Annotated in this window: 85 protein-coding genes, 1 other RNA gene, 2 pseudogenes and 1 riboswitch; of the genes and pseudogenes, 58 read left to right on the plus strand and 30 right to left on the minus strand. The window is 71.1% G+C overall.

Features of this window, described 5'->3' with window-relative positions:
- Positions 1–566: 566 nt before the first annotated feature.
- A complete protein-coding gene (locus ABH920_RS47110; RefSeq protein ID WP_370355892.1) occupies positions 567–1,292 on the minus strand; it encodes an SDR family oxidoreductase in 726 nt (241 codons plus the stop codon).
- A gap of 104 nt (positions 1,293–1,396) precedes the next feature.
- Here ABH920_RS47110 and ABH920_RS47115 point away from each other — a divergent pair, with 104 nt between their 5' ends.
- The 3 genes from ABH920_RS47115 to ABH920_RS47125 all read left to right on the plus strand — a co-directional run bounded on the left by ABH920_RS47115 (position 1,397) and on the right by ABH920_RS47125 (position 5,311).
- Complete coding sequence (locus ABH920_RS47115) at positions 1,397–2,236, plus strand: LysR family transcriptional regulator (RefSeq protein WP_370355894.1); 840 nt, start codon at positions 1,397–1,399, stop codon at positions 2,234–2,236.
- 378 nt (positions 2,237–2,614) lie between these two features.
- A complete protein-coding gene (locus ABH920_RS47120) occupies positions 2,615–4,309 on the plus strand; it encodes an AMP-binding protein (RefSeq protein WP_370355895.1) in 1,695 nt (564 codons plus the stop codon).
- Between the two features lie 63 nt (positions 4,310–4,372).
- Positions 4,373–5,311, plus strand: a complete 939-nt coding sequence (locus ABH920_RS47125) for a cation diffusion facilitator family transporter (RefSeq protein ID WP_370355896.1) — start codon at positions 4,373–4,375, stop codon at positions 5,309–5,311.
- A gap of 404 nt (positions 5,312–5,715) precedes the next feature.
- Here the strand turns inward: ABH920_RS47125 and ABH920_RS47130 are convergent, their stop codons facing one another.
- The 3 genes from ABH920_RS47130 to ABH920_RS47140 all read right to left on the minus strand — a co-directional run bounded on the left by ABH920_RS47130 (position 5,716) and on the right by ABH920_RS47140 (position 8,400).
- The gene (locus tag ABH920_RS47130) at positions 5,716–6,363 is read right to left on the minus strand and encodes a hypothetical protein (RefSeq protein ID WP_370355897.1); all 648 of its coding nucleotides are present in this window, start codon (positions 6,361–6,363) and stop codon (positions 5,716–5,718) included.
- Between the two features lie 43 nt (positions 6,364–6,406).
- A complete protein-coding gene (locus tag ABH920_RS47135) occupies positions 6,407–7,396 on the minus strand; it encodes a WD40 repeat domain-containing protein (RefSeq protein WP_370355898.1) in 990 nt (329 codons plus the stop codon).
- A 104-nt stretch (positions 7,397–7,500) separates the two neighbouring features.
- Positions 7,501–8,400 carry a hypothetical protein gene (locus ABH920_RS47140; RefSeq protein WP_370355899.1) on the minus strand — a complete coding sequence of 300 codons (900 nt, stop codon included), beginning with the start codon at positions 8,398–8,400 and terminating at the stop codon, positions 7,501–7,503.
- A gap of 116 nt (positions 8,401–8,516) precedes the next feature.
- Between ABH920_RS47140 and ABH920_RS47145 the strand changes: the two genes are divergently transcribed.
- From ABH920_RS47145 to ABH920_RS47160, 4 genes are all read left to right on the plus strand, one after another.
- A complete protein-coding gene (locus ABH920_RS47145) occupies positions 8,517–9,374 on the plus strand; it encodes a MaoC/PaaZ C-terminal domain-containing protein (RefSeq protein ID WP_370355900.1) in 858 nt (285 codons plus the stop codon).
- A 116-nt stretch (positions 9,375–9,490) separates the two neighbouring features.
- Positions 9,491–10,570, plus strand: a complete 1,080-nt coding sequence (locus ABH920_RS47150) for a Zn-dependent alcohol dehydrogenase (RefSeq protein ID WP_370355901.1) — start codon at positions 9,491–9,493, stop codon at positions 10,568–10,570.
- Between the two features lies 1 nt (position 10,571).
- Positions 10,572–11,477 (plus strand): 3-oxoacyl-ACP reductase, encoded by a 906-nt coding sequence (locus ABH920_RS47155; RefSeq protein WP_370355902.1) that lies wholly within the window; start codon positions 10,572–10,574, stop codon positions 11,475–11,477.
- A gap of 45 nt (positions 11,478–11,522) precedes the next feature.
- Positions 11,523–12,191: a zinc ribbon domain-containing protein gene (locus ABH920_RS47160; RefSeq protein ID WP_370355903.1), complete on the plus strand. Its 669-nt coding sequence runs from the start codon at positions 11,523–11,525 to the stop codon at positions 12,189–12,191.
- A gap of 225 nt (positions 12,192–12,416) precedes the next feature.
- Here the strand turns inward: ABH920_RS47160 and ABH920_RS47165 are convergent, their stop codons facing one another.
- On the minus strand, positions 12,417–13,340 hold the full coding sequence (locus ABH920_RS47165; RefSeq protein WP_370355904.1) for an NADP-dependent oxidoreductase: 924 nt from the start codon (positions 13,338–13,340) through the stop codon (positions 12,417–12,419).
- 157 nt (positions 13,341–13,497) lie between these two features.
- Between ABH920_RS47165 and ABH920_RS47170 the strand changes: the two genes are divergently transcribed.
- The 4 genes from ABH920_RS47170 to ABH920_RS47185 all read left to right on the plus strand — a co-directional run bounded on the left by ABH920_RS47170 (position 13,498) and on the right by ABH920_RS47185 (position 17,168).
- Positions 13,498–14,358, plus strand: a complete 861-nt coding sequence (locus ABH920_RS47170; protein ID WP_370355905.1) for a Nif3-like dinuclear metal center hexameric protein — start codon at positions 13,498–13,500, stop codon at positions 14,356–14,358.
- Between the two features lie 59 nt (positions 14,359–14,417).
- The gene (locus ABH920_RS47175) at positions 14,418–15,155 is read left to right on the plus strand and encodes a zinc ribbon domain-containing protein (RefSeq protein WP_370355994.1); all 738 of its coding nucleotides are present in this window, start codon (positions 14,418–14,420) and stop codon (positions 15,153–15,155) included.
- Between the two features lie 89 nt (positions 15,156–15,244).
- Positions 15,245–16,495 carry a bifunctional RNase H/acid phosphatase gene (locus ABH920_RS47180; protein WP_370355906.1) on the plus strand — a complete coding sequence of 417 codons (1,251 nt, stop codon included), beginning with the start codon at positions 15,245–15,247 and terminating at the stop codon, positions 16,493–16,495.
- Positions 16,496–16,562: 67 nt separating this feature from the next.
- A complete protein-coding gene (locus ABH920_RS47185) occupies positions 16,563–17,168 on the plus strand; it encodes a hypothetical protein (protein ID WP_370355907.1) in 606 nt (201 codons plus the stop codon).
- A gap of 34 nt (positions 17,169–17,202) precedes the next feature.
- Here ABH920_RS47185 and yaaA read toward each other — a convergent pair whose 3' ends face one another.
- Positions 17,203–18,012 carry a peroxide stress protein YaaA gene (yaaA, locus tag ABH920_RS47190; RefSeq protein WP_370355908.1) on the minus strand — a complete coding sequence of 270 codons (810 nt, stop codon included), beginning with the start codon at positions 18,010–18,012 and terminating at the stop codon, positions 17,203–17,205.
- 229 nt (positions 18,013–18,241) lie between these two features.
- Here yaaA and ABH920_RS47195 point away from each other — a divergent pair, with 229 nt between their 5' ends.
- From ABH920_RS47195 to ABH920_RS47225, 7 genes are all read left to right on the plus strand, one after another.
- Positions 18,242–18,376: a hypothetical protein gene (locus tag ABH920_RS47195; protein ID WP_370355909.1), complete on the plus strand. Its 135-nt coding sequence runs from the start codon at positions 18,242–18,244 to the stop codon at positions 18,374–18,376.
- A gap of 19 nt (positions 18,377–18,395) precedes the next feature.
- A complete protein-coding gene (locus tag ABH920_RS47200) occupies positions 18,396–19,427 on the plus strand; it encodes a PadR family transcriptional regulator (RefSeq protein WP_370355910.1) in 1,032 nt (343 codons plus the stop codon).
- A 104-nt stretch (positions 19,428–19,531) separates the two neighbouring features.
- Positions 19,532–21,181, plus strand: a complete 1,650-nt coding sequence (locus ABH920_RS47205; RefSeq protein ID WP_370355911.1) for an RNB domain-containing ribonuclease — start codon at positions 19,532–19,534, stop codon at positions 21,179–21,181.
- Between the two features lie 14 nt (positions 21,182–21,195).
- A complete protein-coding gene (locus ABH920_RS47210) occupies positions 21,196–21,903 on the plus strand; it encodes a VOC family protein (protein ID WP_370355912.1) in 708 nt (235 codons plus the stop codon).
- Positions 21,904–22,104: 201 nt separating this feature from the next.
- Complete coding sequence (locus ABH920_RS47215) at positions 22,105–22,476, plus strand: VOC family protein (protein WP_370355913.1); 372 nt, start codon at positions 22,105–22,107, stop codon at positions 22,474–22,476.
- Positions 22,477–22,635: 159 nt separating this feature from the next.
- On the plus strand, positions 22,636–23,025 hold the full coding sequence (locus tag ABH920_RS47220) for a hypothetical protein (protein ID WP_370355914.1): 390 nt from the start codon (positions 22,636–22,638) through the stop codon (positions 23,023–23,025).
- A gap of 135 nt (positions 23,026–23,160) precedes the next feature.
- Positions 23,161–23,808, plus strand: a complete 648-nt coding sequence (locus ABH920_RS47225; protein ID WP_370355915.1) for a hypothetical protein — start codon at positions 23,161–23,163, stop codon at positions 23,806–23,808.
- Here ABH920_RS47225 and ABH920_RS47230 read toward each other — a convergent pair.
- The 3 genes and pseudogenes from ABH920_RS47230 to ABH920_RS47240 form a co-directional block, all read right to left on the minus strand.
- Positions 23,753–24,193, minus strand: a complete 441-nt coding sequence (locus tag ABH920_RS47230) for a hypothetical protein (protein WP_370355916.1) — start codon at positions 24,191–24,193, stop codon at positions 23,753–23,755. The two genes, ABH920_RS47225 and ABH920_RS47230, sit on opposite strands and share 56 nt — an antisense overlap.
- 161 nt (positions 24,194–24,354) lie before the next feature.
- Positions 24,355–25,008: pseudogene (locus ABH920_RS47235) on the minus strand (transposase family protein); the annotation flags it as partial.
- 10 nt (positions 25,009–25,018) lie between these two features.
- A complete protein-coding gene (locus tag ABH920_RS47240) occupies positions 25,019–25,435 on the minus strand; it encodes a TnsA-like heteromeric transposase endonuclease subunit (protein WP_370355997.1) in 417 nt (138 codons plus the stop codon).
- A 134-nt stretch (positions 25,436–25,569) separates the two neighbouring features.
- Here ABH920_RS47240 and rnpB point away from each other — a divergent pair.
- Positions 25,570–25,968: RNase P RNA component class A (gene rnpB / locus ABH920_RS47245), an RNA gene on the plus strand.
- Positions 25,969–26,243: 275 nt separating this feature from the next.
- On the opposite strand, the gene ABH920_RS47250 is transcribed toward rnpB, so the two are convergent.
- Together ABH920_RS47250 and ABH920_RS47255 are read right to left on the minus strand one after the other, a co-directional pair.
- The gene (locus ABH920_RS47250; protein WP_370355917.1) at positions 26,244–26,696 is read right to left on the minus strand and encodes a peptidoglycan-binding protein; all 453 of its coding nucleotides are present in this window, start codon (positions 26,694–26,696) and stop codon (positions 26,244–26,246) included.
- Between the two features lie 69 nt (positions 26,697–26,765).
- Entirely contained in the window at positions 26,766–27,140 is a 375-nt protein-coding gene (locus ABH920_RS47255) for a DUF6368 family protein (protein WP_370355918.1), read from the minus strand.
- Between the two features lie 26 nt (positions 27,141–27,166).
- Here ABH920_RS47255 and ABH920_RS47260 point away from each other — a divergent pair.
- Positions 27,167–27,717: pseudogene (locus ABH920_RS47260) on the plus strand (YciI family protein).
- On the opposite strand, the gene ABH920_RS47265 reads toward ABH920_RS47260, so the two are convergent.
- Together ABH920_RS47265 and ABH920_RS47270 are read right to left on the minus strand one after the other, a co-directional pair.
- The gene (locus tag ABH920_RS47265; protein ID WP_370355919.1) at positions 27,690–28,571 is read right to left on the minus strand and encodes a response regulator; all 882 of its coding nucleotides are present in this window, start codon (positions 28,569–28,571) and stop codon (positions 27,690–27,692) included. The pseudogene ABH920_RS47260 and the gene ABH920_RS47265 overlap by 28 nt on opposite strands.
- A complete protein-coding gene (locus ABH920_RS47270; RefSeq protein WP_370355920.1) occupies positions 28,568–29,908 on the minus strand; it encodes a sensor histidine kinase in 1,341 nt (446 codons plus the stop codon). The genes ABH920_RS47265 and ABH920_RS47270 overlap by 4 nt, the downstream gene beginning before the upstream one ends.
- A 144-nt stretch (positions 29,909–30,052) precedes the next feature.
- On the opposite strand from ABH920_RS47270, the gene ABH920_RS47275 reads away from it, so the two are divergent.
- Genes ABH920_RS47275 through ABH920_RS47285 form a run of 3 tightly spaced genes read left to right on the plus strand, consistent with a single transcriptional unit; the run spans position 30,053 to position 33,470 of the window.
- Positions 30,053–31,003, plus strand: a complete 951-nt coding sequence (locus ABH920_RS47275) for an ABC transporter ATP-binding protein (RefSeq protein ID WP_370355999.1) — start codon at positions 30,053–30,055, stop codon at positions 31,001–31,003.
- The gene (locus ABH920_RS47280) at positions 31,003–32,622 is read left to right on the plus strand and encodes an ABC transporter permease subunit (protein ID WP_370355921.1); all 1,620 of its coding nucleotides are present in this window, start codon (positions 31,003–31,005) and stop codon (positions 32,620–32,622) included. The genes ABH920_RS47275 and ABH920_RS47280 overlap by 1 nt, the downstream gene beginning before the upstream one ends.
- A complete protein-coding gene (locus ABH920_RS47285) occupies positions 32,619–33,470 on the plus strand; it encodes an ABC transporter permease (protein ID WP_370355922.1) in 852 nt (283 codons plus the stop codon). The genes ABH920_RS47280 and ABH920_RS47285 overlap by 4 nt, the downstream gene beginning before the upstream one ends.
- A 13-nt stretch (positions 33,471–33,483) precedes the next feature.
- Here ABH920_RS47285 and ABH920_RS47290 read toward each other — a convergent pair whose 3' ends face one another.
- Positions 33,484–34,002, minus strand: coding sequence for an NADAR family protein (locus tag ABH920_RS47290; protein ID WP_370355923.1), 519 nt, complete (start codon positions 34,000–34,002; stop codon positions 33,484–33,486).
- 60 nt (positions 34,003–34,062) lie between these two features.
- Between ABH920_RS47290 and ABH920_RS47295 the strand changes: the two genes are divergently transcribed.
- The 3 genes from ABH920_RS47295 to ABH920_RS47305 all read left to right on the plus strand — a co-directional run bounded on the left by ABH920_RS47295 (position 34,063) and on the right by ABH920_RS47305 (position 36,766).
- Entirely contained in the window at positions 34,063–34,497 is a 435-nt protein-coding gene (locus ABH920_RS47295) for a nitroreductase family deazaflavin-dependent oxidoreductase (RefSeq protein ID WP_370355924.1), read from the plus strand.
- Between the two features lie 37 nt (positions 34,498–34,534).
- Complete coding sequence (gene trmB, locus ABH920_RS47300) at positions 34,535–35,437, plus strand: tRNA (guanosine(46)-N7)-methyltransferase TrmB (RefSeq protein ID WP_370355926.1); 903 nt, start codon at positions 34,535–34,537, stop codon at positions 35,435–35,437.
- A gap of 120 nt (positions 35,438–35,557) precedes the next feature.
- Entirely contained in the window at positions 35,558–36,766 is a 1,209-nt protein-coding gene (locus tag ABH920_RS47305) for a helix-turn-helix domain-containing protein (RefSeq protein WP_370355927.1), read from the plus strand.
- A 142-nt stretch (positions 36,767–36,908) separates the two neighbouring features.
- Here the strand turns inward: ABH920_RS47305 and ABH920_RS47310 are convergent, their stop codons facing one another.
- Positions 36,909–37,754 carry an alpha/beta fold hydrolase gene (locus tag ABH920_RS47310; protein ID WP_370355928.1) on the minus strand — a complete coding sequence of 282 codons (846 nt, stop codon included), beginning with the start codon at positions 37,752–37,754 and terminating at the stop codon, positions 36,909–36,911.
- A gap of 203 nt (positions 37,755–37,957) precedes the next feature.
- On the opposite strand from ABH920_RS47310, the gene ligD reads away from it, so the two are divergent.
- From ligD to ABH920_RS47335, 5 genes are all read left to right on the plus strand, one after another.
- On the plus strand, positions 37,958–38,983 hold the full coding sequence (gene ligD, locus ABH920_RS47315; RefSeq protein WP_370355929.1) for a non-homologous end-joining DNA ligase: 1,026 nt from the start codon (positions 37,958–37,960) through the stop codon (positions 38,981–38,983).
- A gap of 1 nt (position 38,984) precedes the next feature.
- Positions 38,985–40,103, plus strand: coding sequence for an ATP-dependent DNA ligase (locus ABH920_RS47320; protein ID WP_370355930.1), 1,119 nt, complete (start codon positions 38,985–38,987; stop codon positions 40,101–40,103).
- 56 nt (positions 40,104–40,159) lie between these two features.
- Positions 40,160–41,002 carry a metallophosphoesterase gene (locus ABH920_RS47325; RefSeq protein ID WP_370355931.1) on the plus strand — a complete coding sequence of 281 codons (843 nt, stop codon included), beginning with the start codon at positions 40,160–40,162 and terminating at the stop codon, positions 41,000–41,002.
- 68 nt (positions 41,003–41,070) lie between these two features.
- Positions 41,071–41,418 carry a hypothetical protein gene (locus tag ABH920_RS47330; RefSeq protein WP_370355932.1) on the plus strand — a complete coding sequence of 116 codons (348 nt, stop codon included), beginning with the start codon at positions 41,071–41,073 and terminating at the stop codon, positions 41,416–41,418.
- Between the two features lie 219 nt (positions 41,419–41,637).
- Positions 41,638–42,309 (plus strand): hypothetical protein, encoded by a 672-nt coding sequence (locus tag ABH920_RS47335; RefSeq protein WP_370355933.1) that lies wholly within the window; start codon positions 41,638–41,640, stop codon positions 42,307–42,309.
- Between the two features lie 187 nt (positions 42,310–42,496).
- Here ABH920_RS47335 and ABH920_RS47340 read toward each other — a convergent pair whose 3' ends face one another.
- A complete protein-coding gene (locus ABH920_RS47340) occupies positions 42,497–43,297 on the minus strand; it encodes an alpha/beta fold hydrolase (protein WP_370355934.1) in 801 nt (266 codons plus the stop codon).
- A 156-nt stretch (positions 43,298–43,453) separates the two neighbouring features.
- On the opposite strand from ABH920_RS47340, the gene ABH920_RS47345 reads away from it, so the two are divergent.
- The 6 genes from ABH920_RS47345 to ABH920_RS47370 all read left to right on the plus strand — a co-directional run bounded on the left by ABH920_RS47345 (position 43,454) and on the right by ABH920_RS47370 (position 48,778).
- Entirely contained in the window at positions 43,454–44,359 is a 906-nt protein-coding gene (locus ABH920_RS47345; protein ID WP_370355935.1) for a LysR family transcriptional regulator, read from the plus strand.
- A gap of 108 nt (positions 44,360–44,467) precedes the next feature.
- Complete coding sequence (locus ABH920_RS47350; protein ID WP_370355936.1) at positions 44,468–44,662, plus strand: 4-oxalocrotonate tautomerase family protein; 195 nt, start codon at positions 44,468–44,470, stop codon at positions 44,660–44,662.
- A gap of 22 nt (positions 44,663–44,684) precedes the next feature.
- Positions 44,685–45,518 carry a M55 family metallopeptidase gene (locus ABH920_RS47355; protein ID WP_370355937.1) on the plus strand — a complete coding sequence of 278 codons (834 nt, stop codon included), beginning with the start codon at positions 44,685–44,687 and terminating at the stop codon, positions 45,516–45,518.
- Between the two features lie 43 nt (positions 45,519–45,561).
- On the plus strand, positions 45,562–46,374 hold the full coding sequence (locus ABH920_RS47360) for a class I SAM-dependent methyltransferase (protein ID WP_370355938.1): 813 nt from the start codon (positions 45,562–45,564) through the stop codon (positions 46,372–46,374).
- A 129-nt stretch (positions 46,375–46,503) separates the two neighbouring features.
- Positions 46,504–47,400 (plus strand): helix-turn-helix transcriptional regulator, encoded by an 897-nt coding sequence (locus ABH920_RS47365; protein ID WP_370355939.1) that lies wholly within the window; start codon positions 46,504–46,506, stop codon positions 47,398–47,400.
- A gap of 202 nt (positions 47,401–47,602) precedes the next feature.
- A complete protein-coding gene (locus ABH920_RS47370; RefSeq protein WP_370355940.1) occupies positions 47,603–48,778 on the plus strand; it encodes a hypothetical protein in 1,176 nt (391 codons plus the stop codon).
- Positions 48,779–48,784: 6 nt separating this feature from the next.
- Here ABH920_RS47370 and ABH920_RS47375 read toward each other — a convergent pair whose 3' ends face one another.
- Positions 48,785–49,018 carry a hypothetical protein gene (locus ABH920_RS47375; RefSeq protein ID WP_370355941.1) on the minus strand — a complete coding sequence of 78 codons (234 nt, stop codon included), beginning with the start codon at positions 49,016–49,018 and terminating at the stop codon, positions 48,785–48,787.
- A gap of 34 nt (positions 49,019–49,052) precedes the next feature.
- Here ABH920_RS47375 and ABH920_RS47380 point away from each other — a divergent pair, with 34 nt between their 5' ends.
- Entirely contained in the window at positions 49,053–49,235 is a 183-nt protein-coding gene (locus tag ABH920_RS47380; RefSeq protein WP_370355942.1) for a hypothetical protein, read from the plus strand.
- A 113-nt stretch (positions 49,236–49,348) separates the two neighbouring features.
- On the opposite strand, the gene ABH920_RS47385 is transcribed toward ABH920_RS47380, so the two are convergent.
- Together ABH920_RS47385 and ABH920_RS47390 are read right to left on the minus strand one after the other, a co-directional pair.
- Entirely contained in the window at positions 49,349–51,007 is a 1,659-nt protein-coding gene (locus ABH920_RS47385; RefSeq protein WP_370355943.1) for a glycoside hydrolase family 13 protein, read from the minus strand.
- 34 nt (positions 51,008–51,041) lie between these two features.
- On the minus strand, positions 51,042–52,751 hold the full coding sequence (locus ABH920_RS47390) for a glycoside hydrolase family 13 protein (protein WP_370355944.1): 1,710 nt from the start codon (positions 52,749–52,751) through the stop codon (positions 51,042–51,044).
- A 205-nt stretch (positions 52,752–52,956) separates the two neighbouring features.
- Between ABH920_RS47390 and ABH920_RS47395 the strand changes: the two genes are divergently transcribed.
- Positions 52,957–53,973: a LacI family DNA-binding transcriptional regulator gene (locus ABH920_RS47395; RefSeq protein ID WP_370355945.1), complete on the plus strand. Its 1,017-nt coding sequence runs from the start codon at positions 52,957–52,959 to the stop codon at positions 53,971–53,973.
- A gap of 179 nt (positions 53,974–54,152) precedes the next feature.
- Here the strand turns inward: ABH920_RS47395 and ABH920_RS47400 are convergent, their stop codons facing one another.
- Entirely contained in the window at positions 54,153–54,395 is a 243-nt protein-coding gene (locus ABH920_RS47400) for a hypothetical protein (RefSeq protein WP_370355946.1), read from the minus strand.
- 7 nt (positions 54,396–54,402) lie between these two features.
- Between ABH920_RS47400 and ABH920_RS47405 the strand changes: the two genes are divergently transcribed.
- From ABH920_RS47405 to ABH920_RS47425, 5 genes are all read left to right on the plus strand, one after another.
- Complete coding sequence (locus ABH920_RS47405) at positions 54,403–55,533, plus strand: extracellular solute-binding protein (RefSeq protein ID WP_370355948.1); 1,131 nt, start codon at positions 54,403–54,405, stop codon at positions 55,531–55,533.
- 131 nt (positions 55,534–55,664) lie between these two features.
- The gene (locus tag ABH920_RS47410) at positions 55,665–57,221 is read left to right on the plus strand and encodes an ABC transporter permease subunit (protein WP_370355949.1); all 1,557 of its coding nucleotides are present in this window, start codon (positions 55,665–55,667) and stop codon (positions 57,219–57,221) included.
- Complete coding sequence (locus ABH920_RS47415) at positions 57,218–58,063, plus strand: sugar ABC transporter permease (RefSeq protein WP_370355950.1); 846 nt, start codon at positions 57,218–57,220, stop codon at positions 58,061–58,063. Before ABH920_RS47410 ends, ABH920_RS47415 begins: the two co-directional genes overlap by 4 nt.
- 28 nt (positions 58,064–58,091) lie before the next feature.
- On the plus strand, positions 58,092–60,323 hold the full coding sequence (locus ABH920_RS47420; RefSeq protein ID WP_370355951.1) for an alpha-amylase family glycosyl hydrolase: 2,232 nt from the start codon (positions 58,092–58,094) through the stop codon (positions 60,321–60,323).
- Positions 60,324–60,441: 118 nt separating this feature from the next.
- Positions 60,442–60,903, plus strand: coding sequence for a hypothetical protein (locus tag ABH920_RS47425; protein ID WP_370355952.1), 462 nt, complete (start codon positions 60,442–60,444; stop codon positions 60,901–60,903).
- A gap of 72 nt (positions 60,904–60,975) precedes the next feature.
- Here ABH920_RS47425 and ABH920_RS47430 read toward each other — a convergent pair whose 3' ends face one another.
- The 5 genes from ABH920_RS47430 to ABH920_RS47450 form a co-directional block, all read right to left on the minus strand.
- Complete coding sequence (locus tag ABH920_RS47430; protein ID WP_370355953.1) at positions 60,976–62,817, minus strand: alpha/beta hydrolase-fold protein; 1,842 nt, start codon at positions 62,815–62,817, stop codon at positions 60,976–60,978.
- A gap of 87 nt (positions 62,818–62,904) precedes the next feature.
- Positions 62,905–64,542 carry a condensation domain-containing protein gene (locus ABH920_RS47435; RefSeq protein ID WP_370355954.1) on the minus strand — a complete coding sequence of 546 codons (1,638 nt, stop codon included), beginning with the start codon at positions 64,540–64,542 and terminating at the stop codon, positions 62,905–62,907.
- A gap of 250 nt (positions 64,543–64,792) precedes the next feature.
- On the minus strand, positions 64,793–66,985 hold the full coding sequence (locus ABH920_RS47440) for a penicillin acylase family protein (protein ID WP_370355955.1): 2,193 nt from the start codon (positions 66,983–66,985) through the stop codon (positions 64,793–64,795).
- A gap of 54 nt (positions 66,986–67,039) precedes the next feature.
- Positions 67,040–67,333: a DUF2218 domain-containing protein gene (locus ABH920_RS47445; RefSeq protein WP_370355956.1), complete on the minus strand. Its 294-nt coding sequence runs from the start codon at positions 67,331–67,333 to the stop codon at positions 67,040–67,042.
- 2 nt (positions 67,334–67,335) lie between these two features.
- On the minus strand, positions 67,336–67,986 hold the full coding sequence (locus ABH920_RS47450; protein ID WP_370355957.1) for a cyclopropane-fatty-acyl-phospholipid synthase family protein: 651 nt from the start codon (positions 67,984–67,986) through the stop codon (positions 67,336–67,338).
- Between the two features lie 79 nt (positions 67,987–68,065).
- Between ABH920_RS47450 and ABH920_RS47455 the strand changes: the two genes are divergently transcribed.
- On the plus strand, positions 68,066–68,701 hold the full coding sequence (locus ABH920_RS47455; RefSeq protein WP_370355958.1) for a TetR/AcrR family transcriptional regulator: 636 nt from the start codon (positions 68,066–68,068) through the stop codon (positions 68,699–68,701).
- A 26-nt stretch (positions 68,702–68,727) separates the two neighbouring features.
- On the opposite strand, the gene ABH920_RS47460 is transcribed toward ABH920_RS47455, so the two are convergent.
- Together ABH920_RS47460 and ABH920_RS47465 are read right to left on the minus strand one after the other, a co-directional pair.
- Positions 68,728–69,297: a GNAT family N-acetyltransferase gene (locus ABH920_RS47460; protein WP_370355959.1), complete on the minus strand. Its 570-nt coding sequence runs from the start codon at positions 69,295–69,297 to the stop codon at positions 68,728–68,730.
- Entirely contained in the window at positions 69,298–69,993 is a 696-nt protein-coding gene (locus ABH920_RS47465; RefSeq protein ID WP_370355960.1) for a MerR family transcriptional regulator, read from the minus strand.
- Positions 69,994–70,091: 98 nt separating this feature from the next.
- Between ABH920_RS47465 and ABH920_RS47470 the strand changes: the two genes are divergently transcribed.
- The 9 genes from ABH920_RS47470 to ABH920_RS47510 all read left to right on the plus strand — a co-directional run bounded on the left by ABH920_RS47470 (position 70,092) and on the right by ABH920_RS47510 (position 78,499).
- Positions 70,092–72,485: an ATP-binding cassette domain-containing protein gene (locus ABH920_RS47470; RefSeq protein ID WP_370355961.1), complete on the plus strand. Its 2,394-nt coding sequence runs from the start codon at positions 70,092–70,094 to the stop codon at positions 72,483–72,485.
- A complete protein-coding gene (locus ABH920_RS47475; RefSeq protein ID WP_370355963.1) occupies positions 72,482–72,862 on the plus strand; it encodes a hypothetical protein in 381 nt (126 codons plus the stop codon). Before ABH920_RS47470 ends, ABH920_RS47475 begins: the two co-directional genes overlap by 4 nt.
- A gap of 58 nt (positions 72,863–72,920) precedes the next feature.
- Positions 72,921–72,995 carry a 50S ribosomal protein bL37 gene (locus ABH920_RS47480; protein ID WP_370343036.1) on the plus strand — a complete coding sequence of 25 codons (75 nt, stop codon included), beginning with the start codon at positions 72,921–72,923 and terminating at the stop codon, positions 72,993–72,995.
- Positions 72,996–73,152: 157 nt separating this feature from the next.
- Positions 73,153–73,791 (plus strand): hemerythrin domain-containing protein, encoded by a 639-nt coding sequence (locus ABH920_RS47485; RefSeq protein WP_370355965.1) that lies wholly within the window; start codon positions 73,153–73,155, stop codon positions 73,789–73,791.
- Positions 73,792–73,876: 85 nt separating this feature from the next.
- A riboswitch (cobalamin riboswitch) is annotated at positions 73,877–73,959 on the plus strand.
- Positions 73,960–74,027: 68 nt separating this feature from the next.
- A complete protein-coding gene (locus ABH920_RS47490) occupies positions 74,028–74,243 on the plus strand; it encodes a CbtB domain-containing protein (RefSeq protein ID WP_370356002.1) in 216 nt (71 codons plus the stop codon).
- A gap of 35 nt (positions 74,244–74,278) precedes the next feature.
- Positions 74,279–75,148, plus strand: coding sequence for a CbtA family protein (locus ABH920_RS47495; protein ID WP_370355967.1), 870 nt, complete (start codon positions 74,279–74,281; stop codon positions 75,146–75,148).
- Positions 75,149–75,164: 16 nt separating this feature from the next.
- Positions 75,165–75,911, plus strand: coding sequence for a (2Fe-2S)-binding protein (locus tag ABH920_RS47500; RefSeq protein WP_370355969.1), 747 nt, complete (start codon positions 75,165–75,167; stop codon positions 75,909–75,911).
- A 35-nt stretch (positions 75,912–75,946) separates the two neighbouring features.
- The gene (locus ABH920_RS47505) at positions 75,947–76,381 is read left to right on the plus strand and encodes an RpiB/LacA/LacB family sugar-phosphate isomerase (protein WP_370355971.1); all 435 of its coding nucleotides are present in this window, start codon (positions 75,947–75,949) and stop codon (positions 76,379–76,381) included.
- 159 nt (positions 76,382–76,540) lie between these two features.
- Complete coding sequence (locus ABH920_RS47510) at positions 76,541–78,499, plus strand: CHRD domain-containing protein (protein ID WP_370355977.1); 1,959 nt, start codon at positions 76,541–76,543, stop codon at positions 78,497–78,499.
- 77 nt (positions 78,500–78,576) lie between these two features.
- Here the strand turns inward: ABH920_RS47510 and ABH920_RS47515 are convergent, their stop codons facing one another.
- Complete coding sequence (locus ABH920_RS47515) at positions 78,577–79,248, minus strand: response regulator (RefSeq protein WP_370355980.1); 672 nt, start codon at positions 79,246–79,248, stop codon at positions 78,577–78,579.
- Between the two features lie 50 nt (positions 79,249–79,298).
- On the opposite strand from ABH920_RS47515, the gene ABH920_RS47520 reads away from it, so the two are divergent.
- The 3 genes from ABH920_RS47520 to ABH920_RS47530 all read left to right on the plus strand — a co-directional run bounded on the left by ABH920_RS47520 (position 79,299) and on the right by ABH920_RS47530 (position 83,868).
- The gene (locus ABH920_RS47520) at positions 79,299–80,627 is read left to right on the plus strand and encodes a GAF domain-containing protein (protein ID WP_370355982.1); all 1,329 of its coding nucleotides are present in this window, start codon (positions 79,299–79,301) and stop codon (positions 80,625–80,627) included.
- A 71-nt stretch (positions 80,628–80,698) separates the two neighbouring features.
- Entirely contained in the window at positions 80,699–82,867 is a 2,169-nt protein-coding gene (locus ABH920_RS47525) for a sensor histidine kinase (RefSeq protein ID WP_370355984.1), read from the plus strand.
- Between the two features lie 8 nt (positions 82,868–82,875).
- Entirely contained in the window at positions 82,876–83,868 is a 993-nt protein-coding gene (locus ABH920_RS47530) for an acetylxylan esterase (protein ID WP_370355986.1), read from the plus strand.
- A 23-nt stretch (positions 83,869–83,891) separates the two neighbouring features.
- Here the strand turns inward: ABH920_RS47530 and ABH920_RS47535 are convergent, their stop codons facing one another.
- Complete coding sequence (locus ABH920_RS47535) at positions 83,892–85,367, minus strand: hypothetical protein (protein ID WP_370355988.1); 1,476 nt, start codon at positions 85,365–85,367, stop codon at positions 83,892–83,894.
- A 319-nt stretch (positions 85,368–85,686) separates the two neighbouring features.
- The gene (locus ABH920_RS47540; RefSeq protein ID WP_370355990.1) at positions 85,687–86,475 is read right to left on the minus strand and encodes an alpha/beta fold hydrolase; all 789 of its coding nucleotides are present in this window, start codon (positions 86,473–86,475) and stop codon (positions 85,687–85,689) included.
- A gap of 233 nt (positions 86,476–86,708) precedes the next feature.
- On the opposite strand from ABH920_RS47540, the gene ABH920_RS47545 reads away from it, so the two are divergent.
- On the plus strand, positions 86,709–87,143 hold the full coding sequence (locus tag ABH920_RS47545; RefSeq protein ID WP_370355992.1) for a MarR family winged helix-turn-helix transcriptional regulator: 435 nt from the start codon (positions 86,709–86,711) through the stop codon (positions 87,141–87,143).
- The last annotated feature ends 97 nt before the right edge of the window (positions 87,144–87,240 follow it).

Raw genomic sequence — 87,240 nt, forward strand, 5'->3', positions numbered from 1 at the left:
TCGGCGAGGCAGCGGCGACGGCGATGATGATGACCCGGCCGGCGAACGTCCCACCGCCAGGCACCACGATCGTGGCCGACAAGGCCTGCGCAGCCGGGCATTGGAGGCCGAACTCGCCCAGCGCCACCTGCGCCTGATCCGCCCGGCCTACGGCAACGAGCCCGACCCCAGGTGCTACCCGGCCTGGCTTCGTCAGCGCATCGAGTCGGTCAACCAGTCCTTGAAGCACCCGCTGGGGATCGAACAGCCCGGAGCCCACCGGCCGACGGACTGTTCACCCGCATCGTGCAGCGCCTACTCGCACTCAACGCCGCCATCTGGCACAACTGGCTCATCGGCGCCAATCACAAACGATCCCTCACCGCCTACGGCCACTAACCACGCCACACCCCCGCCACCAACCCACATCAGTCATCTAGGGGCTCAGTCCGACAGATCCGTTACGGGGGAACGACTTCGGGCGCTCGTCTTAGCACTAGCGTTAGCACGGGATGGCATAGCACGGCGACGGCATGGCAGAGCATCGCATGGCACGGCCCGCCGTGGCTCGGCTCGGCTCGGTGCGGCTACCAGGGCACCACGCCGTCGGCGTCGAACAGGCCGCCGCTGGGACCGTCGTCCGGGAGCGTCGCCAGCCGGATCGAGGCCGCCGCGCCCTGCGCCGGGGTGAGCGTGCCCTGGAACCCGTTCAGGTCCGTGGCCACGTAGCCGGGGCACGCGAGGTTGATCAGGATGCCGGAGCCCTCCAGCTCCTTGGCGTACTGGATCGTGACAGCGTTCAGATACGTCTTCGTCGGCGTGTAGCCGCCGCTGATGCCGCCCCGGTTCATGCCCGGCGTGGTCTGGAACGTCAGTGAGGCGACGTGGCTGGACTGGTTGACGATGCGCGGGTGCGCGGAGCGGCGCAGCAGCGGCAGCATCGCGTTGGTGACCCGGACGACGCCGACGACGTTGGTGTCGACCATCCGCAGCAGGACCTCCGGATTCAGGGCCGTGGGGACGTCCGGCCAGCCCTCGGCGATGCCGGCGTTGTTGACCAGCACGTCCAGGCGTCCGGCGCGGTCCTCGATCAGTTGCGCCGCGGCGGCCACGCTCTCGTCGTCGGTCACGTCCAGCGTCACGCCGAACGCGTCGACGCCAGCCGCGCGCAGCTTGGCCACGGCCTCGTCCCGGCGCTGCTCGTCTCGGGCCCCGATGCCGACGCTCCAGCCCAGCGCTCCCAAGCCTGCCGCGATCTCGTACCCGATGCCTTTGTTCGCGCCGGTGACCAGCGCGATCGTCTTCTCGCTCATGACTGGAAGTCTTGTCCGAACGCGTGCGCGGACCAACACCGACTCGGCACCGCAGCTATGTCCGCGCGGCATCGGTGCAGGCTCCACAGGGTTACCGTGGACGCATGGAGATCCGCGAGTTGCAGTACTTCGTCGCCGTCGCCGAGGAACTGCACTTCGGGAAGGCCGCCGAGCGGCTGGATATCGCGCAGCCGGCGTTGTCCCGCTCCATCGCTCAGCTCGAACGGCGGTTGGACGTCACGCTCTTGGAGCGGAGCAGCCGGAAGGTCGCGCTCACCGAGGCCGGGGGCGTGCTGCTGGCTGAGGCGCGCTCGATTCTCAGTGCGGTGGCTGCTGCTGAGCGTCGTACGCAGGAGGCGGCGCAGAAGCGTCCTCGGGTCGTGCTCGCGGTCAAGACCGGGACGGCCGGGGATCTGCTGGCGAAGGTGCTCGACGCCTACCGCGCGGAGCCCGGCGCTGCCGAGGTGGAGCTGCTGCTGTGCGAGGCGCACCAGCATCAGCGGCTGCTGCTCAGCGGGCAGGCCGATGTGGCGTTGCTGCATCTGCCCTTCGATCCGGCCGACGGGCTCGACACCGAGGTGTTGTTCACCGAGCCGCAGGTGGCGGTCCTGCCGACGTCGCACCCGCTGGCCGGGCGTGCGCAGGTTCGGTCGGCGGAGCTTGCCGGGTTGCCGGGCCTGCCGATGGCGCGCTGGTGCAGGCCGGACGGGAGCTATCCGGACGGGCCCGGGCCCGAGGTGCACAATCTCGGGCAGGTCTTCCAGCTCATCGCGCTCGGCCGGGCCACGGTGGTGGTGCCGGAGTCGGCTGCCGTGGATCTGCGGCGGGATCTGGTCGCGGTGCCGGTGGTGGACGCCGGGCCGGTGACCACGGTGATCGCTTGGCCGACGGAGAGTCGGCAGCGTGCGGTGGCTGATTTGGTGCGGGTGGCCACGCGGGTGTGATCGGTGGGTCGCGGCGTTGTGTTCGCGGCACGGCGGGCGGCGGGACCAGCGCTGCCGGGTGCGACCTCGGCGGCGCTTGCGAGCTCGATGGCGGCCTCGGTGTTGCGGGCTGCGGGGCGTTGCGGGCTGCGACCTCGATCGCGGCCTCGGTGTTGCGGGCTGCGGGGCGTAGCGGTTTGCGGCCTCGACGGCGGCCTCGGTGTTGCGGGTTGCGGCCTCGGCGGCGGCGCTTGGTGCGCTCGGCCGGCTCGGTGATTCGGGTGGTGCCGATGTGGGGGCGATGCGGCGGCGGTGCCGGATCTGCTGCCTCGATGCCTGCCGTGCAGCCGAAGCCGATGACCCTGGAAGTCTCATGCGCCAGTCCCTACCCTGCGCCGCATGACCGGACGCTGGAGCACCTCCGTAGCCGAGCTCTTCACCGCCCGTGCCGGCGACCACGCCACCGCGCTGACCTGGGCCGGACCGGACGGCGACGTGCGGCGCGTGTCCTGGGACGAGCACGTGCGGCACAGTGCGGCGCGCGCCGCGTGGCTGGCCGAGCGGCTTCCGGCGGCGGGTGCGCGGGCAGCGGCAGGGCGGGGGCGTCGACATGTCGGGGTGCTGATGGAGAACGTGCCGGAGTTCTCCTACCTGCTCGGCGCGGCGGCGCTCGGCGGGTTCACGCTGGTCGGGCTGAATCCGACGCGTGGCGCGGCTGAGGTCGTGCGGGATGCGCGGCACACGGACTGCGCGCTGATCGTCACCGAGTCTGGGTTCGCGGATATGGTGCGCGACTGCGGTGTCCCGGTGGTGGACGTCGACTCGACGGAAGAATGGTCTTCCTTACGGCACAACGGTTTCAGCGCTTGTTCCTACCTCCAGTACGAGGACCAGGATGAGAACCGGGATGAAGACGCGGCGGGCATCTCCGAGCTTCCTTTCATGCTCATCCTGACCTCTGGCACGACGTCGGCCCCGAAGGCCGTGGTCTGCTCGCAGGGCAAGCTCGCGTCGCAGGGCTCCAGCCTGGCCGTGCAGCGTGGGCTCACCAAGGACGACGTCCTGTACTGCGCGATGCCGCTGTTCCACAGCAACGCCGTCATCGCCGCGTGGGTTCCGGCGGTCGCGACCGGGGCGACGCTCGCTCTGCGCCGTCGGTTCTCCGCCTCGGGCTTCTTGCCGGACGTGCGGAGCTTCGGTGCCACGTATGCGAACTACGTCGGCAAGCCGCTCGCCTACATCCTGGCCACTCCCGAGCAGCCTGATGACGGTGACAACACGCTGCGTCAGGTGTTCGGCAACGAGGCGGCGCCTGCTGACGTGCAGCGCTTCGCCAAGCGCTTCGGGTGTTCGGTGACCGACGCGTTCGGCTCGACGGAGGGCGGGATCTCGTTCTACCGGCTGCCGTCCACGCCGCCGTTGGCGCTCGGCGTGCCGGTCGGGGATGTCCGGATCGTCGATGCCGAGACCGGTGCCGAGTGCGCGGTCGGTGAGGTCGGGGAGATGGTGAACTTCGCCGGGGCCGGGGCGTTCGAGGGCTACTACAAGCACCGGGAGGCCGACGAGGCCAAGCTGCGCGACGGGCACTTCTGGTCCGGTGACCTGGCGTATCGGGACGCTGAGGGGAACTTCTTCTTCGCCGGGCGGTCGGGGGACTGGATCCGGGTCGGCGGGGAGAACTTCGCGTCCGGGCCGATCGCGCGGGCCGTGGAGGAGTGGGAGGGGGCGGTCGCGGCGGCGGCGTACGGGGTGCCGGATGTCGCGGCGGGGGATCAGGTGATGGTCGCCCTGGAGCCGAGCGCCGGTGCCGGCGGGTTCGAGGCGTTCGATCCGGCCGAGTTGGAGGCGTACCTGGGTTCCCATTCGGAGCTGCCGAAATTGTGGTGGCCGCGGTATGTGCGCCTCGTGGCGTCGATGCCGAGGACGGCCACGCACAAGATCCTTGTCCGCGCGTTGGTGGAAGAGGCCTGGTGTACGCCGGATCCGGTGTACTTGCGGGAGGCCGGCCGGTACCGCCGGATGACCGATGCCGACCGTGCCGACCTGGCCCGGGAGTTCGCCGGGCACGGCCGTACCCCGCCCCGCGCGGGGTAGATCGTTGTTACTCTGCTTCCTTTCGGGCCCGGGGATTCGCGAAGGAGCAGGTGAGTCGCGCGCATGAGCGCTGAAGGCAGTACCAAGGCGGTTGTGGCGGCGTTGGCCGCCAACATGGGGATCGCCGTGTCGAAGTTCGTGGCCTACGCCTTCACCGGTTCGGCGTCGATGCTCGCCGAGGGCGTGCACTCGGTCGCCGACTCCGGGAACCAGGTGCTGCTGCTGATCGGCGGCAAGCAGGCCCGCAAGAAGGCCGACACCGAGCATCCGTTCGGGTACGGCCGCGAGCGGTTCGTGTACGCGTTCATCGTCTCGGTGGTGCTGTTCAGCGTCGGCGGGCTGTTCGCCCTGTACGAGGGCTGGCACAAGATCATGCACCCGGAGAAGGTCGAGAGCTGGTACTGGGCGGTCGGGGTGCTGCTGTTCGCGATCGTGATGGAGGGCATGTCCTTCCGCACGGCCGTGCGCGAGTCCAACCACCTGCGCGAGGGCAGCAGCTGGATCGGCTTCATCCGCCGCGCCACCACCCCGGAGCTGCCGGTGGTGCTGCTGGAGGACTCCGGCGCGCTGCTGGGGCTGTGCTTCGCGCTGTTCGGCGTCGGCATGGCGGTGGCCACCGGCAACGGGCGCTGGGACGGCGTCGGCACGCTGGCGATCGGCGTGCTGCTGGTGTGCATCGCGGTGGTGCTGGCGGTGGAGATGAAGAGCCTGCTGGTCGGCGAGGGTGCCGGACGCCACGACGTGGCGGCGATCCGCGCCGCGGCGGTCGACGGCGACACGGTGACGGACGTGATCCACCTGCGCACGATGTACCTGGGGCCGGAGGAACTGCTGGTCGCGATGAAGATCGCGGTGCAGCACGACGACACGGCGGCGGAGGTCGCGAAGGCGATCGACGCGGCCGAGCGGCGGATCCGGGACGCGGTGCCGGAGGCGCGGCTGATCTATCTGGAGCCTGATGTGCGGCGGCCGGGGCCTTTGCCGGCGCCTACGACGGGGTGAGGGCTGTGGCGGCGGGGTCGGCGGCGGGGGCGGCGGCGGAGCTGTAGGACTGGCTGTGGCGGCGAGTGCTGTAGACGGCTGCGGGAACAGTACGGCTGCGCGGGCTGCGGCACTGGCGGCGGGCTCGGCCACGGTGCGAGCGCGGCTACCGGCCGCGGTGCGAGCGCAGGTTCCGGCCGCGGTGCGAGCGCGGGTACCGGATGCGGCGCGAGCGCGGGTGCCGGAACCGGATGCGGTGCGAGCGCAGGTTCCGGATGCGGCGCTGGCGGCGGGCTCGGCCACGGTGCGAGCACGGTAACCGGATGCGGCGCGAGCGCAGATTCCGGCCGCGGTGCGAGCGCAGGTACCGGCCGCGGTGCGAGCGCGGGTACCGGACGCGGCGGCTGCTCGTGCGGCCCTCGCGGTCAGGACTCGCGCGGCGCCGCGTACCACCGCCAGCGGCCGGTGATCCGCGGGTGTCCGGGGATGTCGCCGCGTCCGGTGGCCCACAGCAGCGTGGGCCAGCGGGCGGTGTCGGTCGGCGCCTCGGGGAACAGGCGGTGCAGGACTCTGTCGCAGAGGTCCTCCGGCGGGGTCCAGGGGATGCCGAGTCCGGCGGCCACGTCGTGCGTGTGCACCACGACCTCGACGATGCCCATCGCGGCGAAGCCCTCGGGGTCGGCCAGGCCCATGGCGTGGTGGGCTCGCTTCTCCGGCGGTGATGTCGCTACCAGTGCGGCCAGGAATGCGCCGCAGGCTTCGAACATCTCGATGAGGCCGGCGTTCCCGCCCTCGGGGTCGGCGAAGGTGGTGACCGCCGGGCCGCCTTCGTGGGTGCGCTGCCAGGCGAACGGGACGTGCCTGTCCTGTGGCGGCTTGCGGGGTCCGAGCTGTGCGGCGTAGGCGAACAGGTCGTCGGCCATGTGCTCGACGGTTTCCCAGCAGTCCCAGCCCAGGGTGCCGGCCGGGACGTGCCAGTCCTGGTCGACCGCCGTCAGCAGGGCATCGGCGGCCAGGGCGACCGACAGGGTGACGTCCTGCGCGGTGACCGGCGGCGTGGCTGTGTTGTTCACTCCTTGAGGCTAACGCAGCACTCCCACAGGTGAAGGGCGCGTCTCACCCCGCTGAAAGCGCCGCCACGCCCCGGTCGTACCCCACCAGCAGCCGGCCGTCCGGCGTCGCCGTCAGCGCCTGCACCTGTGCCGGGAACATCAGCTCGGACCCCACCTGCCGTCCGGTACCCAGGTCCCACACGCGCACCGTCTGGTCCCAGCTCCCCGAGACCGCCACCGGCCGGCCGTCCAGCAGCGTCGTCGTCACCGTCTCCACGCCGGCGGTGTGGCCGGTGAGCGGGGCGCCGAGCGCCGTGCCCGCCGCCAGGTCCCACACCCGCAGGGTCGAGTCGTCGCTGCTGGTCACCGCGACGGTGCGGCCGTCCAGGACTGTGGTCGCCACTGCCCAGATCGCGTCCGTGTGGCCGGTCAGCGGGGTGCCGAGGGGGCGGTGCGTCGTCAGGTCCCAGACGCGCAACGTCGCGTCGTTGCCGGCGGTCACCGCGATCGGGCGGCCGTCCAGGACGGTTGTGGCCACCGCGCAGACCGGTTCGGTGTGGCCGGCCAGCGGCGTGCCTATCGGGCGGCGGGTTGTCAGGTCCCAGACCTGCACTGTCGGTTCCGCCAGGCCCAGGGCGCTGCCGGTGCAGGTGATGGCTGTGGGCCGGCCCTCGACGGTCGTGGTGGCGATCGCCTCGACCTTGTCCTCGAAGCCGCGCAGCGGCTCCCCGGACGGCTTGCCGGCCGCCAGGTCCCACACCCGCACCGTCATGTCGGTGCCGCTGGTCAGCGCCAGCGCGCGCCCGTCCAGCACGGTCGTGGTCAGCGCCGTGCCCCAGTGCCCCGTGACCGGCTCCCCGAGCGATTCGCCGGTGCCGGCGTCCCACGCCCGCACTGCCTGGTCCGAACCCCCGCTGAGCGCGACGAGCCGCCCGTCCACCTCGGCCGTCGCCATGGCCACGACCCAGTCCCAGTGCCCGGTGGGCGACTCGCCGTCGGTGGACCAGTCCGTCCGCCATCGGGTCGTCGGCGCATCCAGGAGATCGTGAAGCATGGGCGGCACGCTACCGGTGCCGGGCTCCGCTGCTGCCGGATTTTACTCAAACAGAAGTATCAAATTACGTACTTTTACGCAGGCCGTGGTGGCAGGCAAGGCCTTTACTCGGTAGTCCCGTGCCCCATCCTGCCGTTCGCCGGTATGACGAACACGCCGGTGGCCTCGGCCGTCAGCCGTCCGTCGGCGTAGCAGCGGCTCCAGCCGTGGATCTTGCGTCCCTCGTGGTGTGAGAATCCGGCCTCGTAGGTGATCTTCGTGTACAGCGGCGTGGCGCGCCGCAGCGTGATCGTCAACGTCCCCGTATACCCGAACGCTCCCGACGCCCCCTGCGCGCAGCCCATGATCTCGTCGAAGCACGCCGCCACCCACGCCCCGTGCACGCGCCCCGCCGGCCCCTCGTACGGCGCCGTGAAGTACGCCTCGCCGCGGATCACCTCGCCGTCGGCCCACATGCGCATCGGCGGGGCCAGGGGGTTGCCGCGGCCGTTGATGGTCGAGCGTTCCACCAGAAGGGTGTCGTGGCGGCGGGCAAGGCTGGCGTTCACGCCCTCGACGGCGATGTCGGTGCGCGGGATGCGGGGTAGGGCGCCGATACGGTCGGCCAGGGATTCGACTTCGGCGGCCAGGGCTATGAACCGCGCCGCCCGGTCGGTGTCGGAGCTGGTGCTAGAGCTAGAGCTAGAGCTAGAGCTAGAGCTAGAGCTAGAGCTAGAGGTAGAGGTAGAGCCGGTGCCGGAATCGGTGTCGGGGCCGGAGTTGGTGCCGGAACCGGTGTAGGAGCCGGTGTCGGAGCCGGAGGTGCCGTCCGAGTCGGCGCCAGTGCCATTCGCATCGTCGGAGTGGTATCCGACGTCCCCGGTGTCCAGCTGGAAGGCCGCGTCCACCAGCCGCCGCACCTGCTCGACCAGCCGGTGCTTCGCGACGCGCGCCGCAGACAAGTCCGCCTCGTCCTCGTCCAGCCATGCGCGCCTGATGTCGTCTTTAGAAGCCGCCTCGGTCATGCGCAGTGTCTCCCCATCGTCGGCGGGTGCCCGGCCATTGCATCCGACAGTAACGTGTTCTAGTTTGCCCGGGACAGTACTCGATCAGTGCGAGATCAGCGCGAAGGGACCGGCGTATGCCCATCGACCCCGAGAAGGCCTTGGCCGCCCCGGCTACGAGCATCGAGCTGGCCTGGACCCCGAAGGACGTCCAGCTCTACCACCTGGGCCTGGGCGCGGGTGTCCCGGCGACCGATCCGGCGGAGCTGGCCTACGTCTACGAGAAGAGCCTCAAGGTTCTGCCGACCTTCGCGGTGGTGGCCGGCGGCGCGCTGGGCTTCTCGCTGCTCGCCAACCCGGGCATCGACATCCAGCTGGTCAACGTGCTGCACGGCGGCCAGTCGATCACCGTGCACCGCGCCATCCCGGCCTCCGGGCAGGCCACCGCGACCGCGCGCGTCACCGACGTCTGGGACAAGGGCAAGGCCGCGGTGATCCGCACCGAGAGCGTGATCGCCGACGCCGACGGCCCCATCTGGACCAATCACTCGCAGATCTTCGTCCGCGGCGAGGGCGGCTTCGGCGGCGAGCGCGGCCCCTCGACCGTGGACACCACGCCTGAGCGCGCGCCGGACCACGTCGTCGAGGTGAAGACCCTGGAGCAGCTGGCGCTCATCTACCGGCTGTCCGGGGACTGGAACCCGCTGCACGCCGATCCGGAGTTCGCCGCGATGGCCGGCTTCGACCGCCCGATCCTGCACGGCCTGTGCTCCTACGGCATCACCTGCAAGGCCGTCGTCGACACCGTCCTGGCTGGCGACGTGACGCGGGTGACGGAGTACTCCACGCGCTTCGCCGGGATCTTCTTCCCCGGCGAGACCATGCGCGTGCAGATGTGGGACGACGGCGCGGGCCGCGTGGACGTCGTGTCCACCTCGGCCGAGCGCGACGACGCCGTGGTGCTGGCCAACACCGTGCTGACCTACAAGCCCTAGTTCTACCTCCGGTCCTCCCTCCAGAGGTCGGTCCTTTCCTAGAGCCCGGTCCTCCTTCTAGAGGTAGAGACAGGCCGAAAAAGCTATACAGACAAAGAAAAAGACAGGAACCCCTCATGCGCGCAGCAGTCCTGTTCGAGATCGGCAGCCAGACCCTCGACGTCCGTGACGACGTCACCCTCGCCGACCCCGGCCCCGGCGAGGTGCGGATCCGGATCCACGCCACCGGCGTGTGCCACTCGGACCTGTCGGCGATGACCGGGGTCCTGCCGCAGCCCGCGCCCTTCGTGCCCGGCCACGAGGGCGCCGGCGAGGTCGTCGCGGTCGGCGCCGCCGTGGACAAGGTGGCCGTCGGCGACCACGTCATCGTGTGCTGGAACCCGCCGTGCGGGGACTGCTCCTTCTGCCGCGGCGGCCAGGGCAACCTGTGCGTGAACATCTTCTTCGGCATGACCATGACGCCGCACTTCAAGGTCGACGGCGCCGACGTCTACGGCTTCGCCGGCAACGGCACCTTCGCCGAGGAGATGGTCGTGCCGTGGCAGTGCGCGGTGAAGATCCCGGACGACGTGCCGTACGAGATCGCCGCCCTGATCGGCTGTGGCGTGACCACCGGCGTCGGCGCCGTGATCAACACCGCCGAGGTCCAGCCCGGCTCCTCGGTCGCGGTGATCGGCGCCGGCGGCGTCGGGATCAGCGTGATCCAGGGCGCGCGGATCGCCGGGGCCGCCGAGATCGTCGCCATCGACCCGGTCGAGGCCAAGCACGACGTCGCCCTCCGCTTCGGCGCCACCCGGGCCGTCAAGCCGGAGGACGCCGACGCCGCCAAGGCCGAGGTGACCGGCGGGACCGGCTTCGACTACGTCTTCGAAGTGGTCGGCCGCTCGGCGCTGGTGAAGCAGGCCTACGCCCTGACCCGCCGCGGCGGCACCGTCACGGTCGTCGGCGCCGGGAAGTACGACGACCACGTCGACTTCAACATGTTCCAGCTCTTCTTCGACAACAAGAAGGTCCTCGGCTCCTACTACGGCGGTGCCGACCCCCGCCGGGAGTACGGCCGGCTGATCGCGCTGTGGCGCGCCGGCCGGCTGGACCTGGAGGGCATGATCAGCGCCCGGCTCAAGCTCGACGACATCAACCAAGCCCTGGAGCTGCTGCGCACCGGCGCCGCGATCCGGACGATCATTGAGGTCTGACATGACGACATCCCTCACGGACCGCGCGGCGATCGTCACCGGCGCGGGCCGCGGACTCGGCCGTGCCGAAGCGCTGGAGCTGGCCCGGCAGGGCGCCGCGGTCGTGGTGAACGACCACGATCCGGCCATCGCCGAGCAGACCGCCGCCGACATCGTCAAGGCCGGCGGTCAGGCCGTCGCCTCCGCCGGCGACGTCTCGGACTTCGACTACGCCGAATCCCTGACCCGGCTGGCGATCGAGCGGTTCGGCACCCTGGACATCCTGGTCAACAACGCCGGGATCCTGCGCGACCGCATGGTGTTCTCGATGTCCGAGCAGGAATGGGACGACGTCCTGCGCGTGCACGCCAAAGGCCACTTCGCGCTGACCCGGCACGCCACGGCGCACTGGCGCGAGCAGTCGAAGGCCGCCGGCGGACCGGTCTACGGCCGCATCGTCAACACCTCCTCCGAAGCCTTCCTCGCCGGCGCCGCCGGCCAGGCCAACTACGCCGCGGCCAAAGCCGCGATCGTCGGCCTGACCACCGCCACCGCCAACGGCTGCGCGCGCTACGGCGTCCGGGCCAACGCGATCTGCCCGCGGGCCCGCACCAAGATGACCGAGGACGTCTTCGCAGGCTTCGAAGCTCCGGCCGAGGGCATGGACCCGCTGGCCGTCGAACACGTCGCCCCGCTGGTCGCCTACCTCGCGTCCCCGGCCGCCGACAAGGTGAACGGCCAGGTCTTCGTCGTGCACGGCGGCATGGTGCTGCTGATGCAGCGTCCGGTGGTCGAGGAACGCTGGGATTCCACGCTGGAGACGTTCACCGCCGGAGAGCTCGAAACCGTGCTCAGCCCCTACTTCGAGGCCAAGAAACCCGGCGAGAACTTCAGCGCGACAGACGTGTTGTCGCTCCGTCGGCGTTGAGCTTTATCCTGTGCCCCTAGGCCTTATCAATAGGGGGTTCGGGCAATGGCCGACGAGAACACTTTTTGGTTCAGCAACAACCACCGCGACTACTCCAACCAGTACGGCAACGACGCCGGATTCGAGTTCGAGTTCTACTGCCAGCGGTGCAGCGACACCTGGCGCAGCGGCTTCGAACCGTACAAGGCGGCGCGCGCCGCCGGCTGGATCCGCCGGGCGTCCAACATGGCGCACGGGGCCGCCTCGACGATCGGCTGGGACGTCGCCGAGGGGGTCGACGGCCTGGTGCAGAGCGGCTGGCACAAGGCACGCGACGCCTCATTCAAGGAGGCGATCGCCGCCGCGGAGAAGCACTTCAATCGCTGCGGACGCTGCACGTCGTACGTCTGCGCGCGCTGCTGGAGCCCGGAGCGCGGACTGTGCACGAACTGCGCCCCGGACCTGGCCGCCGAGGTCGAGTCCGCGCGCAGCCACGGCATGGTCGACGCCGCGACGATGAAGGCCCGCGAGTTCGGCGCCGGACTGGCTGCCGAGGTCGACGTCGCCACGCAGAAGCAGCTGGTCTGCCTGTCCTGCGGGCACGAGACGCATGGCGCGAAGTTCTGCCCGGACTGCGGGGCGAAGCAGAACGCCGATCCGGGGACGTGCGGCGGGTGCGGGTCGCAGGTGGTGCTGGGGGCGAAGTTCTGCCCTGAGTGCGGGAAGCCGCAGTAGGACGCGGCGGTAGGTAGTCAGGCAGTACGGAAGCAGGCGGCGCGGCAGCGGCGGCCGATGGGGCGGGGAACCCTACGGCTCAGCCGGTGCCGCGCCGGCTTTTTGTCGGTTTCGGCCAGGACGCCATGTCCGCGCCGAGCGCCGAGGAGCACGAGTTCTCCGTGCGGGTGACGTTCCCGCGCTTCGGGAAGCTCACCCGCACCGAGGGCTACCTGGCCCAGCCGCTCACGGCTTGACGATCGTCTTCCCCCTGGCCCCGCCGTGCTGGATCCGCGCCACCGCCTGCGGTGCCTGCTCCAGCGGCACCTCGGCCTCCACGAACACCCGCAGCGTCCCGCCGTCGACCTCCTTGGCCAGCGCGGCCAGCAGCTCGGCGGAGGGCTGCACGCGGAAGGAGATCTCCTCCACGCCGGACTGCACGCTGCCGCGCTCGCGCGTCGCGCCGCGGGTGCTCACCGCCACGCCGCCGTCGTGGACCAGCTTCTTGTTCGCCTCGAACGCCTCGCCGTCGGCGGAGACCAGGTCGACCAGCACGTCCACGCCGTCCGGGTACTCGTCGCGGCAGATGCGGTCCGCGGCGTTCTGGGCCGAGGTGTCGATGGTCACCGCCGCGCCGAACAGGCCCAGGCGGACGCTCTCGTCGCCGCGCGTCACCGCCAGCACGCGGGCGTCGCGCGCCGAGGCCAGCTGGGTCAGGAAGGTGCCGACGCCGCCGGCCGCGCCGATCAGCAGCAGGCTCTCGCCGCCGCGGACCTCGGCGGCCTCCAGGATGCCCAGCGCGGTCAGGCCGGCGGTCGGCAGGGCGGCGGCGGTCTTGAGCTCCACGGCGTCCGGGGCCGGGCCGATCGGGCCGGTCTCGTCGACGACCACGTATTCGGCGTAGGTGCCGGCCGCGCGGCCGAAGACCGGGTCGCCGGCGGTGTAGCGGGTGACGCCTTCGCCGACCGCCTCCACCCGGCCGGCGAAGTCGACGCCCATCACCAGCGGCAGCGGCGGCTTGCCGTACGCGCCGGAGGCGAGGATGGCGTCCACCGGGTTGACGCCCGCGGCCTCCACGCGCACCAGCAGCTGTCCCGGCCCGGCGGCGGGCTTGGGCACGTCGAGCAGCTCGGGAGTGGCCCCGTAGTCCTTCACTCCGACCGCGCGCATCCTGGTTCCTCCCGTGTGTGGTCGCCACTTGACACGAATCTGCGGCCTGAGGAGCGCCGCCGCTAGCCGGGGCGGTCAAACGGGCGGGTCCGGATCGTGGCCGAACGCGCGGGTCCGGATCAAGGAACCCGCCGCGCGGCCCGGTAACGTACTGCGCATGCCAGATCCCGCCGCCGTCATCGATGTGAGCACCGCCGCCCCGACCCTGCGAGACGTCGTGGCGATCCTGGAGGGGGTCTACAACCCGGCCTGGGCCGAGTCGTGGGACGCGGTCGGGCTGGTCTGCGGCGACCCGGACGAGCCGGTCCGCACCGTCGGCTTCGCCGTCGACCCGGTGGCCGCGGTGATCGACGAGGCGCTGGAGCGCGGGGCCGACCTGCTGGTCACGCACCACCCGCTGTTCCTGCGCGGGGTCCACGGCGTCCCGGCGACCACGTACAAGGGCCGCCTCGTGCACCGCCTGATCCGCGGCGGCACCGCGCTGTTCACCGCGCACACCAACGCCGACTCCGCCGACCCCGGCGTCTCCGACGCCCTGGCCCGGGCCCTGGACCTGCACGACCTGCGGCCGCTGGAGCCGCGTGCGGCGAACCCCGAGCTGGGCATCGGCCGGGTCGGCGAGCTGGCCGCCGCCGAGCCGCTGAGCGCCTTCGCCGCGCGGGTCGCCGCCGCGCTGCCGGCGACCTCCGGGGGCGTGCGGGTGGCCGGGGATCCGGACCGTCCGGTGCGGCGGGTCGCGGTGTGCGGGGGAGCGGGGGACACGCTTTTCGGCGCTGTTCGTAGCTCCGGGTCCGACGTCTACGTCACCGCCGACCTGCGGCACCACCCGGCGTCCGAGGCGCTGGAGACGGGAGGGCCGGCGCTGGTGGACGTGGCGCACTGGGCCAGCGAGTGGCCGTGGCTTCAGTACGCGGCGCAGACCTTGCGTTCCACGCTCGGGGCTGCCGGGGCTAACGTGGACACGTACGTTTCCACGCTGGTCACCGATCCGTGGACCGCGCACCTGGCAGCGAGGTAGAACCCGCCGCCGTCGGAACGCGACGTACGCGAAGAACAAGTCAAGAGAGAGGCACTGCCCTGAACGCGAACCCCGCCGACCAGCAACGCCTGCTGGACCTGCACGGCCTGGACGTGCGCCTGGCGCAGCTGGCGCACAAGCGGCGCACCCTGCCGGAGCTGGCCGAGGCCGAGAAGGTGGACCGGCGCCTGGCGGACCTGCGCGACGTCCTGGTCGCCGCCGAGACCGCCGAGGGCGACGTCGCGCGCGAGCAGAAGAAGGCCGAGGCCGACGTCGAGCAGGTGGTGAACCGCGCCACCCGGGACCGGCAGATGCTGGAGTCCGGCCGCGGCTCGGCCAAGGACCTGGAGAACATCCAGCACGAGCTCCAGACCCTGGCCCGGCGCCAGTCCGACCTGGAGGACGTGGTCCTGGAGGTCATGGAGCGGCGCGAGGCGGCGCAGACCCGGGTCGCCGAGATGACCGTGCAGCGGGACGAGGCGCAGGCCCGGCGGGACGAGGTGAACGCCGTGCTGGCCAAGTCCTCCGAGGCGATCGACGGCGACGTCGAGGCGGTCACCGCCGAGCGCGAGACCACCGCCGGCGTCATCCCGGAGGACCTGCTGGCGCTGTACGAGCGCATCCGCGCCGACAACGGCGTGGGCGCCGCGGCCATCCGCCAGCGCCGCTGCGACGGCTGCCAGCTGGAGCTGGACATCAGCGAGGTCAACGCGATCAAGGCGGCGGCCGCCGACCAGGTCGTCCGGCACGATGTGTGCGGCAGCATCCTGGTGCGCGTCGCGGAGTCGGGGCTTTAGGGCGCGGGCCGGCCGGTCGGACGGCACGAGCGGTAAGGGCGGCTAGGGCGGCTAGGGCAGCCGGGACGGCAAGGACAGCAAGGACAGCAATGGCGCGCGCGTTCATCGTCGAGGCCGACGGGGCCTCCCGCGGCAACCCCGGCCCGGCCTCGTACGGCGCGCTGGTCGCCGACGCCGCCACCGGCGAGGTCCTGGTCGAACTCGCCGAGGGTCTCGGCGTGGTGACCAACAACGTTGCGGAGTACCGCGGCCTGATCGCCGGGCTGCGCGCCGCCTACGCCCTCGACCCGGAGGCGGAGGTCGAGGTGCGCATGGACTCCAAGCTGGCGGTCCAGCAGATGACCGGGGAGTGGCAGGTCAGGCACCCGGACATCCGGGCGCTGGCGGTGCAGGCGCGCACGGCGTTCCCCCGGGCCGGCGCGGTGCGCTACACGTGGGTGCCGCGCGCGGAGAACAAGAGGGCTGACGCGCTGGCGAACCTGGCGCTGGACGACGCGGCGGCGGCGAAGGCGAAGATGCGCGAGGCGGAGGCGATGATCGCGGCTTTCCGGGCGGATCGGGAGGCTCGGGAGGCTCGCGGGGGCGGGGTTGGCGGGGCCAGCGGGGATGCGGCCACGGCGCCGGCCGATGCCGGGCCGTCAGCCGGTGCCGAGCCGGTGGCTGGTGCTGGTTCCAGCCCGGCGCCGCAGCACCAACCGAGCTGGACCCCGGCCCCCGACATGGGCCCGCCGACCACCCTCCTGCTCCTGCGCCACGGCGCCACCCCGCTCACCGCCGAGAGGCGTTTCTCCGGTGTCGGCGACCCCGAACTCGCCGACACCGGCCGCCACCAGGTCGCCGCCGTCGCGCGCCGCCTGGCCGCCCGCGGCGGCGTCGACGCGATCGTCTCCTCCCCGCTCCGGCGCACCGTCCAGACCGCGCAGGCCGCGGCCGACGCGCTCGGTCTGTCCGTCGAGATCGACCCCGGCTTCCGCGAGACCGACTTCGGGCTCTGGGACGGCCACAGCTTCGCCGAGGTCCGCGAGCGCTGGCCCGCCGAGCACCGCGCGTGGCTGGCGTCCACCGCCGTCGCGCCGCCGGGCGGGGAGTCGTTCGACGACGTGACCGTCCGCGTGCTCGCCGCGCGTGACGCGCTGCTGGAGCGCCACGCGCGCCGCACCGTGCTGGTCGTCTCGCACGTCACACCTATCAAGACCCTGATCCGCGACGCCCTCGGCGCCCCGCCGGAGTCCCTGTACGCGATGGAACTCTCGGCGGCCTCGCTGTCGGTCGTGACGTGCTACTCCGACGGCCGCGCCCTGATGCGCCTGTTCAACGACACCGCGCATCTGACCGGTTGAGGCCGGGCGCGACGGATCTTCCCGGGCCTGCTTCGCGTCGCGGTGATCGTGGATAGACTCCGGCCTCATGGAACGGATGGGCCCGCGGCGCGCGGGAGACGAGAACGGGGTCGGGACCACCTCCGGACGGGCCGGTGTCGTGCGGGCCGCGGCGGCGACCGTGGCCGTGGTCGCGGCGCTGGCCGGCTGCTCGGTCACCGTGCAGCCGAAGAACGCCGCCGCGACCCGCCCGCTGACCTCGTCGACCCCGTCGCCCTCGGCCACGGCTTCCAGCACCACCAGCGCCGCCCCGAGCACCAGCGCGGCTGCCACGTCCGCGGCCAGCCCGACCGCCACGCCGTCGGACGTCGACCACACCGTCTGCTCCACCGTCCGCGACGTGCTGGCGACGCTGAAGTCGAAGCTGGCGACGGACAAGGACTCGGACTCGCGGACCGGCCAGGACTACCGCACCGCCGGCACCGCCTTGCGCGTCCAGGACACCAAGACCGACAACTCCGACCTGAGGTCGACGCTGAAAACGGTCGGCACCGACTACCAGAACGTCGGCCGCGATTTCACGAACCACGAGTCCTCGGACGACGACCTGGCCAAGGCCGTCGAAGCGTCGAAGCCGCTGAACACGTTGTGCGGCGGGGGATCCAGCCCGAGCTCCACTCCCACCGGCAACTGACCGGCAGCTGACCGGCGACTGACCAGTGGTGTTCTCAGGCCACTGAGTCGACCACCACGTCGATCGTCCAAGCCGTCCCGGGCTTGGACGGCGCCGCGGTCTCGGTCCGCAGCCCCAGGTCCTGCAACGCCTCGGCCAACTCCTTCGGGCTGTCGACCACGACGTCCCCGACCAGCAGCGCCCGCGCCAGCCGCCCCTTCGTCGCCTTGTTGAAGTGGCTCACCACGCTGCGCTTGGGCACGCCGTCGACGATCCGCTCGTGCAGCACCCGCACCGTCGCGGTGCGCTCGGCCGCCGAGGCCGGGGCCTTCCACATCCCCGCGTACATCGACGAGCGCAGGTCCACCACCAGCCCCGAAGCGACCGCCGGGGCCAGCGCCGGGGTCAGCGCGGCCCGCCACAGCTTCGCCACCGGCCCCGCCTTCGGCAGCGTCACGCCGCCGGAGCAGCGGTACGCCGGGATCGCGTCCGTCGGCCGCACCACGCCCCACAGCCCGGAGAACGTCAGCACCCGCGCCTCGGCGCGCGCGAACGCCGCCGGATCGTCGCGGCGCAGGCCCGGCAGGTCCAGCGCGTCGTAGAGCACCCCGGTGTACCGGTCGGCGGCCGGCAGCGTCGGGGCGGTGGCCAGCTGCCGGTCCGCCGCCAGCTCGCCGCCCTGGTTCGGGGACAGCCCCAGCACCTCCAGCGCCGTGGCCTCGCGGCCCTTGGCCAGCCGGGTCAGCTCCGCCATCAGGGCCTTGCGGGTCTTGGCCAGCTGCGGGAAGGCCAGCCCGGCCGGGTCGACCTTCGGGCCGTCGCCGTCGGGGGCCTTGCCTTCGGAGGGCGGGAGCAGGATCAGCACGGCGATCATTCTCGCGCATCGGCGGCGCCGTCAGCGGGCCAGGTCGGAAGACGCGCCGGGAGGGTACTTGCGGAGCGATAGTTAACGACATATCGTTGAGCTATCGAAGAACACCTTCGGAAGTCGTTTCGTCGATGGGGAGGACATCATGATCGAGGGACACCGACCGACCGGTTCCTGCCGCTGGCGCCGCACGGAGCGGCGCACGCGGGCGGCGAAGGAGATCGAAATGGAGATCCGCCTGCGGGAGCGGCAGCGGGCCCGGCGGTACGCGGACCGGGGCGCCGACCGCGACCGGGACCGGATCCGGTACCTGCCGCTGCTTCCGCTGGGGGCGCCGGGGGAGCATCCGTCATATCGTTGAGAGGCGACGACTGTCGCCGGTGAGTGGAACTGGAGGCGGCGAGATGGCCGACGAGCAGCAGAACGAGCAGCACGACCAGCAGAACGAGCACGACGACACCGATAACACCGACTACACCGACAACACCGACAACACCGAGACCAGCACTGGCGGCAGCGCCGAGCAGCTGCGCGAGCAGCTCCGGGCGCTCAAGGAGCAGGGCCGCCGGCTCCAGGAGGAGGCGGCCCAGCGCGAGCGGGAGCTCAAGCAGCGCCTCGAGCAGGCCGCGCGCGATCACGCGCAGGAGGCCCGGGCCCGCGGCGAGGAGCACCGCGCCCGGTACCGGGGGGAGCGCGAGGACCGTCGTGACGACCGGCGCGAAGAGCGCCGGGAAGACCGCCGGGGCCCGCGCCGCGGCGGCCGCGGCGACTACGGCTGGACCGGGCCCGGCACCCCGCCGATGCCGCCCATGCCCCCGATGCCCCCGGCCGGCCCGTTGCCGCCGATCCCGGGCGCCGGCGGCACCTTCACCCCGTTCGACTTCCTCGGCGGGCTCTTCGGTCCGCCGCCGGGTGCGCCGGGCAACCGGCGCCGGCACGGCGGACGCAGCCGCGCCGGGCGCGGCGACGTGCGCATCACGGTCCTGATCCTGCTCGACGAGGGGCCGGCCAACGGCTACCAGCTGATGCAGGAGATCGAGCAGCGCACCAACGGGGCGTGGAAGCCCAGCTCCGGATCCATCTATCCGGCGCTTCAGCAGTTGGAGGACGAGGGCATCGTCCGGACCACGGAGGGGGAGGGGCGCAAGATGTTCGCGCTCACCGACGAGGGCAAGACCTACGTGCGGGAGAACCGCGCCAAGTGGACCGCGCCCTGGGAGGGCATCGAGGAGGAGGAGGGGCCTTCGGAGGAGGCCACCAAGATCCGCGATGTCATCGCGCAGCTGGCGATGGCCTATATGCAGGTGATCCAGGTCGGTACCGAGACCCAGCGGGCCGAGGCCTCGCGGGTGCTGGTCGGCGCCCGGCAGGCGCTGTACCGGATCCTGGCCGGGGATCCGTCAGAGGACTGACCGAAACCGCACGCCACGCCCGGGGCCGCCGCCGCCCCGGCGCGGGCGTGACGATGATCGCAGGACGCGTGCAACGGCCCACCGGCACCCCATAAGGTGCTGGCATGCCGCAAAGAGTCCTCACCGTCGAGGCCGCCGTCCCGGCCGCCGACCTGCGCGCGGGGTTCGACGCCATCCGTGCCGAACTGCAGCTGCCCGGGCCCTGGCCGGCCGACGCCCAGGCCGAGGCCGAGGCGGCGGCGAAGGCCCCGCGCATGCCCGAGGCGGACGCCACCGGCCTGCCGCTGGTCACCCTGGACCCGGCGGAGTCGATGGACCTGGACCAGGCCATGCACCTGGAGACGCGCGAGGGCGGCGGCTACCGGGTGCACTACGCGATCGCCGACGTCGCGGCGTTCGTCACCCCCGGCAGCGTGCTGGACCTGGAGACGCACCGGCGCGGCGAGACGTACTACATGCCGGACATGCGCGTGCCGCTGCACCCGGAGATCCTGTCCGAGGGCGCGGCCTCGCTGCTGCCCGGCCAGGAGCGCCCGGCGCTGCTGTGGCAGATCGATCTGGACTCCTCCGGCGACACCACGAACGTCGAGGTGCGGCGGGCCCGCGTGCGCAGCCGCGCCAAGCTGAACTACCAGGACACCCAGGCGGCGCTCGACGCCGGCACCGCCGACGAGGTCCTGCGCCTGCTCCGCGAGATCGGCACGCTGCGCCAGGACCGCGAGGCCGAGCGCGGCGGGATAAGCCTGAGCGTGCCGGCGCAGGTCGTGGTCGCCGACGGCGACAGCTGGTCGCTGGAGTACCGCACGCCGCTGCCGGTGGAGAACTGGAACGCGCAGATCTCGCTGCTGACCGGAATGGCCGCCGCCGAGCTGATGGTCTACGGCGAGATCGGCCTGCTGCGCACCATGCCCGACCCGCCGGAGTTCGCCTACCACCGGCTGCACCGCGTGGCCCGGGCGCTGAAGATCCGCTGGCCGGAGGGCGTCAGCTACAGCGACCTGATCCGCAAACTCGACCCGGCGGTCCCGGCGCACGCGGCGTTCCTGCAGGAGACCACGACGCTGATGCGCGGCGCCGGCTACACGGCCTTCGACGGCGGCGTGCCGGAGCAGGCCGGCCACTCGGCGCTGGCCACGACGTACGCGCACGTCACCGCCCCGCTGCGGCGGCTGGCGGACCGCTACGCCGGCGAGGTGTGCGTGGCCCTGTGCGGCGGCACGGAGGTCCCGGACTGGGCCCGCTCGGAGCTGCCGAAGCTGCCGGCGGTGATGGAGGGCGCGGACCGGCGCGGCTCGGCGGTGGACCGGGAGTGCGTGGACCTGGTGGAGACGATGCTGCTGAAGGACCGCGTCGGCGAGGAGTTCGACGCGGTGGTGATCGACCTGAACGAGCGCATCGACTGGGACCACAACGGCAAACCGGACGTCGGCATCGTGCAGCTGACGCAGCCCGCGGTACGCGCCCGCTGCGACGGCCACGACCTGCCGCTGGGGCAGGAGACGCGGGTGCGGCTGGCCGAGGCGGACGTGACGACGCGGCGGATACTGTTCGAGGCCACGGACCCGCGGTACACGGTGCGGGACCGGCCGGCGAAGAACGTCGCGGGGAACGGTGGCGGCGGGAACGGCGGCGGCGGGAACGGTGGCGGCGGGAACGGTGGCGGCGGGAACGGTGGCGGCGGGAACGGCGTCAAGAGTCTTGATAAGGGTTCTGAGAAGAACCCTGACAACGGCAAGAACACAGAGAAGAACTGAGACCGAGGAGCACCATGGCGGCCGAGCCGGAACGAGTCCTGCGGATGCGCGAGGCGTCCGATGCGGTCGAATCGATCGGCTGGCGCTACCTGCTGGGGACGCTGCGCACCGCGGTCGCCGTGACGTCGCTGGCGCAGGCGAGCGCGGTCGCGACGAAGGCGGTCGAGGCCTGCGCGTCGGACGCCGACCGCCACCTGTGGTTCGACGTCCGCGCCGACAAGGTCCTGCTGGTCCTGCAGTCCCTCGACGCCGCCGCGGTGACGGACGTCGACGCGGAGCTGGCAGGCCGCGTCTCGCTCGCGGTGCGCGAGGCGGGGCTGGAGACGTCGGCGGACGTCGCGAGCGCGGCGACGCGTGCGCTGCAACTGGTGGAGATCGGCGTGGACGCGATCGACATCCCGGCGGTGCGGCCGTTCTGGAAGGCGGTGTTCGCCTACGAGGACGAGGGAAGCAAAACCGGTCCCACGGACGCGCTCGTCGACCCGCAGCGGCAGGGGCCGGCGATCTGGTTCCAGCAGATGGACGCACCGCGTCCGCAGCGCAACCGGATCCACTTCGACATCTGCGTTCCGCACGACGAGGCGCAGCGCCGCATCGCGGCGGCGCTGGCTGCGGGTGGGCGGCTGACGTATGAGGACGAGGCGCCGGCGTTCTGGGTGCTCGCGGATCCGGAGGGTAATGAGGTGTGCATCACGACGTGGCAGGGGCGGCAGCCGGACTAGCCGTTCAGCTGCCTGCCTACCTATCCGCCTGTCAGGCTATGCCGAACTGCTGGCTCTCCCGCTCAGCCACACTCCGCTCGATACAGAACGCGTTCCCCTCGGGGTATGTGGCAGTTTACACACCCAGCAATCCCAGGTCAGAGCTGTGGAGTTGCCGAATCCGTGTTGCCCAGCTGACTCGTGGAACGAGAGAATCCCGCCATGGCTTCTCTCATTCGTCACGTCACCTTCGACTGCGCTGACCCGTACAAGCTGGCCTCCTTCTGGGCCGAGGTTTTCGGGACGACGCTCCATCCAGAGGACCAGCCTGGAGATGGCGAGGTCGGTCTCGTAGGTTCCGATTTGCTGTTCATCCAGGTTCCCGAGTCGAAGGCGGTCAAGAACCGGGTCCATGTGGACCTTCAGCCTCAGGACCGTACCCGAGACGAGGAAGTTGAGCGGCTTCTGACCCTCGGCGCCACCCTGTTTGCGGATCACCGCAACCCTGACGGCACGGGATGGGCCGTCCTGCTCGACCCGGAAGGCAACGAGTTCTGCGTGGAGCGGAGCCTCGCGGAGCGCGAGCAGAGCTAGACCTAGGGCCCGACGAAGGACGTACTGCGTGGGAGGGCTGGCGCGAGCCGTTCAACCGCAGCGGTGGTCTCCTCATGGAGTACACGCACCTTCTCGTGGAAGGTACTCGGCTCGCGGAGACTGTTGCCGCAACTTGAACTACTGCGGCGGGAACTGGGGATGACCGACGATGCGTTGGCGGCGGTCCTGCGGCGGCTCGACAGGGAACACTTGGTCAGGATCGCTGGAGACGGGACCATCGCCGGCCTGACCATGGCTGTGGTCGCCTTCCTCGAGCAGTCCGATGACGCTGTTGACGTGTTGAGTAGGTCCCAGACGGCAGAGCCGAGCGGAGCGAGGAGCTTGCTCGCCGTTCAACAGGTGCAGGCGGCGGTGTCGGCGCGATTGAACGCGAAACCCGAGGCGGCACAAGTCGGTGCAGCTCTGTACGGACTGCGTATCGCAGCGTTCCGTCGCCAGGCTTTCGGTTGGGTCGAAGATGATGGATCGCATCGGTCTGCGGCGGACAGTCCGTCAGGATGCGGTGATGATGGCGCTGTCGGAGGCTGACCTCAGCGACCTTCCATTTGAGGCTGAGTTCGCCGCATCGGTCGAGGCGATGCGGGCCGACATGCCGTCGGATCTGCGTGTGGGCACGGAGACGACCGCACGGATGGTTCTTGCCAGCGGTCAGGAACGGCGACAGTGGACGATGTCGAGCCCGTCATATTCACCACTGCCGAGTCTGCTCTTGCCCTCGACGTCGTGGAGTTCGCGGCGCGGACCGCACCTCGTTTAGTCGGTGATCCAGCAGCGTTGTCTCGTCTTCATCTCGCAGCACAAGCGCACGGCGAAGCTATGGCTACTGCTGTCGCGGCCGCAATCGGGGACGAATATGAATTGCTCGACAACTATGCGGCGACACACCCATGGCTGTACGAACCTGCCCGTTACGTTGAAAACGGCGAGCGCGTGGTATCAGTGAAGCTGCTTTATGTCGAATTGCCTCCGGACACGCACGCTGAAGCCTTCAAGGCGTATAACGCTGACTCGGTCCACGCTGCGGTTGTGGCGGTCTGTCGCGACCTGCTTGCTCTCCAGCCTTCGGCGGAGATCACCGCCGTCACCGCCGTCGGGCCGGACGGTCGGCCTGCCGGTTACGGAGACTTTCGTGCCGCGGATAAGCGCATTCCGCGGCGGAGCCTTCCCCCAGAGGGCGCGATTGCCTGGAACCGCCTTCGCAAGGCGTCCATGGCAGAGCTCTCCGGCCGGAGAGCCCTGCCACACGTTCTGCTACCTAAAGGACATCCACGCACTCTTCGCGGTAGTCATGAAAGCCGGTACTCGAATTGACGAAAAGCTTGGTGCAGTAGTTCCCGGTGAGGGTGTAGCCCAGATCCCCCGGATCGCAGTCCAAAACAAGACCCGCATTGAGCGCGGTTGTACGGCTGCTGCACAGCACCGCGCCGTTCGGATTGTAGACCTGAACATAGCCGGAATAGACTCCGAAGAACCCACCGTTTTCGTAGTAGGTGAAGGTCTTGGTGATCTGCGCCGATCCTTGGGCGGCAGTCACCAAATTCGAAGAGCCCTCGATGTCCATGCAGACGTTCGCAGAGCCGGGATTGTCGCAAGCCGTAGCACTGGCGCTGGCCGGGCCGGCAACCATGATCGCCATCCCCAGGCCAGCGGCGACAGCCGTCGCGGTGGCGGCTATCCGGCGATTGATGAACGGCATTTTAAACAAGGTACTCTCCTGTGAGTTGTTCCCGTTCCCTGAATCATTCGCTGGCGACCCTAACATAGGTCGAAGTAAGTCGGCGCCGAACAGTTGAACACTGACGGCATGACCAGAATTGACAGTTGAACACTCACTGAGCCATTCCCGGTAACGGTTCTTCACGGTGTGTGACGGGTGGGCAGGGGACGGTCGCGTTCGAGGTGGAGCAAGACGAGCGCGGCCTTGGCGATCGCGCCGATGCGCCAGGGGCACACGCTGACCCGTCGCAGAGCCTTGAAGGCTTTCTTCAGCAGCGAGTTCGCGCGTTCGGCGATGCTGTGGACGCCTCGGACGATGAGGTTGTACTGCTTGGCGGACTCGGAGAGTTCGACGCCTTTGACCTTCTTGATCGGCATGCGCAGAGCGGGTCCGGCCAGGCCTTCATAGCCCAAGTCGGCGAGGGCCGGCATGTCCGCGGCGGCGGCCTGTTCGATCGCCGCCATGAGGCCGGCTGCGACTTTGGCGCAGGTGGTGTCGTGTTCCCGGCCAGGGCGGACGTCGGATACCCAGATCGGCCAGCGGGCCGGACCCGACAGCACCTGGATGTTCCCGCCGTGGTGCCGGTGCTTTCCCGACCACCACAGGTCGGCGCCGTTCGGCTCGGGATGCGAGCAGCGGTCGGTGGCGATCACGGTGCCGTCCAGGGTGAGGTGTCCGTGACCTGCCGCTTTCACGGCAGCCATGGCCTCAGCCACGCCCGGGGCGCAAGCCGCCAGGGCATCGATGCCCTCATGCAGGGCGCGATAGGCGGTGGACTTCCCGATCCGGTTGTCGACAGTCCGCCTACCGCGACTCTTCCACGTCCGCCGTCACCCTGTCGCGCCGGTAGCCAGCCAGGAAGCGAACGTTCTCCAGCTCAGTCGTGTCAGGCTCGCTCCACACCTCGTATCCCCACCCGCGGGATTCGATCACAACTCGGCTCCAGCCGAACGTGAAGGAGACATCCGGACGGGACAGCCTGCGCGCGGGTTTGACGTCCATGACCACCGGGCCGGCCGCAGCGAGCAACAGGAAGTCGGGGATGTGCCTGCGCTGCATGCCGTCGACGGTCGCCGTCATGAGGAACGGCTGCGCCAGGATCCGCGACACTCCCAGGTCGAAGTCGGCGAACATCAGCCGCGCCAACTCCAACCGGGACTCGTAGATCACGTGGTTCCGTTCTGTGACTGACCAGTAGGTGCGTGATGTGGCGTATGACAGTCATGGGCGACACCGTTCCGGCACCCGCGGACACTCGGCAACTCGGTATTCGGCGTCCACCCCCGTACACGCGCGTCCACCCGGCCGTTGCGCGTCAACCTGCGAAGCCCCGTCCCCGTATACTGGATGCGCGGCGAGTCGGTGAGGCGATCGCGGCATCGGGCGACCGGTGTCGAGGAAAGTCCGGACTCCATAGGACAGGGTGGTTGGCAACACCAACCCGGGGCGACCCGCGGGACAGTGCCACAGAGAAGAGACCGCCCGCCGTCAGGCGGGTAAGGGTGAAACGGTGAGGTAAGAGCTCACCAGCGCCCGGGGTGACCCGGGCGGCTAGGTAAACCCCACCCGGAGCAAGGTCAAGAGGGCCCGGGCAACCGGGCCTGCGCAGGTGTTCAAGGGCGGTCCGCCCGAGCCTGCGGGTAGACCGCACGAGGCGCGCGGCGACGCGCGCCCTAGATGGATGGTCGCCACCGCGCGGCGGTGCTTCGGCACGGCGGCGCGGGACAGAATCCGGCTTATGACCGGCTCGCCGCATGAGCTGCATCGAGGGGTCGGTTCTGTCGGTTTCTTGCTGTGCCGCGCCGCGGCCTGTGGGTCGACGCCGCCGGCGCCGTCTGGCGGACGACGTCGTACACCAAGTACTGATAGTTCAGTGCCCGCTCCGGCCTTCGGGGCGATCGGCGAGATGCCGGCCGAGTCGTAGTTGTAGCAGCCCGAGGGTCTTCAGCACCCGCGCCGCACGTACCCGCGCCGCACTGGGATCAGCCCGGTGCGGCGCGAGCGGCAGATCAACGTGCCCGGAGAGGTGCTAGCAGGCGGTGTCCGAGTTGTAGGCCCAGAAGTTGAGGTCGTTCCAGGTCACCGGGCCGACGACGCCGTCGATGGCGACGCTGCTGTCGTAGTTGTAGTGGATGCACGTCTGGAAGGCGCGCACCTTCGCCTGGGTCAGCGCGCCGAAGGAGCCGTCGACGTTCAGGGTCGCGTAGCTGTTGGACAGGGCGCGGTTCAGCTCGCACTGGAGCTGGTAGACGGCCGTGCCGGAGCTCGGGTTGCTGAGCGTGGGCTGCGAGTTGGTGTAGGTGCAGCCGTAACCCTCCGCCGCGGAGGCGGATGGCGCGGCGGCCAGGGCCAGGCCCGCGGCGGACAGGGTCAGGGCGCTACCGGTGACGGCCAGTTTCGAGGCGATCTTCATGGTGGTGAACTCCGTTTCATCTGGCTGCGAGCCGCCCTTGTTGGCGGCCGCGGTGTTCACGGTGTTCATCACTGTCGGCTCCGCTGCTGGCAGAAAACTGGCAGTGGAGCCCGGCAGGGCCGCCGGGCATGGAGATGCTCAGGTGGCGCTCGGCTGGTGCACGATTCCCAGCGCGTACCAGCGGAACTCCGGATGGGCTGTCCAGGCGCGCAGGAACTCCGCGGTCCCGAAGGCGCGCGGCCACCGCTCGTCGATGACGGCGACCACGCCGGGGAGGCTGCGGACCAGGTCCAGCAGGCGCGTGGGGATGGTGACGTCGACCAGTCCGTCGACGACGTCCTGCACGATCGCCGTGAGCTTGGTGATCATCAGCCGGTCGACGAAATCCCGGCCCGCCGTCGCTACCACCACGTCGTGCGTCGGCGTGAAGCCGATCAGCGCGTCGAGGTCCGGGTCGTCGGCGTGCTCGGCGCGGAAGACCGCCGCGTCGCCCGGTAGATCGATGATGTGCACGCCAGCGTACGGTGAAGACTGCTCGCATGGACTTCTTCTGCTACCACCGCGACCGCGCCGATTCCCTCGCCCTGCGCATGCGACTCCTGGAGGACCACTGGTCCTACATGGACGGTTTCGCGCAGGAGATGATCGCGCGCGGCCCGACGGTCGAGGGTGACGAGGAAGTCCCGACCGGCAGCGTTCACATCCTGACGCTTCCCGACGCCGCGGCGGCGCGCGCTTTCGCCTTCCAGGAGCCCGGATACCAGGCCGGCGTCTATCGCGACGTGATGCTGCGGCGCTGGCGCAACGACCTCGGCCGCACCATGTGGCAGTTTGCCGGCGGTGCGCCGGAGGACGACGGCTATCTGGTGCTGGCGCTCGGCGAGCCGCGTTCGGTCGGTGATGTGCCGGGCGTGCCGGACGTCGCGGGTCTCATCGCCTACGGCCCGCTGCTGTCGGACGACGGCGACACCTGGCTCGGCACGGTGCCATGTTGCGTGCGGCCGGCGCCGAAGAAGCACGCGCCGCGCTCCCCGGCGCCGGATACGCCGAGGTCGGTGTCCATCAGTGGCGGTTCGGCGGACGCTCCTGACCCTCGCCGCCGGGTACCACCAGCCCGGACTCGTACGCCGCGACCACGGCCTGCGTTCGGTCGCGCAGCCCGAGCTTGGTCAGGATCCTGCTGACGTGCGTCTTCACGGTCTCGTCGGTGACGACCAGCTCGGCGGCGATCTCAGGGTTCGACAACCCGCGCGAGATGAGCAGGAGTACCTCGGTCTCGCGCGGGGTGAGGGCGGCGAGGCCCTGGCCGGGAAAGCCAGCCGATCCGGATGATCCGGATGATCCGGCCGACCCTCGCGATCCTGGGCCAGAGGCGGCAGCGCCGGAAGGTGACGCGGTTCCTCGGCCCGGGCCCTCCACCGCACTACCGGTATCGCCGCGAGCACCGCCGCCGCCAAGACCACTAGAACCGCCAGAACCACCAGAACCACCAGGCCGCAACCGAGCGAACTCGCTGATCAACCGCCGCGTCACCCCCGGGGCCAGCAAAGCCTCCCCGGCCGCCACCACCCGCACCGCCTCGAAGAGCCGCTCCGCCGTCGCGTCCTTCAACAGGAAGCCGCTCGCCCCGGCCGACAGTGCGTCGTAGACGTAGCTGTCGAGATCGAACGTCGTGAGGATCAGGATCCGCGGCCCCGGCACGCCGCGCCCTGCAGCCTCCGCGACCACCCGCCGCGTCGCCTCGATCCCGTCGGTCCCGGGCATCCGCACGTCCATCAGCACCACGTCCGGCGCCGCCTCCCGGCACAGCCGGACCGTCTCCTCGCCGTCGGCCGCGGTGCCCACGACCTCGAAGTCCGCCTGCGTCGCCAGCAGCGCCGCGAACCCGGTCCGCACCACCAGGTGGTCGTCGGCGATCACGATCCGGATCGGTGCCCCGCTCACGGCGTTTCCCGGTCAGAACCCGCGGGCAACTCCGCCTCGACCAGAAAGCCGCCGGTCGGCGAAGGCCCCGCCGCAAGCCGCCCTCCGACAGCCGCAGCCCGCTCCCGCATCCCCGCCACGCCGTGACCTCCGGTAGTCGTCCCCGGATCAGCGACCTGATCCGCCGGCCCCGCCTGACCCGCCCGCGCACGCGCTAGCCCCGCCGGCCCCGCCTGATCCGCCTGATCCGCCTGCGCACGCGCCGGCCGCGCCTGATCCGCCTGCGCACGCGCCGGCCCCGCTGCCGCCCCCGCCACCGGCTCCGGCCCGGGCCCGCTGTCCCGAATCCGCAACCGCAGCGTCTCCGCCGTGAACCGCAACTCCACATCCACCGGCGCCCCCGGCGCGTGCCGCCGCGCGTTCGTCAGCGCCTCCTGCGTGATCCGGTACGCCGCCAACTCCACCCCCGGGTCCAGCGCGGCCGGCGGCCCGGACACGATCAGCCGCGTCGTCGCCCCCGACGTCAGCCGGGCCGCGTCCACCAGCATCAGCAGCTGGTCCAGTCCCGGCTGCGGATGCCGTTCCGGCTCCTGCTCCGCCGGGCCCGCGTCCTCCCGCAGCACTCCCAGCAGCCGCCGCATCTCGGTCAGTCCGGCGCGCGCCGTGTCGCCGATCGCCAGCAGCCGCTCGGCTCCGGCCGGCGGCATTCCGGGGGTGGCCAGCCGCGCCGTCTCGGCCTGGACCGCGATCATCGAGATGTGGTGCGCCACCACGTCGTGCAGTTCCCGGGCGATCCGGGCCCGTTCGCCGCGCGCCGTGTGATCGACCAGCGAACGCGCCACGGCTTCCCGCGCCGCCTGGTGCACGCGCGCCTCGGACCGCGCGTGCGCCGCGTTTCCCGCGAACGCCGCCGCCGGGGCCAGCGCCGTCAGCAGGACCGCGACCACGCCCGCGTCAGAGTCCTGCGACATGCTCAGCGCGATCACCGGGAACGGCGCCGACAACCCCGCCGCCGCGATCCCGGCCCACCACCGGGAACGGGCCCGGCCGAACGTGCCCGCGGCCCATCCCACCCGGAACATCGCCACGACCACCGCCACCGCCGACCCCGCCGGCAGCACCCCGGTGACGGTCAACGCCAGCACCGACGCCGCGACCACGGCCGTCGCCGCCCCGAACGGGCCCAGGAACGCCAACGGCGCCGTCGCGCACAACGCCAGGAACAGCGACGTCAGCAGCACCCCCGACGTCTCGGTCCGGTGCTGGACGATCCCGCGCGCCAGGGCCTCGACGACCGCGGCCGCGGCGAGCACCGCCGCCGTCGTTGTCGTGGTCCTACCACCGCGTTCCTGAAGCACGCCGCCTATTCTGATCGACTCCCCACCCGGCGCACCTCCCCCGCGCCGGGGACCAACGTCCCCCACGCGGGGGACGCCCGAGACCACTCCCACGCGGGACGATTCCCTGACCACCGCTTTCCTAGCCTTCAGGACATGACAGCGATGACAACCAGGACCGCCGCCCCACCGCCCGCCATAGCGGTGCAGGCCCTCCGCAAGCGCTTCGGCGCCACCGCGGCCCTCGACGGGATGTCCTTCGACGTCGCCGCCGGGAAGGTCACCGGCTTCGTCGGGCCCAACGGTGCCGGCAAGACCACGACCATGCGGGTCGTCCTCGGCCTGGACACGCCCGACGAGGGCCGGGCGCTGATCAACGGCGTCCCCTACGCGAAGCTGCGCAGGCCGCTGGGCCACATCGGCGCGCTGCTCGACGCCGCCGCGCTCCAGCCCGGCCGCAGCGCCCGCAACCACCTGCTGTGGCTGGCGCACTCCCAGGGCCTGGGCGCCAAGCGCGTCGAGGAGGTCGTCGCGCAGTCGGGGCTGGGCGCGGCGATCAACCGCAAGGCCGGCGGCTATTCCCTGGGCATGCGCCAACGCCTGGGCATCGCCGCCGCGATGCTCGGCGACCCGCCGGTGGTGATGCTCGACGAGCCCTTCAACGGCCTGGACCCCGAGGGCATCCTGTGGATCCGCGGCTACTTGAAGGCGCTGGCCGGCGAAGGCCGTGCCGTGCTCGTGTCCAGCCACCTGATGAGCGAGCTGGAGGGCTGCGCGGACCACCTGGTCGTGGTCGGGCGCGGGAGGGTCATCGCCGACACCGGCGTCGCCGAGCTGATCGCGCGGTCCTCCGGCGGCCGCGTGGTGCTGCGGGCCGCCGCGCGCGCCGAGGCGACGACGGCGCTGGCGAACGCCGGCGGGACCGTCGCGGTCACCGGGCCGGACACGCTGACCGTGGACGGCCTGAGCGCCGAGGAGGTCGTCAGGGTCCTGAACGCCGGAGGCGTGCCGTTCGCCGAGGTCTCCGCACACCGTGCCTCGCTGGAAGAGGCGTACATGGACCTGACGCGCGACTCGGTCGAGTTCCGTGCCGCGACCGCGCCGGAGGTGGCGTGATGCCCGGCCGCGACAGCTTCCTGCATCTCGTCCGCGCCGAGTGGACCAAGCTGCGCACGGTGCGCGGCTGGGTCGTCGGGCTGGCGCTGGCCGCGATCCTGACCGTCGGGCTTGGCATGCTCGGCCCGCTGGGCAGCCAGATCGCCTGCGACCACGTCAACGGCGCCGCGACCGGCACCTGCCACATCAGCGGCCCGCCGCACGACGCCACCGGCCAGGAGGTCGACGACGAGTCCACGTTCGTGCACCGCACCCTGATCGGGGACGGCAGTATCACAGCCCGGCTGACCGCGTTCGGCGGGAAGTACTTCCCCGACGGCGGCGGTCCCGCGGACCCCACCGCCGATCCGACCGCCGGGATGGCCGACGGACTTCAGCCGTGGTCGAAGGCCGGGATCCTGGTCAAGGACGGAACCGACTTCGGTTCCCCGTACGCCGCGGTGCTGGCCACCGGAACCCACGGCGTGCGGATGCAGTACGACTACACCCACGACACCGCAGCACCGGCCGCCTCCGCCTCCGCTTCCCCTTCCGCCTCCGTCACCGCCGCCACGCCGCGCTGGCTGCGCCTGACCCGCGCCGGCGACACCCTCACCGGCTACGACTCCGCCGACGGCACCACCTGGACCGAGATCGGCACCGCGCACCTGGCGGACCTGCCGCGCAACGTCGAGGTCGGCGTGTTCGCCACGTCGCCGGACTTCGCGGTCGTCAAGAACTCCTTCGGCGGCACCGCGACCAACGCCGGCCCGAGCCTGGCCACCGGCACCTTCGACCAGATCGCGGTGACCGGACAGAGCTCCGGGGCCTGGACCGTCCCGGCGATCGGCAGCGCCGCCGCGGCCGACGGCGGCCCCGGCGCCGCACAGGGCCCCGAGGCCGTGGCCGGCGCGGTGCCGAACGCAGGCGGCGGCTTCACTGTCACCGGGACCGGCGACATTGCCCCGTCGATACCGGACGAGGGCCAGGGCAAGACCCCCGAGAGCTCCCTGGCGGGCACCTTCGGCGGGCTGATCGCGGTGATCGTGGTCGCCGCGCTGACCATGACCTCGGAGTACCGGCGGGGTCTGATCCGCACCTCGCTGGCGGCCAGCCCGCGCCGCGGCCGGCTGCTGGCGGCCAAGGCCGTGGTGCTCGGCGGGGTGTCCTTCGTGGTCGGCCTGGTCGCCGCGGCGATCGCGGTCCCCGGGGTGCGCGCGGTGGAGCACAGCAAGCGCATGTACGTGTACTACGCCTCGACGCAGTCCGAGATCCGCATGGTGATCGGCACCGCGGCGCTGCTGGCCGTCTCGGCGGTGTTCGCGCTGGCCGTCGCCACCATCGTGCGGCGCGGGGCGGCGGCCGTCGCGGCCGTGATCGTGGTGATCATCCTGCCGTATCTGCTGGCCGTCGCCTCGGTCCTGCCGGCCGGCGCCGCCGAGTGGCTGGCCCGCGTCACTCCGGCCGCGGCCTTCGCGGTGCAGCAGACGGTGACCGCTTGGCCGCAGGTCAGGGCGTCGTACACGCCGACGAACGGGTTCTTCCCGCTCTCGCCGTGGCTCGGCCTGGCAGTGCTCTGCCTCTACGCGGCCGCCGCCTACGCCGTCGCACACCGGCAGCTGCGCCGGAGGGACGTGTGAACGGCGGCGACGTGGTCAGCCGAGGCGACGTGGTGAGCCGTGGGAACGGGGCAAGCGCCGGCACCGTGGCGAGCCCGTTCAGCGACGCCCTGCACGCCGAATGGACCAAACTGCGCACCGTCGCCGGCACCGCCTGGCTGCTCGCCGCCGCCGTGCTGCTGACCGTCGGGCTCAGCGTGACCTCGGCGGCCACCGTGACCTGCGACGGGATCCGCTGCGGCGAGGATCCGGCGAAGGTCGGCCTGCTCGGCGTCATGGCCGGGCAGGCGGTGGTCGCGGTGCTGGCGGTGCTCACCGTGGGGGAGGAGTACGGGACCGGCATGATCCGCGTGACCTTCGCCGCGATGCCCCGCCGCGAGGTGGTGCTGGCGGCCAAGGCCACGGTCGTCGCGGCCGTGACCGCGGCGGCCGGCGTGCTGGCGGTGCTCGCTTCGGCGCTCCTCGCCCTGGCGCTGCTCCCGGGTCACGGCTTCACCCCGGCCAACGGCTACGCCGACCTGGCCACCGCCACGACCCTGCGCGCCGCCGCCGGCTCCGTGCTCTACCTGGTGCTCATAGCGCTGCTTGGCATCGGCGTCACGACCCTGCTCCGGGACTCGGCCGCCGCCGTCGGGACGGTGCTGGGACTGCTGTACCTGTTCCCGGTGCTCGCTCAGGTGATCTCGAATCCAGACTGGCACCGCCACGCCTTGCAGCTCGCGCCGATGCAGGCCGGGCTGGACGTGCAGGCCACGATCGACCTGGCCGGCCAGCCGCTGTCACCGTGGCAGGGCCTCGGGGTGTTGGCGCTGTGGGCGTTCGGTGCGCTCGGGCTCGGCGGGCTGATGCTGCGGCTGCGAGACGCCTAGGCACGTCTGCGGCCTACTCGTCCCGCAACGTGTCCCGCAACGTCTCCCGAGCCGCCATCAGCGCCTCCCCGAGCAGGTTCAGGCCCCGCCACCTCGCGGGGTCCTGAGCCCGCTCGTCGGTCGCCGCGAGCCCGATGCCCCAGATCCGGTCCACCGGACTGGCCTCCACCAGCACCCGCTCCCGCGTCCCCAGCAGGAACGCCAGCAGGTCCGGGTTCTGCCGGAACTTCTCCACGTTCGCCGCCGTCACGATCGCCAGCCGGGCGGCGACCCACGCGTCCTCGTCGAACCCGGTGATCACCCGTCCCAGGTTCTTCGCTTCCTGCGGATGCCCGGCGGCCACGATCTTCGCCGCGGCCTGCTCGTCCCCGAACAGCTGAGCCTTGCCCCACATCATGCAGTGCTCGGCCGTGGCGAAGCGCACGCCGTCCACCTCAAACGGCGCCGGGTACCACTGGCTCAGGCACTCCGAGCCCACCACCCCGGCCTTCTTCGGTGTGTGTCCCCAGAAGAACAGATACTTGGTCGCCATGGCTTGATCCTCCCGCACGCCGCCGAGACAAGTCACCGGGTTTGGAGTTCACTGGAGATCATGACAACAGACTCCGAATACGCCCCCAGCCCCCGTGACTACGTCCGCGAGGCCGTCGACCTGTACGAGTCCACGGACGGCGCCGAGGGCAACACCATGCAGGGCCGGCCGATCATCATCCTGACCACCACCGGGGCCAAGACCGGCAAGGTCCGCAAGACGCCGCTGATGCGCGTCGAGCACGACGGCTCCTACGCGGTGGTCGCCTCGATGGGCGGCGCTCCGAAGCACCCGGTCTGGTACCACAACATCGTCGCGCACCCCGAGGTCGAGCTGCAGGACGGCGCCACGCGCAAGCAGTACCTGGCGCACGAGGCCAGCGGCGAGGAGAAGGCCCAGTGGTGGGCCCGGGCGACCCAGACCTGGCCGGACTACGACACCTACCAGACCAAGACCGACCGGCAGATCCCGCTGTTCGTGCTCACGCCGCGCTGAGCCCCGGCGCGCGCCACGTCGTTCGTCGGCGCCGGCGGTGGCGCAGGTCGCGGCCGCCGGCACCGGTAAGCTGGGGCGGGTGGACAAGGCGCACGGCGACCCGGTGATGACGGACGCGATAACCCAGACCGGGCAGGTCGAGCAGACCCATCAGACCCATCAGACCCATCAGACCTACCAGACCCACCAGGCCGAGCAAGCCCCGCACGTCCCCGAGCGCCACGCCCGGCACGGCTTGATACGCACCTTCCACCCCCGCCGCGGCCGCGCCAGCACCACCCAGGCCGACGCGCTGACCAGGCTCTGGCCGGTCTACGGCTACACCATCCCGGACCCGCACCACGACTACCACACCCCCGAGGCGGCCCCGGACGCCGCCTTCGACCGCGCCGCGCTGTTCGGCCGCGGCGCCCCGCTGGTGCTGGAGATCGGCTGCGGCATGGGGGAGGCGACCGCCGAGATGGCCGCCGCCGACCCGGACCGGGACTACCTCGGCGCCGACGTGCACACCCCGGGCCTGGGCAACCTGATCGCGCTGGCCGAGGCGCGCGGCCTGACGAACGTCCGGGTGGCCCGCGGCGACGTGCTGTTCCTGCTGCGGGACTCGATCGCCCCCGGCTCGCTGGCCGCCGTGCACGTCTTCTTCCCCGACCCCTGGCCCAAGGCCAAGCACCACAAGCGCCGCATCATCCAGCCCGACACCGTCGCCCTGATCCGGGACCGGCTGGAAGTCGGCGGGGTCCTGCACTGCGCGACGGACTGGGCCGAGTACGCCGAGCAGATGCTCGAGGTGCTTCAGTCCGACCCCGGCCTTCGCAACCGCTACGACGGCTACGCGCCGCGCGCGGCCGTCGGCCGTCCGCTGACCGGCTACGAGCGCCGCGGCCTGCGCGACGGCCGTCCCATCGCCGACCTGGTGTTCGAGAAGATCGGGCACTGAGGCCGAAACTGAGGAAAGGGTGCGGCGGGCAGGCGCTGAGCAGTCGTCCACACCACCGCCGGAGGGGATCAGGACCCGGATTCCCCTTCCGGTCCGTGTTCCCCTCGCTACATTGAGTGTGTGCAGCAGATCGCTTCCCGGACCCCGGTAGACGCCGAGATAGCCCGCCTCGCGAGCCTCATGCTGGCCCGCACCGACGAGTTGACGGACCTGGTGCTCAACCGGGTCGCCGAGGAGTTCCCGCTCTACATCGGCATGATCGAGCCCGCCGCGCTCCACGTGACGATCAAGGACCACATCCACTTCGCCTTCGAGCCGCTCACCCGCTACATGCCCCCGGACTCCCGCCCCGCGGCCGCCTCCGGCCGCGACCGCGCGATGGAGGGCATCCCGCTGACCGTCATCATGGACGGCTACCGCATCTTCTTCACCGTGCTGTGGAACGAGTTGGCGACCACCGCGGACTCTGTCGGGCTGTCCACGAAGGCGGCTCTGCGCGCGGCCTCGGAGGTGATGGAAACCCTCGACGCCTTCACCCGCGAAAGCTCCGCGGCGTACAAGGAGGAACTGCGCTACCAGGCCCGCCGCGAGGAGCAGCAGCGCGCGGCGCTGGTGCAGGCGCTGCTGGAGGGGCGGCTGGACGACACCAACGTCTGGGAGGCCGCCGAACTGCTGCGGCTGCCGACGGTCGGCCCCTACGTCGTCATCGCCGCTCGCGTCGCCAACGCCGGCGAATACGGCCTGCCGCACATCGAGCGCGAACTCGGCGGCATGGGCATCGACTCCGCGTGGCGGCTGATGCACGACGTCGAAGTCGGCGTCGCGCACCTGCCCAGGGCCGCCGACCAGTTCGACAAGATGGTCACCGCCCTGGCCGCCGAGGGCACCGGCCGGGTCGGCGTCAGCCCGCCCTACGACCACCTGCTGTCCACGTCCCAGGCCATGCGCCTGGCCCGCATCGCCATGCGCGGAGCCCAGGAACGGCGCACCGTCGTGGTCTTCGGCCGCGACCCGCTCTCCGCCGCCGCCGCGAGCGCGCCGGACATCATGCCGCAGGTCGCCGACGCGGTCCTGGGCGGCCTCGACGGCCTCGCGGACGAGGACCGCACGCTGCTGCTGCACACCTTCGGGGCTTGGCTGGACTCCGACGGCTCGGCGGCCGAAGCGGCGAAGCGGCTGTTCGTGCACCCGAACACGGTGCGCTACCGCCTGCGGCGGCTGGAGGAGCGGACCGGCCGGCTGTTGGCGAACCCTCGGGCGGTGGCGGAGTTGAGCCTGGCGTACGAGATCGACTGTGCGCTGGTCGCGGGGATGGGGTCGGGGGGATAGGAGGTCTTCGACCTTCAGACACAGACCTTCGGACACAGACCTTCAGACACAGACACAGACACAGACCTTCGGACACAGACCTTCAGACTCAGGGTGAGGCGGCGGGCGGCCGGTGTGGGCACTACCGGACCGCCCGCTCCCGTCACCCCTCCAGGAACGCCAACAGTTCGCGATTGAACTCGGCGGCGCGGGTGACGATCAATCCGTGCGGCGCACCTTGCATCCGCACCAGCCGGGAGTCGGAGACCGCCTCGGCGATGAGTGCGCCGGTGGCCTCCACCGGCAGGACGGCGTCCGCCTCGCCGTGCACGACCAGCGTCGGTACGGTGATGGCGCGCAGGTCGTTGCGGAAGTCGGTGGTCGCCGCCTGGCCCAGGGTCTGGATCGCGCCGCGGTGCGAGGCCGCGGCGGCGAGCATGACCACCCGGGTGTGCAGCGGCTGCGGCATCACCGGGCGGGCCGCGGAGGTGCGGCTGACCTCGAAGAACCTGGTCGCGAAGCGGTGCAGGAAGCTGACCCGGTCATCGGTCAGGCAGCGCTGGTACTCGCGCAGCTTGGCGTCCTCCAGGAACCCCTCGGGGTGCGCGTCGGTGCGGCGCAGATAGGGCCCCGCGGCCGAGACCAGCGCCAGCCGTGCCACGCGCTGGTTCCCGAAGCGGCTCAGGTACCGCACCGCGGTGCAGGCCCCGGAGGAGAACCCGACCAGCGTGGCCTCCCGCAGGTCCAGGTGCTCCAGCAGCATGTGCAGATCGGCGGCCAGGGTGTCCGGGTCGTAGCCGCCGCGCGGCTTGGCCGAGGCCCCGAAGCCGCGGACGTCGTAGGCCACCACCCGGTGCCCGGCCGCCAGCAGCTCGGGGATCTGGAACTCCCACTGCCCGACCGACAGCGGCCAGCCGTGGATCAGCACGACCGGCCGGCCGGAGCCCCGGTCCTCGTAGTGGATGTCGACGGGAAGGTGGTTCTCCTTGTCGACCGTCACCCGCGCCATGTTTCCGCACCTTTGTTTCCAGTTCCCAGGGCCGGGAGCGTCCCGTCCCACTACTGAAAATGGTCGCGGAAAGTGGCGCACAGGTCACTGTTCTGATGCACATGGCTGGAGGCCCGCGGTTGTGGCCGGGGATAAGGAGGGCCGGTGCCCCGCCGCACGCGCACGGGGTGCGCATGTCAGCGCCGGGCCGTAACCTGCCGACTATGGGTTCTGCCGAAGCGCACGTGGAAGCCGGGGGTCGCAGTGTCCGGATCTCCTCACCGGACAAGCTGCTTTTCCCCGATGCCGGCGTCACCAAACTCGACCTCGCCACGTACTACGCGACCGTCGCCGACGGTCTGTTCCGCGGCCTGGCCAGGCGCCCGGTCGCGCTGAACCGCTTCCCGGACGGCCTGGGCGGCAAGTCGTTCTTCACCAAGTCCGCGCCGAAGGGGTTCCCGGACTGGGCCTCGACCGCCCGGGTCACCTTCCCCAGCGGCCGCACCGGCGACGAGGTGTGCGTCACCGAGCCGGCCACCGTGCTGTGGACGGTGCAGATGGGCACGCTGGAGCTGCACGCCTGGCCGGTCCGCGACGACGACACCGACCACCCCGACGAGCTGCGCATCGACCTGGACCCGCAGCCCGGCACCGACTTCGCCGAGGCGGTGGAGGTCGCGCGCCAGGCGCAGGCGCTGTTCGAGGAGCTCGGCATCCGGCCGTTCGTGAAGACCTCCGGCGGCCGCGGCCTGCACCTGCTGGTCCGCATCGAACCGCGCTGGACGTTCGTCGAGGCGCGCCGCGCGGTGATCGCCCTGGCCCGCGAGCTGGAGCGGCGCCGCCCGGAGCTGGTGACCACGTCGTGGTGGAAGGAGGAGCGCGGCGAGCGCATCTTCATCGACTTCAACCAGATGGCCCGCGACCGGATGACCGTCGCCCCCTACTCCACGCGGGCCCGGCCGGACGCCCCGGTGTCGATGCCGGTGCGCTGGGCCGACCTCGGCGACGTGGCGCCCGGGGACTTCACGGTGCAGACCGTCCCGGACCTGCTGGCCAAGAACGGCGACGCCAACGCCGAGATCGACGACGTCGCGCACAGCCTGGACGCGCTGCTGGAGATGGCCGACCGCGACGAGAAGGACCGGGGCCTGGGCGACCTGCCGTACCCGCCGGACTTCCCGAAGATGCCCGGGGAGCCCAAGCGCGTGCAGCCCTCCAAGGCCCGCAACGACCAGGAAGAAGGGAGCTGACATGGCCGGCAAGTCCGACGACGCCGCCCAGCCCGCCCTCGACCTGCCCGTGCTGCCCCCGGTCGAACCGATGCTGTCCAAGTCCGCGGCCAAGGTCCCCACTGGCGACTACCTCTACGAGCCGAAATGGGACGGCTACCGCTGCATCGTCTTCCGCGACGGCGACCACGTCGTCCTCGGCAGCCGCGGCGGCAAGGAGCTGAGCCGGTACTTCCCGGAGCTGGTCGAGTCGCTGAAAGCGGCGCTGCCGGCCAAGTGCGTCGTGGACGGCGAGATCGTGGTCGTCGTGGACCACCGGCTGGACTTCGACCGGCTCAGCGACCGCATCCACCCCGCGGCCTCCCGCGTGAAGCTGCTCGCCGAGCGCACCCCGGCCTCCTTCATCGGCTTCGACCTGCTGGCGCTGGGTGACCGCGACCTGACCGGCCAGCCGTTCACCGCCCGCCGCTCCGCGCTCCTGGAATCGGTGTCAGAGCACGAACACGTGCACGTCACCCGCGCCACCGACGACCCCAAGCTGGCCACGACCTGGTTCCAGCGCTTCGAGGGCGCGGGCCTGGACGGCGTGGTCGCCAAGCCGGCGCAGGGTCCTTACACGCCCGGTGAGCGCAGCATGGTGAAGATCAAGCACGAGCGCACCGCGGACGTGGTCGTCGCCGGCTACCGGCTGCACAAGACCGGCCCGATCGTCGGATCCCTGATGCTCGGGCTGTACGGCGAGGACGGCGTGCTCAACTACGTCGGCGGATCCAGCGCCTTCACCATGGCGCGCCGCAAGGAGCTGATCGATGAGCTCGCGCCGTACGTGGCGGCCGAGGGCGAGCCGCATCCGTGGCTCGACGCCGCGGGCGAAGGCGACGGCGACGCCGCGGGCGCCGACGGCGACGACGCGCACCGCCGCCCCGGCACCCTGAACCGCTGGAACGCGGGCAAGGACGTGTCGTTCATCGCGCTGCGTCCCGAACTGGTCTGCGAGGTGCACTACGACCAGCTGCAGGGCGACCGGTTCCGGCACAACGGGCGTTTCGTGCGCTGGCGGCCGGACCGCGACCCGAAGTCGTGCTCGTACGACCAGCTGGACGTGCCGACCGCCTACGACCTCGCGGACGTCTTCGGCTAGCGCACAGAACAACCTGGAACTCGACGCAGTTCGCAGAACTCTGCGAGCATGGGCCAGTGCGCGATGGCCCCCTCCTGCTAGCAGCAAGCGACCTGCATGTCGGTCACGAGAAGAACCGTCGTCTGGTGGCGGAGCTGCGGCCCCGCACACCGGGGGACTGGCTGCTCGTCGCCGGCGACGTCGGCGAGTTCTTCGCGGACATCGAGTGGGCGCTGCGGCTCCTGTCCGAACGCTTCGAGCAGGTGATCTGGGCCCCGGGCAACCACGAGCTGTGGACGCCGAAGCAGGACCCGGTCCAGGCCCGCGGCCAGCGGCGCTACGACTACCTCGTCGAGATGTGCCGCGGCCTGGGAGTGGCGACCCCGGAGGACCCGTACCTGCGCTGGGAAGGGGAGAACGGGCCCCTGACCATCGCCCCGCTGTTCGTGCTCTACGACTACAGCTGGCGTCCGCCGGGAGCGGCGACCCGCGAGGACGCGCTGAAGGAGGCGTACGAAACCGGCGTGGTGTGCACGGACGAGTTCCTGCTCGACCCGCACCCCCACACCGACCGCGCCGCCTGGTGCCGCGAACGCGTGACCCTGACCGAGAAGCGGCTCGCGGAGTGCGACCCGGACGCGCCCCTGGTGCTGGTGAACCACTTCCCGCTGGTGCGCACCCCGACCGACGTGCTCCGGTACCCGGTGTTCGCGCAGTGGTGCGGCACCGACCTGACAGCGGACTGGCACATCCGCTTCCCGACGGCGGCCGTCGTCTACGGCCACCTGCACATCCCGCGCGAGACGGTCTACGACGGCGTGCCGTTCTTGGAGGCCTCGTTGGGGTATCCGCGGGAGTGGGGCAAGCGGGGCGGGGATCCGGTGATTTTGAAGGAAGTCTTCCGGTCTGTGGCGAAGTAGCCGACGTGGACTCGGCCCCCGAACCATACTTGTGTCACACAAGAAGGCCTTTACGGGGAGGGTGTCGCGTGCGGATCGACCTGTCGGTACAGGGTGGCGAGCCGGGCGGGGAACTGGCGGAGCTGGCGGACTGGCTCGCTCAGGAAGACGAGCTCCGCGGCCTGGTCAAGCCGGCGCCGGCGGTCCCCGCCGCCCGGGAGCTGGGGGTGTCCTCCGACGTGCTGGTGGCCGCCGTCGGCAGCGGCGGCGCGGTCAGCGTGCTGGCCGCGTCCCTGAAGGCGTTCCTTTCCCAGCCGCGCCGGTCCGACGTCACGATCGTGCTGACCGCTCCGGACGGACGCCGGGTGGAGGTCGACGCCAAGCGGGTCCGCGACGTCGAGGCGCTGGTGCGCCAGGTCTGCGGCGAGGTGGAATGAACGACGTGCGCCGCGTGGACCCGGCTCGCTCCCGGATCGTCCTGGTCGGCGTCGAGTCGTACACCGACGCGCTCATCCCCGACGAGCCGGCGATCGCCAACAACGTCGCCGATCTCACCGAGGTGCTGACCGATCCGGCTCTGGGCGCCTTCGACCCCGGGCACCTGCTGGTCGCACCGGACGGCGCCGGGGTCGAGGGCGGTGGCGAAGGCGGTGGCCGTGATCGACCGGCCCCGGGCCGCCAGGCTGGTCGACGAAGCCGCGATGATCGCCCGCAAGCTCAAGGACGAGCTGACGCAGGTCGAGCTCCTGGTCATGATCGCCGAAGCGGCGTCCGCCGGTGATCCCGGCCGGGCCTCGGAGCTGGTCGGGGAGGCCGAGGCGATCGCCCGCGCCATCCTCGACGAGTCGTCGAAGGGGTGGGCGTTGGCCGCGATCGCCGAAGCGGTGGCCAGGAACGAACCGAACCGGAGCGTGGGCATCGCCCGCGGCGTGACCGACGCGCCGGCGAAGATCTCCGCCCTGGTCAAGGTAGCGGCGGTGATCGGCGCCCACCACCCGGGCCGGGCTTCGAAACTGCTCGGCGAGGCCGCGGCGATCGCCCAGGAGTCGATCGAGGAATCGGCGCACGTGCAGGCGCTGACCACGGTCGCGACGGCAATGGCCGCGAGCGACGCCGAACGGGCCTCGACGCTGCTCGGGACCGCCGAGACCATCGCGCGCGCCATCGCCGACCCGTCGGCGAAAGCGTCCGCGCTGGCCGAGGTCGCGCAGGCGGCGGCCGCGAGCGATCTGGACCGGGCCGAGGCGATCGCCTACTCCATCACCGACCCGCGGCCGCACGCGTGGGGCACGGCATCACCGACAGCTCGGCGAAGGCGTGGGCGTTGACCGAGATCACCATGGTGCGGCTGCGGTTGAGTTCCTGAGCGGGCTGGGTGCCGGATCGCGGATGTCGGATGCCGGCCGGAAACCGCTCGGCTGTCCCGGCCGGAGCCGATTGCAGGCGGCTTGGATCAGGCCGCCGAGGGCTGTCCTGCTGTCCCGGCCAGCGGGTGCCGAACCCCGGCGCCGCGCCTCACCCCGCCAAGAACCCGTCGACCACGCCCACCAACCCCGGCGAAGCCAACACGTTGTAGTGCGTCGCGTTCGGCAGCACCGCCAGTCGGTGCCCCGCCGGCCGCCCCGCGCCGTCCCACCCCGCGTCGTGCAGGCCGCCGCCGAGCAGGGCCCAGAAGTCGGCGATGTGCTGCATCGAGTACATGTCGGCGTCGGCGAACACCAGCTGCGTCGGCACCTGGATCGCGCGGATCTCCTCGGAGTAGTCGAAGGGCTGCTTCAGCCAGTCGCCCATCTTGCCGACCAGCTGCCCGAAGTCCTGCGGGCGCGGCGCGGTGCGCTGGTAGAGGTCCCATATCGGGGTCTGCTTCATGAACTCCGCCGACTGCGGCGACATCTGGCGCTGCTGGGCGCGGACCTCCTCGAAGAAGCCGTCCTGGCGGAACGGGAACGACACCACGACCAGCCTGTGCACCACGTCCGGGTGCTGGATCGCGCAGCGGAGTGCGGTGCCGGCGCCGAAGGAGTAGCCCAGCACGTCCGCCCGGCCCAGACCCAGGTGCTTGATCAGGGCGGCCACGTCGTCGCCGAGCGTCTCCACGCGGATCGGGCGGTCCACGTCCGCGGTGCGCGCGTGGCCCTGCAGGTCGGCGGTGATGACGCGGCGGGTCGCCGACAGCGCCGGGAGGATCGTGGCGAAGTCGTCGGAGCTCTGCAGGCCGCCGTGCAGCAGCACCAGCGCCGGGTTGTCCTCGGTGACCGGGGCGTCCCCGTGCTCCTGGTAGTACATCGAGATGCCGTTGACGTCGGCGTAGCTCATGATCGTGCCCTCTCCTGGTCCGGTGCGGTCCGGTGTCGGTGCGGTCCGGGCCGGTGTCTGTCCGGCGTCTGTCCGGTGTCTTCGCCAGATAGGACGACGCCCGCCCGGCGAACTCATCGCTGCCGCGCGGATTGTTCTGACGCTACCTTGATCGCCATGGAACTGCGCCAGCTCGAGTACTTCGTCGCCGTCGCCGAGGAGCTGCACTTCGGCCGGGCCGCCGACCGGCTGCACATCGGCCAGCCGGCCGTCAGCCAGCAGCTGCGGCGCCTGGAGCGCGAGCTCGGCGCGGAGCTGTTCGACCGCTCCCCGCGCCACGTCCGGCTCACGCCGGCCGGCGAAGCGCTCCTGCCGCAGGCCCGCGACGTGCTGGCGGCCGTGGCCCGGGCCCGCGCCGCGGTAGCCGAGGCGTCCGGCTCCCGCCCCGCGCCGCTGCGTATCGGCACCAGCTCCGGCCTGGGGGAGCGGCTGGAGCTGGTGCTGGACGAGCTGCTGCGGCTGGCCCCGGACCTGCCGGTCGAGCTGGTGATGGCCGGCCCGACGCCCGAGCGCCTGGACCGGGTCGCCGACGGCAGCCTGGACGCCGCCTTCGTCCGCGGCGCGGTGCCCGACGAGGGCCGCGGCCTGCGGGTGGTGCCGTTGTGGCGGGACGAGGTGGTCGCCGCGGTGCCGGCCCGGCACCCGATCGCGGACGCCCCGCACGCGACGTTCGCCGACCTCGCCCCGCTCGGTCTGCGCCTGACCGAGCGCCGCAACAACCCGGCGCTGGTCGACCTCATCGTCGGCGCCTTTCACGCGGCCGGCTGCGAACCGACGTCGTCGAAGCCTTACACGCGCCTTGGCGACACCCTGGCCGCGATCGGTGCCGACGGCACCAGCTACACCGTCATGTACGCCGCGCGCGCCGACCAGATCCGCAACCGCCGCGTCGCCTTCCTGCCGTTCGAGCCGCCGGGGCTCGGGCTGATGACGCACCTGGTGGTCAGCCGGTCGCGGCCCACGCCGCATTTCAGTCTCCTGATGCAGGCCTGCGACACCGCGGCCGACGATCAGGAATCGTGATCGCAACCAGTCCCGGTCGCGTCTGGTTCGTGGTCCCGGACTGCGGTGAACTTGATCTCGCAAGCGAAGGATCGAGAAAGACCGAGAAGGACCTCGAAGGAGACCACCATGCCGAACATCACCATCCAGCAGATGCCCAAGACCGTCGAGCAGAAGCGCGAACTGGCCGCCCGCATCACCGACGTGCTGGTCGACGTCTACAAGGCCCCGGCCGAGACCGTCCACGTCTGGTTCCAGGAGGTCACCACCGAGGACTACGCCGCCGGCGGCCAGCTGGTCGCCGACAAGCTCGCGAAGAAGTAGCCCTGCTGCTAGAACGGTCCCTATGCGGATCTACATCAGCGCGGACATGGAGGGGATCACCGGGCTCGTCGACGCCGACGACGTCCAGCCCGGCGGCCGCGACTACGAGCGCGGGCGGCTGGCGATGACCGAGGACGTCAACGCCGCCGTCCGCGGCGCGGTCCGGGGCGGCGCCACCGAGATCGTGGTGAACGACGCCCACGGCCCCATGCGCAACCTGATGGTCGACACCCTGCACCCCGCCGCCCGCCTGATCCGCGGCAAGCCCAAGACCATGGGCATGATCGAAGGCCTCACCGGCGCCCACGACGCCCTGGTCTGCGTCGGCTACCACGCCCGCGCCGGCGCCCACGGCGTCCTGAGCCACAGCTTCATGGGCCACGAGATCGAGGACATGTGGCTCGACGAGCGCGCCACCGGCGAGATCGGCCTGGTCCACGCCTGCGCCGCGGCCCTGGGCGTCCCGCTCATCGCCCTCACCGGCGACGACGCCGCCTGCGCCGAGGCCACCGACTGGGACGCCGCCGTCGCCACCACCCCGGTGAAGTACGTCCGAAGCCGCTTCGCCGCCGAACTGCGCCCGCAGAACGAAGCCCGCATCGCCATCGAGGAGAACGTCGCCAGGGCCCTCGTCGAGAAACGCGCCGGGACCGGAGCACCCGGCGACGCCACCTCGACCCTCGTCGTGCGCTGGCAGTCCTCGGCGGTGGCCGAGACACTGCTCGGCATCCCCGGCGTGACCGCGGTCGACCCGCGCACGGTGCGGGCCGTCGGCACGCCGCCGGACCTGTTTCGGCAGTTCGGGGTCTGGATGCGCGTCGCCACCGCGCTGACGAATCAGCCTCCTTACTGCTGAAATCCCGTTGGTCCCGCCCTGCGCGGCCCGGAATACTCCGTTCATGGACGCGACACAGAGCCCTGAGCTGAACCCACACATCGCCGAGTACTACAGCGAGCGCTACGAAGAAGCCGACCGCCTGTCGGTCAACGCCTTCGGACGCCTGGAACGCGAACGCACCAAGCAACTCCTCTTGCGGGAGCTGCCACCGGCGCCCGCACGCATCCTGGACGTCGGCGGCGGACCCGGCGTCTACGCGGCCTGGCTGGCGCACCTCGGCTACGACGTCACGCTCATCGACCCCGTCGCCCGGCATTGCGAGCAGGCCGCCGAGTACGGCACGTTCACCGTCCAGACCGGCGACGCCCGCGCCCTGCAAGCCCCGGACGCCTCAGCCGACGCCGTCCTGCTGCTCGGCCCGCTCTACCACCTCATCGAACCCGACGACCGCGCCCGCGCCCTGCGCGAAGCCGACCGGGTGGTGCGCCCCGGCGGCCTGATCGCCGCCGCGTTCATCGGCCGCCAGACGCCGATCCTGGACCTGGCCGCGAAGCGCAAGATCAACGACGACGCCCTCTACGCCCTGCTCGGCACGCTGGACCAGCACGGCGTGAACGACCCCGAGAGCGGCTTCACCGTGGCCCACTTCCACAGCGTCGAGCAGATCCGGCAGGACTTCCGGGCCGCCGACCTGGCCGAACCCAGGCTCTTCGGCATCGAGGGCCCGCTGTTCCCGCTCATCGCCAGCGGCCTGGTCGAGGACGATCCGGAGGCCTTCGAGGCGGCTCTGCGCGCGGCCCGGCTCGCCGACGACCATCCGGAACTGCTCGCCGCCGGCGGCCACCTGCTCGCGGTGACGCACCGGGCACTCTGATCTGCGGCGCACTCTGGCGCACAGAGCTCCCTGACCAGGAGCAGATCCCGACGAGACCGGTCAGGTCCCCACGAGACAGGTACTACCAGGACCTGTCACCCCGCAGCCCTCAGCCGTAGCCTGGAGATCATGGACGGCCGAGACGAGTTCCGTGACTTCCTCACCTCCCGGCGCGCGCGGATCACCCCCGACCAGGCCGGCCTGCCCGCCTACGGCGGCAGCCACCGGCGGGTCCCGGGCCTGCGGCGCGAGGAGGTGGCGCTGCTGGCCGGGGTAAGCGTCGAGTACTACACCCGGCTGGAGCGCGGCAACGCGCGCGGCGTCTCGGAGAGCGTGCTGGACAACCTGGCGCGCGCCCTCCAGCTGGACGACGCCGAGCGGGCCCACCTGTTCGACCTGGCGCGTGCCGCCAGTTCCGGCGGCTCGCAGGTGCGCCGCGCGGCCAAGCAGCAGGTCCGTCCGATCGTGCAGCGCATCTTGGACGGGATGGAGAACTTCCCCGCGCACGTGCGCAACGGCCGCTTCGAATCGTTGGCGGTCAACCGGATGGGCCGGGCGTTGCTGGCGCCGGTCTACGAGGGGCGCCAGCCGCCGGTGAACGTCGCGAGGTTCGTGTTCCTGGACCCGCGCGCCGAGGAGTTCTACGGCGACTGGGAGCGGACGGCGAACGACACGGTCGCCGCCCTGCGCTCGGAGGCCGGGCGCAACCCGTATGACAAGGCTCTGACAGACCTGATCGGCGAGCTGTCGACGCGCAGCGAGTTCTTCCGGACTCGGTGGGCCGCGCACAACGTGCGGTTCCACAACGCCGGGGTGAAGGTCTTCCACCATCCGGTGGTCGGCGAGCTGCGGCTGGCGTACGAGTCGCTGGAGCTGACCGACGGCAGCGGCCTGGCGACGAGCGTCTACAGCGCCGAGCCCGGGACGCCGTCGGAGGAGAAGATGGCGCTGTTGGCGAGTTGGGCGGCGACCGTCGAGCAGGAGCAGGGGCAGACATCCCAGCAGGACGCACGTCCGGCGGTCTGACCTGCTGTGAAGCGGTTCGCGGAGGTTGACCGGATGTAAGGAGCCGCCGGTGCGACGGCATACGAACAGTGGCTGAACTTCGCGGCCGAACCGGACATCGATCTTGATCATCGCCCGGCTCGGAGCCCAGGCTGGCGATGCGCTGCTACGCGGTGTAGCAGAGCCTCGCTGTCCTGGCTGCAAACCCTCCGGGAGTCCCCACATGACCTCTTCCGCCTCGCGCCGCGCGCGACTCAGTGTCCTGGCTCTGACCGGTGTCGCGTCCGCCCTGGTCCCCGCGGTCTCGGCGCAGGCCGCGACCTCGGGGGCGGCTGCCGCGCACACCTCCGTCGCGCACCTGGAGCTGTTCGCGAAGGCCCCGGCCGGCATGACCAACCCGGACGACATCACCCGCCTGGGCGACCTGGTCTTCGTCACGTACCAGAACGACGCCGGCCCGACCGGCGACCCGGCCGGCAGCAAGAGCGACGTCGTCGCCTTCGACCTGCGCACCGGCTGCGTCGAGGGGCACTGGACGATCGCCGGGCGCGTCGACGGCCTCACCGGCGACCCGCGGCACCACCGCGTGATCGCCACCGTGAACGAGGACCTGAACTCCACGCTCTACACGATCACCCCCGGCGAGGGCACCGGCGGCCTCAAGCACTACACCTACTTCCCGAACCCGGCGCAGACCGGCTCGGACGGCGCCAACGGCGGCACGGACTCGGTCGCGATCGGCCGCGACGGCACCATCTACGTCGCGCACTCCAACCCCGACGTCTCGCTGCCCGCCCCGAACAACGCCCCGGCGGTCTACACGATCAAGCTGACCGGCACCACGGCCGCCCTGACCCCGCTGTTCGGCGTGAACGACAAGGCCACCGTGGTCAACCCGGCCCCCGGCGCCCCGAAGACCGTGTCGATGGGCCTGACCGACCCGGACTCCAACAAGTGGGTCCCCGGCCCCGACGGCGGCACCCTGATCCAGGACTCGCAGGCCGACAGCAAGCTGATCTTCGCCACCGACCTGGACGCCAAGCACCCGGCGCTGCACGAACTGGACCTCACGAACGCCACCGGCCCGACCTCGGTGACCCCGCAGCTGGACGACGTCACCCCGACCGGCGGCGAGGGCCGGCTGTTCATCGTCGACCAGAAGAGCGGCAGCATCTACACCCTGGACACCGACGGCTACGCCCGCGGCGAACTGTTCGCGGCACAGCCCGCCCCCGGCTCCGGCGACCTGGCGAACACCCCCGGCCTGAAGCTGATCAACGAGAAGACCGGCGTCGCGACCGCGGTGGCGACGGACGTGAAGCTGCAAAGCCCCAAGGGCCTGCTGTTCGTCCAGGGACACGAGGGCCGGCACTGGGACGGACACGGCGACGCACAGTAGCCGAAGTCACTCCCCACGACGGCGCCACAGCAGGTACCGCACCGCGTCATAGACGAGGAACGCGGCGCTGAACCACGCGACCGACAACGCACCGGCCACCAGCAGTGGCCGGTGCTGCTTTTGCAGCGCGTCCAGCGCTGCTCCGGCCGCACCCCAGAAGGCGATCCAGACCACGCCGTAGCCCAGGAAGCGGGGCATCGGCCGGTCCCACAGCCAGCCTCGTGGTTTGAAGGGTTCCACGAGGTCAGCATCCTGAGAAGCGCGGTGGGAGTCAATGGCGCGCGAGGGGCTGGATGTGTGGGTGCTGGTGGTTGTGGCGATGGCGATGGCGATGGCGATGGCGATGGCGATGGCGATGGTGGCGGTAGTCGTGGCGTTGGTCGTGTCGGTGGTGTGTCGACGTTGCGTGCTATGTGCCGGCGGTTGTGTCGGTGGCGCGTGCTATATCTGCGTATAAGGGGCGATAATTCCCTAACAAAATGCCGCCATGCCCGCCCCGCGCGCCAGGTCACGCCAGCGGCCCAAAGCCGCAGACCAGCCGCACCCGTGCAGCGCACCGAGCCCCGGCGCCTACTCGGCCACCAACCAAACCGCCGCATCCACCGGCAGCATCGCCCCCGCCACCGGCTCCGAAGCGATCAGCACCCGATACCCCGCCGGCAGCTCCACCGCCGCCTTCGACAGGTTCGCGTAACACACCACCTCCCCGCGCCGGAACGCGAGCACGCCCTCCGCCGCCTCCGGCAGCCACTCCAACGCCGCGCCGTCCCCGAGGCCGCGCCCCAGCCACTCGCGGCGGATCCGTAGCAGCGCGCGGTAGTGCGACAGCATCGAGGCAGCGTCCTGCTCCTCCGCCGCCGCCGTGCGTTCCTTCCACTCCGCCGGCTGCGGCAGCCACGGCGCAGCCGCCGCGCCCTCCGGCGAGAAGCCGAACGGCGGCGCGTCGCCCGACCAGGGCAGCGGCACGCGGCAGCCGTCCCGCACCGGGCCGTCGTGGTCCTTGTACCGGCGGTTCGGGTCCTGCCAGACCGCTGGCGGCAGGTCCTCCACCTCCGGCAGCCCCAGCTCCTCGCCCTGGTACACGTACGTCCCGCCGGGCAGCGCGTTGATCAGCTGCACCGCCGCCCGCGCGCGCCGCTCGCCCAGCGCGTGGTCCACCGGCGTTCCGTACAGTCGACGGGCGTCGGCTAGCGACGTCTGCGCGCGGCCGTAGCGCGTGGCGTGCCGGATCACGTCGTGGTTCGACAGCACCCACGTCGGCGGTGCGCCGACGGCCGCCAGCACGCCGAGCGTCGCGTCGATCTCCGTCCGCAGCGCCTCGGCGTCCCAGGGGCAGCTCAGCAGGCCGAAGTTGAAAGCTGTGTGCAGCCGCGTCGGCGTCAGGTACCGCGCCACCCGCGAGGCGTCCGCGACCCACGCCTCGGCCACGAACACCCGCTCGCCCTTGTACGAGTCCGCGACCCGCCGCCAGTCCTCGTAGATCGCCAGCGTCTCGTCGCGGTCGAAGTACGGGTGGTCCTCCGTCGCGGCGTCGAGCATCCCGCCGGCCTCGCGCGAGGCCAGGTCTGGGAACGCAGGGTCCTTCGTCAGTCCGTGCGCCACGTCGATCCGGAACCCGTCCACCCCCAGGTCCAGCCAGAACCGCAGGATGTCCTCGAACTCCCGTCGCACCTGCGGATTCGTCCAGTTCAGGTCCGGCTGCTCCGGCGCGAACAGGTGCAGGTACCAGTCCCCGGGCTTCCCGTCGGCATCCACGGTCCGGGTCCAGGCCGGGCCGCCGAAGATCGACGGCCAGTCCGTCGGCGGCTCCGAGCCGTCCGCGCCGCGCCCCGGCCGGAAGTGGTACCGGGCCCGGGCCTCGGAACCCGGCGCCGAGGCCAGCGCCTCCTGGAACCACGCGTGCCGATCCGAGGTGTGGTTCGGCACGATGTCCAGGATCAGCCGCAGCCCGTGTTCATGCGCCTCGTTAATCAGCGCCTTGGCATCGTCCAGGTCGCCGAACAGCGGATCCAGCCGCCGGTAGTCGCTCACGTCGTACCCGGCGTCCACCTGCGGCGAGGCGTACCAGGGGTTCAGCCACAACGCGTCCACCCCGAGCGCCGCCAGGTACGGCAGCCGCGAGCGCAGTCCCGCGACGTCGCCGACGCCGTCGCCGTTCCCGTCGGCGAAGCTGCGTATGTAGACCTGGTAGATGACGGCGTCACGCCACCAACTGCTCATCCTGCTCATCGATTTCACTCCGAGGCTCGAAACGGGAGAAGGCTCAGGCACTCTCGACACACCAGACATGGAACGCCGGTCCGTCGGACGGCAGCTGAACGCCGGGGCTCAGATCGGGTCCGCCGAGCAGATGCCCGGCGGCGAACGGGGCGGTCAGGGGCGGGTGCGCCGCCCGGCTGACCTGGACCACCAGCCTCTCCCCGGGCAGCGCCCGTTCGAACAACACGACGTCGTCCGCGGTGTGCAGCCACCGCAGCCCGCCGGAGCGCAGGGCCGGATGCGAACGCCGCAGCGCGATCAGCGAGCGGTACATCTCATACGTACCCTGATCCCACGTGCTCTCATCCCACGGGAAAGCCCGCCGTCCGTCCTCGTTGTGCAGGGCCCCGTGCACCCCGACCTCGTCCCCGGCGAACACCATCGGCAGCCCCGGCAGCGTCATCAGCAGCGCCACCCCCAGCGCCTGCCGCCCCGCGCCGCCGACCAGCGACCGGAACCGCGGCATGTCGTGCGAGTCCAGCAGCGTCATGTTGTGCGTGACGGCGCGCCACGGGATCAGCGCCGCGAACTCCCGCATCACCGCGGCCATCGCGCCGCCGCCGAGAGCCGGCGGCCGGCCCGGCACGCCCCACAGCTCCGGCGTGTCGGCGGCGCCCAGCCAGCCCAGCACCGGCCGCGTGAACCCGGCGTACGCCATCGTCCCGTGCCAGCCGTCGCCGCGCAGCGTCGCCGAGGCGTCGAACTGGTGCTCAGCCAGGACAAGGGAATCCGGCGCCGTCTTGAGCAACGTCTCACGCACCGACCGCGCCATCCGCGCGTTGAGATCGATCGCCCCGTACCGCCCCGCCGACTGCGCCACGTCCACGCGCCAGCCGTCCAGCCCGAACTCCGCCGGATACCGCGCGATCACCGAATCCGGGCCCTCATACAGCCGCCGCCGCAGCTCCTCGGACCGGTGGTCGAGCTTGGGCAGCGACGGCACACCGAAGAACGACGCGTACTGACGGCGGTCCGCGCCGAAGTAGTAGAACCCCGCCTCGGCGCTGGAGGGATCGGCCTGCGCGCGCCGGAACCAGGGATGCTGATCGCCGGTGTGGTTCAGCGTGATGTCGCCGATGACCCGGATCCCGCGCAGATGCGCCTGCGCGGTCAACTCCTTGAGCGCTTCATCCCCGCCGAGCAGCGGATCGACGACGTCGAACGACGAGGCGTCGTACCGGTGGTTGGACCGCGCGGGGAAGAACGGCGTCAGATACACCGCGTCGATCCCGAGTCCGCGCAGGTAGTCGAGCTTTTCCGCGACGCCCCACAACGTCCCGCCGTAGACCTGCTTGGTCCCGGCTGGAGTGCCGTACGCGACCGGATCGTCCCATGCGGCCGGAACGGCCCAATCCGGCAGCTCCCCGACCGGATGCGCCGCCGACCGCGCGAACCGGTCGGGGAAGATCTCGTACACCACCGCGCCCTCGGCCCAGGTCGGTGGCGGATCGTAGGTCGGGAGCCGGAAATCCGCGCTGTCGGTGACGTCGACCGTGCTGAGCCCGAGTCCGTTGAGCCAGGTCCTCCGCCCCGGCGTCTCCAGCAGGAAGCGATATCCGAGCTCCGCGTTGACGACCGGCACGCTCGCACGCCACCAGACCTCCTCGCCCTCTTCCCGATCCACCTGTGCCTCGACGTAGGCCGGTTCGCCGTCTGGTGTGGACCGCACGTGTACCCGCTTCGCCGCCAGCGCCTTGGAGGTGCGGACGAACACATCCGCTTTGTCTCCGACGCGGGGCGCGGGATCGCCGACGTACAAAGGCGATCCGTCGTGGTGGGCTGAGGGACCGAGAACAGGGGGATTCACGAGCCAGACGCTAGGCAAACGAGTCGTGATCCGTAAGGGGTTGCCGATGTTTGCCGCAGTGTTTCACTCTTTTGCTTCCATGTTTCGCAACGCAACACCTATAGTGCGGCGCATGTCTTCTCGACTCGACGACATAGCCCGGCAGGCCGGCGTCAGCAAGGCCACGGTCTCCCGCGTCCTCAACGAACGCCCCGGCGTCAGCCCGCAGTTGCGCAAGGCGGTGCTGACCGCGCTGGACGTGCTCGGCTATGAGCGCCCCTCCCGCCTGCGGCCCCGCAGCGCCGGCCTGGTCGGCCTGCTGCTGCCGGAGCTGGAGAGCCCGATCTATCCGCTGTGCGCGCAGGTCATCGAGACCAACCTGTCGCGCCAGGGCTTCACGCCGGTGCTGTGTTCCCAGACGCCGGAGGGCGCGGGGGAGGACGAGTACGTCGGCATGCTGCTGGACCGCGGCGTCTCCGGCGTCATCTTCGTCTCCGGCATGCACGCCGACACCGGCCAGGACCACTCCCGCTACCGGGACCTGGTGGCGCAGCGGCTGCCGCTGGTGTTCGTCAACGGCTTCATCCCGAACCTGGAGGCGCCGTTCATCTCCTGCGACGACCGCGCCGCCGGGGAGCTGGCCGTGGCGCACCTGGCCGAGCTCGGGCACCGCCGGATCGGGCTGCTGCTGTCCTCCGACCGGCACGTCCCGGCCCGCCGGCAGCTGGCCGGCTACCGCACCGCGATGGAGACCGCCTTCGGCGCCGGCGGCTACGACCCGGACCTGGTCGACATCTCCTTCCCCGGGGTCGAGGGCGGCTACGCGGGGGCTTCCAGGCTGTTGCAGCGCACCGTCACGGCCATCGTCTGCGGCTCGGACATGATGGCGCTCGGTGCGATCCGGGCCCTGAAGCAACACCACAAGCGGGTCCCCGAGGACGTTTCCGTGATCGGTTACGACGATTCGATCCTCATGGGCTACACCGACCCGCCGCTGACCACGGTGCGCCAGCCGGTGCTCTCCATGGGCGTCGCCGCAGCCCGGACGCTGATCGACCAGATCCGCGGGGTGACCATCCGCAAGACCGAGTCGCTGTTCTTCCCCGAGTTGGTCGTACGGGCCTCCACGGGCCCGCTTGCAGAAACGTAGAAACACAGGTGCACGTAGCTGCAACAGCGACGCAAGAAGCTGCAACGGATTGTCTGGCGCGAGTTTCCGGTTAGGGTCTGCCGTGTTAACAGCGAGTCACAGCCGGACCCCACCGCCGTCAATGCTCTGACCTGTGGCGCGGAGGTCGGGCGCGGGTACCTTCCCTTCCTTCCCTTCCCTCAACAACTGACCAAAGGGGTCATGGTGAGATACCGTCCCTCCTTGACGACCGCGGCTGTCGCGGTCGTAGCGGCAGCTCTTTCCCTGACCGGCTGCTCCAGCTCGTCCTCGAAGCCGGCCGCCGCGGGCTCGTCGTCCTCGACGGGCTCGGCCTCCTCGCCGTCCGCGACGAGTTCCAGTTCCTCCGTCGCGTCGGCGCCCTCGTCCTCCTCCAGCGCCCCGCCGGTCCGCGACCCCAACACGGACCTGGTGATCTGGACCGACGCGCAGCGGGCCCCGGTGCTCCAGCAGTTCGCGCAGAGCTTCGCCAGCGCCAACGGCATCTCGGTGAGCGTCCAGCCGGTCGCCACCGACCTGCAGTCGGCGTACGTCACCGCGACCGCCGCGGGTAAGGGCCCGGACATCGTGGTCGGCGCCACCGACTGGATCGGCAACCTGGTGCAGAACGGCGCCATCTCGCCGCTGCCGCTGGCCGCGTCGCAGAAGAGCGCCTTCGAGACCACCGCGCTGAACGCCGTCACCTACAACGGCCAGGTCTACGGCGTCCCCTATGCCACCGAGAACCTCGCGCTGATCACCAACACCGGCGAGGCCGCCGCCAACCCGGCGACCTTCGAGGCGATGGTGGCCAACGGCCAGGCCGCGGTGAAGGCGGGCAAGGCCTCCGAGGCGCTGGCGATGCAGATCGGCCAGCAGGGCGACCCGTACACGGCGCAGCCGCTGCTGGGTTCGGCCGGCGGTTTCATCTTCGGCACCAAGGCCGACGGCAGCTACGACCCCGCGCAGGTCGGTGTCGACAACGCCGGCTCCAAGGCGTTCGCAGCGCGGCTGGCCAAGTACGGCGAGAAGGGCCAGAACGTCTTCAAGCGCTCCATCGACGCGAACAACGCGGTGTCGCTGTTCACCTCCGGCAAGACCCCGTACCTGATCTCCGGTCCGTGGGCGCTGGAGCAGGTCCGCAAGGCCGGCCTGAAGTACGCGATCAGCCCGGTCCCCGGCTTCGCCGGCATGGGCCCGTCGGCCCCGTTCGTCGGCGTGCAGGCCTTCTACGTCTCGGCCAAGGCCAAGAACACGGCCCTGGCGCAGGAGTTCACGCTGAACTACCTGACGAAGAAGGACGTCGAGGAGGCGCTGTACAAGGTCGACCCGCGCGCGCCGGCCCTGACCGAGGCGTACGACGACGTGTCCAAGACCGATCCGGACATCGCCGCCTTCCAGGCCGCGGCCGCGCACGGCGTCGTCCTCCCGCAGATCCCGGCGATGTCCGCGGTGTGGGGCCCGCTCGGCATCGCCGAAGCGGCGATCGTCGGCGGCGCCGACCCGAACACGGCGATGACGAACGCGGCCACGCAGATCAAGGCCGCGATCGCCAAGGGCTGACCGGGCCCGTACCTTCTCGTCCTCCTCCGGATCAGTCCTTCCACCCCCCCCGAACCTCCGCACGATGCGGCGTCCCGATTTGCCCCCGGGCCGTCGCACCGTGCGGAGCCGAGAGAAAGCAAGGAGCGGCCATGGCCCCCTCGCCCGCTGAGCGTCTGGCGCGCTTGTCGTGGCCGCGGGTCGTCTTCGTCGGACTCGTCGCGGCCTTCGCGGTCCTGACGATCCCGACGCTGGTCGACAAGCACTCGTGGACCGGCGTGACGATCTCCGTCGCGGTGACGGTGATCCTCGCCTACGTCTACCTGACCCCGAAGCGGATCGCCGCGCGCTTCCTGGTGCCTGGCACGATCCTGTTGCTGGCGTTCCAGGTCTACCCGATCGGCTACACGATCAGCACCGCGTTCACCAACTACGGCGACGGGCACCGGTTGAGCCAGTCCCAGGCCGTGGCGCAGCTCGAGGCCGACTCGGTGCTGGAGCAGCCCGGTGCGCAGCGCTACGAGCTGTCGGTGGCGACCAGGACCGCCGACGCCTCCGGTCCGTTCGTCTTCTTCCTCACCGACCCGAACGGCAAGGTCGAGCGCGGCGACGCCACCGGGCTCACCCCGGTGCCGGACGCGCAGGTGGCCAAGGACCCGTTCACCGGCAAGGTGATCACCGCGCAGGGCTGGCACATCCTGAGCGGTATCCAGGTCAACGGCCTGGGCCAACGGCTGGCCGGGTTCGAGGTACCGGTCTCCGGCGGCTTCATCAAGTCCGTCGGGCTGTCGGAGGCGTACGTCGGTCAGTTCACGATGAAGTACGACGCCGCCACGCAGACCATGACGGACACCCGGACCAACACCGTCTACAAGGCGTCCAACGGGACGTTCAAAGCGGCCGACGGCTCCGGCAAGATGCTGCCGATCGGCTGGAAGATCGACGTCAGGTTCAAGAACTTCACGTCCGTGCTCACCGACGCGGCCATCCGCGGACCGTTCCTGCGCGTCCTCATCTGGACGATCGCCTTCGCGATCCTGTCGGTCCTGACCACCTTCGGTCTGGGACTGCTGCTCGCGGTGGTCATGGACCATCCGCGGATGCGCGGCCGAAGGCTTTACAGTTCCCTGCTTCTCCTTCCTTATGCGATGCCGGCGTTCATCTCCACGCTGGTCTGGTCGAGCATGTACAACAAGGACTTCGGCCTGCTGAACAAGCTGTTCGGCACGCACATCGACTGGCTCGGCAGCCCCTGGGCCGCGCGCGGCTCGGTCCTGCTGACCAACCTGTGGCTCGGCTTCCCCTACATGTTCCTGGTCTGCGCGGGCCTGTTGCAGGCGGTGCCGCAGGAGCTGAAGGAGGTCGCGAAGGTCGACGGCGCCTCGCCGTTCCGGGTGTTCCGCTCGGTGACCATGCCCACGGTGCTGATCGGCGCGATGCCGCTGCTGATCGCCTCCTTCAGCTACAACTTCAACAACTTCAACGTGATCCGGCTGCTGACCGACGGCGGTCCGTACCCCTCGGGCAGCTCCACCGCCGGCGACACGGACATCCTGATCAGCTACACCTACCGGCTGGCGTTCGGCGGCCAGGGCGCGCAGTACGGCCTGGCCTCGGCGATCTCGTTCCTGATCTTCGTCCTGGTCGGCCTGATCTCCTACGCCGGATTCCGGCAGACCCGCCAGCTGGAGGAGGTGTACGCGCGATGATGAAGGACCGGATGTGGTGGCGCCACCTGGTGGGTCTGGCGGCCCTGGTGTTCGCGCTCGTCCCGATCATCTTCCTGATATCGGCCGCGCTGAACCCCGTCGGCACGCTGTCCTCGACCTCGCTGATCCCCAGCGGCGCCAGCTTCTCCAACTTCAGCAAGCTGTTCCACGACCCGAACTCGCCCTACGTCCGCTGGTATGTCAATACCCTGGTAATCTGCGGTGTCGCGGCGGTCCTGAATGTCCTGATCGGCGTCAGTGGCGCGTACGCCTTCTCCCGGCTGAGTTTCCGCGGCCGGCGGCCGGGCCTCACCGGCATCCTGCTCGTCCAGATGTTCCCGAACTTCATCGCGCTGACGGCGTTGTATCTGCTGTTCATCAACATCGGTTCGGTGCTGCCGGTCGCCGGTCTGAACACCTCGCTGGGTCTGATCCTGGTGTACCTCGGTGGCGCGATGGGGGTGAACACCTGGCTGCTCAAGGGCTATTTGGACACCATCCCGAAGGAGCTCGACGAGGCCGCGCGCATCGACGGCGCGTCCGAGGCGCAGGTCTTCTTCCGGGTCGTGCTGCCGTTGGCGGTTCCGATGCTGGTCGTCGTCGGGCTGTTCTCGTTCGTGGCAAACCTGAACGAGATCCTGCTGGCCGGGGTGTTCCTCACCGATACCACGCACAAGACGCTGGCCGTCGGCCTGTACGGCCTGGTCTCCGGCAACCACAACACCGACTACGGCGAGTTCGCCGCCGGGTCGCTGCTGGCCGGCATTCCGGTCGTCCTGATCTACCTCTACCTCCAGAAGTATCTCGTCAAGGGCTTGACGGCGGGCGCCGTCAAGGGCTGATCCGCACCATTGGGATAGGAGAGGCACCATGCACAGACGCCGCAGACTCACGTTGGTCGGCACGGCCGTGAGCCTGGCTGCGGCCAGCGCGGTGACCGCGGCCGCGGCCCCCAGTTCGGCCGCCCCGATCCGGTCCGCCGCCGCCCCGAGCTCGACGGCCGCCGCTTTGAGCTCCACGCCGGTCAGCACCGGCGATATGACCTCCGATGTGATCTACCAGCTGCTGACCGACCGCTTTTACAACGGCGACACCAGCAACGACAACCCGTCGTCCGCGCCGAACCTGAACGACCCCACGCACAGCAACTGGCAGGAGTACTGGGGCGGAGACTTCGCCGGCGTCACCGCCAAGATGCAGTACCTGTCCGACCTCGGCGTCGGCGCCATCTGGATCTCGCCGCCGGTGCAGAACGTCAACGTGCCGGTCCCGGACAGCAGCGGCAACACCACCGCCGGGTACCACGGCTACTGGGGCATGGACTTCTACACCCCGGAGCCGCACTTCGGACAGTGGGCCGACTTCGACGCCATGGTCGCCGCGGCGCACGCCAAGGGCATCAAGGTGATCATGGACTGGGCCGTCAACGACACCAACCCCGAGGACACGAGCAACCCGAACTACGGCGCCGGCGGCGCGCTGAAGCAGAACGGGACCACGCTGTCGACGTACGACAACGACCCGAACGGCTACTTCCACCACAACGGCGGCGTCGCGGACTACAACAACCTCTACGACGTCGAGTACCAGAACCTGTTCAACCTCGCCGACCTGGCGCAGGAGAACCCGGCGGTCACGAACTACGTGCAGGGCGCCGTCGACACCTGGCTCGGGCACGGCGTGGACGGCATCCGCATGGACGCCGTGAAGCACATGCCCGGCGGCTGGCTGAAGGGCTACGTCGACCACATCGAGAACTCGCACAGCGTGTTCATGTACGGCGAGTGGGCCGACCCCAGCAGCGCGGCGCTGTGGCCGAACGAGGTGAAGTTCGCGAACACCGACGGTCAGTCGCTGGAGAACTTCGACCTGAACACCGCGGTGCGCGACGTGTTCGCGAGCAACGCGAACATGTCGGAGCTGGACTCCGAGCTCAGCCGCCAGCAGAGCTCCTTCAACTGGTCCAACGACCTGGTGGACTTCGTCGACAGCCAGGACGAGAACCGCTTCCTGTCGATCAACAACAACACCACGCTGCTGGACCAGGCGACCGTGGTGAACATGACCGTGCCGGGCATCCCGTCGGTGTACTACGGCGACGAGAACTACCTGCACAACGACACCACGAACTCCTTCGGCCAGGTCGGCGGCGACCCCTACAACCGGCCGATGATCAGCTCGTTCGCCGAGAACAGCCGCAACTTCGGTATCACCCAGAAGCTGGCGGCCCTGCGCAAGAGCAACCCCGCCCTGCGCTACGGCAGCTCGACCCAGCGCTGGATCAACAACGACGTGTACGTCTACGAGCGCAAGTTCTACAACGACACGGTCCTGGTCGCGGTGAACAAGAGCACGTCGGCCAGCTACCCCTTGACCAATCTGAACACCGCGCTGCCCGCCGGCAGCTACAACGACGTCCTGGGCGGTTCCCTCGGCGGCGGCACCCTCACGGTCAACGCCGGCACCGGCGGCAACAACCCGACTGGCGCCTACACCCTGAACCCGGGGCAGGCCGCGGTGTGGTCGTACGTCGCCCCGGCGCAGTCCACCCCGCAGGTCGGCAACATCGGCCCGACGATCGGCCACAGCGGCGACAAGGTGGCCGTGACCGGCGTGAACTTCGGCTCCGCCGCCGGCACCGCCACGGTCGGCGGCGTCCCGGCGACCGTGGACTACTGGTCGGGCGGCGAGGCGGACATCACGATCCCGTCGGGCGTCGCGCCGGGCACTGCTCCGGTGGTTCTGACCTCGGCCGGAGGTACCGCGAGCAACAGCATCAACTACCACGTGGAGACCGGGACGCAGGTGCCGGTGACGTTCACCGTCACCGGCACCTCGACCTCGCCGGGCGACGAGATCTATCTGGCCGGCGACCAGGACGAGCTGGGGAACTGGAGCACCGACACCTCGGTCGCGATCGGTCCGCTGCTGGATCCGAACTATCCGACGTGGTTCAGCCTGGCCAGCGTCCCGGCCGGGGCGAACATCCAGTTCAAGTTCTTCATCAAGCATTCGGACGGCACCGTCACCTGGGAAGGCGGCTCCAACCACACGTACACCGTGCCGACCTCCGGGACGGGGAACGTGACCGTCGCCTGGTGAGGCGTATCTCCGACTCCTGATGAACAGGCGGCGACCGGGTTGAGGGGCCCGGTCGCCGCCGCTCGCTGTTCATGTGGACGGTGCCGCGCGGCTGCCCGGGATCGACGAGAATACGCACATGTATCGCCTCCAGGCCGTCATCGCCGCCGAGCCCGTGCTCCGCGCGCTGGCCGACGGCGTCGAGCCCGCGCTGCTGGCCCCGCTCGACCAGGGCTTGACGCTGCTCCCGATCACCGACGCGTTTCTCGACACGTTCCTGGACTCGGACGGTGTCGCCGAGGTGCCCGCCGGGTTCGGCCGCGCGCTGAGCGATTGTTCGACGCTGGGCGCCGTCGCCTATGTCGAGGCCGACTATTGGGGCGGGGCCGGGACGCAGCGCGCGCAGGTCTGGGAGGGCGGGCACGTGGTGTTCGGCCCGCTGAGCAGCGTTGAAGGCGAGCCCTTCGCGCCCGAGGGCAGTCCGATCTCGCAAGCCCTGCGGCTCCTCGGTGCCACCAAGGGCGACTTCTTCGACGAGTTCGACGCGGTGGGGCTCGGCCGGCACCGGGACACGGACCGCTGGCTGTCGGCTGCCGGATAGGCGCTTCGCCGCTGGTCGTCACCTGATTCGGGCAACGACCAGCGGCTGCGCGCGATGCTCAGCCCTCGCTGCTCACCGCGACGGTCCGAGCTTCACATCCGTCTGATCGATCACACCGCCGTCCATCGAGGCCGGCAGCATCGCACGCACCGTGTTCGCGGCCGCCGCCTTCGACGATGCGGTTGCCACTGCGGCCGATGCCGGCGGGGCGGCTGTCGTCGAGGCCCCGCGCCACCCGGAGACATCCGTCCCGGCCGGCGCCTTCGACGCCACGTAGGCCGCGTACACGCCGAACCACTGCGCGTCCGTGTACGGCGACCAGCCGTGCGGCTTCTCGCGGCCGTAGGTGAACGTCGCGTCGGCCGGCGGCGAGGTCTGCGCGTCGAGGTTCTTCTGCAGCAGCTCCACCGCGTCGTTCAGGAAGTACGTGTCCATGTCGCCGACGTACATGTGGATCTCGCCCCGCAGCTGCGGGCCCAGCGTGGACCACTCGGCCGCCAGTTTGGCGTCCAGGTCCTTCGGCTTCCACTGCGCGGCCACGGTGTGGTCGATCGCGCCGGTGCGCTTGTCCCACACCAGCGCCGGGTAGCCGTCCTTGCCCTGCGGGCCGTAGACCGCCTCCCAGATCGCCCAGGCGCCGCCGCTGCGGTCGTGGTCGCCGATGGCCAGCTCCCACAGGTTCTCCTGCGCCATGTCGTAGACGGAGTCGCCGGCGGTGTTGCGGTCGTCGGGGCGCTGGGTCGGGTAGTCGAACTGGCGCAGGGTGTTGTAGGCGTTGGCGTCGTCGTAGATGTCGACGATCTGGTGCCGGTGGAAGTCCACCGGGTCGGGGTAGCCGGCGAAGGTGCCGCCGTAGACGCCCGGGTTGAACACCAGCGAGGCCAGCGCTTCCCAGCCGCCTGTCGAGCCGCCGGAGGTGACGCGGGCCCAGGGCGCGGCGATCGTGCGGAACTGCGCGTCCAGGGCCGGGATCAGCTCCTGGGTGGTCGCGGTGCCGTAGGGGCCGACGTTGGGGGAGTCGACGACGTAGGAGGAGTCGTAGAAGGGGTTCTCCTCGCGGACCTCGATGCTGATGAACTTCGGCGAGCTCGGGTTGAGCCAGAACTGGGAGAAGGAGTTGCTGCCGTCCTCCTTGAAGCCGTGCGGCGCGTTCTCGGTGAAGTGCGCGAAGTGGTACTCGACGGGGTAGCGCACGTTCGCGTTCTGCGGGTCGTCGTACCCCTGCGGCAGCAGCACGTTGGCGCCGACGTAGATCGGCGTGCCCCAGAACTTCGTCAGCGCCGGACTCAGGATCTTGATGTGCTTCACGTGCTGGGTGTCGGCGGGGTTGCCCTGCTGGCAGGTGCCGCCGGCCGGGATCGGGTCGGACGGCGTGATGACGTGGTCCAGCGACAGCTTGAGCGGTTTGTCCTCGTCGCCGGTGATGGTGATCCACTGCGGCGTGCTGTACATGTTCCGCGGCGAGTTGAAGATGTCCTGGCCGTCGCCGCAGGGCATGTGCATCTGGACGGTCGAGCCGTCGCCGCGGTGGAAGGTGTCGTAGACGGTGAAGAAGGCCTGCACGTAGTAGCGGCCCGGCGGCAGCTGGTTGAGCGTGGCCAGCGGGTAGCCGTAGGTCGCGGCGCCGGAGTCGAGCCGCACCGGGCGCCCGGGACGGAGCCCCTCGACGTCCCGGCCCCAGTACGGCGCGCCGTTGACGATGTTGATCTGCTCCCGGGGATCGGAGCTCGCGGTGGTCGACACGATCACGAACGCCCGGCCGTCGGCGGGCGCGGTCCGGGTCGCGGCGGGGAAGGAGACGTCGAACTTCAGCTCGTGCCGCGGCCGGGCGGCCGCGGCGGTGGCCCCGACCAGGGCCAGCACCAGGGCGAGGAGGACGGCGGTACGTTTGCGCGGGGACAGCCGACGAGACATGCGGCACCTCCGGGGCACGCTGTCGGGGGGGAGAGGGACGCTGCGATCCTTACCCGGGGCCCGGCTGGCAGAATCCTGATAGGAGGTTTACGGTTCCCGGCGATTCCAGGAACTCGGGGGCGTCGCGGTGGGGTCGGCGGCTGTTTCGGGTCCGGTGGCCGGCAAGCGTGTCGGCGTGTTCGTCGGCGTCGTTGTCGGCGTCTTAGTCGGTGTCTTCGTCGGCGGCGTCGCCCGTCGGATCCCGGTCGGAGCGTCGCCGTCTGCCACGGCCTCGATGGCGGCGTGCTCGATTCCCCACAGCAGTTCCTCGGCCGTCTCCGGCGCGATGACATGCGTGTCGAAGTGTACTGAGACGGCCAGCGCACCGTCGGCGTCGTCGACCGTGACCGACAGCGTCTCGGCCGGCTCCGGCCCGCGACGCAGCCACGCGAACGTCGACGCGCCTCGCGTGCGCTGCGGCTCGCGCGGGTTCGGGGCGGCGTTGGTGGCGTAGTCGACGGCGGGCTCGGCGGCGTGCCGGTCGTTGAAGAACATCGCGGGGACCGGCGCGCCGGCATACGTCGCGCTCGCCTGCTCGGCGGCGAACCGGTCGAGCAGCGCCTCCAGCGCGTCGGGATCGAAGTAGGCGTTCTTCACCGCGGCCAGCGTCGCTCCCCGCGCCCGATCCACGGCCTCGTCGAACGTCGTGTCGCCCACCTCCAACACCAGCAGCCCGCTCTGCGCCACGAAGCACACGACGTCGGCCAGCGCCGGCCGGAACCGGTTCCCGACGCGCGGCCGCATCAGCACCCGATCGGTGCCGGTGACCCGCGCGAACGCGATCGCGGTCACGGCGGTGAGCACCGCGGCGTCGTCGACCGCGCGCCGGGCACCGACCGCCGCCACCGCACCGGCGAGCACGGGGGAGACGAGGCGTCCGGACCAGTGGCGCGGCTCGCTCGGCCGGGGCTTGAGCGTCGGCGGCGGCGCGGCGGCCAACCGGTCCAGCGCCTTGGCGAAGTACCGCAGGGTCCTGTCATCGTGCCGAAGCCCGGCCTCCGACGCCTGCCACGCCGCCTGCTCCAACGGCTGCATTCCCGCCGGCTCGGCGTGCTCGCGGGAGGCTACTTCCCGCATCATCACTGCGGCCCCACCCGCGTCGAGCGCCAAGTGATGCATGAGGACGACCAGGTGCGTGCACACGCCGCCACTCCGCACGACGGCCATCCGCACCGGCCACTCGGCGCGCAGGTCGTAGGGCCGGCGCCGATACACCGCCTCCACCCTGGCGGCCAAAACATCAGGGTCCTGACCCGGCGGCGTGTCGTAGACCTCCAGGAACGTCTCGCCGGCCGGCGCCACCCACTGCCGAACGGCACCATCCGGCAGGTCACTGAACACGAGCCGGGTACGCATCGAGGGGTACCGGCCGTGCAGATACGCCAACTCCGCCGCGACATCCTCGACCCGCGTCCCGGGCGCCAGCGGCCGGCGTCCCCCCTGCGGCAGCCAGTTCCGCTGACGCCGCATCGTGGCCCAGATGTCCCGCTGTCCCCACGTCAGAACGCCACGACCAGCCCCGGAGCCGGCGAACGTCACCCGGACCCGCTGCGCCGGCAACGGCTCCGGCTGTGCCCCCGGCCCCAGCCCCGGCAACCACGCACCGGCGAGGAAGTCACGGTACCGCTGCTGCGTCGCCCCGAGATCGACATCCCAAGCGGTGTCCGGATCAGCGTCAGCCCGCACCTGGCCCCCTCGTCGCGTCGGCGAAAGGGCCAGGATAGGGATATGAGGGTTCTGTGATCCAGAGGCCCGGCAGATCTTGAGACTTGTCGGCTGCACCCCGTGCGCCGGCGGCTCGTCCGCAGCTCCAGCAACGCGGCCGCCGCACCGTGCTCGCCAAAACCGGCGCCGAGGTCCAGCCGCGGTCCGAGCCGCCTCCGAGTCAGCGGCAGCCTTCAGCGCTGCTCCCGTGCTGAAGGCCGCACCGGCTTCCCTACCGCGCCGCCTCCTCCAGATCCGCCGCGGCCCCGAGCGCGATCGGCGTCCCGACCCGCTCGATCACCTCCCAGTCGTAGTGCATCGGCACCAGCCGGGCCGCGTACCACGCGTCCGTCTGCTCCGGCACGACCCAGCCGCTGTTCTCCCAGTCGCCCAGGTCGAACGCGTACCGCGCGACCGAGCCCGAGCTCGCCGCCGTGGTCTCTATGCCGTGCAGGCCTGCGGCGCGCACCGTCTCGTTGTCGCCCGGGACCGGGCGCCCCGCCACCGGCGGCACTCCCGGCAGCAGGGCGGTGAAGCGGCACTGGTGCAGCCGGCCCCAGGTCCAGTCCTCCAGGTCCGGGCCGATCTCGGTCTCCAGTCGCTCCGCCGTCTGGTCCAGGGCCTGCCCGACCGCGTCCGACCAGGTGCCGAACATCGTCACGTCGCCGGCCCGCGCCCCGGCCAGCAGGGCCTGGAACGACAGCCAGAGCGTGCCGGTGCGCTGCTGCGGCGACAGCAGCTGCGCGTGGGAGTCCGCCGCGGTCGGCAACGGCACCGTCGACAGCAGCTCGCGGCGCGCCTCGGTGTACACCGTCGCGGCGATCGAGCCCAGGCCCATCGTGCCGTCCCAGCCGCGCAGGATCTCAAGGAGCTGCGACCGGCGGCTGCCCTCGGCGGCCTTCACGTGCTCCAGCGAGGCGACGAACTCCCGCGCCGTCAGCGACGCCACGTCGCCGTGGATCCGTTCCATCGCGGCCCGGTCCAGGGTCCCGCCGGCGCCGTCAGCCTCGCCCGCCGCCACGCCCTCGCGCAGCAGCTGCAGAATCCGCGTGGCCCGCGCCGGTCCGGCGAAGTCATGCGCCACATACGGCGTGGTGTCCGCACTCGGCCGGTTGTTCGCCGACACCAACAACCCTTCCTCCGGATCACGCGCCGCCGGCATCCGATCGAACGGAACCCAGCCGGTCCACGCGTACTCCTCGTCCCACCCGGGTACCGCAGCCCACGAATTCGCCACGTCCCGGCTCGGCACGCGTCCCCGCAGCCGGTACCCGATCGTCCCGTGCACGTCCGCCATCATCAGGTGGTCCACCGGCACCGCCCACCCGCGCATCACCTCGTCGAGCTCGGCGACCGAGGTGGTCGTCAGCATCGGCAGCAGGCAGTCCAGCGTCCGGTCGGCCTCGGCGATCCCGGTCCAGCGCAGCGCCAGCCCGGTGTTCGCGGCGTCGTCCTGCACCACCACGCCGCCGCGCTCGCTGGTGTACACGGTGATCTCGACCGGCTCGGCGTCCCGCACCTGGATCACCTCGGTCCGGGTGTCCACGCGGTCCAGGTTCTCCACGAACAGGTCCTGGTCATCGGCCATGCCGTGCGTGATACCCCACGCCACATGCGCGTTGTGGCCGAAGTGCGGGAAGCCGGGGACGCCCGGGAAGGACAACCCGATCGCGTCGAAAACGTCGCAGGACACGTGGTTCTGCCAGTACGGCCCCGGAGTCTCGAACGGCCGGTGCGGATCCCCGGCCAGCAGCGGACGTCCCGAAACCGTGTGCGCCCCGGACACCACCCAGTTGTTGCTCCCGGCGGCCGGGTCCGCGGACGCGGCGACGGTCTGCACCTCGGCGAGCCCGTTCAGCCACCCGCGCACCTTCTCGCCGTGCCCCTCCGGCGGCCCCTCGACGTCGACCCGGTGCACCGCCCCGGTCGGCACCACGACCAGCTCGTCCCTGGCGTTGGCCCGGACCCGCCACACCACGTCCGCCGGTACGACCGGCAGCAGCGCGGTCCGGAACAGCTTGTGCGCCATGCTCCCCATGCCGACGTGCCGGCCGAGATACACCGCGACGCTGTGCCAGGGCTCCCACGTCGCCGGCGGCTCCGGCAGGTCGCAGTCGGCCAGACTCCCGGGCAGCGCCGCGTTCACCCCCTCGGCGTACGCGACGAAGACCGCCTTGGTCTCGTCGGCCAGCACCTCATACGAACGGCGGGCCGCCGCCGCGAGGCCGACCCGCCGGGAGAACCTGTCATCGGAAAGCGCCCGCGATCCGACGACCTCAGCCCACGTGCCCAAGGCTTTGCGCCGGACGTATTCCATCTGCAGGCCCCGGTCCAGGGCCGCCAGATGCCCCTGGGCCCGGAACGCCGCCTCGACGGACGCCGCGCGGGCGTGGGGGATGCCGTGTTGATCGCGAAAAGCCTCCATGGTCAGCCATTCTGCATGGCCGCCCTCGCGATCGGCAGCAGGGCCTACCCCGATCTACCCCCAGAACACTGTCAAACCGTCACGGCGCCCGACCCTCTCCAGCGTCCGGGTCACGGCCTCCTGCAAGGCTTTGAGCTGCTGCTCGTCGTCCCCGGTGACGCGCAGCACGAGCGCGTCCGGGGCGGCGGTCAGGTCGCAGACCGCAGCGCCGCGGGTTATCCGGCCGGTGGTGTCGGAGGTGGCCTCGGCACGCGGACCGCCGTGGTGCATGCGGCCGGCGTGCGAACACAGCTGCTGGAGATAGCGGGCGGCGCGGTCGGTGGGGACGCGGGCTTCCATCGTGGGCATAGTCAGGATTCCTCTTGGTTTGGAGTGAAATCGGCGGAGCCGGCGGCTCGGCTACAGGTGACGAGCCACGAGGCCACTCCGTCGGGGGCGAGATTCGAGATGCTCGTCGTCTCGCGCACCTCGTCCACGGCCCAACCGTCGGCGAACGCCTCGCGGATCGCGGCGAGCGAGATCGTGTGCGGCGGGTCCGGCGGCCCGACGTGCCGGTCGCTGTAGCACAGCAGGTGCAGCCGTCCGCCGGGCGCCAGCACGGTCCCGAGGCCCGCGACGTGCCGCGCCCGACTGGCCGCGTTCCCGTAGGAGTGGAACACCAGCGAGTCCAGGACGGTGTCGTACGTCGTGCCGCCGCCGAGGCCGATCAGCTTCCGGGCATCGAAGGGAAGGAACCGGATCCGGTCCGCGAGCCCGCGTTCCGCAGCCTGCTCCGCGGCCCAGTCCAGGGCCTCCCGGTCCAGGTCGTAGCCGGTCACGTGCAGCCCCGAGGCCGCTATGAACAGGGCGTTCTCCCCGTATCCGCACCCCACGTCCAACACCCGGCCGCTGAACCCGCCGGCCTCGACCAGCGCTTGGATCGCGGGCTGCGGCCGCCGGACGTCCCAGGGGGCGCGCGGTGAGCCGTGGGGGTCCCCCATCGGATTTCGCTGTTCGGTCACCGCTTCAGCTTTTCAATACAAACTGTCTCTGTCAACGGCATAGTGTCTCGATCGCGGACAGGTTGTATAACATGGAGCCGTGCCCAAGATCTGGAGCGACAGCCTCGCCGACCACCGCGACTCCGTCCGCGAGGCCATCCTCGACGCCACCGCCGCCCAGGTCGCCGAGCACGGCCTGACCGCCGTCACCATGTCGGGCATCGCGCAGGCCAGCGGCATCGGCCGCGCGACGCTCTACAAGTACTTCCCGGACGTCGCCTCGATCCTCGCCGCCTGGCATGACCGCCAGGTCGTCCAGCACATGGCCGAGCTGATGGAGGCGGCGGCGAAGGCGGACGCCGACACCCGGCTCGAAGCGGTGCTGCGCGCCTATGCGCACCGCAACCGCCGCGACCGCGAAGGCCACGCCAGCCATGCCAGCCATGCCAGCCATGCCAGCCATGCCAGCCAGGGTGGCCACGCCAGCCACGCCGGCACGGACATCGCCGCCTCCCTGCACAGCTCACCCCAGGTGCACGAAGCCCACGGCCACCTGGAGCACTTCATCGGCCAGCTGATCGCCGACGCCGCCGACCGCGGCACGGTCCGCTCCGACGTCCCGCCCGCCGAACTGGCCGTGTACTGCGTGAACGCACTGAACGGCGCCGGGAGCCTGCCGTCGAAGGCGGCGGTGGAGCGGCTGGTGGGGGTCACGCTCGCGGGCCTGCGCGGCTAGCGCGAGCGCCGACAACCCGCCGGCGCTCAAGCCGGCCGCCGCCGCACATGCCGGTGCCCCGCGTCAGGGAACTGCGGCGGCATCGGCGCGAGCACCGAGTCCAGAACGTATCCGCACTTCTGCGCGACGCGGCACGATCCCTCATTGCCGACCGTGTGCAGCAACTCGACCTCGTCGGCCGGCAAGATCTCCTGCCCGCCGAACAGCCAATCCGTCACCGCTTCGACACTCCGCGACGCGATGCCCTTGCCCCGAGCCGCAGGCGTCGTCCAGTATCCGACGCCGGTCGCGAGCGACTTCGGCGGGTTGGCAGCCGTGACGCCTATGTGGCCGACCACCGCACCCTCAGCCTCGAAAGTCTCGACAGCCCAGCTCGGCGCGGTGCCCTTCGCCCAACCCGCGTCGCGGTCGGCAAGCCAGGCCCGAGCCGCGTCCTCGTCCTCGACGGCGCTCGTCAGCCAGCGGCGCATCGCCTCATCGCGATGGGCCGCGACGAGCACCGCGATATCCGAGTCCTGCCACGGACGCAGCAACAAAGCAGGCCTCGTCGTCGCGGCCTCCACTTTCAAGGTGAAACGCGCCGTCATGCAGACCATTCAACAGGCCCGCAGCACCTCCACGTACCCCCACAACCGCGCAGCCCCCGCCAGCAAAGCCGCCGACCGCTCGTTCAACGCCAGCCGCCGGTCGGCCAGTGCCTCCGCCAGTGCCTCGGAACCGCCGGTGCGGCGCAGGCCCTCGATGATCGGCCGGATGCGGTCGAACAAGTAGTAGCTCTCGCGCAGCGTCTGGACGATGCGGGCGTCGCGGACGTCCAGCGCGCCGTACACGCGGTATCCGGTCCCTGATTCGCGGGCCGGTTGGAGCAGCCCCGCCGCCTCCCACACGCGCAGCGCCGACGTCCGCACGCCGAGCAGCCGCGCCAGCTCGCCCACCCGCAGCCCGTCCGGCGCGTCGGCCGCCGGCTCCTGCGCCACCGCCGCCGCCAGCGTCCGCTCGATCTCCACCAGCGTCGCACGACCCTGATGCAGCGCCGCGTGCGCCGTGTCCAGAAGCTCCAGCGCCTCGCTGGTCCGGCCCTCGCCGACGGCCGCCACGATCGCCCGCGCGCCCGGCGCCCCCACCCCCGGGACGAGTGCCGTGTACGCCAGCAGCGCGGCCAGATGCCGCTCGCCGTAACGCCGATACCCCGACGCGCTTCGCTCCGCCTCGGGAAGCGCCCCGGCCGCCTCCAGGTTGCGCACCTGCTGCGTCGAAACGCCGGCGGCGCGCGCCAGATCCACCGGACGCACAGCGGCCTCCTTCTCTCGGGAGTTTAAACTTTCCGCCGCATTGACGGCGGCCCACATCGCACGACTTTATACAAGGAGTTCAAAGATAAACTTTAATCATGCAAAACGTGACGGAATGGATCGAGGTCCGAGGAGCCCGCGAACACAACCTGAGGGCCGTCGACGTGGCGGTCCCGAAACGCACCCTGACCGCCGTGACCGGAGTGTCCGGCTCAGGAAAGTCATCGCTCGTGTTCGACACGATCGCGGTGGAGGCCCGCCGCCAGCTCAACGAAACGCTGCCGGCGTTCGTCCGCGGCTTCCTGCCCGCCCTGTCCCGGCCGTCGGTGGACGCCGTCGAACACCTCCCCGCGGTCATCATGGTCGACCAGCGGCGGCTGCGCGGCGGCGCGCGCTCCACGGTCGGCACCATCACCGACATCGCCCCGCTGCTCCGGCTCCTGTTCAGCCGCGCCGGCGAGCCGTCGGTGCCGTACGTGGACGCCTTCTCCTTCAACATGCCGGCCGGGATGTGCCCGGCGTGCGAAGGCATCGGCGAGGCGACCGTCGTGGATCTCGACGCGTTCCTCGACCGTTCCCGCTCCCTTGACCAAGGCGCGCTGCGCTGCGAGATCTTCGCCGTCGGCAGCAGGAACTGGCAGATCCTCGTCGGATCCGGCCGCTTCGACCCGCGGCGCCCGGTAGCCGAGTACTCCGACGCCGAACTCCACGACCTCCTCTACGCCGACGACGGCATGGTGGCGATGGAGTTCCAGGGCCAGGCCTACAACGCCTCCTACGAAGGCGCCGTGACCAAGTTCCGCCGGCTCTACCTGGACCAGGACCCTGAGAGCCGCAGCGGCCGCACCAAGAAGCTGGTCGCGGCATACACCACCACCGCCCGCTGCCCGGACTGCGGCGGCACCAGGCTCTCGCCGCTGGCGCTGTCCAGCCGGGTCGCCGGCCACACCATCGCCGAGCTGTCCGCGATGGCCGCCTCCGACCTCGTGAAGGTGCTGGAGACGGTCTCGAACCCGGCGGTCGAACCGCTGCTGAACGCCCTGTGGGGACGCCTGGAAGACCTGGTCGGCATCGGCCTGGGCTACCTGAGCCTGGACCGCCGCACCGCCAGCCTGTCCGGTGGCGAGGCGCAGCGCGTGAAGCTGGTCCGGCAGCTCGCCTCCAGTCTGAACGACCTGCTGTACGTGTTCGACGAGCCCAGCATCGGCATGCACCCCCGCGACGTCTCGCGCATGACCGACCTCCTGCGGGCCTTGCGGGACAAGGGGAACAGCGTCCTCGTCGTCGAACACGACCGGGACGTCATCGTCGCCGCGGACCACGTCATCGACCTCGGCCCGGGCGCCGGCGCCGCCGGGGGAGAGGTCGGCTACACCGGCGACGTCGCAGGCCTGCGCGGCTCCGCGACGCTGACCGGCCGCTTCCTCGACGAACCGGTCCGCCTCAAGCCGCGGCCCGACCTGCGCGAACCCACCGGCAAGCTCCCGGTCGTCGACGCCCGGGCCCACAACCTCACCGGCTTCGACGTCGAATTCCCGACCGGCGTGCTCACCGTGCTCACCGGGGTCGCCGGCTCGGGCAAGTCGTCCCTGGCCCACGAAGTACTGCGCGTCCAGCACCCGACCGTGGTCGCCGTCGACCAGTCGGCGCCCGGCGCCAACCGGCGCTCGACCGTCGCCACCTACACCGGCGTCCAGGACCCGATCCGCAAGGCCTTCGCCCGGGCCAACGATGTCGATCCGGCGCTGTTCAGCGCGAACTCGGCCGGGGCGTGCCCGGAGTGCGCCGGGCTCGGCGTGATCGAGCAGGACCTGGCCTACCTGGACACCGTCACCTCTACCTGCGCGGCCTGCCGCGGTCGGCGCTTCACCGAGGAGGTGCTGCGGTACCGGCTGCGCGGGCTGTCGATCGGCGACGTGCTGGAGACGACGGTCGCCGAAGCCCTGGAGTTCTTCGCCTCCGACCGGCGCGTGTCCTCGGTCCTCGGTGCGCTGGCCACGGTCGGCCTGGACTATCTGCGCCTCGGCCAGCCGCTCACCACCTTGTCCGGAGGCGAGGGCCAGCGCCTGAAACTGGCCGGGCACCTGGCCGAACCGGGAGGTGTGTACGTCCTCGACGAACCCACGACCGGACTGCACATGAGCGACGTGCACCGCTTGCTGACCGCCCTGGACCGGCTGATCGACGAACACGGCGCCACCGTCATCGTCATCGAGCACAACCTCGACCTGGTCGCGCATGCCGACTGGGTCATCGACCTGGGCCCCGAGGCCGGCACCGACGGCGGACGCGTGCTGTACGAGGGGACGCCGGCCGGCTTGATCCGCGCCGAGGGCTCGCACACCGGGGAGTACCTGCGGCGCGCGGTCGAGGGCGAACGGCCCGACGCCGCCGACCAACCGCCTGTCGCCGACCAACCGCCTGTCGCCGACCAACGGCCTGCCGCCGACCAACCGCCGGTCGCCGACCACGCGGACGCGGTCGCGCGATGACTCCCGAATTCCTGCGAACCGTGGCCGATTCCGCCGGCCGCGTCGCCGACACCTTCCAGTCGCTCCCGTTCCGCGCCGACCGCCCCTACGACCCGCGTCCGGTTGCGACCGTCGCCGCCGAGGAGTTGGCTGTTTTGTGTGCGGTCGTCGCGGCTCTCGACCGGCCGTTGGTCATCGGCACGCCGACCAAGACCGAACCGCTCGGCGTGGACCTGGCGGGCCTGATGAGCTTCCTGCAACTGGTCGCGGTCCTGTACCACGGACTGGAAACCGTACCGCCGGTCCTGACCGTCAGCGCAGGCCGGAACCTGTCGGCGACGCAGCTGATCGCACGCCGCGTCCGGGACCGGGCGCGCAAGGAGGCGATCCGAGCCTGATCGGGACCATAGACTTGCGTTCTCGCCCGGGTGCTCCGGGCGGATAAGGAGAACTCATATGGCTAAGCGCGGCAACAAGAGGCGGGGACGCAAGAAGAAGGGCGCGAACCACGGCAAGCGCCCCAACGCCTGACAAGGCGCCCCAGGTCCCGCTCCGAGCTGCTGCTCAGAGCGGGACCTTGTCGTTTCCGGCGACGGCCCAGTTAATACGCATCTCATACCTTCAAGGATCCATGTATTATGAGTTCCGTATCAATGAGCGTGATCCCCCGACGGATGGAGACTCCGCCATGAGCACCACCGGCCAGTCGACCGAGCGCATCGACTTCACCTTGATGTACGTCACCCACGACGCCTTCCGCCGCGACCTGTCCCGGCTGCGCCGGGCCGCCGCCGAAGGCCGCACCGGCAGCGCCGGCGTCCAGGCCGGCTGGGCCAACTTCAAGCTCCAACTGCACGTCCACCACACCTCGGAGGACGAGGCACTGTGGCCCCGCGTCGAGGCCGCCTCCGCCGGCCGCGCCGACGCCGCCGAGATCCTGGCCGCCATGGCCGCCGAGCACGCGCGTCTGGATCCGCTGCTCGAAGCCGTGGACGCCGCGCTGCGCCGGCCCTCGGCCGACCCCGCGGAGCTGACCGGCGGCGTCACGGATCTGGAGACCGCGCTCGGCGGCCACATGAAGCACGAGGAAGAAGCCGCGCTCCCGCTGATCCAGGAAGTCCTGACACCCAAGGACTGGGCCGCGTTCGGCCGCGTGATCCAGCGCAAGCAGGGCTTCTCCGGCGGCGCCGCGTACATCCCGTGGGCCATCGACGGCGCCGGCGCCGACCAGCGCACGGCGTTCTTCAACGCCCTGCCGGCGCCGGTCAAGGTCCTGAATCGGCTGGTCTTCAGCCCGCGCTACAACAAGCGCCAGCCCTGGACGTGAGGCGCTGCGCGACGCCACGGTGATCGACATCTCTTTGACGCCCGCCCCGCCCGGCCCTACGCTGCCCAAGCAAGGTACTGGGACAGGAAGCCGGTGAGAGTCCGGCACGGTCGCGCCACTGTGAACCCCCAGCTTCGTCGGGCAGTCGAAGCGGTGGGTGAGTCAGACCCTCCCCAGTCGACCCGCTCCACTGATCAGGGACGCCGGATCCCTAAGGAGGGCTCACTGTGAGCACCATGCCTGTTTCCCCTGCCTCCACCTCTGTTCCCACGCCGCTGGTGGTCTCCGCCGCCAAGGCCCGGCTGTGGATGGGCGGCGCGCTGCTGTTCGGCCTGCTGGCCTACTACTTCATCGGCGTCGACCAGGGCGCGGTGTCGGTGTTCGGCAGCGACATGCACATCCACGAGTTCGTGCACGACTCCCGCCACCTGCTCGGCTTCCCCTGCCACTGAGCGCCCGCCGGCAGAACAGGGAGATCAGAGCTCTGATGGAGAAGCGCATCATCACGCGCGGCCTGCTGGCCGGCGCGTTGGCCGGGCTGGTCGCGTTCTGCTTCGCGCGGATCTTCGCCGAGCCCGTCATCGACAAGGCGATCGCCTACGAGAGCGGCCGCGACGCGGCGCAGGCGGCCCTGAACCGGGCCGCCGGGCTGCCGGTGGACCCGGGTGGGCCGGACATCTTCAGCCGCACGGTGCAGAGCAACATCGGCATCGGCGTCGGGCTGATCGGGTTCGGCGCGGCCATGGGCGCCGTCTACGCGGTGGCGTACCTGCTGTGCCTGGGCCGGGTCGGCAAGATCCAGCCGAAGGTGCTGGCGCTGCTGGTGGCCGGGGCCGGACTGGCCGGCGTCTACCTGGTGCCGTACCTGAAGTACCCGGCCAACCCGCCGGCCATCGGCCACCCGGAGACGATCAAGCCACGCGCCGCGCTGTACCTGACGATGGTGGTCTGCTCGATCGCGTTCATCCTGGCCGCGACCTGGCTGGGCCGCCGCCTGGCCCCGCGCTTCGGGAACTGGAACGCCTCGCTGCTGGCCGCCCTCGGCTTCGCGGTCGCGATCGGCGTCGTGATGGCGATCCTGCCCTCGCTCGGCGAGCTGTCGGCGAACGTGCACCTGTACGGCCACCACGCCACCGAGACGCCGCTGCCGCTGGTCGACGCCAAGGGGAACATCGTGTACCCCGGTTTCCCGGCCGACGTGCTGTTCTCGTTCCGCTTCTACTCGATCTGCAACCAGGTCATCCTGTGGGGCACGCTCGCCCTGGCCTTCGGGCCGATGGCCGAGCGCGTGCTGCGGCCGGTGATGGAGCGGGCCGAGGCGACCGGCGGCGCGGGCGTCACCGCGGCGGCGGTGTGAGGGCTTGACTGACGAGGTGGCGGCCCCGGCCGCGGTGAGCGAGGAGCTTGCCGCGTTGGGGCCGTTCTTCGCGCTGGGGTTTCATCCGGCGGGAGCTGCGTCGCTGCCGTGGCGGCCGATGGTTGAGCTGGTTGAGCTGGTCGAGCTGGTCGACGGTTCCTCAGTGCTGGCCGAGCGCGTCGAGGCGGTCCGTGCGTTCCTGGCCGACGGAACCGGGCAGGAAACGGCGGCGGTGGAGCTGCGGGTCGCGGCCTCGGTCGTGCACCTGGGGCTGGTGGCGCGAGTGGTCTCGCCGCTGTTCGCACTGGCGGTGCTTCAGCACCGGTGCGGCCGTGTTCGGGCCGCCGATCTGTGGTGGCAGCCGACGCTCGGCAGCGTGTTCCCGCTTTCGCTGCGCGAATCGGCGCTCGACTCCCGCGCCGGATTCGCCGACGGCGTACTAGGCGGCGTGGTCGCCGAATTCAGCGCAGCAGCCAGCGAATTCGGCGTCAACGAACACATTCTGCGCGGCAACGTCGCCTCGGCGCTCGCCGGTGCGGTTCGAACGCTCGCTGCGGCGCGTCCCGATCTGGGCACTGATATCCGTACCCTGATTACCGACCTCCTGGCCGGTCCGCATCTGCTCGGCGCCGGCGGCTTCGAACCCGACGCCGAATTCCGCCGCCGCAGCTGCTGCCTCATCTACCGCGCCGCCCCCGACCGCCGGGGCGCCCTGTGCGGCGACTGCGTCCTGGCCCCGCCGCATGGTCCAATGGACACATAGATCGAAAAGACCGAAACGGGACGAGGAGCGGGACCATGCGCATCGCGGTGTCGGCGGACGAGGTGGCCGGGGTGGCCGCGGAGATCGGTCCGGAGCTGGAGCGGCGCGGCCACACGGTCCTGCTCTTCGGCGCGCTGGTGCCGGGGGAGCGCGCCGACTGGGCGTGGTGTTCGGAGGCCGCCGCCCGGGCCGTCGCCGACGGCCGCGCCGACCAGGCGGTGGTGGCCTGCTGGACCGGCGCCGGGGCGTCGATCGCGGCCAACAAGGTCGAGGGCGTGCGCGCCGCCCTGTGTACGGACGCTGTGATGGCCGACGGGGCCCGCAAGTGGGCCGACGCCAACGCCCTCGCGCTCAGCCTGCGCCTGACCTCCGGGCCGCTGCTGGTCGAGATGCTGGACGCCTGGTTCGCCGGTGCGCCGAGCCCCGATCCGGTGGACGCGGCGAACGTGGCGCACGTCGCCGAGATCTGAACCCGCCGAGTCCTGACCGCGAACCACCGGGGGGTGTAGACACCCCCTGCACCTCCGCATGCCTGCATGATCGAACCCTGACCGCCGTTCGCGGATGCTGGAACCAGCCTTAGAACCGGCGTACGACAACCGCCGGGGGCCAGTCCCAGGGGGAACATCATGCGGGCCAGGATCACCACCAAGGCACAGAACTTTGCGGCACAGAACTCCGCGGCACAGAACTTCGCGGCGCAGAACTCCGCGATGCAGCTGGCCGAGACGCAGACCGGCTACACGCCGATCACGCCGATCGCCACACCGCCGGCCGTCCGGCGCCGGAGCTCGGTCAAGGCCAAGGGCGTCGGTGCGGCGACCCTCGCGGTCGTCGCCGTCACCGGCACCGTCATCGGCCTCGGCCTGAACGGCAACCGGGCCGGGAACACCGCCGCATCCGGTTCCTCCGGCATGTCCGGCATGAGCGGCATGACCGGCCAGTCCGGCACCTCGGCCGACACGCAGGCCGTCACCACCGAGGCCGCCGGCTACGTGCAGCCGGACACCTATGCTTTCAAGACCGTCGACGACAGCGCCGACCCCACCTTCAACCAGCTGCTCGGCATCAACGGCCAGGGCGTCATCGCCGGCTACTTCGGCTCCGGCGCGGCCGGCCACCCGAACCAGGGCTACACCGTCCACAAGAGCGCCACCTCCTTCGTGAACGAGAACTTCCCCGGCTCGGTGCAGACCCAGGTGACCGGCCTGAACGACCGCGGCGTGACCGTCGGCTTCCTCTCGCACACCAACAACGCCAACCAGGTCAACGACAACGAGGGCTGGTACTCGCTCGACGGCCGGTTCCACCAGGTCGTCTTCCCAGCTTCCAGCAACGCCTCGCCGCCGGTGGACCAGCTGCTCGGCGTCAACGACTCCGACATCGCGGTGGGCTTCTACACCGACGCGGCCGGCAACAGCCACGGCTTCCGCTACGACATCAACCGCCACTCCTTCCACGACGTCGCGGTGTCCGGCGCCACCAGCACCTCCGCCTCCGCCATCAACGGCCGCGGCGACGTCGCAGGGTTCTACACCGGTGCCAACGGCAACCAGAGCGGCTTCCTGCTCACCGCCGGCGGCAAGCTGACCCCGCTGAACTTCCCCGGCGCGACCATGACCCAGGCGCTCGGCGTCAACGACAAGGACGAGGTCGTCGGCCTGTACCAGACCGGCTCCGGTACCACCGCGCAGACGCACGGCTTCACCTGGACGCCCAAGCAGGCCTACCTGACCGTGGACGACCCGAACGGCGCCGGCGGCACCACCGTCAACGGCCTGAACGACGCCGGCGCGCTGGTCGGCTTCTACGTCGACGCGGACGGCAACACGCACGGCATGCTGGCCACGCCGCAGAAGGTGACGACCACGCGCCACCTGTCGCTGAACCCGATGCCGCAGGGCTCGGTCACCTTCGGCAAGGACGACTCCGGCATGCTGACCGCGCGCGTGTCAGCCTTCGGATTCACCCCGGGGTCGAGCCACGTCGCGCGGATCGTCGTCCCCGGCCGGGACAAGCCGGTCGCGACCTTCGCCATGCCGCTGACGGCCGACGGCACCGGCAGGATCGACCAGAGCGTGACGACCACCGGCAGCGTCAGCCGCCTGCCCTCCGGCAGCCACTTCGAGATCCTCCTGGGCACCGGCAGCGACGCGCTGTCCGTGCAGCCGATCGCGCAGAGCTGGAACCTGCCGCAGCGGCCCTCCGGCGACGACCCGATGCCGCTCAAGGGTGTGGACCTGAAGTCCGACACCCGGCTGAACGGCGACGCCACGCTGGTCTTCAACTCCGCCACGCACCAGCTGACGGTCACCGTGGACGCGACCGGCCTGACCCCCGGCGCCCACGCCGCGCACATCCACCTGGGCAGCTGCGCCAGCCAGGGCGGCGTCCAGTACATGCTGGCCGACCTGCAGGCCGACTCGCGCGGCCGGGTCGTGCACCAGAGCCAGACCATCGCCAACGTCGCCGCGATGCCGGCGCCGGGCACCGCCTACCTGAACGTCCACCTCGGCGACATGAACTCGATCCTGGCCGGCGGCCAGCCGACCCTCGCCTTCCGACCGCTGCTGTGCGGGAACATCTGATGAGTCCGACCGCTCTATCGGGACGCCGCACCGCGGCGTCCCGCCGGCGTTCGCTCAGGTCAGGTTGTTCGCGCGGGTCACGCCGTCCGCGCGTCCAGCAGCTGAAGGACCGCGGCCACACGCCGGTCAAGACCCTGATCCGCCCCGAGCCCGAGCTTGGAGAACAGGGCATTGATGTGCTTCTGCACCGCGCGCTCGGTCAGGAACAGCGCCTCGGCGATCGCGGCGTTGCTCTTGCCCTGCGCCATCTGCTCCAGCACCTCCCGCTCGCGGTTGGTCAGCTCGGCCAGCGGCGAGCCGTCGTCGGACCGGCGCTTGCGGTTGACCAGCGCCTCGACCAGGACCGGGTCCAGCGCCGAGCCGCCGGAGGCGACCTGTTGCAGGGAACGCTCCAGCTCCGCGACGTCGCCGATGCGTTCCTTGAGCAGGTAGCCGGCTCCGGAGGCGCCGTCGCGCAGCAGCTCGTACGCGTACTGCGGATCGGCGTACTGGGTCAGCAGGACCACCCCGGTCCCGGGGTAGCGCGACCTGATCACGGCCGCGGCCTTCAGACCGTCGGTGCCGTTCTCCGGCGGCATCCGGATGTCGGTGAGCACCACGTCCGGCCGGTGTTCGGCGACGGCCGCGAGCAGTTCGTCGGCGTCGCCGACCGCCGCCACCAGCTCCACGCCGTCCAGCGCGTCGAGCAACGCCGCGGTCCCGGCGCGCAACAGGTAGTTGTCCTCCGCAAGGACGACCCGGATCGCCATGGCCTCCCCTTGGGGGCTCGTGCTTACATGTCGCGAGGGGGTGAGCTGTGATGTCCGGTCGAACGATGCCGACCCGCCTGGACCGGCAGCCGGCGGCCCTGCGCCTCGCGGAGTGGGCCGCGGTCGCGGTCTTCGTCATCGCAGTATACGAGGTCGTCGTGGCCGGCGGCGTGGCGCTGTGGCCGCACGCAGACGACGCCTGGATCCTGGCGCTGTGGGTAGCCGCGGCGGCGATCAGCGCGTCCGGGATGACGACGGTGCGCGGCGCGGTGCGCAGGGTCTTCGTGCGGATCCGGCCGGCCGCGGCGGGGCCGTACGCGACGTTGGTGGCGTTCGCCTCGGGGGTGGCGGCCGCGCCGATGGAGGAGACGCTGCCGCGGTTGGCCGAGCTGGTGGCGCAGGGCACCGGGGCCCGGCAGGCCGAGGTGTGGCTGGCGGACCGGGACGGCGGGTTCCGGCGGGCTTCGAGCTGGCCCGGCGCCACCGAGCCGGCCAGCGAGTCAGCTACGGAGCCGGCTACGGAGTCGGCCACGGTCGCCAGCTTCGCCGCCCTCGCCGAGCTGCCGCAGGCCTCCGAGGTGGTGCCGGTCAGCGACGGCGGCGAGGTGCTCGGGGCGTTCACCGTGGCCGGTTTCGACGACGGCTACTTCACCCCGCGCGACCTGTCGCTGGTCGGCGACGTCGCCAACGCCGCCGGCCTGCTGCTGCGCACGGCCGACCTCGAAGCGCGGCTGGTCGAGCGGGTCCAGGCCGAATCGGCGCAGGCCGAGATCCTGCGGGAGTCCCGGCGCCGGGTGGTCGCGGCCCGGGACACCGCGCGCGAGCAGATCGGGCAGCAGATCCAGACAGAGGTCTGCGATCCGCTGGAGGCGCTGATCGGGCGGATGTCGGGCCTGCACGCGGAGATCGCCGGGATGCAGGACGCGCTCCCGGCGATGACCGGCGAGGTCGAGGGCGTGATCACGCGGTTCCGGCGGGTGGTGCGGGGCGTGTATCCGTCGGTGCTGGTGGACCACGGCTTGGAGGCGGCGCTGGGGAACCTGCTGGAGACCGTCGAGCGCCCGACGACGCTGGAGGTCGGGGACGTCCCGAGGTGCCCGCCGCAGATCGAGGCCTGCGTCTACTTCTGCCTGGCGACCATGGTGCGCGGGTGGCCCGACGGCGAGGCCCGGTTGCGGATCGCGGTGACGGCGGCCGGCGAAAGGCTGCGCGTCACGATGGTCGATCCGCAGGCCTCTGAGATGACTGACATCGCCACTGCGGCGGTGCTGGAGGCGGCCGGCGACCGGATCGCGGCTTTGGATGGAACGTTGACTTCGAGCACTGATTCAGACGGGCTCCACATCGAGATCGACGTTCCCGCGACGGAGCCGCAATGACGACGGCGAGTGAGGTTCGGGCTGTGGAGACGGAGCCGATTGCGGGCGCGCTGCGTCCTCCTCGTCGGCCGTTGGCTGAGGCTGCGTGGTACGTACTGGCCACGGCTTATGTGTTGTTCGTGCTCGGTTGGCTGGGCGTCGGCCTGGTGTGTGCGGTCGCCGCGCATGACGCGGGGCTGCATCAGTGGGCTGTCGCGGCCGCCGCCGGGCAGCACGGCCACACCGGGATCGACGTCGGGCGCGGGCTGGTCGCCGGGATCGGTCACAGCACCTCGCTGGTGGACACCGTCCTGGACTACACGTTCAGCGTCGTGAACCTGGTGACGGCCGGGCTGCTGGTGGTGCTGGGGCGGCGCGACCGGACGGTGCGGCTGTTCGCGATCGGGATGGTCGGGGCGTCCGGGGCGTTCAACCTCCAGGCGCACGCCGCGATCGAGGCCGTGGCCTCGGCGTACGGCGTGCGGATCGGCTGGTGGCATTCGGCGCTGCTGCACGGCGTCGGGGGAGTGGCGTACGTGCTGGCCCTGCTGATCTTCCCCGACGGGCAGCTGCCGTGGCGGGGGAGCAGGCCGATCAAGGCTCTGGTCGGCGTCGCGGTCGTCGGCGCGCTCGCGCTGCTGGCCGTCTCCACGGCGGATTACCCGCACACGGTCAGCTTCGTGTTGTTCTTCGGCGTGCTGACGCCGGTGGCCGGGATCGCCGCACAGCGTTGGCGGATGCTCCACGCCGCCGACGCCGAGCAGCGGCAGCAGTCGCGGGTTCTGCTGTGGGCGCTGGGGATGTCGTTCGCCGTCGCGGCGGTGCTGGCCGGAGCGGCGATCGCCGGCCGGTACGTCGACGCGCCGGGGCTGGCGGGCATCGCTTCGCGGAACACGACGTTCTGGATCTTCCGTGCGGTGTTCACGGCGCTGCCGATCGCGGTGGTGGTCGGCGTGCTGCGGTTCCGGCTGTGGGATGCCGAACGGTTTTTCAACAAGACTCTGATATATGGGTCCTTGGTCGCTTTGAGTGGCGCGGGCTGGGTCTTCGGCGTGGTGCGCGTCGATGCGCTCTTCGGACTGTCGAACGACTGGACCGCGCCGCCGCAGCTGGTCGGGATGGGACTGCTTGCGTTGGCGGTGCAACCGGTGCGGCTGGGGGTGCAGCGGCTCGCCGATCAGCTTGTCTACGGCCGGAGAACGCCGCCGTACCAGGTGCTGGCTGCGGTGTCGGCGATGTCGCAGGTCAGCGGACCGGCTGAGGAGACGCTGCGGATGCTGGCGCGGACCGTCGCGGAAGGCCTGTCGGTGCCGTCGGCCAGCGTCTCGGTCACCGTGTCCGCCACCGAGCGGGTGTACTTCGGCTGGCCCGACGACATCGCAGAACCCAGAGAACAGAACTGGACGCCGCTGGAATACCAGGGCGAGGTCGTCGGCGGGATCGGGATTCCGCAGGACGCGCACCGTTCCCTGGCGCCGGACCGCCGCCGGGTCCTCGCCGACGTGGCGCAGGCTGCCGGGGTCATCGTCCGCAACGCCCGGCTCACCATCGACCTCGAACACCGGCTGCGCCGCATCGAGGCGCTGTCGGTCGAGGTGCGGGCTTCGCGGTGGCGCATCGTCGCCGCGCAGGACGGCGAACGGCGCGAACTGGAGCGTGATCTGCACGACGGGGCGCAGCCCGAGCTCACGGCCGTGCGCCTGGCCCTCGGGCTGCTCGCCCACGCCGCCAGGCGCGGCGGCGATCCCGAGGCGGTCGGTGCGGCCGTGGACCGGGCCGTCACCCAGACCGAGGCGGCGCTGGCCGGGCTGCGTCGGACGATGCGCGGCCTGGACCCGCAGGTGCTCGGACAGGACGGCCTGGTCGCGGCGCTGAAGGAGCGCGCCGAGTACCTGAACTGCACGACGCGGTTCGAGCTGCCCGAAGCCGTGGCCGGCGCGCGGTTCGAGCAGTCGGTCGAGGCAGCCGTGTACTACTGCTGCTCCGAGGCGATGCAGAACGCTGCGAAGCACTGCCCGGGGACCGAGGTTGTAGTCTCGCTGAGTTTCCACCCTGGTGCGCGCCGAGGCGACGCGGGCCGGCTGACGTTCGCCGTCGCGGACTCCGGCCCCGGCTTCGACGTCGCCGCCGCCTACGAGCAGGAACCCGGCGGGCTGGTGAACATGGCGGACCGCATCGCGGCGGCTGGAGGCGAGGTGCGGATCTCATCCGTGCCGGAGTCGGGGACGACCGTCATGGGGTGGGTGCCGGTCGTGCCCTAGCATGAAGCATGAAGATCAACCGGCTGTCCGAGAGCGCGGGCGTCTCCAAACACCCTTTCCCGTTCGACCCGGCCTACGGGATGGACCTCGACGACCTGCTGAAGGTCTCCGCGCCGGACGACGTGCCCGGGGACTTCGCAGAGTTCTGGCAGGGGATGTATCGGCGCGCGTTGGCGACTCCGCCCGAGCCGCGGCTCGGTGCCAAGGCCGGGACCACCGCCGACGGGCTCGACGTGTTCGAGGTCTCCTTCACCTCGCTCGGGGGCGTCCGGATCGGCGGGTGGGTCGTCGCTCCGGCGGACGGTGTCGTCGAGCGCGGGTTCGTCGTCGGGCACGGCTACGGCGGCCGTGCCGAGCCCGACGCGTGGCTGCCGGCTGCGCGTGCGGCCGGGATCTACTTCGTGGCGCGGGGGCTGCCGACGGAGAGCCTGCTGCCCGGCGTGCCGTCGGAGGCGCCCGGGCACGTGCTGTACGGCGTCGAGTCGCGGGCGGACTACATCATCGGGGGCTGCGTCGCGGACGTCTGGTGCGCGGCGACGGCGCTGACCGAGCTGTTCCCGGCCGCCGCGCGGCGGCTGGACTACACCGGCGTCAGCTTCGGCGGCGGGACGGGGGCGCTGGCGCTGCCGTGGGACGAGCGCTTCGCCTCGGCGCACCTGATGGTGCCGACGTTCGGCAACCATCCGCTGCGGGTGACGCTGGAGTGCGCCGGCAGCGGCGCGGCGGTGCGTAAGCGGTATCTGCGGGACCCGCGGGTACTGGAGGTGCTGGCGTACTTCGACGCCGCGACCGCCGCGCGGCACGTGCGGATCCCGGTGCAGGCGGTGCCCGCGCTGTTCGATCCCTCGGTACCGCCGCCCGGCCAGTTCGCCGTGGTGAACGCGCTGGCCGGGCCGGTCGACGTGCGGGTGGCGACCGCGGGGCACTTCGTGGACTATCCCGCGTACGAGCAGGAGATGCTGGCGGCGGGGCGCTTCATGAGGGAGTTCTTCGCCGCCTAGCGCCTCTCTGTTTCTCAGGGCACTTACCCGCGTGGTCGGACCGGGCGGATCAGCGTCGGCGCGCCCGGGCGTCCGGCGGCCTTGGAGGTGTTGCCCGGCACCCCGACGCAGGTGAAGATCAGGCCGTGCGGGCCGTCCGGGTCGCCGAGGAACGCGGGGAGGTCGGAGTCCATGAACGTCATGCCGGTGGCGCTGGCGCCGAGGGCGTAGGCCGCGAGGTGCAGGCGGCCCTCGACGAGTCCGGAGGCGAGCTGCGCCTCGCGGTACTCGCGGTCGGAGAGCTCCGCGACGTCGGTCGCGGCGATGACGACGAACGCGGCGTCGCGGCCGAGGTCCTGGTCGAGGGTGACGCGGTAGGTCTCGGCGCGGAGCTCTTCGGGCTTGGCTTCGCGCAGCGGGCGCTCCAGATCCGGCCAGCGGTAGAGACCGGCGGGCAGGCCGGCGACGTCGTGGACGGCGATCCAGTGCGGCAGGTCGATGCCGCGCAGGGCGAGGGCCATGGAGGTGCGGAGCGTGTCCAGCGGGAGGCCGCGGGTGGGGTCCATGCGGCGCTGGGAGCTGCGCTTGGTGATGACTTGGTCGAGGGTCGCCGACTCGGGGATGGCTTCGTCAGCCGGTGCGGCGCCGCCGAGATCCCACGGCTCGCCGAGGCTGTCCATGTCTCCCGCCTGCTGAGCGGCGGTGACCAGCGGGAACTCCACGGCGTTGGCGTCGATGACCCCTGCGACAGCCGCCCCGGTCGCGGTGATCGACGGCGCACCCTCACCGAGACTGACGACCGCGACCGGCCACTCGTGCACGCGATCCGCACCTACGAGCTCTGATACCGCGACGTCCGGGAACCGGCTGTAGAGGCGCGGCGCGTAACCGGCGGAGTCGGCGAGCGTGAGGAGCTGGGAGAGCATCGTGCCGGCGTCCCAGTAGATGTGGCGATAGCCGCGCTCGACGTAACGCCACCCCGTGCGCCACGGAATCCCGGTCACCACGACGGTCGGCGCCCCACCCGCCTCCGCCGGCGCCGGCGCGATGCGCACGAGGGCGTGCTCGACGGCGTCGTACCAATGCACACCGGCCGGCAGATCCGCCCCCGCGCCCTCAGGGATCGCCACGTAGAGGTCGAGCGGGAACCGATTCCCCGCCGAACCCGCGGCGCGGTAGAGCATCGTCCCCTCTTCGCGCTCCGCGGTGCGCACCACCCCGGCCGCCAGGAAGAGCAGCCGACTGAGCCCCGCCAGATCCACCGGCGCAGCGGCCCCCGACACCCCACCAAGCACCGCAAGCGCCGCCACCCCGGAAACCGGCAACTCCCGAGGCAGCGCGATCCGCGCCAGCTCACCGCCGTACGACTTCACCGTCGGCGTCCGCCGCGCCGGATCACACGAGACGACATCCTGCCGCACCCGCGGATCATCCACGGGCACGTCCCACGGCCGCTCGGGAATGTACGAAGTCAGCCGGTGCAGCACGCCGGTCGCAGTCTCACGCTCATCTCGCTCCATGCTCGATCTATACCTCGCGGCAGCTCGACGGGGCAACGCGGTTTGTTGGTGACACACCAGCACACGCACCCGGCCGCCCCGCGCTCAGCCTGCCCCGCGCCCGACCGCTCCGCCCGCCACGCCGCTGGTTCTCCCGCCGAGCCCACGCCAGCCGCGCCGCGCACCTGCTCGCTCTGCCTCGCCGCCCCGTCCGGCTGTTCCCCCCAGCCGGCGCCGGCCGCCCGCGCTCGGCTATCCCGCACCGCATGCCAGCGCCCGGCCATCCGCATTCGCGCGTCCCGCGCTCGGCTATCCCGCACCGACCCGCCCGCCGCCACCCTCACCACCGACTCCCCGTCCCCGCCAGCGCCGCCGCCAGCCGCGGCAGCACCACATCCACCTCCGCCAGCGCCCCGATGTGGTCGTGCCCGGCCACCTCGACCACCTCGAAGCCGAGGTCGCGCAGCTCCGGCTCGTCGGCGTGGTTGTGGCGGGCGATCGCGGCGCCGCCCGCGAGGTCGACCCTGCGGCACTCCGGTTCGCAGTCCTGGCTGCCGTACCAGAGGATCTTCGGGCCGGGCAGGGCCGCCAGTGCCGCACGGTCGTCGCGGGCGGCCCACTGGCGGAACATCAGGCGCCCCAGGTGGTGGTCGCCGGCCTGGTCCGGCAGGCCCGCCTGGATCAGCGCGGCGCGGGCGCCCTCCTCGAAGCCGAGCCAGTAGTCGAAGTCCGCCAGCAGCGGGAAGCCGCCGACCAGCAGGCCGCGCGTGCGGTCGCTGAGCGGGGCCAAGAATCCGGCCAGTGCCGCCATGCCCGAGTAGCCCGCGAGGACGAAGCCGTCCAGGCCCGCCGCGTCGGCGACCGCGTGCAGATCCGCGACCTCCATCTGCGTCGGGTACACCGTGCAGTCAGGGCCCTGCCACGCGCCGCCCGCGCCCGGCTCCTCCTCGACCTCGCCGACGACCCGCCGCGGCTTGTACCGCACCACCCGGTACGTCTCTGCCAACGCCGCCCCCAGCGTCGCGAACTCCGCCCGGTACCGCACCGGGAAGACGATCCCGGCGGCGTCCGCCGGCCCGGCCGCCTCGTACCACAAGGTGTAGCCGTCACTCGTCCCGATCAGCGCCATCGCGGCCTCCTGAATCCCCGCCCCGCGCCTCAGCCGCGGTGCCGCCGGATCCGCCAGAAGCAGAGCCCTGCGAGCACCCCGGCCAGGGCGACATAGATCCCTGTTTCATACCACTGCTACGGCCAGAGCTCGGAGGCGGGATCGTATCGGACGCGGCCAGCAGCAACAGATCCGGACGCTTGCCGCTGTCGAGCGTGGCGCCGAGATACTACGGAATGGTATTATCCGGTTTCGTGAAGAACGGATCCGTACCATCGGAGGGCTCAGCCCTGCTGGCCCTCCAGCGCGCCACCCACGCCACGCTCCAGACGCTGGCGACCGAACTGGTCGATCTGGACCTCACGCCGTCGGAGACCAACGCCCTGGCGAACCTCGCCGACGGCCGCCCCCGCACGGTGTCGGAGCTAGGCGCCGCGATCGGGAGCAAGCCGACGACGCTGACCGGCGTCCTGGACCGCCTGGAGCGTCGCGGGCACATCACGCGCGGCAGCCTGGCCGGCGACCGGCGGTCGGTGCTGATCGAGCTGACGGAGTCGGGGCGGGCGACCGCGGATGCCATCTCGCGGACGATCGGCGAGGTGGAGGAGCGCGCGCTGGCGGGTCTGGACCGGGAGAAGGTCGCAGCCTTCTACGAAGTGCTGCGCGCGTTGACGGAGGTTTCGCGATGAGCTTTCAGCTTGTCGTTTAACCTTTTCGGCGGGGTTTGGTGCCCTTCTTGTGGTGTTCGGGTCTGGCGTAGGCCTCGCCGGTCGCAAGGACCCGGCC

Origin of the sequence: Catenulispora sp. EB89 (genome assembly GCF_041261445.1) — a bacterium.
Lineage (GTDB): Bacteria > Actinomycetota > Actinomycetes > Streptomycetales > Catenulisporaceae > Catenulispora.

What these genes read in the sequence shown, in the direction of transcription:
- ABH920_RS47110 (WP_370355892.1), bottom strand. Translation starts at nt 1,292, where the DNA reads ATGAGCGAGAAGACGATCGCGCTGGTCACCGGCGCGAACAAAGGCATC.
- ABH920_RS47115 (WP_370355894.1), top strand. Translation starts at nt 1,397, where the DNA reads ATGGAGATCCGCGAGTTGCAGTACTTCGTCGCCGTCGCCGAGGAACTG.
- ABH920_RS47120 (WP_370355895.1), top strand. Translation starts at nt 2,615, where the DNA reads ATGACCGGACGCTGGAGCACCTCCGTAGCCGAGCTCTTCACCGCCCGT.
- ABH920_RS47125 (WP_370355896.1), top strand. Translation starts at nt 4,373, where the DNA reads ATGAGCGCTGAAGGCAGTACCAAGGCGGTTGTGGCGGCGTTGGCCGCC.
- ABH920_RS47135 (WP_370355898.1), bottom strand. Translation starts at nt 7,396, where the DNA reads ATGCTTCACGATCTCCTGGATGCGCCGACGACCCGATGGCGGACGGAC.
- ABH920_RS47140 (WP_370355899.1), bottom strand. Translation starts at nt 8,400, where the DNA reads ATGACCGAGGCGGCTTCTAAAGACGACATCAGGCGCGCATGGCTGGAC.
- ABH920_RS47145 (WP_370355900.1), top strand. Translation starts at nt 8,517, where the DNA reads ATGCCCATCGACCCCGAGAAGGCCTTGGCCGCCCCGGCTACGAGCATC.
- ABH920_RS47150 (WP_370355901.1), top strand. Translation starts at nt 9,491, where the DNA reads ATGCGCGCAGCAGTCCTGTTCGAGATCGGCAGCCAGACCCTCGACGTC.
- ABH920_RS47155 (WP_370355902.1), top strand. Translation starts at nt 10,572, where the DNA reads ATGACGACATCCCTCACGGACCGCGCGGCGATCGTCACCGGCGCGGGC.
- ABH920_RS47160 (WP_370355903.1), top strand. Translation starts at nt 11,523, where the DNA reads ATGGCCGACGAGAACACTTTTTGGTTCAGCAACAACCACCGCGACTAC.
- ABH920_RS47165 (WP_370355904.1), bottom strand. Translation starts at nt 13,340, where the DNA reads ATGCGCGCGGTCGGAGTGAAGGACTACGGGGCCACTCCCGAGCTGCTC.
- ABH920_RS47170 (WP_370355905.1), top strand. Translation starts at nt 13,498, where the DNA reads ATGCCAGATCCCGCCGCCGTCATCGATGTGAGCACCGCCGCCCCGACC.
- ABH920_RS47180 (WP_370355906.1), top strand. Translation starts at nt 15,245, where the DNA reads ATGGCGCGCGCGTTCATCGTCGAGGCCGACGGGGCCTCCCGCGGCAAC.
- ABH920_RS47185 (WP_370355907.1), top strand. Translation starts at nt 16,563, where the DNA reads ATGGAACGGATGGGCCCGCGGCGCGCGGGAGACGAGAACGGGGTCGGG.
- ABH920_RS47195 (WP_370355909.1), top strand. Translation starts at nt 18,242, where the DNA reads ATGGAGATCCGCCTGCGGGAGCGGCAGCGGGCCCGGCGGTACGCGGAC.
- ABH920_RS47205 (WP_370355911.1), top strand. Translation starts at nt 19,532, where the DNA reads ATGCCGCAAAGAGTCCTCACCGTCGAGGCCGCCGTCCCGGCCGCCGAC.
- ABH920_RS47210 (WP_370355912.1), top strand. Translation starts at nt 21,196, where the DNA reads ATGGCGGCCGAGCCGGAACGAGTCCTGCGGATGCGCGAGGCGTCCGAT.
- ABH920_RS47215 (WP_370355913.1), top strand. Translation starts at nt 22,105, where the DNA reads ATGGCTTCTCTCATTCGTCACGTCACCTTCGACTGCGCTGACCCGTAC.
- ABH920_RS47220 (WP_370355914.1), top strand. Translation starts at nt 22,636, where the DNA reads ATGACCGACGATGCGTTGGCGGCGGTCCTGCGGCGGCTCGACAGGGAA.
- ABH920_RS47230 (WP_370355916.1), bottom strand. Translation starts at nt 24,193, where the DNA reads ATGCCGTTCATCAATCGCCGGATAGCCGCCACCGCGACGGCTGTCGCC.
- ABH920_RS47250 (WP_370355917.1), bottom strand. Translation starts at nt 26,696, where the DNA reads ATGAACACCGTGAACACCGCGGCCGCCAACAAGGGCGGCTCGCAGCCA.
- ABH920_RS47275 (WP_370355999.1), top strand. Translation starts at nt 30,053, where the DNA reads ATGACAACCAGGACCGCCGCCCCACCGCCCGCCATAGCGGTGCAGGCC.
- ABH920_RS47280 (WP_370355921.1), top strand. Translation starts at nt 31,003, where the DNA reads ATGCCCGGCCGCGACAGCTTCCTGCATCTCGTCCGCGCCGAGTGGACC.
- ABH920_RS47290 (WP_370355923.1), bottom strand. Translation starts at nt 34,002, where the DNA reads ATGGCGACCAAGTATCTGTTCTTCTGGGGACACACACCGAAGAAGGCC.
- ABH920_RS47295 (WP_370355924.1), top strand. Translation starts at nt 34,063, where the DNA reads ATGACAACAGACTCCGAATACGCCCCCAGCCCCCGTGACTACGTCCGC.
- ABH920_RS47310 (WP_370355928.1), bottom strand. Translation starts at nt 37,754, where the DNA reads ATGGCGCGGGTGACGGTCGACAAGGAGAACCACCTTCCCGTCGACATC.
- ligD (WP_370355929.1), top strand. Translation starts at nt 37,958, where the DNA reads ATGGGTTCTGCCGAAGCGCACGTGGAAGCCGGGGGTCGCAGTGTCCGG.
- ABH920_RS47320 (WP_370355930.1), top strand. Translation starts at nt 38,985, where the DNA reads ATGGCCGGCAAGTCCGACGACGCCGCCCAGCCCGCCCTCGACCTGCCC.
- ABH920_RS47340 (WP_370355934.1), bottom strand. Translation starts at nt 43,297, where the DNA reads ATGAGCTACGCCGACGTCAACGGCATCTCGATGTACTACCAGGAGCAC.
- ABH920_RS47345 (WP_370355935.1), top strand. Translation starts at nt 43,454, where the DNA reads ATGGAACTGCGCCAGCTCGAGTACTTCGTCGCCGTCGCCGAGGAGCTG.
- ABH920_RS47350 (WP_370355936.1), top strand. Translation starts at nt 44,468, where the DNA reads ATGCCGAACATCACCATCCAGCAGATGCCCAAGACCGTCGAGCAGAAG.
- ABH920_RS47355 (WP_370355937.1), top strand. Translation starts at nt 44,685, where the DNA reads ATGCGGATCTACATCAGCGCGGACATGGAGGGGATCACCGGGCTCGTC.
- ABH920_RS47360 (WP_370355938.1), top strand. Translation starts at nt 45,562, where the DNA reads ATGGACGCGACACAGAGCCCTGAGCTGAACCCACACATCGCCGAGTAC.
- ABH920_RS47365 (WP_370355939.1), top strand. Translation starts at nt 46,504, where the DNA reads ATGGACGGCCGAGACGAGTTCCGTGACTTCCTCACCTCCCGGCGCGCG.
- ABH920_RS47370 (WP_370355940.1), top strand. Translation starts at nt 47,603, where the DNA reads ATGACCTCTTCCGCCTCGCGCCGCGCGCGACTCAGTGTCCTGGCTCTG.
- ABH920_RS47380 (WP_370355942.1), top strand. Translation starts at nt 49,053, where the DNA reads ATGGCGCGCGAGGGGCTGGATGTGTGGGTGCTGGTGGTTGTGGCGATG.
- ABH920_RS47385 (WP_370355943.1), bottom strand. Translation starts at nt 51,007, where the DNA reads ATGAGCAGGATGAGCAGTTGGTGGCGTGACGCCGTCATCTACCAGGTC.
- ABH920_RS47395 (WP_370355945.1), top strand. Translation starts at nt 52,957, where the DNA reads ATGTCTTCTCGACTCGACGACATAGCCCGGCAGGCCGGCGTCAGCAAG.
- ABH920_RS47410 (WP_370355949.1), top strand. Translation starts at nt 55,665, where the DNA reads ATGGCCCCCTCGCCCGCTGAGCGTCTGGCGCGCTTGTCGTGGCCGCGG.
- ABH920_RS47415 (WP_370355950.1), top strand. Translation starts at nt 57,218, where the DNA reads ATGATGAAGGACCGGATGTGGTGGCGCCACCTGGTGGGTCTGGCGGCC.
- ABH920_RS47420 (WP_370355951.1), top strand. Translation starts at nt 58,092, where the DNA reads ATGCACAGACGCCGCAGACTCACGTTGGTCGGCACGGCCGTGAGCCTG.
- ABH920_RS47425 (WP_370355952.1), top strand. Translation starts at nt 60,442, where the DNA reads ATGTATCGCCTCCAGGCCGTCATCGCCGCCGAGCCCGTGCTCCGCGCG.
- ABH920_RS47430 (WP_370355953.1), bottom strand. Translation starts at nt 62,817, where the DNA reads ATGTCTCGTCGGCTGTCCCCGCGCAAACGTACCGCCGTCCTCCTCGCC.
- ABH920_RS47440 (WP_370355955.1), bottom strand. Translation starts at nt 66,985, where the DNA reads ATGGAGGCTTTTCGCGATCAACACGGCATCCCCCACGCCCGCGCGGCG.
- ABH920_RS47445 (WP_370355956.1), bottom strand. Translation starts at nt 67,333, where the DNA reads ATGCCCACGATGGAAGCCCGCGTCCCCACCGACCGCGCCGCCCGCTAT.
- ABH920_RS47460 (WP_370355959.1), bottom strand. Translation starts at nt 69,297, where the DNA reads ATGGTCTGCATGACGGCGCGTTTCACCTTGAAAGTGGAGGCCGCGACG.
- ABH920_RS47470 (WP_370355961.1), top strand. Translation starts at nt 70,092, where the DNA reads ATGCAAAACGTGACGGAATGGATCGAGGTCCGAGGAGCCCGCGAACAC.
- ABH920_RS47475 (WP_370355963.1), top strand. Translation starts at nt 72,482, where the DNA reads ATGACTCCCGAATTCCTGCGAACCGTGGCCGATTCCGCCGGCCGCGTC.
- ABH920_RS47485 (WP_370355965.1), top strand. Translation starts at nt 73,153, where the DNA reads ATGAGCACCACCGGCCAGTCGACCGAGCGCATCGACTTCACCTTGATG.
- ABH920_RS47490 (WP_370356002.1), top strand. Translation starts at nt 74,028, where the DNA reads ATGCCTGTTTCCCCTGCCTCCACCTCTGTTCCCACGCCGCTGGTGGTC.
- ABH920_RS47495 (WP_370355967.1), top strand. Translation starts at nt 74,279, where the DNA reads ATGGAGAAGCGCATCATCACGCGCGGCCTGCTGGCCGGCGCGTTGGCC.
- ABH920_RS47505 (WP_370355971.1), top strand. Translation starts at nt 75,947, where the DNA reads ATGCGCATCGCGGTGTCGGCGGACGAGGTGGCCGGGGTGGCCGCGGAG.
- ABH920_RS47510 (WP_370355977.1), top strand. Translation starts at nt 76,541, where the DNA reads ATGCGGGCCAGGATCACCACCAAGGCACAGAACTTTGCGGCACAGAAC.
- ABH920_RS47515 (WP_370355980.1), bottom strand. Translation starts at nt 79,248, where the DNA reads ATGGCGATCCGGGTCGTCCTTGCGGAGGACAACTACCTGTTGCGCGCC.
- ABH920_RS47520 (WP_370355982.1), top strand. Translation starts at nt 79,299, where the DNA reads ATGTCCGGTCGAACGATGCCGACCCGCCTGGACCGGCAGCCGGCGGCC.
- ABH920_RS47530 (WP_370355986.1), top strand. Translation starts at nt 82,876, where the DNA reads ATGAAGATCAACCGGCTGTCCGAGAGCGCGGGCGTCTCCAAACACCCT.
- ABH920_RS47535 (WP_370355988.1), bottom strand. Translation starts at nt 85,367, where the DNA reads ATGGAGCGAGATGAGCGTGAGACTGCGACCGGCGTGCTGCACCGGCTG.
- ABH920_RS47540 (WP_370355990.1), bottom strand. Translation starts at nt 86,475, where the DNA reads ATGGCGCTGATCGGGACGAGTGACGGCTACACCTTGTGGTACGAGGCG.